At 35.3% G+C, this 113832-nt stretch carries 119 protein-coding genes, 1 tRNA gene and 1 pseudogene (1 of these 121 running past the window's edge); 86 read left to right on the top strand and 35 right to left on the bottom strand.

The window, feature by feature from the left end; all coding sequences use genetic code 11:
• On the top strand, positions 1-201 hold a 201-nt coding region (locus tag GJU43_RS06295; protein WP_195760025.1), incomplete at its 5' end, for a transposase.
• 103 nt (positions 202-304) lie between these two features.
• Here GJU43_RS06295 and GJU43_RS06290 read toward each other — a convergent pair.
• Together GJU43_RS06290 and GJU43_RS06285 are read right to left on the bottom strand one after the other, a co-directional pair.
• Positions 305-379: transfer RNA gene (locus tag GJU43_RS06290), tRNA-Val, on the bottom strand.
• Positions 380-558: 179 nt separating this feature from the next.
• Positions 559-1785 (bottom strand): folylpolyglutamate synthase/dihydrofolate synthase family protein, encoded by a 1227-nt coding sequence (locus GJU43_RS06285; RefSeq protein ID WP_154339935.1) that lies wholly within the window; start codon positions 1783-1785, stop codon positions 559-561.
• A 130-nt stretch (positions 1786-1915) separates the two neighbouring features.
• Between GJU43_RS06285 and GJU43_RS06280 the strand changes: the two genes are divergently transcribed.
• Together GJU43_RS06280 and GJU43_RS06275 are read left to right on the top strand one after the other, a co-directional pair.
• Complete coding sequence (locus tag GJU43_RS06280; protein WP_154339934.1) at positions 1916-2611, top strand: MotA/TolQ/ExbB proton channel family protein; 696 nt, start codon at positions 1916-1918, stop codon at positions 2609-2611.
• A gap of 3 nt (positions 2612-2614) precedes the next feature.
• The gene (locus GJU43_RS06275; RefSeq protein WP_154339933.1) at positions 2615-3010 is read left to right on the top strand and encodes a biopolymer transporter ExbD; all 396 of its coding nucleotides are present in this window, start codon (positions 2615-2617) and stop codon (positions 3008-3010) included.
• A 394-nt stretch (positions 3011-3404) separates the two neighbouring features.
• On the opposite strand, the gene GJU43_RS06270 is transcribed toward GJU43_RS06275, so the two are convergent.
• The 3 genes from GJU43_RS06270 to GJU43_RS06260 all read right to left on the bottom strand — a co-directional run bounded on the left by GJU43_RS06270 (position 3405) and on the right by GJU43_RS06260 (position 6592).
• A complete protein-coding gene (locus GJU43_RS06270; RefSeq protein WP_154339932.1) occupies positions 3405-4304 on the bottom strand; it encodes an energy transducer TonB in 900 nt (299 codons plus the stop codon).
• Positions 4305-4644: 340 nt separating this feature from the next.
• Positions 4645-5871, bottom strand: a complete 1227-nt coding sequence (locus GJU43_RS06265; RefSeq protein ID WP_154339931.1) for a Glu/Leu/Phe/Val dehydrogenase dimerization domain-containing protein — start codon at positions 5869-5871, stop codon at positions 4645-4647.
• A 145-nt stretch (positions 5872-6016) separates the two neighbouring features.
• On the bottom strand, positions 6017-6592 hold the full coding sequence (locus GJU43_RS06260) for a chalcone isomerase family protein (protein ID WP_154339930.1): 576 nt from the start codon (positions 6590-6592) through the stop codon (positions 6017-6019).
• Positions 6593-7030: 438 nt separating this feature from the next.
• Here GJU43_RS06260 and GJU43_RS06255 point away from each other — a divergent pair, with 438 nt between their 5' ends.
• The 12 genes from GJU43_RS06255 (at position 7031) to GJU43_RS06200 (ending at position 15824) form a co-directional block, all read left to right on the top strand.
• Positions 7031-8173, top strand: a complete 1143-nt coding sequence (locus GJU43_RS06255) for an acyl-CoA dehydrogenase (protein ID WP_154339929.1) — start codon at positions 7031-7033, stop codon at positions 8171-8173.
• Positions 8174-8284: 111 nt separating this feature from the next.
• A complete protein-coding gene (locus GJU43_RS06250; RefSeq protein WP_154339928.1) occupies positions 8285-8962 on the top strand; it encodes a Crp/Fnr family transcriptional regulator in 678 nt (225 codons plus the stop codon).
• 91 nt (positions 8963-9053) lie between these two features.
• Complete coding sequence (locus tag GJU43_RS06245) at positions 9054-9650, top strand: peroxiredoxin-like family protein (protein ID WP_154339927.1); 597 nt, start codon at positions 9054-9056, stop codon at positions 9648-9650.
• Between the two features lie 7 nt (positions 9651-9657).
• Entirely contained in the window at positions 9658-10116 is a 459-nt protein-coding gene (locus tag GJU43_RS06240) for a YHS domain-containing (seleno)protein (protein ID WP_154339926.1), read from the top strand.
• A gap of 7 nt (positions 10117-10123) precedes the next feature.
• On the top strand, positions 10124-10510 hold the full coding sequence (locus GJU43_RS06235; RefSeq protein WP_154339925.1) for a DoxX family protein: 387 nt from the start codon (positions 10124-10126) through the stop codon (positions 10508-10510).
• 2 nt (positions 10511-10512) lie between these two features.
• On the top strand, positions 10513-11001 hold the full coding sequence (locus GJU43_RS06230) for a DinB family protein (RefSeq protein WP_154339924.1): 489 nt from the start codon (positions 10513-10515) through the stop codon (positions 10999-11001).
• The gene (locus GJU43_RS06225) at positions 10989-11699 is read left to right on the top strand and encodes an NRDE family protein (RefSeq protein ID WP_154339923.1); all 711 of its coding nucleotides are present in this window, start codon (positions 10989-10991) and stop codon (positions 11697-11699) included. The genes GJU43_RS06230 and GJU43_RS06225 overlap by 13 nt, the downstream gene beginning before the upstream one ends.
• Before the next feature lie 11 nt (positions 11700-11710).
• Positions 11711-12745: a D-alanine--D-alanine ligase gene (locus GJU43_RS06220; RefSeq protein WP_154339922.1), complete on the top strand. Its 1035-nt coding sequence runs from the start codon at positions 11711-11713 to the stop codon at positions 12743-12745.
• A gap of 2 nt (positions 12746-12747) precedes the next feature.
• Complete coding sequence (locus tag GJU43_RS06215; RefSeq protein WP_229655009.1) at positions 12748-13407, top strand: hypothetical protein; 660 nt, start codon at positions 12748-12750, stop codon at positions 13405-13407.
• Between the two features lie 23 nt (positions 13408-13430).
• Complete coding sequence (locus tag GJU43_RS06210; RefSeq protein WP_154339921.1) at positions 13431-14408, top strand: M20/M25/M40 family metallo-hydrolase; 978 nt, start codon at positions 13431-13433, stop codon at positions 14406-14408.
• A gap of 35 nt (positions 14409-14443) precedes the next feature.
• On the top strand, positions 14444-15121 hold the full coding sequence (locus GJU43_RS06205; RefSeq protein WP_154339920.1) for an SDR family oxidoreductase: 678 nt from the start codon (positions 14444-14446) through the stop codon (positions 15119-15121).
• Positions 15122-15218: 97 nt separating this feature from the next.
• Positions 15219-15824 carry a SprT-like domain-containing protein gene (locus GJU43_RS06200; protein ID WP_154339919.1) on the top strand — a complete coding sequence of 202 codons (606 nt, stop codon included), beginning with the start codon at positions 15219-15221 and terminating at the stop codon, positions 15822-15824.
• A 123-nt stretch (positions 15825-15947) separates the two neighbouring features.
• Here the strand turns inward: GJU43_RS06200 and GJU43_RS06195 are convergent, their stop codons facing one another.
• The 6 genes from GJU43_RS06195 to gcvP all read right to left on the bottom strand — a co-directional run bounded on the left by GJU43_RS06195 (position 15948) and on the right by gcvP (position 23467).
• Positions 15948-16709 carry an ABC transporter ATP-binding protein gene (locus GJU43_RS06195; protein WP_154339918.1) on the bottom strand — a complete coding sequence of 254 codons (762 nt, stop codon included), beginning with the start codon at positions 16707-16709 and terminating at the stop codon, positions 15948-15950.
• Positions 16709-17455 (bottom strand): ABC transporter permease, encoded by a 747-nt coding sequence (locus GJU43_RS06190; RefSeq protein ID WP_154339917.1) that lies wholly within the window; start codon positions 17453-17455, stop codon positions 16709-16711. Before GJU43_RS06190 ends, GJU43_RS06195 begins: the two co-directional genes overlap by 1 nt.
• Before the next feature lie 80 nt (positions 17456-17535).
• A complete protein-coding gene (locus GJU43_RS06185) occupies positions 17536-18384 on the bottom strand; it encodes a glycosyltransferase family 2 protein (RefSeq protein ID WP_154339916.1) in 849 nt (282 codons plus the stop codon).
• 108 nt (positions 18385-18492) lie between these two features.
• Complete coding sequence (locus GJU43_RS06180) at positions 18493-19014, bottom strand: methyltransferase (protein ID WP_154339915.1); 522 nt, start codon at positions 19012-19014, stop codon at positions 18493-18495.
• Between the two features lie 214 nt (positions 19015-19228).
• Positions 19229-20287 (bottom strand): 3-oxoacyl-ACP synthase III family protein, encoded by a 1059-nt coding sequence (locus tag GJU43_RS06175; RefSeq protein WP_154339914.1) that lies wholly within the window; start codon positions 20285-20287, stop codon positions 19229-19231.
• 330 nt (positions 20288-20617) lie between these two features.
• Complete coding sequence (gene gcvP / locus GJU43_RS06170) at positions 20618-23467, bottom strand: aminomethyl-transferring glycine dehydrogenase (RefSeq protein WP_154339913.1); 2850 nt, start codon at positions 23465-23467, stop codon at positions 20618-20620.
• 135 nt (positions 23468-23602) lie between these two features.
• Here gcvP and GJU43_RS06165 point away from each other — a divergent pair, with 135 nt between their 5' ends.
• The 3 genes from GJU43_RS06165 to GJU43_RS06155 all read left to right on the top strand — a co-directional run bounded on the left by GJU43_RS06165 (position 23603) and on the right by GJU43_RS06155 (position 26242).
• Complete coding sequence (locus GJU43_RS06165) at positions 23603-24409, top strand: hypothetical protein (RefSeq protein ID WP_154339912.1); 807 nt, start codon at positions 23603-23605, stop codon at positions 24407-24409.
• Positions 24410-25061: 652 nt separating this feature from the next.
• Entirely contained in the window at positions 25062-25610 is a 549-nt protein-coding gene (locus tag GJU43_RS06160; protein WP_154339911.1) for an inclusion body family protein, read from the top strand.
• A gap of 83 nt (positions 25611-25693) precedes the next feature.
• The gene (locus tag GJU43_RS06155; protein WP_154339910.1) at positions 25694-26242 is read left to right on the top strand and encodes an AidA/PixA family protein; all 549 of its coding nucleotides are present in this window, start codon (positions 25694-25696) and stop codon (positions 26240-26242) included.
• A 37-nt stretch (positions 26243-26279) separates the two neighbouring features.
• Here the strand turns inward: GJU43_RS06155 and GJU43_RS06150 are convergent, their stop codons facing one another.
• The 6 genes from GJU43_RS06150 to GJU43_RS06130 all read right to left on the bottom strand — a co-directional run bounded on the left by GJU43_RS06150 (position 26280) and on the right by GJU43_RS06130 (position 30093).
• Positions 26280-26732, bottom strand: a complete 453-nt coding sequence (locus tag GJU43_RS06150; protein WP_154339909.1) for an SRPBCC family protein — start codon at positions 26730-26732, stop codon at positions 26280-26282.
• Positions 26729-27637: a TIGR01777 family oxidoreductase gene (locus GJU43_RS06145; RefSeq protein WP_154339908.1), complete on the bottom strand. Its 909-nt coding sequence runs from the start codon at positions 27635-27637 to the stop codon at positions 26729-26731. The genes GJU43_RS06150 and GJU43_RS06145 overlap by 4 nt, the downstream gene beginning before the upstream one ends.
• Positions 27638-27640: 3 nt before the next feature.
• A complete protein-coding gene (locus tag GJU43_RS06140; RefSeq protein WP_154339907.1) occupies positions 27641-28462 on the bottom strand; it encodes a hypothetical protein in 822 nt (273 codons plus the stop codon).
• A complete protein-coding gene (locus GJU43_RS06135; protein WP_154339906.1) occupies positions 28428-29171 on the bottom strand; it encodes a YqjF family protein in 744 nt (247 codons plus the stop codon). Before GJU43_RS06135 ends, GJU43_RS06140 begins: the two co-directional genes overlap by 35 nt.
• Positions 29168-29521 (bottom strand): hypothetical protein, encoded by a 354-nt coding sequence (locus GJU43_RS22795; RefSeq protein WP_195760024.1) that lies wholly within the window; start codon positions 29519-29521, stop codon positions 29168-29170. Before GJU43_RS22795 ends, GJU43_RS06135 begins: the two co-directional genes overlap by 4 nt.
• A 68-nt stretch (positions 29522-29589) precedes the next feature.
• Positions 29590-30093 carry a GbsR/MarR family transcriptional regulator gene (locus GJU43_RS06130; protein ID WP_154339905.1) on the bottom strand — a complete coding sequence of 168 codons (504 nt, stop codon included), beginning with the start codon at positions 30091-30093 and terminating at the stop codon, positions 29590-29592.
• 290 nt (positions 30094-30383) lie between these two features.
• On the opposite strand from GJU43_RS06130, the gene GJU43_RS06125 reads away from it, so the two are divergent.
• Entirely contained in the window at positions 30384-30797 is a 414-nt protein-coding gene (locus tag GJU43_RS06125) for a DUF1842 domain-containing protein (RefSeq protein ID WP_154339904.1), read from the top strand.
• 82 nt (positions 30798-30879) lie between these two features.
• Entirely contained in the window at positions 30880-32688 is a 1809-nt protein-coding gene (locus GJU43_RS06120; RefSeq protein WP_154339903.1) for a hypothetical protein, read from the top strand.
• Between the two features lie 105 nt (positions 32689-32793).
• Here GJU43_RS06120 and GJU43_RS06115 read toward each other — a convergent pair whose 3' ends face one another.
• The 4 genes from GJU43_RS06115 to GJU43_RS06100 are packed head-to-tail and all read right to left on the bottom strand — an operon-like array spanning position 32794 to position 36262.
• Positions 32794-33453: a vancomycin high temperature exclusion protein gene (locus GJU43_RS06115; protein WP_154339902.1), complete on the bottom strand. Its 660-nt coding sequence runs from the start codon at positions 33451-33453 to the stop codon at positions 32794-32796.
• Between the two features lie 13 nt (positions 33454-33466).
• Positions 33467-33628 (bottom strand): hypothetical protein, encoded by a 162-nt coding sequence (locus GJU43_RS06110; RefSeq protein WP_154339901.1) that lies wholly within the window; start codon positions 33626-33628, stop codon positions 33467-33469.
• On the bottom strand, positions 33615-34202 hold the full coding sequence (locus tag GJU43_RS06105; RefSeq protein ID WP_154339900.1) for a zeta toxin family protein: 588 nt from the start codon (positions 34200-34202) through the stop codon (positions 33615-33617). Before GJU43_RS06105 ends, GJU43_RS06110 begins: the two co-directional genes overlap by 14 nt.
• A gap of 32 nt (positions 34203-34234) precedes the next feature.
• A complete protein-coding gene (locus GJU43_RS06100) occupies positions 34235-36262 on the bottom strand; it encodes a M3 family metallopeptidase (RefSeq protein WP_154339899.1) in 2028 nt (675 codons plus the stop codon).
• Positions 36263-36493: 231 nt separating this feature from the next.
• On the opposite strand from GJU43_RS06100, the gene GJU43_RS06095 reads away from it, so the two are divergent.
• Positions 36494-37162 (top strand): hypothetical protein, encoded by a 669-nt coding sequence (locus tag GJU43_RS06095; RefSeq protein ID WP_154339898.1) that lies wholly within the window; start codon positions 36494-36496, stop codon positions 37160-37162.
• Between the two features lie 67 nt (positions 37163-37229).
• On the opposite strand, the gene purE is transcribed toward GJU43_RS06095, so the two are convergent.
• The 5 genes from purE to GJU43_RS06070 form a co-directional block, all read right to left on the bottom strand.
• Complete coding sequence (gene purE / locus GJU43_RS06090; protein ID WP_041516353.1) at positions 37230-37712, bottom strand: 5-(carboxyamino)imidazole ribonucleotide mutase; 483 nt, start codon at positions 37710-37712, stop codon at positions 37230-37232.
• Positions 37713-37833: 121 nt separating this feature from the next.
• Positions 37834-38988 (bottom strand): 5-(carboxyamino)imidazole ribonucleotide synthase, encoded by a 1155-nt coding sequence (locus GJU43_RS06085; RefSeq protein ID WP_154339897.1) that lies wholly within the window; start codon positions 38986-38988, stop codon positions 37834-37836.
• A gap of 138 nt (positions 38989-39126) precedes the next feature.
• Positions 39127-39702, bottom strand: a complete 576-nt coding sequence (locus GJU43_RS06080) for a hypothetical protein (RefSeq protein ID WP_154339896.1) — start codon at positions 39700-39702, stop codon at positions 39127-39129.
• Positions 39703-41796, bottom strand: a complete 2094-nt coding sequence (locus GJU43_RS06075) for a TonB-dependent receptor (protein WP_154339895.1) — start codon at positions 41794-41796, stop codon at positions 39703-39705. It abuts the gene before it with no gap.
• Positions 41797-41808: 12 nt separating this feature from the next.
• Positions 41809-43083 carry a sorbosone dehydrogenase family protein gene (locus GJU43_RS06070; RefSeq protein WP_154339894.1) on the bottom strand — a complete coding sequence of 425 codons (1275 nt, stop codon included), beginning with the start codon at positions 43081-43083 and terminating at the stop codon, positions 41809-41811.
• A gap of 184 nt (positions 43084-43267) precedes the next feature.
• Between GJU43_RS06070 and hpt the strand changes: the two genes are divergently transcribed.
• From hpt to GJU43_RS06045, 5 genes and pseudogenes are all read left to right on the top strand, one after another.
• The gene (gene hpt, locus GJU43_RS06065; RefSeq protein WP_154339893.1) at positions 43268-43798 is read left to right on the top strand and encodes a hypoxanthine phosphoribosyltransferase; all 531 of its coding nucleotides are present in this window, start codon (positions 43268-43270) and stop codon (positions 43796-43798) included.
• Positions 43799-43878: 80 nt separating this feature from the next.
• A complete protein-coding gene (locus GJU43_RS06060) occupies positions 43879-44451 on the top strand; it encodes an adenylate kinase (RefSeq protein ID WP_154339892.1) in 573 nt (190 codons plus the stop codon).
• A gap of 211 nt (positions 44452-44662) precedes the next feature.
• Complete coding sequence (locus GJU43_RS06055; RefSeq protein ID WP_154339891.1) at positions 44663-45937, top strand: hemolysin family protein; 1275 nt, start codon at positions 44663-44665, stop codon at positions 45935-45937.
• A gap of 146 nt (positions 45938-46083) precedes the next feature.
• Positions 46084-47085, top strand: a complete 1002-nt coding sequence (gene obgE / locus GJU43_RS06050; RefSeq protein ID WP_055093408.1) for a GTPase ObgE — start codon at positions 46084-46086, stop codon at positions 47083-47085.
• Positions 47086-47261: 176 nt separating this feature from the next.
• Positions 47262-49406, top strand: a pseudogene (locus GJU43_RS06045) (S46 family peptidase).
• A 159-nt stretch (positions 49407-49565) separates the two neighbouring features.
• Here the strand turns inward: GJU43_RS06045 and GJU43_RS06040 are convergent.
• Positions 49566-55937: an alpha-2-macroglobulin gene (locus GJU43_RS06040; protein ID WP_154339890.1), complete on the bottom strand. Its 6372-nt coding sequence runs from the start codon at positions 55935-55937 to the stop codon at positions 49566-49568.
• A 130-nt stretch (positions 55938-56067) separates the two neighbouring features.
• Between GJU43_RS06040 and GJU43_RS06035 the strand changes: the two genes are divergently transcribed.
• Both GJU43_RS06035 and murC read left to right on the top strand, forming a co-directional pair.
• Complete coding sequence (locus GJU43_RS06035) at positions 56068-56754, top strand: lipopolysaccharide assembly protein LapB (RefSeq protein ID WP_154339889.1); 687 nt, start codon at positions 56068-56070, stop codon at positions 56752-56754.
• A 68-nt stretch (positions 56755-56822) separates the two neighbouring features.
• Entirely contained in the window at positions 56823-58178 is a 1356-nt protein-coding gene (gene murC / locus GJU43_RS06030; RefSeq protein ID WP_154339888.1) for a UDP-N-acetylmuramate--L-alanine ligase, read from the top strand.
• 119 nt (positions 58179-58297) lie between these two features.
• On the opposite strand, the gene GJU43_RS06025 is transcribed toward murC, so the two are convergent.
• Positions 58298-58924 (bottom strand): DUF1287 domain-containing protein, encoded by a 627-nt coding sequence (locus GJU43_RS06025; protein WP_154339887.1) that lies wholly within the window; start codon positions 58922-58924, stop codon positions 58298-58300.
• Positions 58925-59037: 113 nt separating this feature from the next.
• Here GJU43_RS06025 and radC point away from each other — a divergent pair, with 113 nt between their 5' ends.
• The 3 genes from radC to GJU43_RS06010 are packed head-to-tail and all read left to right on the top strand — an operon-like array spanning position 59038 to position 61166.
• Positions 59038-59727 (top strand): DNA repair protein RadC, encoded by a 690-nt coding sequence (gene radC / locus GJU43_RS06020; protein WP_154339886.1) that lies wholly within the window; start codon positions 59038-59040, stop codon positions 59725-59727.
• Positions 59728-59730: 3 nt separating this feature from the next.
• On the top strand, positions 59731-60417 hold the full coding sequence (locus tag GJU43_RS06015) for a YjjG family noncanonical pyrimidine nucleotidase (RefSeq protein ID WP_154339885.1): 687 nt from the start codon (positions 59731-59733) through the stop codon (positions 60415-60417).
• Positions 60418-60419: 2 nt separating this feature from the next.
• Positions 60420-61166 (top strand): hypothetical protein, encoded by a 747-nt coding sequence (locus tag GJU43_RS06010; RefSeq protein WP_154339884.1) that lies wholly within the window; start codon positions 60420-60422, stop codon positions 61164-61166.
• 16 nt (positions 61167-61182) lie between these two features.
• On the opposite strand, the gene GJU43_RS06005 is transcribed toward GJU43_RS06010, so the two are convergent.
• Positions 61183-62460 (bottom strand): replication-associated recombination protein A, encoded by a 1278-nt coding sequence (locus GJU43_RS06005; RefSeq protein WP_154339883.1) that lies wholly within the window; start codon positions 62458-62460, stop codon positions 61183-61185.
• Between the two features lie 232 nt (positions 62461-62692).
• On the opposite strand from GJU43_RS06005, the gene GJU43_RS06000 reads away from it, so the two are divergent.
• The gene (locus GJU43_RS06000; protein ID WP_154339882.1) at positions 62693-63460 is read left to right on the top strand and encodes a rhomboid family intramembrane serine protease; all 768 of its coding nucleotides are present in this window, start codon (positions 62693-62695) and stop codon (positions 63458-63460) included.
• A 220-nt stretch (positions 63461-63680) separates the two neighbouring features.
• On the opposite strand, the gene rlmB is transcribed toward GJU43_RS06000, so the two are convergent.
• The 4 genes from rlmB to GJU43_RS05980 form a co-directional block, all read right to left on the bottom strand.
• Positions 63681-64415, bottom strand: coding sequence for a 23S rRNA (guanosine(2251)-2'-O)-methyltransferase RlmB (gene rlmB, locus GJU43_RS05995; protein ID WP_127338527.1), 735 nt, complete (start codon positions 64413-64415; stop codon positions 63681-63683).
• Between the two features lie 85 nt (positions 64416-64500).
• The gene (locus GJU43_RS05990; protein WP_154339881.1) at positions 64501-65943 is read right to left on the bottom strand and encodes a SusD/RagB family nutrient-binding outer membrane lipoprotein; all 1443 of its coding nucleotides are present in this window, start codon (positions 65941-65943) and stop codon (positions 64501-64503) included.
• 11 nt (positions 65944-65954) lie between these two features.
• On the bottom strand, positions 65955-69200 hold the full coding sequence (locus GJU43_RS05985) for a SusC/RagA family TonB-linked outer membrane protein (protein ID WP_154339880.1): 3246 nt from the start codon (positions 69198-69200) through the stop codon (positions 65955-65957).
• 84 nt (positions 69201-69284) lie between these two features.
• Positions 69285-70964: a hypothetical protein gene (locus GJU43_RS05980; RefSeq protein ID WP_229655007.1), complete on the bottom strand. Its 1680-nt coding sequence runs from the start codon at positions 70962-70964 to the stop codon at positions 69285-69287.
• Between the two features lie 203 nt (positions 70965-71167).
• Here GJU43_RS05980 and rpsL point away from each other — a divergent pair, with 203 nt between their 5' ends.
• The 41 genes from rpsL to ctlX all read left to right on the top strand — a co-directional run bounded on the left by rpsL (position 71168) and on the right by ctlX (position 97626).
• Positions 71168-71551 (top strand): 30S ribosomal protein S12, encoded by a 384-nt coding sequence (gene rpsL / locus GJU43_RS05975; protein WP_007136570.1) that lies wholly within the window; start codon positions 71168-71170, stop codon positions 71549-71551.
• 118 nt (positions 71552-71669) lie between these two features.
• Entirely contained in the window at positions 71670-72146 is a 477-nt protein-coding gene (gene rpsG, locus GJU43_RS05970) for a 30S ribosomal protein S7 (RefSeq protein WP_007803600.1), read from the top strand.
• A 10-nt stretch (positions 72147-72156) separates the two neighbouring features.
• A complete protein-coding gene (fusA, locus tag GJU43_RS05965) occupies positions 72157-74313 on the top strand; it encodes an elongation factor G (RefSeq protein ID WP_154339879.1) in 2157 nt (718 codons plus the stop codon).
• 11 nt (positions 74314-74324) lie between these two features.
• Positions 74325-74630 carry a 30S ribosomal protein S10 gene (rpsJ, locus tag GJU43_RS05960; RefSeq protein ID WP_007803605.1) on the top strand — a complete coding sequence of 102 codons (306 nt, stop codon included), beginning with the start codon at positions 74325-74327 and terminating at the stop codon, positions 74628-74630.
• A gap of 275 nt (positions 74631-74905) precedes the next feature.
• A complete protein-coding gene (locus tag GJU43_RS05955; RefSeq protein ID WP_154339878.1) occupies positions 74906-75322 on the top strand; it encodes a helix-turn-helix domain-containing protein in 417 nt (138 codons plus the stop codon).
• Between the two features lie 246 nt (positions 75323-75568).
• Positions 75569-76432: a lipoprotein gene (locus GJU43_RS05950; protein WP_154339877.1), complete on the top strand. Its 864-nt coding sequence runs from the start codon at positions 75569-75571 to the stop codon at positions 76430-76432.
• Positions 76422-76847: a hypothetical protein gene (locus GJU43_RS05945; protein WP_154339876.1), complete on the top strand. Its 426-nt coding sequence runs from the start codon at positions 76422-76424 to the stop codon at positions 76845-76847. The genes GJU43_RS05950 and GJU43_RS05945 overlap by 11 nt, the downstream gene beginning before the upstream one ends.
• A gap of 45 nt (positions 76848-76892) precedes the next feature.
• Positions 76893-77342 carry a hypothetical protein gene (locus GJU43_RS05940; RefSeq protein ID WP_154339875.1) on the top strand — a complete coding sequence of 150 codons (450 nt, stop codon included), beginning with the start codon at positions 76893-76895 and terminating at the stop codon, positions 77340-77342.
• Positions 77343-77807: 465 nt separating this feature from the next.
• A complete protein-coding gene (gene rplC, locus GJU43_RS05935) occupies positions 77808-78425 on the top strand; it encodes a 50S ribosomal protein L3 (RefSeq protein ID WP_007803612.1) in 618 nt (205 codons plus the stop codon).
• Positions 78425-79054, top strand: a complete 630-nt coding sequence (rplD, locus tag GJU43_RS05930; RefSeq protein WP_154339874.1) for a 50S ribosomal protein L4 — start codon at positions 78425-78427, stop codon at positions 79052-79054. Before rplC ends, rplD begins: the two co-directional genes overlap by 1 nt.
• A gap of 7 nt (positions 79055-79061) precedes the next feature.
• Positions 79062-79352 carry a 50S ribosomal protein L23 gene (rplW, locus tag GJU43_RS05925; RefSeq protein WP_017495018.1) on the top strand — a complete coding sequence of 97 codons (291 nt, stop codon included), beginning with the start codon at positions 79062-79064 and terminating at the stop codon, positions 79350-79352.
• A 9-nt stretch (positions 79353-79361) separates the two neighbouring features.
• Positions 79362-80186, top strand: a complete 825-nt coding sequence (gene rplB / locus GJU43_RS05920) for a 50S ribosomal protein L2 (protein WP_059114053.1) — start codon at positions 79362-79364, stop codon at positions 80184-80186.
• A gap of 6 nt (positions 80187-80192) precedes the next feature.
• Complete coding sequence (gene rpsS, locus GJU43_RS05915; protein WP_012022488.1) at positions 80193-80471, top strand: 30S ribosomal protein S19; 279 nt, start codon at positions 80193-80195, stop codon at positions 80469-80471.
• A gap of 6 nt (positions 80472-80477) precedes the next feature.
• The gene (rplV, locus tag GJU43_RS05910; protein ID WP_007803631.1) at positions 80478-80891 is read left to right on the top strand and encodes a 50S ribosomal protein L22; all 414 of its coding nucleotides are present in this window, start codon (positions 80478-80480) and stop codon (positions 80889-80891) included.
• 5 nt (positions 80892-80896) lie between these two features.
• Entirely contained in the window at positions 80897-81658 is a 762-nt protein-coding gene (gene rpsC, locus GJU43_RS05905) for a 30S ribosomal protein S3 (RefSeq protein WP_007803635.1), read from the top strand.
• Positions 81659-81677: 19 nt separating this feature from the next.
• Entirely contained in the window at positions 81678-82103 is a 426-nt protein-coding gene (gene rplP, locus GJU43_RS05900; protein WP_007803637.1) for a 50S ribosomal protein L16, read from the top strand.
• A gap of 13 nt (positions 82104-82116) precedes the next feature.
• Positions 82117-82308 (top strand): 50S ribosomal protein L29, encoded by a 192-nt coding sequence (gene rpmC / locus GJU43_RS05895; RefSeq protein ID WP_007803639.1) that lies wholly within the window; start codon positions 82117-82119, stop codon positions 82306-82308.
• A gap of 17 nt (positions 82309-82325) precedes the next feature.
• The gene (gene rpsQ / locus GJU43_RS05890; protein ID WP_007803646.1) at positions 82326-82586 is read left to right on the top strand and encodes a 30S ribosomal protein S17; all 261 of its coding nucleotides are present in this window, start codon (positions 82326-82328) and stop codon (positions 82584-82586) included.
• Positions 82587-82588: 2 nt separating this feature from the next.
• Entirely contained in the window at positions 82589-82957 is a 369-nt protein-coding gene (gene rplN, locus GJU43_RS05885) for a 50S ribosomal protein L14 (protein WP_007803649.1), read from the top strand.
• Between the two features lie 11 nt (positions 82958-82968).
• Positions 82969-83283, top strand: coding sequence for a 50S ribosomal protein L24 (gene rplX, locus GJU43_RS05880; protein ID WP_007803650.1), 315 nt, complete (start codon positions 82969-82971; stop codon positions 83281-83283).
• A gap of 2 nt (positions 83284-83285) precedes the next feature.
• Positions 83286-83837: a 50S ribosomal protein L5 gene (gene rplE / locus GJU43_RS05875; RefSeq protein ID WP_017495015.1), complete on the top strand. Its 552-nt coding sequence runs from the start codon at positions 83286-83288 to the stop codon at positions 83835-83837.
• A 3-nt stretch (positions 83838-83840) separates the two neighbouring features.
• A complete protein-coding gene (gene rpsN, locus GJU43_RS05870; RefSeq protein WP_007803655.1) occupies positions 83841-84110 on the top strand; it encodes a 30S ribosomal protein S14 in 270 nt (89 codons plus the stop codon).
• A 104-nt stretch (positions 84111-84214) separates the two neighbouring features.
• The gene (gene rpsH / locus GJU43_RS05865; RefSeq protein ID WP_007803657.1) at positions 84215-84613 is read left to right on the top strand and encodes a 30S ribosomal protein S8; all 399 of its coding nucleotides are present in this window, start codon (positions 84215-84217) and stop codon (positions 84611-84613) included.
• A gap of 18 nt (positions 84614-84631) precedes the next feature.
• Positions 84632-85174: a 50S ribosomal protein L6 gene (rplF, locus tag GJU43_RS05860; RefSeq protein ID WP_042565877.1), complete on the top strand. Its 543-nt coding sequence runs from the start codon at positions 84632-84634 to the stop codon at positions 85172-85174.
• An 11-nt stretch (positions 85175-85185) separates the two neighbouring features.
• On the top strand, positions 85186-85536 hold the full coding sequence (rplR, locus tag GJU43_RS05855; RefSeq protein ID WP_127338521.1) for a 50S ribosomal protein L18: 351 nt from the start codon (positions 85186-85188) through the stop codon (positions 85534-85536).
• Positions 85537-85539: 3 nt separating this feature from the next.
• A complete protein-coding gene (gene rpsE, locus GJU43_RS05850; RefSeq protein WP_085950926.1) occupies positions 85540-86064 on the top strand; it encodes a 30S ribosomal protein S5 in 525 nt (174 codons plus the stop codon).
• A 12-nt stretch (positions 86065-86076) separates the two neighbouring features.
• Complete coding sequence (gene rpmD, locus GJU43_RS05845) at positions 86077-86259, top strand: 50S ribosomal protein L30 (RefSeq protein ID WP_017495010.1); 183 nt, start codon at positions 86077-86079, stop codon at positions 86257-86259.
• A gap of 11 nt (positions 86260-86270) precedes the next feature.
• A complete protein-coding gene (gene rplO / locus GJU43_RS05840) occupies positions 86271-86723 on the top strand; it encodes a 50S ribosomal protein L15 (protein WP_007803667.1) in 453 nt (150 codons plus the stop codon).
• Between the two features lie 13 nt (positions 86724-86736).
• The gene (gene secY / locus GJU43_RS05835; RefSeq protein WP_089049758.1) at positions 86737-88083 is read left to right on the top strand and encodes a preprotein translocase subunit SecY; all 1347 of its coding nucleotides are present in this window, start codon (positions 86737-86739) and stop codon (positions 88081-88083) included.
• A gap of 7 nt (positions 88084-88090) precedes the next feature.
• Positions 88091-88306: a translation initiation factor IF-1 gene (gene infA, locus GJU43_RS05830; RefSeq protein ID WP_007136545.1), complete on the top strand. Its 216-nt coding sequence runs from the start codon at positions 88091-88093 to the stop codon at positions 88304-88306.
• 12 nt (positions 88307-88318) lie between these two features.
• Positions 88319-88435 (top strand): type B 50S ribosomal protein L36, encoded by a 117-nt coding sequence (gene ykgO / locus GJU43_RS05825; RefSeq protein WP_072945378.1) that lies wholly within the window; start codon positions 88319-88321, stop codon positions 88433-88435.
• A 2-nt stretch (positions 88436-88437) separates the two neighbouring features.
• The gene (rpsM, locus tag GJU43_RS05820; protein ID WP_007803675.1) at positions 88438-88812 is read left to right on the top strand and encodes a 30S ribosomal protein S13; all 375 of its coding nucleotides are present in this window, start codon (positions 88438-88440) and stop codon (positions 88810-88812) included.
• Positions 88813-88820: 8 nt separating this feature from the next.
• Complete coding sequence (gene rpsK, locus GJU43_RS05815; RefSeq protein WP_007803677.1) at positions 88821-89204, top strand: 30S ribosomal protein S11; 384 nt, start codon at positions 88821-88823, stop codon at positions 89202-89204.
• Positions 89205-89293: 89 nt separating this feature from the next.
• The gene (gene rpsD, locus GJU43_RS05810) at positions 89294-89899 is read left to right on the top strand and encodes a 30S ribosomal protein S4 (RefSeq protein ID WP_035619621.1); all 606 of its coding nucleotides are present in this window, start codon (positions 89294-89296) and stop codon (positions 89897-89899) included.
• A 21-nt stretch (positions 89900-89920) separates the two neighbouring features.
• Positions 89921-90913 (top strand): DNA-directed RNA polymerase subunit alpha, encoded by a 993-nt coding sequence (locus GJU43_RS05805; RefSeq protein WP_127338520.1) that lies wholly within the window; start codon positions 89921-89923, stop codon positions 90911-90913.
• 36 nt (positions 90914-90949) lie between these two features.
• The gene (gene rplQ / locus GJU43_RS05800) at positions 90950-91438 is read left to right on the top strand and encodes a 50S ribosomal protein L17 (protein WP_127338519.1); all 489 of its coding nucleotides are present in this window, start codon (positions 90950-90952) and stop codon (positions 91436-91438) included.
• Between the two features lie 245 nt (positions 91439-91683).
• Complete coding sequence (carA, locus tag GJU43_RS05795) at positions 91684-92802, top strand: glutamine-hydrolyzing carbamoyl-phosphate synthase small subunit (protein ID WP_154339873.1); 1119 nt, start codon at positions 91684-91686, stop codon at positions 92800-92802.
• 101 nt (positions 92803-92903) lie between these two features.
• Positions 92904-94196: a phosphopyruvate hydratase gene (gene eno / locus GJU43_RS05790; RefSeq protein WP_059114067.1), complete on the top strand. Its 1293-nt coding sequence runs from the start codon at positions 92904-92906 to the stop codon at positions 94194-94196.
• Between the two features lie 155 nt (positions 94197-94351).
• The gene (locus GJU43_RS05785; RefSeq protein WP_154339872.1) at positions 94352-95629 is read left to right on the top strand and encodes a citrate synthase; all 1278 of its coding nucleotides are present in this window, start codon (positions 94352-94354) and stop codon (positions 95627-95629) included.
• Positions 95630-95695: 66 nt separating this feature from the next.
• Positions 95696-96610 (top strand): dimethylarginine dimethylaminohydrolase family protein, encoded by a 915-nt coding sequence (locus GJU43_RS05780; RefSeq protein ID WP_154339871.1) that lies wholly within the window; start codon positions 95696-95698, stop codon positions 96608-96610.
• 80 nt (positions 96611-96690) lie between these two features.
• Positions 96691-97626, top strand: coding sequence for a citrulline utilization hydrolase CtlX (gene ctlX / locus GJU43_RS05775; RefSeq protein WP_154339870.1), 936 nt, complete (start codon positions 96691-96693; stop codon positions 97624-97626).
• An 80-nt stretch (positions 97627-97706) separates the two neighbouring features.
• Here the strand turns inward: ctlX and GJU43_RS05770 are convergent, their stop codons facing one another.
• Both GJU43_RS05770 and GJU43_RS05765 read right to left on the bottom strand, forming a co-directional pair.
• The gene (locus tag GJU43_RS05770; protein WP_154339869.1) at positions 97707-98111 is read right to left on the bottom strand and encodes a helix-turn-helix transcriptional regulator; all 405 of its coding nucleotides are present in this window, start codon (positions 98109-98111) and stop codon (positions 97707-97709) included.
• 124 nt (positions 98112-98235) lie between these two features.
• Entirely contained in the window at positions 98236-98865 is a 630-nt protein-coding gene (locus GJU43_RS05765; protein ID WP_154339868.1) for a MarC family NAAT transporter, read from the bottom strand.
• A 153-nt stretch (positions 98866-99018) separates the two neighbouring features.
• Between GJU43_RS05765 and GJU43_RS05760 the strand changes: the two genes are divergently transcribed.
• From GJU43_RS05760 to pseB, 13 genes are all read left to right on the top strand, one after another.
• On the top strand, positions 99019-99384 hold the full coding sequence (locus tag GJU43_RS05760; protein ID WP_127338512.1) for a CoA-binding protein: 366 nt from the start codon (positions 99019-99021) through the stop codon (positions 99382-99384).
• Positions 99385-99487: 103 nt separating this feature from the next.
• On the top strand, positions 99488-100108 hold the full coding sequence (recR, locus tag GJU43_RS05755) for a recombination mediator RecR (RefSeq protein ID WP_154339867.1): 621 nt from the start codon (positions 99488-99490) through the stop codon (positions 100106-100108).
• A gap of 71 nt (positions 100109-100179) precedes the next feature.
• The gene (locus tag GJU43_RS05750) at positions 100180-100968 is read left to right on the top strand and encodes a polysaccharide biosynthesis/export family protein (RefSeq protein ID WP_154339866.1); all 789 of its coding nucleotides are present in this window, start codon (positions 100180-100182) and stop codon (positions 100966-100968) included.
• 14 nt (positions 100969-100982) lie between these two features.
• Positions 100983-103424 carry a polysaccharide biosynthesis tyrosine autokinase gene (locus GJU43_RS05745; RefSeq protein ID WP_154339865.1) on the top strand — a complete coding sequence of 814 codons (2442 nt, stop codon included), beginning with the start codon at positions 100983-100985 and terminating at the stop codon, positions 103422-103424.
• A 10-nt stretch (positions 103425-103434) separates the two neighbouring features.
• Complete coding sequence (locus GJU43_RS05740) at positions 103435-104418, top strand: SDR family oxidoreductase (protein ID WP_154339864.1); 984 nt, start codon at positions 103435-103437, stop codon at positions 104416-104418.
• A gap of 30 nt (positions 104419-104448) precedes the next feature.
• A complete protein-coding gene (locus GJU43_RS05735) occupies positions 104449-105840 on the top strand; it encodes a UDP-glucose 6-dehydrogenase (protein ID WP_154339863.1) in 1392 nt (463 codons plus the stop codon).
• A gap of 83 nt (positions 105841-105923) precedes the next feature.
• Entirely contained in the window at positions 105924-106388 is a 465-nt protein-coding gene (locus GJU43_RS05730; protein ID WP_154339862.1) for a UpxY family transcription antiterminator, read from the top strand.
• Positions 106389-106655: 267 nt separating this feature from the next.
• Positions 106656-107969 carry a nucleotide sugar dehydrogenase gene (locus GJU43_RS05725; RefSeq protein ID WP_154339861.1) on the top strand — a complete coding sequence of 438 codons (1314 nt, stop codon included), beginning with the start codon at positions 106656-106658 and terminating at the stop codon, positions 107967-107969.
• A gap of 31 nt (positions 107970-108000) precedes the next feature.
• Positions 108001-109008: a mannose-1-phosphate guanylyltransferase gene (locus tag GJU43_RS05720; RefSeq protein ID WP_154339860.1), complete on the top strand. Its 1008-nt coding sequence runs from the start codon at positions 108001-108003 to the stop codon at positions 109006-109008.
• Positions 109009-109016: 8 nt separating this feature from the next.
• Positions 109017-110063 carry a dTDP-glucose 4,6-dehydratase gene (rfbB, locus tag GJU43_RS05715; protein WP_154339859.1) on the top strand — a complete coding sequence of 349 codons (1047 nt, stop codon included), beginning with the start codon at positions 109017-109019 and terminating at the stop codon, positions 110061-110063.
• A 24-nt stretch (positions 110064-110087) separates the two neighbouring features.
• Positions 110088-112511 carry an SLBB domain-containing protein gene (locus tag GJU43_RS05710; protein ID WP_154339858.1) on the top strand — a complete coding sequence of 808 codons (2424 nt, stop codon included), beginning with the start codon at positions 110088-110090 and terminating at the stop codon, positions 112509-112511.
• 8 nt (positions 112512-112519) lie between these two features.
• Positions 112520-113590, top strand: a complete 1071-nt coding sequence (locus GJU43_RS05705; RefSeq protein ID WP_154339857.1) for a Wzz/FepE/Etk N-terminal domain-containing protein — start codon at positions 112520-112522, stop codon at positions 113588-113590.
• A 39-nt stretch (positions 113591-113629) separates the two neighbouring features.
• On the top strand, positions 113630-113832 hold the beginning of the coding sequence (gene pseB, locus GJU43_RS05700) for a UDP-N-acetylglucosamine 4,6-dehydratase (inverting) (protein ID WP_154339856.1). Its footprint extends 808 nt past the window's final position; 203 of the gene's 1011 nt are visible here — the first part of the coding sequence; it begins with the start codon at positions 113630-113632; the stop codon falls past the right edge of the window.

Genomic DNA, 113832 nt, shown 5'->3' with positions numbered 1-113832 from the left:
CAATCCGGGTTTAAGTCTTTCGGCACAATCTCTCGTACAATTATGAATCATTATCAAACCATATTAAACTATTTTGAGAACAGAAGCACTAATGCCTCTGCAGAATCATTCAATGCTAAAATAAAAGCATTCAGATCAAAATTCAGAGGTGTTAGGAATATAGAATACTTCCTTTTTAGACTAACTAATATTTATGCTTAATTTTTGTTACTCCACAGGTTTTCGTGTTGATCCTTGATCCTAAGGATGTGAAAAAATATAAAGCATAAAAAAAAACTCCTTAATTTCTTAAGGAGTTTCTCGGTGGGCGATGAGGGGTTCGAACCCCCGACCCCCTCGGTGTAAACGAGGTGCTCTGAACCAGCTGAGCTAATCGCCCTATTTTACTAGGCTGCTATCGTTTCGTGATTGCGAGTGCAAATATACGTTAGTTTTCGAGTTCTCCAAAGAAAACACTGTAAAAATTTAAAGTTTTTTCAGGAATGTTTCTATCTCGCTGGTGCTGAATTTATTATAAAGCATAAAAATTTCCGCTTTTTGCAGGGATTTGGCCTTCGTTTAATTCAGAGGCAGTTCCGCCACTACAAAAGTGCTTCCGCCCACATAAATAAAATCATTTGGGCCCGCATTTTTCTTTGCTTCCAGAAAGGCAGCGCCAACAGAATCGTATTGTTCTCCTTGTAAATCGTATTTTTTAGCCGCTTTTTGTAAAATTTCGGTACTGAGGCCTCTGGAAGAATCCGGTCGGCAAAAATAGTACTGCGCTTTTTTCGGAAAAAGGGGCAGGATAGCATCGAGGTCTTTGTCGTTGACCACACCCAAAACAATATGCAGTTTGTCGAAAGTTTCTTTCTTAATCTGATTCATCACTACGGTAAGTCCGTGTTGGTTGTGTGCCGTGTCGCAAATTATTTTCGGATTTTGGCCCAACTGCTGCCATCTTCCTTGTAAACCGGTATTTTTTACGGTATTTAGCAAACCGTTTTTTAAATGATCAATAGAAACTTTAAAATCAGTTTTTGAGTTTAAAACCACCACAACCTGCTGAACTGTTTTTTTATTTTGAAACTGATAATCGCCAAGCAAATCAGACGGAAAAACTCCGGAGATTAAATCGGCAGCAAAATAAATGGGGGCATTGTTTTCTTTGGCTTTCGCTAAAAATACCGCTTCTGTTTCCTCTGTATATTCTCCAATGACAACGGGAACGTCCGGCTTAATAATTCCGGCTTTTTCTCCTGCAATTGCGGTAGTGGTGTTGCCTAAAAACTGCGTATGATCTAAGTCGATATTCGTAATAACCGAAACGATTGGAGTAATAATATTAGTAGCGTCCAGACGTCCGCCAAGTCCCACTTCTATAATGGCGATGTCTGTTTTTTCGGAGGCAAAATAATCGAAAGCCAGACCAACCGACATTTCGAAAAAACTCATGTCGTTAGCTTCAAAAAACTCTTTGTGTTTAGCAACGAATTCACAGACAAAATCTTCTGAGATTTCAATACCGTTTATTTTAATTCGTTCCCTGAAATCTTTGAGATGCGGTGACGTGTACAATCCGACTTTGTACCCCGATTCCTGTAAAACCGAAGCCAGCATATGCGAGGTCGAGCCTTTTCCGTTGGTTCCTGCTACATGTATGCATTTTAGGTCACGTTCGGGATGGCCGAGATGTTCCGCCAGAAGCCTGATGTTGGTTAAATCTTCTTTGTACGCCGAAGCACCCTGAAGCTGATACATGGGCAATTGGTTAAACATCCAATTGGTGGTCTCTTGATAGTTCATTTTATTTGATAAAGTAGTGATGAATTGAAATAATTTCCCTTTTTTTTAGTTTACTATTACAATGAAAATTATCTTTAGTGCAAAATTGAAATATTTTTTAGAATTAATTATTAAAAACACGAATTAAAATATGTTAAGCTTCATTCAATTACAGGCAGATACTCTCGCAAACGCCGCATCTAACGTAGTAGTCGAAAAAATTGCTCCCAATACCGAAATCTCTGTTTTAGGATTTATCTTAAAAGGAGGTTTTTTTCTGATACCGATTGCCCTTTTGTTATTTTATACTTTTTACGTGATTATAGAACGTTATTTATACATCAGCAAAGCGTCTAAAATTGACGGCAGACTAATGCAGGATGTAGGGGATAAGCTGAATGCGGGAAATATTGAACTGGCCAGAACCATCGTGGAAAGAAGCAATACCGCTGCCGGAAATATCCTCAAAGAAGGTGTTTTAGTCATAGGAAGGCCAATTGCTGAAATCGAATCCAACATGGATCGTGCTGCTGATATTGAAATTGGTGAAATGGAAAGACGGTTAGGTCACTTAGGACTTATTGCCGGTATCGCACCAACTTTAGGTTTTATCGGAACTATTTCCGGGGTTATTAAGATCTTCTACAGCATTTCGGTTACGGAGAATATCAGTATTGGTAATATCTCAGGAGGTTTGTACGAAAAAATGATCAGTAGCGGATCCGGGTTAATTGTGGGTATTATTGCGTATAGTGCCTATCACTTACTGAACGGAAAAATTGATGATTTTGCCTTAAAAATTCAAAAGCAAATATTAGAATTTGTCAATATAATTCAAAGAGCATAAGGTATGTCTATTAAAAGAAAAAGAAGATTTCATGCCGAGGTAGCCACTTCGTCGTTAAGTGATATTATGTTTTTCCTGCTGTTGTTTTTCTTAATTATCTCAACGCTGGCAAATCCTAATGTGATCAAGATGACCTTGCCAAAAGCCAAAGCCAATGAAAAAACGAATAAACAACTCATCAGTTTATCCGTTACGGAAGATAAAAAATTCTACATCGACAAGGAACCCGTAGATTTTGAAAACCTGGAGACTTCCTTAATGGCTAAAATTGGTGCCGATAAACAACAGACTGTTGTCGTTCGTATTCCGTTTAATTTGCAGGTTCAGGATTTAGTAGATGTACTGCAAATAGGAGTGAAGAACAATCTGAAGTTTGTGATTGCTACGAGTCCAAAGTAAGATTGATTATTAGGGCGTGACCACAATAAAAAAATGGGCTAATCCGCATGATGTTGATTCGCCCATTTTTTTATTGCGGTCGGGCTATCCGCGCTACTTCGGTAGCCAGCTTCTATCCCTCACGCGAAAAAAAATAACACCGTCTTGTCCTTGCGAGGAACGAAGCAATCTTAATGATGAAATTGTAGCACAATTTTATCATTTTCACGCAAGAAGTAATCTTCGTCAGTAACTCTCTAAAGAAAATCCAATCTTTGTCGAGTTACTAGTGTGATTTCTCCCTTCGCTCGAAATGACAAACTAGGCATATAAATAGAAAAGGCTTTCTGAAATATCAGAAAGCCTTTTCTATTTTAATTCTAACTATTCTTGTGAATTCGTGAAATCTGTGTTTTTAATCCAGACTAAAATTATAAATAATCTTACCAACCTGTTTGGCAGTTCCATTATCATCGGGAGACCATTTAGTATTCAGGGCAGCAATTTTAGCCTGATCTAACAAGCATCTTGCAGTGTTGGTTGTTCCTTTTATTCCCGGAGTTGCACTAATGGTTTTTCCGGTTTGGTCCACTGTAACTTCAACTACAACTCTCCCTTCTTCGTTACACGTATATTTTGGGGCAGGTTTAGACAATGCTTTTCGGTTTCCGAGGGAATAACCTGATCCGCCACCCGAACCTCCGCCGCTTCCGGCTCCGTAACCGCTTCCGGTACCAACTCCATTTCCGGTTCCGTTACCGCCGCCCGTTCCTCCTCCGGAGCCGCCACTTCCGTAGTAGCCGTTAGAGCCTAAGCTTCCGTTTGCTTTTCCTTTGTTTCCCGCCGCTTTGTCATCGCCGTCTCCTCCTTTGTTGGATCCTTTTAAAATACTTGATAAGGCATCATTGGTAGAGCTGGAAACTTTTGGTTTCTCAGGCACAGGTTTGGTTACAGGCTTTTCAACCGGGGTATTTTTTTTAGGTTTTTCTTTTACTGGAATAGTGACAGTTTCTTCTTCTGTTGTGTTTTCCTGAGTTATAATGGATTCCTCAGGGGTTGCTTTTGCAGGCGTTTGTTTGGCTTCGTTTTTTACATTCAGCACCTCGCTTTTGTAATTGGCTCCTGATCCGACATCACTGTCCCCAAAATTTATGGTCACGCCGCCACCGCCGCCACCTGCAGCAAGTGCCGCATTGTTTTCCGGATTGTAAGGAGGCCAGAAACGGATAAAAAACAACAATAGTAAAATTACTGCATAAATGACAGTCGAGATTAATAATGATTTCTTTTTATCGGAAGAACTGGCTGAGCTCATTATGATTCTGAATTTTGGAATTGTATTAAATAAACGTTTAAAAGTACTAAAAATTGTTTAGAATCAAAGTCGGGATGGAATTTAACCGCAAAGTTCGCCAGGGTTTTCGCAAAGCTCGCAAAGTTTTTTTTTCATCTTGTGAATATTTTTTGTTTTCGCAGATTTGGCAGATCTATTTTAAAAATTATTTAAAAAAAGAAAATCTGCTCAATCTGCCAAATCTGCGAGAGAAATTTAGCACAGAACTTGAAAAAAAAAAACTCATAAATCCTTGAATCTGTTGCAAAAAAAAAACGAGCCAGGAATAATTTGGCTCGTTTAGAAATGAAGTATAAAAAAATTATACTAACTGTTTCAGTGCAATTTCAAAAGCTGTTGCGCTGATATTTGTTTTGGATGGATTTAGAGCGTGTGCTTTTACAATCGCATTTTTTATAATCTCTGAAGTATCATTAAAGATAGCCTCATCTGTCATTTGAACTTTTTTCTCCATGAAATAAGCAAAAACTCTCGCCATTCCGCAGTTTGAAATAAAATCAGGAATCAGACTTACTTTGCTGTCTACTTCTTCCATAATAGAGCCGAAGAAAATTTCCTTATCGGCAAAAGGAACATTCGCACCGCAGGAGATAACTTCCAGTCCGTTTTGAATTAAGCTGTCAATCTGAGTTTGGGTTACCAGTCTTGAGGCAGCACAAGGTGTGAAAATTTCAGCACCAATGGTCCAGATTTTAGCATTGATTTCATCAAACGGAATCATGGCATCGGCAACCAGCTTGTTTCCGTCTTTATTTAAAAACAACGTTCTGATTTCTTCAAAAGAAAAACCTTCTTCTTTGATCAATCCGCCGTCACGGTCAATAATTCCGATTACTTTTGCGCCCATTTCAGCTAAGTAAAATGCAGCTGCAGAGCCTACATTTCCAAATCCCTGTACGATTGCTTTTTTACCTTTTATATCACCACCGTAGGTAGCATAAAAATGACGAACAGCTTCAGCAACGCCATACCCCGTAATCATATCGGCTACTGTATATTTGCGGGTAACATCAGGTGAGAATTTAGGGTTTTCGATTACTTTGATAACACCCTGACGCAACTGACCAATTCGGTTGATTTTGTCAGCTTCAGTAGGCTTAAAGTGTCCGTTGAAAACACCTTCCTGCGGATGCCATACCCCGCATTCTTCTGTCATTGGGATTACTTCGTGAATTTCATCAACATTTAAATCTCCGCCAGTTCCGTAGTAACTTTTTAATAAAGGCGAAACTGCTTTGTACCAACGCTGTAAAACTCCTTTTTTACGCGGGTCATTCGGATCAAAATTAATTCCGGATTTAGCACCACCAATTGCAGGACCAGAAACGGAGAATTTAACTTCCATAGTTTTTGCCAGAGACAGAACTTCATTCATATCCAGGCCTTTTCTCATTCTTGTTCCTCCACCTGCGGCTCCTCCACGAAGTGAATTAATTACTGTCCAACCTTCTGCTTCTGTTTCAGAATCTTTCCAGTTAAAAACAATTTCAGGTTCCTTATTTTCAAATTGCTGTAATAAATCTTTCATTTTGTTGTGATATGTTTATTTTGCGTAAAAGTATAAAATAGAATAATGCGAATAATGTATTTGGACTCCATTTTTTTTAAACCCAAAAATAAAGCCGGAAAACGTTATCGTTTCCGGCTTTAAAAGGTATTAAAATCAGGAAATTTTATTTCCCAAGTAAGTTTTCCTTTAAGGTTTGGTCCACTGGTTTATTAGAAAGCCAGATGCCGAATAATGCTTTTTTGAAATCAAATCCAGGAATTTTTCCTTTCAAAGTTTCATTTTTGTACACGTTTATAGTCTGATCAAAAGGATTGTAGGCTAAAACAAATATATCTTTTTCGGTAATAGGATCACTTAAAAGCTTTTTGAAATCTTCAATTCTTGGTCGCAATTCTTCAAGATTGCTTCCTGCTGATTTTTCAAAACCGGTATTCATCGCTTTTGTCAGTTTATTGGAAGAAACCATAGAGGATGTAATTTCGATACGAACGGCCATTTCTGTATCACTGTCGATAATAAATTGCGGATCCTGGCTTAACTGAGATAAATACAAAGCCTGTACATAAACTTCCAACCACATTTTTGATCTTCCGCCGGCACCGTTAAGTTGTAAAGTCTTGTTTTGGAATTCAATTTTTCTTGGAACTGTAACACCATTAACTTCTAATGTATTCTGTGCAGAAACAGTTGAAAATTGGAAACTTAAAAGGAGTGTAAATGCTAGTAAAATCTTTTTCATACGCTATCAATAATTTATTTTTTCTGGGCAAAAATAATGTAATTTATAATTTTTGACTATTTAAAGTTAGTATTTTTTTTTTACTAAAACGTTTTTTTATAGCGGTTAGGCTATTCATAATCAAAATAGTAAGAGTTGTTTTACGTACATATACGTGATTTTGTCGTTTTTGGTTTTTTTGAGATTATAATAATTTGGGGTATTTACAGACGGTTGTTTTTAGTTGATAATTTAACTCTTAAATTTTGCTAAAAACGTTGCAAAACAGGTCTCGATCGAACTAAAATTCAACAGAATTACGAAAACGTTATCGTGATCGCTGATAATTTCTTAAAATGATATGCGCGCATTGTTAATTCGCATTTAAAAATTATCTTTGGAAGCCTTTATTCAATAAAAAAGGGCTTCAAAAAAAACAAAACAACAAAAACAAAGAATATGGATTTCAATCTTACTGAAGAGCATTTAATGATTCAACAGGCTGCAAGAGATTTTGCTCAAAACGAATTGTTGCCAGGTGTTATCGAGCGTGACGAAAAGCAAATTTTTCCGACAGAGCAAGTAAAAAAAATGGGACAATTGGGTTTCATGGGAATGATGGTTGATCCGAAATACGGTGGAAGCGGACTTGACGCTATTTCGTATGTCATCGCTATGGAAGAAATTTCAAAAGTAGATGCCTCTGCTTCAGTAGTGATGTCCGTAAACAATTCGCTGGTTTGCTGGGGATTGCAGGAATTTGGTACAGAAGAGCAAAAACAAAAATATTTACCGGGCTTAGCCTCAGGTGAAATTCACGGTGCTTTTTGTCTAAGCGAGCCGGAAGCCGGAAGTGATGCCACTTCGCAAAAAACTACTGCTGTTGATATGGGAGACCACTATATTGTTAACGGTACGAAAAACTGGATTACCAATGGTAACACAGCTTCTGTTTATTTGGTAATTGCTCAAACGCATCCGGAATTAAAACACAAGGGAATCAATGCCCTGATTATGACTAAAGATATGCCGGGCTTCTCTATTGGTCCAAAAGAACAAAAAATGGGAATTCGCGGTTCCGATACCCACTCCTTAATGTTTAGTGATGTGAAAGTTCCTAAAGAAAACAGAATCGGTGAGGATGGTTTCGGATTTAAATTTGCCATGAAAACTTTAGCCGGAGGGCGTATCGGTATTGCTTCTCAGGCTTTGGGAATTGCTTCGGGAGCTTACGAACTGGCTTTGAAATATTCAAAAGAACGTAAAGCTTTTGGAACAGAAATCTGCAATCATCAGGCTATTGCTTTTAAATTAGCCGATATGGCAGTGAATATCGAAGCAGCACGTCATTTGTGCATGAAAGCGGCCTGGGATAAAGACCAGCATAAAAATTATGATGTGAGTGGTGCGATGGCTAAATTATTTGCTTCGCAGGTGGCAATGGACACGGCTATTGAAGCCGTTCAGATTCATGGTGGAAACGGTTATGTGAAAGAATACCATGTAGAACGTTTTATGCGTGATGCCAAAATTACCCAAATTTACGAGGGAACCTCTGAAATTCAGAAAATTGTAATTTCAAGATCGGTTATCGCAGGATAATATCTTCTAAAATAATTTTATAAAAAACCCTTTTGAAGTGCAGACTTCAAAAGGGTTTTGTTTTTGAGATGAAAATTTAATTACTTTTACACCAACTGAATTCTATTTTTTATGTATGAAGATTTAAAATACTGGTATTTGCGCGATCACAAATTGTTTCGGACCCTGAGCTTTAGTCAGATCAAACAATTGTGTATTATTACAGGTTTTAAGAAAGCATCAAAAGGAGAAATCATTTATTTTTCATCTTCTGAGGTGCCCCGTATTTTTTTGCTTAAAAAAGGCAATATCAAAATTGTTGCCGTTGACGAAGACGGAAACGAAACCATAAAAGATATTATCCAAAAAGGAGATTTGTTTGGAGAACTGACGCTGGAAACCGATGATAAAGCCAACGAATATGCCAAAGTACTTTCTGATGATGTTGCGATCTGCAGTTTCTTAATGTCTGATTTTGAAGATTTATTACTGCGAAACCCAACACTGGCACTTTCATATACGAAGTTCGTTGGGCTGAAAATGAAGCGTATCAAAAACAGTTATGCCAATTTAATTTCTAAAGATGCCAAAACCAGATTGTATCAGTTCCTGAAAGACTGGGCAGAACAGGAAGGTGTCAGAAACGGTAATTCGGTTATGATTGAAAATTATCTGACCCAAAATGATATTGCCCAGATTATCTGTACTTCAAGGCAGACAGCTACCCAATTGCTGAATGAGATGGAAACCAGTCATCTTTTAAGTTATACCCGAAAAGAGATTATTATACAGGATATCACCCAATTATAAACTATTTTGCCTCAAGTGTAAATTAGCCGACAAATTGTTTTTTCATACTACAGTAGTTTTACATCATCATAAAAGACTAAAATTATACACTATGAAAAAAGCACTTTTTATTCTGTTTGCAGCGGTAAGTACTGTTGCAAATGCACAAAATGCAGTTGCAAAAACGGCAACAGATATTGCTCCCTTATTAATTGGGGAGAAAATTCCCAATTCGACTTTAAAATCACCAGATAATGCAGCTGTAAGTCTTTCTGAGCTGATCAGTAAAAAGAAAACCGTATTGGTTTTTTACCGCGGCGGATGGTGCCCGTATTGTAACCTGCATCTGGCTGCCCTGGCTGAAGCCGAAAAACAAATTCTTGATTTAGGCTATCAGATTGTTGCAGTAAGTCCCGATTCTCCCGAAAATTTAAAGATCACAGCGGAAAAGGATAAAGTAAAATATACATTGCTGTCCGATGCAGACGGAGCCTTAATCAAAGAATTCGGGATTGCTTTTGAAGCTCCGGAAAACTATAAATCAGTTATCAACGTACATTCTAATGGAATGAACACGAATTTTTTACCTGTGCCTTCTGTTTTTGTAGTAAACACAAATGGGGACATTTTGTTCGAATACGTTTCGCCTGATTTTAAACAACGTATAAGTGCTGAATTATTAGTTTCAGTATTAAAAACCTTAAAATAAAATCAAGATGAAAAAGTTAATTTTAATAGTATTTGTTTTAGTATCAGCGAATGTATTTTCGCAAAATGATACAAAAAGAATCAGTCAGTACAATGTAGAAAATAAAGTGGCCATTCAGGGATATGATCCTGTGGCTTATTTTAAACAAAATAAAGCGATAAAAGGTAAAAATGAGCTGACGGCTTCTTATATGGGTATTACCTATAAGTTTTCATCCGTGGCCAATAAGGAACTTTTTCTGAAAAATCCTGCCGGCTTTGAACCGCAATATGGCGGCTGGTGTGCTTATGCCATGGGAAGCGACGGTGAAAAAGTAGCGATAAACCCGGAAACGTTTAAAATCATAGACGGGAAACTCTATTTGTTTTACAATGCCTATTTTAATAATACGCTCAAAAGCTGGAATAAAGACGAATCCAATCTGAAAGCCAAAGCAGAAGTGAACTGGAAAAAAATATACAAATAATAAGGTTATGAAAACACAATTGATAACATGGGTGCTGCGAATAACAGCGGCGGTCATTTTACTGCAGACTTTGTATTTTAAATTTACAGGGGCGCCCGAAAGCATTTATATTTTTTCGACTTTAGGAATAGAGCCTTACGGAAGAATCGGTTCCGGAATTGCCGAATTGATTGTTGTGGTTTTACTTTTAATTCCAAAAACGACCTGGCTCGGCGCTTTAGGCGGATGTGGCGTTATGACGGGTGCTGTCCTTTCGCATTTATTTGTTTTAGGAATTGAAGTTCAAGGCGACTCCGGTCTGCTTTTTTCCCTTGCCCTAATCACATTAATTTGTTGCCTGATATTACTTTATCGAAGTAAAAATATAATTATGAACCTTTTAAAAACGAAATAATTATGCTGCTAAAATCTATAAACCACAGTTTAGAGGAGTTAACAAATTTGTTAAATCAATTGTCTGACCAGTCGTATTCAAAATCGTGTGCGGCTTTGAGTGACTCCACTATAGGCGAACATACCCGTCATATTCTTGAAATGTTTCAATGTCTTGAAAACAGCTATGAACAGGGAGTTTTAAATTATGATAACAGAGAACGCAATAAACGCATTCAGACCGAAACCCAGTTTGCAAAACAATGTATCCTTGATATTAAAGCGGGGTTGCAAAAAGAAAATAAACCGCTCTATTTAGAACAAATGATCGATGGATTAACTTTTAGGATTCAAAGTAATTATTACCGGGAATTGCTGTATAACCTGGAACATTGCATTCACCATCAGGCGTTGATAAAAGTAGCTGTTTTACAAATGGAGGATGTTTTACTGAATGAAAATTTTGGTGTGGCACGTTCCACCATAGCCTATAGAAACCAATGTGTACAGTAAGTTTTGTAGTTCATAATGAAACGGTAATTATCACCTCGAACCGTGATGAGAAGGTGATTCGCCCCAGTGCAATTCCGCCAAGGAGCTATAACTGTAAGGGTAAAAATCTGGTATATCCTAAAGATCAGAAAGCCGGAGGAACCTGGTTTGCAGCTGATGCAGACGGAACTGTTTTAGTACTTCTGAATGGCGGCATCACCAAACATGAGGTTCGGTTTTCGTACAGAAGAAGCCGTGGGTTAATTGCCCTGGATATTATTGGCAGCGATTCTCCAAAGGATTTTTGGGGAGTCATTAATCTCGAAGATATTGAGCCCTTTACGCTTGTTTTGTATCAGGACAAAAAATTGTATGAACTGATTTGGGATGGTAAGACCAAAAGAAGTACATACTTAGATGAAACGCAAAATCATATTTGGTCTTCTGTAACCTTGTATCCGGCTGATGTCAGAAAGAAACGCTCCCGTTGGTTTTTTGATTTCCTGAAAGATAAAAATGAAATTTCAGCTTCAGATATACTCGGTTTTCATCGCAATACGGAAGGGAATGATTCTGAAAACGGACTGATTATCAATCGGGAAAATACTTTGAAAACAGTAAGCATCACACAAGTGGTAATCGGACAGAACAAAAGGGCAATCGCCTATCATGACTTAGTTCAGGAACAGGAATTTTCGACCGCATTTATTAGTATTTAAAATCATATAAGATGAAACTCTTTTTTCATAAAATCGCAAATTGGGAATATTGGCCGTTTCAGGTAGTGTATATTCCGATCTATTTTCTTTGGGCGTATTATGCCATCAAAGCAAGGTCAGTTTTCTTCTTTAATGCTTCCAATCCAAGAATTAAAAATGGAGGATTTATTATGGAAAGCAAAAAGCAGATTTATGATTTGATTCCTCGAAAATATTACCCGAAAACGATTCTGATCCCTAAAAATACGGATCTGAAAAAAATTGTTCAGCAGGTTATAGAGAAAGAAATTCATTTTCCATTAATTGCAAAACCGGATATTGGTTTGCGCGGTTCGGGAGTGAAAAAAATTCACACTGTTTCGGAGTTACAACGTTATATGGAAAAAGCCAATTTCGATTTCCTGCTTCAGGATTTGATTCCTTACAAAAATGAAGTGGGTATCTTTTACGTGCGCCATCCAAACGAAAAAGAGGGCAGGATTACAGGAATCGTTTCAAAGGAATTTCTGACAGTGGTAGGTGACGGCGTTTCAACAATTGAAGAGTTGATTCATAAAACGCCAAGATTTCAATTCCAGCTTGATGCTTTACAGGAGGAATATGGCGATTTGCTGCATAAAATTTTAGCAGCAGGAGAAGCATTCAATTTGGTTCCGTTTGGGAATCATGCACGTGGTGCCAAATTTTTAGATGGAAGTCATTGGATTACCCCAAAACTTACCCAAACCATCAATGAGATTTGTGCGCAGATTCCGGAGTTTTACTTTGGAAGATTTGATATTATGTACGATTCTTTTGAAGCCCTGGAAAGAGGGGAAGATTTTCAGATTGTCGAATTAAATGGTGCGGCAAGCGAACCGACCCATATCTACGATCCGAAACATTCTATCTGGTTTGCCTGGAAAGAACTGGCAAGGCACATTACGTATATGTACGAAATCAGTGTGGCCAATAATAAAAGAGGTTTTCCATATTTGGATTATAAAACCGGCATGCAGGAGTATCGTTTGCATCAGGTTCAGAACAGTAAAATTTTAAATTTTTAAGTATGCTGCAAAGAGTGCAAAATATATCAGTTGGATTTCTGGTTAGCTTTATTGGCTCTGTTCCGTTGGGCTATCTCAATTTGGCCGGACTGGAAATTTATTCCCGATCAGGGTTTCCTAATTTAATTTTCTTTTTGTTTGGAGTTGTTTTTGTAGAAACTTTTGTGATTTATTTTACACTGCTGTTTGCAAAACGACTGGTAAAAAATAAAAAACTGATGAAGATTATAGATGTTTTTGCGGTCCTGTTTATGTTCGTTTTAGCCTATTTCTTTTATTCAAATTCACACCATGCATCAGGTTCGGGTAATCAGCTGAATTCGTATTTAATGTATTCTCCATTCGTAATTGGTGTACTGCTGAATTGTTTTAATTTTTTGCAATTGCCTTTCTGGACGAGCTGGAATTTATATTTAATTAATGCAAAGTATATTACGATCGAAAAAAAGTTAAAATATTATTATATTGCAGGAACTTTGGCGGGTGTTTTTTCAGGAATGTTAAGTCTGATTGTACTTTTACAGACTATTTTTCATGAAACAAATCCATTTTCAAAGTATGTAATGCCTGTATTTATTCCGTTGTTTTTTATGATCATGGGAAGTATTCAGGTATTTAAGGTGTATAAAAAATATTTTAAATCAACTGCTTTGGAATCGTAGCTTCTGAAGCTAAAATTCTATTCATGAAAAAATTATACTTTCTGCTTCCGTTTGTTTTATTTGCCTGTAAATCGAATACTTCAATCGTAAACGACAAATCCTCTAAAGTAAATTCCCAACCTGTTGAGATTGCCTATAAAGTAGAACAATCAAACGTTTCAGATTTCTTAAAATACCTTTCTTCAGATGAATTGGAGGGCCGCGAAACGGGAACCAAAGGAATTGAGAAAGCAGCTGAATTCCTGGAAAAATTTCTTAAGAAAAATAACGTAAAGCCTTATTTTAAAACCTATCGCGACACGCTGACCAATTTTAAGTCACCGGCCTTTAATATTGTCGGGGTTTTGGAAGGAACTGATCCGGAACTTAAAAAAGAGTTTGTGGTGCTGAGCGCTCATTACGACCATATTGGTGTAGATAAAAATAAAAAAGAGGACGTGATCAATAACGGGGCAAATGATGATGCTTCCGGAGTAACAGCCGTAGCCGAAATGGCGAAATATTTCAGCGAAACAAAATCGAATAAACGAAGTATTCTTATTGTGTTTTTTGCAGGAGAAGAAAAAGGATTGCTTGGGTCTAAAAGTTTAGTGGAAAAACTGAAGGTTCAAAACTTTAATTTATACGCACAGCTGAACATCGAAATGATCGGTGTACCCATGAAACGGGATTATCTGGCCTACATTACAGGTTTTGATAAATCGAATATGGCCGAGAAAATAAATGAGTATACTGGTAAAAAAACAATCGGATTCCTGCCAAAGGAAGCCGAATATAAATTGTTTTACAGGTCGGATAATTATTCGTTTTACGAAGCTTTCAAAAAGCCTTGTCAGTCGATAAGTACTTTTGACTTTGAGAATTTTGAATTTTACCATCACCCTTCCGATGAATTTAAAGTGATGGACATCCCTCACATGACTTCTTTTATACAGGAATTTTTGCCTGCTGTAACTCAGATTGCAAATTCTAAGACACAGGAAATTACCATGAAGAATTAACGGTTCTTTTTGAGGGTTTTGCTTATTTTTGCTTCATGAAAAATATTATTATAACAGGAACGAGCAGAGGCATCGGTTATGAATTGGCCCTGCAGTTTGCAAATGCAGGAAATAAAGTCCTGGCTATTTCAAGAAAAATACCTCAGGCCCTTTTAGAACATGAAAATGTAACCTGTCTGTCTGTCGATTTATCAAACGAATCAGAATTATATAAGGTAGAAGATTTCCTTTCTTCTGCCTGGAAAAATGTAGATGCGGTAGTGCATAATGCGGGGGCTTTGCTTTTGAAACCCTTTGCAGAAACCACACAGGCTGATTTTGAAAGTATTTACAAAGTAAATGTTTTTGCCGTGGCCAATCTTACCCGAATTTGTCTCCCGTATCTTCAGAATGGAAGTCACGTTGTAACGATCAGTTCCATTGGCGGGGTAAGAGGAAGTCTGAAATTTGCCGGTTTAGCCGCTTACAGTTCCAGTAAAGGCGCTGTGATTACGCTAAGCGAATTATTGGCGGAAGAATACAAAGAAAAAGGAATTTCATTTAATGTGCTGGCGTTAGGATCTGTTCAGACCGAAATGCTTGAGGAAGCTTTTCCGGGCTATCAGGCACCTATTTCTGCAGAGGGAATGGCCACTTATATTTATGATTTTACGCTTAATGGGAATAAATATTTTAACGGAAAAGTGTTGGAGGTTTCTTCGACGAACCCTTAACTAAATACGAATTTTAAAAATTTCAAATTCCAAATTCCAATTTGAGACAAAAAACTTTAACTTTTAACTTTTCACAAACAACTTTTAACTTCAAAAATTGAACGAAACTTTAGCAAGATATATACCGGAACATGCTGTAAAGCCTGTTTTTGATTTGATTGTGGCCAATCAGGTTCATCTGAAAATCGTAAATGAACGCCAGACGCGTCATGGCGATTACAGAAGAGGACCCAGTGGCAAACATGAAATCACGGTAAATGCCAGTTTGAATAAATATCGTTTTTTGATTACGCTTATTCATGAAATTTCACATCTGGTAGCGTTTGAAAAGTTTGGAAGAAACATCAAGCCGCACGGGAATGAATGGAAACATACTTTCCAGAGAATGATGGTTCCTTTTATACGTCCGGAGATCTTTCCGGGTGGTTTATTGCCGTTATTAGCGAGACATTTTAAAAATCCATCTGCGAGTAGCGATACCGATACAACATTATCTCTTGCGTTAAAACAATACGATGCGCAAAACGATAAAAACTATGTTTTTGAAATTCCGTACGGAAGTGTTTTCAGAATCAAGAACGGTAAAATATTTAAGAAACTGGCCGTTCGCACCAAACGTTTCGAATGCATCGAATTAAGTTCAGGCAGAACCTACTTGTTTAATCCAAATGCTGAGGTAGAGTTGATTAAAAATTCCAATTAAAACATAAAATTCCAATATTAAAAATTCCAAATTCCAACTGTTTAAATTGGAATTTGGAATTTTTTTATTGGAATTTAAAAGCTTGGAATTTAGAATTTTTTAATATTGGAATTCCAAAATAATTTATCCTTTCAAATACGCTTCACGTACTTTTTTAAACAAATTGGAAGAATATACAAATTTCACAATGTCTTTATTGTCAGTTCTGAAGATTTCCTCTTTGGTTCCCTGCCAGGCTTTTAGTCCTTTTTTCAGGAAAACAATATTTTCTCCGATTTCCATTACCGAGTTCATATCGTGCGTATTGATCACGGTGGTGATATTGTATTCTTCGGTGATTTCCTTAATAAGGTTATCAATCAAAGTAGAGGTGTTTGGATCCAGACCTGAGTTCGGTTCATCACAAAACAAGTATTTTGGGTTGTTTACAATGGCGCGGGCGATGGCTACACGTTTCTGCATACCACCTGAAATTTCAGAAGGTAATTTTTGATGGGCATCTACTAAGTTTACTCTTTCCAGAACAAAATCCACGCGCTCTTTAATTTTGGCCCTGTTGTCGTTAGTGAACATTCTTAAAGGGAAAGCTACATTTTCAGCCACAGTCATCGAATCGAAAAGTGCACTTCCCTGAAAAACCATTCCGATTTCAGTTCTTAGTTCTCTTTTTTCATCTGCATCCAATTCAGAATAAACACGTCCGTCAAACTCAATAGTTCCGGAGTCCGGCGTATGGATTCCTAATAACGTTTTTAATAAAACTGTTTTTCCGGATCCACTCTGTCCAATAATTAAGTTGGTTTTTCCAGTTTCAAAAACTGTCGAAACACCTTTTAAAACCTTACTGTCACCAAATGATTTTTCTATGTTTTTTACTTCAATCATTATCCTAGTAATAGTTGCGTTAATATATAATTGAAAAGAATAATACAAACCGATGTCCATACAAACGATACCGTACTTGCCTTACCCACTTCAAGAGCTCCGCCTTTCATGTAATAGCCATGAAAAGAAGGTATTGTAGCCAATAGCATGGCAAAAATTAAAGTTTTGATAAAAGCATAAGTGATATGAAAAGGAATAAATTCCATCTGCGCTCCCTGAATAAAGTCCTGACTGGTTGAAAACCCTCCGTAAGCACAGGCCAGCCATCCGCCAAAAACACCTAAAAACATACTGATTCCGATTACGAAAGGATACATTAATAAGGCTACTATTTTTGGAAAGATAAGATAGTTTAGGGAATTGACACCCATAACTTCTAAGGCATCAATTTGTTCCGTAACACGCATGGTTCCGATACTGGAAGTAATGTAAGACCCCATTTTTCCTGCCATAATTACAGAAATAAAAGTGGGGGCAAACTCCAGGATTACTGACTGACGTGTGGCAAAACCAATTAAATATTTTGGAATTAACGGATTAGTTAGGTTTAGAGCTGTCTGAATGGCTACAACTCCTCCGATAAAGAAAGAAATGAAACAAACAATTCCGAGGGAGTCAATTATTAAATCGTCTATTTCTTTGAAGATTAGATTTTTCATGACAGGCCATTTGGTCTGTTTGTTGAAAATTTCCTTCAGCATTAAAAAATATCTTCCTATTTGGGATAAATAACGAATGAGCATCATAGTTTTTACAAATATTGGCTAAGGTAAAAAGAAGTTATGAGTTTTGGGTTATGAGTTAAGTATTTTCGGCGGTTTCCGCTTTAAATTAACTTTTCTTTCATTTTCTGAAAACGATAATTTCTAATAAATTTTGCCTGTTCGGGATTCACTAACAGAGGTGTCTTAGCCTTTTTGGCTTTCCAGAATCCGCTGATATAATCAAAAAAGAGAAATGGTTTTTTCTTCATCATCGCCAGCTTTGCTGAGGCAATTGCTGTAATCCAAAAACCGTATCCAAGTGTATAAAAGGCCTCTCCCTGTTTGTAACGGGCTGTTTTATTGTAATTTGCCCCCGTTGGTTTAAGGTGTTTTACATGTAAAGAAGAATCTGTAACTACTTTCCAGTCGTAATATTTACAAAGTAATTCGTCTACCGTGTCCCATCCCATAGCAGGTTTCAAACCTCCAATTTGTTGAAAAGTGGCTGCACGATAGGCTTTTAGCGCACCGCGAATATGATCCTTATCAGTCAGGTTTTCTAAAATCCACTCGCCATTCTTTTCGATATAACAAAAACCTCCCACCATTCCAACTTTCGGATCGGATTGAAAATGTCTGATTATAGTCTCGAAATAGTTCGAAGGAAAAATTAAATCGCCATCTATTTTTACAATAATGTCGTAGTTAGAATCAAGCGTTTCAAATCCTTTCTGAAAAGCCTGAATTACTTTACTTCCCGGCATGTGAATCGCGTCTGACGTTTTGTTTACAACAGAAATAAAAGGATTTTCTTTGGCAAACCCCAGTACAATTTCTTCTGTTTTATCTGTGGAATTGTCATTTACAACAACAATTTTTGCTGGTAAAACCGTTTGGGAAACCAAAGATTGTAAGGTCAGGCCAATTAAATCCTGCTCGTTATGCGCGGGAATGACAATATAGTACTTCATAGATTAAATTCCAGTTTTTTAAATTCCAATTTTCTAAAATTCCAAATTCCAATTCAAACCGTTAATTGGTAAAAATTGGAATTTGGAATTTATTTTTTGGAATTTGAATTATACTTTTTCAGCGTAAACAATATAGTATCTATTTGTAAAACTTCTCAAAAGCGGACGAAGACCAAACTTTTTTACAGGATTGGTCCATTTTTGTCTGTCGATAATTTTCCAGCCGGTTTTTTCTAAAAGCCAGTCCAGCTGCCAGTCTTCAAATTCGTGATAATGCCTGTCCCACATGTCTGTTTTACTGCGGTATGCCGGAGAAAACCACAAACGCATCGGAATTGAAATTAAAAGCTTGTCAGATTGGATTTCGTTTAGAATCGTAAACGGATTTAATAGGTGTTCGAAGATTTCAAAAGCTGTTACGACAGCTGTTTTTTCGGTTTTAAAAACATCCTGGTTTAAATCTAAATCTTCTCCGGTCGTGTTTTTTACAGAATAACCGGCTTCTTTCATGATTTTAGAAAACGGATTTTCGACTCCCAAATCCAGAATAGACTCTGAGGTATTAATATGTTTTTGTAAAAATTCTAAAGTAAGTTTGAATCTTTTATTCGGAAACGTTTTTTCGTACATAGTCATTGCGAGGAACGAAGCAATCTCTCGTTCTTGATTTATAATTAGATCGCAAATATACTAAAAAGTCCGCATTTTAAAATGCGGACTTTTTAGTAGTTTTCAGTCACAGTTTTCAGTCACAGTTTTCAGTCACAGTTTTCAGTCACAGTTTTCAGTCACAGTTTTTCGGTCTGCTTAGACTGTGACTGAACTGCGACTGAGAACTTTCCCTTTAGTATCGGTATACAAAGGCATTTACATTCATTCCGGCTCCAACAGAAGCAAAAATAACAACGTCACCCTTGTTGATTTCGTGATTTTCCAATTTACCCTGTATCAACAGATCAAAAAGCGTAGGTACGGTAGCGACACTGCTGTTTCCTAAATCGTGAATGCTCATCGGCATAATGTTTTCAGGAGGGGTTTTGTCGTATAATTTATAAAAACGGGCCACAATTGCTTCATCCATTTTTTCATTGGCCTGGTGAATCAGGATTTTCTTTACCTCTTCAATTCCGATACCGCTTTTGTCAAGACATTCTTTCATGGCACATGGCACCTGACTCAGAGCAAACTCGTAAATTTTACGGCCATACATTTTAATATATTTAATATCCGGATCTAAATCTGTATTGTATGATTTGCCAAAATATAAAAAATTAGCTTCTTCGTTAGCGAAAGTAGCGCTTTCATACGATAATAATCCTGCTTCATCATCAGAGGCTTCTAGTACCGAAGCACCTGCACCATCCGAATAAATCATCGAATCACGGTCGTGATCATCAACAACTCTCGAAAGGGTTTCTGCTCCTATTACCAAAACTCTCTTTGCCATTCCGGATTTGATAAAAGCATTAGCCTGAAGGACACCTTCAATCCATCCCGGACATCCGAAAAGAATATCGTAAGCTACACATTTAGGGTTTTTAATATCCAGTTTATTTTTGACACGCGTTGCTAAACTCGGAAGAATATCGGTTTGATGTGTTCCGGATTTTACATCGCCAAAATTATGAGCGAAAATAATGTAATCTAAAGTTTCACGATCGATTTTAGCATTTTCAATTGCTCTTTCAGCAGCAAAATAGGCTAAATCGGAGGAAGTATGGTGATCTTCGGCATAACGGCGATTTTCGATTCCGGTAATACCTTTGAATTTTTTAATTACAACTTCGTTAGGGTAAGCAAAAGCAGTTCCGTCTTCATTCAAAAAAACATGATCACCAAAATCCGTATTGCTTACTTCTTTATTTGGAATATAACTTCCTATGCCTATTATTTTTATTTTCATTATTCCTCGATTATCCGGTAAATTTATTGCTAAATTATAAATAAAATAATGATAACTGTCATAAAAAATACTATGCATGCATATAATTATGGAATATTAATTTTTTTATGGATATATTGTTTATTTTTTAATGAATTTTGAGTTTAACCGAGATTTCAAACGTTTGAAATGAAAGTAGCGGAGAAAGTTTTTTTGTTTCAGCTTTGAAGTTTAAGGTTTTGGCGAGGATTGAAAAAGGTTTAGGTTTTCTGCTAACGTACAATCTGAAACAAAAAATAAACCCGACAGATTTAAGGCCTGTCGGGTTTGTATAACAAGAAAACTGATTTCTTAGTTTTCCATATAAGCTTCAATAGGAGCACAGCTGCAGATTAAGTTTCTGTCACCATAAGCATCATCTACACGACGAACTGATGGCCAGAATTTATTTTCAGCAATATACTCTAATGGGTAAGCTGCTTTTTCTCTGGTATAAGGGAAATCCCAGGCATCTGTAGTTAACATAGCCAATGTGTGAGGTGCATTTTTCAATACATTGTTTTTATCATCGGCTGTTGAAGCTTCGATCTCTTTTCTAATGGAGATAAGAGCATCACAAAAACGATCTAATTCTGCCAGATCTTCAGATTCAGTAGGCTCAATCATTAAAGTTCCTGCAACAGGGAAAGAAACCGTAGGAGCGTGGAAACCGTAATCCATCAAACGTTTAGCGATATCACCAACTTCAATTCCGTTTTCTTTAAATGCGCGACAATCTAAAATCATTTCGTGAGCAGCTCTTCCGCATTCTCCTGTATAAAGAATTGGGTAGTGCCCTTCGAAACGCGATTTCATGTAGTTAGCATTCAAAATAGCATGCTCTGTAGCGCTTTTTAATCCTTCGGCACCCATCATGGTGATGTAACCGTAAGAAATTAAACATACTAAAGCTGATCCGTAAGGTGCAGATGAAATAGCTGTAATAGCTTGTTCGCCGCCAACTTTTAAGATTGGGTTTGTCGGTAAAAAAGGAACCAGTTTTTCGTTTACACAGATTGGGCCAACTCCAGGTCCGCCACCACCGTGAGGAATAGCGAATGTTTTGTGTAAGTTTAAGTGACAAACATCAGCGCCAATGGTAGCAGGATTTGTTAATCCAACTTGCGCGTTCATATTAGCACCATCCATATAGACTAATCCTCCATTATCGTGGATTAATTTCGTGATTTCAATTATTGAAGATTCGAAAACTCCGTGAGTAGAAGGATAAGTTACCATTAAACAAGATAAATCATCTTTATGTTCAATCGCTTTTTCTCTCAAATCTTCTACATCAATATTTCCTTCCGGAGTAGTTTTAGTAACAATGATTTTCATTCCGGCCATCGCTGCAGAAGCAGGATTAGTTCCGTGAGCAGATGAAGGAATTAAACATACATTACGGTGCCCTTCGTTTCTTGATAAATGGTAAGCACGAATCGCCATTAAACCTGCATATTCTCCCTGAGCTCCCGAATTAGGTTGCAATGTTGTACCGGCAAATCCTGTAATTACATTTAATTGCTCTTCTAATTTTTTAAGCATCGTGATGTAACCTTCGGCTTGCTCAACTGGTGCAAACGGGTGAATGCTATTCCAGTTTGGCATTGATAAAGGCAGCATTTCTGAAGCTGCGTTTAATTTCATCGTACAAGAACCTAATGAAATCATCGAATGATTCAACGATAAATCTTTACGCTCTAATTTTTTAATGTAACGCATTATCTGACTTTCAGAATGATGATTGTTGAATACATCATGCGTTAAGAAAGGTGATGTTCTTTCTAATGAAGCCGGTAATTGACTTGCAGTCGCTAATTCAGAAACGGTAAAAGTTTCTTTTCCTAAAGCTTCAGCAAAAATGGCAATAATTTGGTTGATGTCGGTAATTGAAGTGGTCTCGTTTAACGAAATCGAAATTGTATCGGCATCAGCATAGAAGAAGTTTACTTCATTTTTCTCCGCAATAGCTTTAACTTTCTGGGCATCTGCTTTTACCAAAATAGTATCAAAGTAAGCCGTGTTGGTTTGATAAACGCCTAGTTTATTTAGAGCTTCAGCAGTCGTAACCGCTGATGCGTGAACTTTGTTTGCAATGTATTTTAAGCCTTTTGGTCCGTGGTAAACCGCATACATTCCGGCCATAACCGCTAATAAAACCTGAGCGGTACAAATATTTGAAGTTGCTTTTTCACGTTTAATGTGCTGCTCACGAGTTCCTAACGCCATACGTAAAGCACGATTTCCGTTTACATCGATAGAAACTCCGATGATACGACCCGGCATGGATCTTTTATACTCATCTTTAGTTGCAAAAAAAGCAGCGTGAGGACCACCGTAACCCATTGGTACACCAAAACGCTGTGAAGTTCCAACAACTACAGCAGCTCCCATTTCTCCCGGAGAAGTTAAAGCCGCTAATGATAAAATATCAGCAGCAAAGGCAACTTTGATTTCGTTTTCTTTTGCTTTGGCAACAAAAGCATTGTAATCATTTACCTGGCCATATTTTCCGGGATATTGTAAAATAGCTCCGTAAAAATCATTTGAAAAATCAAAAGTTTCGTGGTTTCCAACAACTAATTCAATTCCAATCGGAGTTGAACGGGTTTGTAGTACAGATAAAGTCTGAGGCAAAATTTCTTCTGAAACGAAGAATTTATTTATGTTGTTTTTCTTTTGGTCACGTGTACGAACATCAAATAACAAAGCCATAGCTTCGGCAGCAGCAGTTCCTTCATCAAGTAAAGAAGCGTTTGCAATTTCCATTCCGGTTAATTCAATAACAGTAGTCTGAAAATTTAAAATAGCTTCAAGACGACCCTGAGCAATTTCTGCCTGATAAGGCGTATAAGCAGTATACCATCCTGGATTTTCGAAGATATTTCTTTGAATTGGAGCCGGAACGATAGTTGGATGATAACCCAAACCAATATACGATTTGAATACTTTGTTTTTCTTTCCTAATTCCTGAATATGATTTGCGAATTCGTATTCCGTCATCGCCGGATCTAAGTTTAAAGGTGCTTTTAAACGAATGTCATCTGGAAGGGTTTCGTAAACAAGTTGTTCGATCGATTCAACTCCAATGGTTTGTAACATGTGTTGAAGATCTGTTTCTCTTGGACCAATGTGTCTTAAAGCAAAAGCATCTGTTTTCATATAGTTGTAAAAGTGTTGTTTTTTTGTCGCGCAAAATTAAGTATTATTAATAATTTAATAGGTATTTTTAACTTCAATTTTTATGAAATTTATAACTAAAGAGTTGATTTGTTACCAATTGATTAGATTTGAGCTATGAAACTTCTGAAACAGGTATTGGATTTTTATTTAAACAGCAGTATTCACGTGGCTTTATCGTGTTATGCTTTGGTTCGGATAACGTTTCATGTGTTTCATATTCAATATGATGAACCGATGGCTTTGTTCGTTTTCTTCGGAACAATTGTGGGGTATAATTTTGTTAAATACGATGCTTTGGTCCGGGTGAAAAAAAAACCGATAGGAAATCAGCTGAAAATTATTGCTCTTTTAAGTCTTATTTCCCTGGTTTTGGTCGGGTACTATTTTTTTCATTTAAAGCGAATCACACAAATGGTTTCGGTTATAATTTTGGCTATAACAGCACTCTATACATTGCCGTTTTTTCCAAATCGAAAAAATGCCAGAAACTGGGCCGGAGTAAAAATTTATATTGTAGCCCTTTGCTGGGTGGGAGCGACTTTGGTATTGCCTTATATAAATGCTGAAATTCCGTTTACAGGTAATTTTTTTATAAAATGTATACAGCGTTTTGTGTTGGTTTTTGTACTGATTCTGGTTTTTGAAATTTTAGACCTGGCTAATGACGACCCGCATTTAAAAACAGTTCCGCAGACCATTGGAGTAAAAAGAACAAAAATCCTGGGATTTTCCCTCCTGATTCCATTTTGGGTTTTAGGAATACTGACGTTTACGTTTCACGATCTGATCATCAATCTGATTATGGTGGTCACATTGATGCTGTTTATTCTGTTTGCCAATTCAAACCGCTCTAAATACTACACCTCTTTCTGGGTAGAGAGCGTACCGATTTTTTGGTGGCTGATGATTGGGTTTCTTTAGAATAAAAGAATTAGAGCCCCGGGATTTCTAAATACTTTATTTTGGGCGTGTTTCGCCGCGGAGAATCGGGCTATTACTTCTATTCCTCACATAAAAACTAAAACGAGAAAATTCATTTTCAAAAGAGAATGGAGAATACATTTTTGACACGCCTTGTTAAAACTGGAGGCGAGTTAGTTTAATTATTAAAATTCTGCTAAATCTGCAAGAGAAGCTCCTTGGTTTCTTTTTGAAAAAGATTATCTAAATGGTCTGTCTTTTTACTGTTTTTCTTTCACTTTCTAATCAAAAAAGCACTGTTTGCTGTTTTTGTGGTATTCCTTTCTTTTTTTAAATCGATTGATTTTAAAAATAGGTTTGTGTTTCCTTTTTCCTTCCTCATAACAAAAAATCTTCGTCTTATAGCATTTTTCTTATATTTTTTTAAAGACTGATATAATTTTGAATCAGAAATAAAAAGCTAGCTATATTTATTTTATTTGATTTTCAAGTGTTTAAGTTTTTTTTGAGAACTATTTCTTGAAATTTTTATTAAAACAGCAAAATGAGACGTGGAGCAGAACCCACTCAAAAAAACGAACTGTTTCGCACAGTAAAAAGCGAAGGCTAATCCTGAAAAGCCTTATGAGTAGGGAAACAAACAAATTTTATCATGAGCCAAAGTTTAGCAGCCTCATCGGCACAAATCGATATTCTTGTTGTAATAGATACAGAATATATCAAGAAAAATTTTTCTAAGAATACAGATCCAAATAATCCTCTTGGAATAAACCATAGTAGTCAGTATATGATAGGGTACAGTCCAAGAGGGATTGTTTCCGGTCAGGGTACAGCAGATTTAAGTTTTAGAGCAAATGTCGGAGATTATGTTTCTTTCAGAGGAACATCAATTCAGCAAAACTCTGATGATGCTGTAATTCTTTACGGAATTAAATACTGGAGCGGGGACAAAGTATTTAATACTTTCACAACAGATATCGTGACAAGAAACAGAGCTGTACAGCCGAATCCGGATCAGCCTAATGGTATTCCTCCGGTGGCAACAGTACAAAACTTCACCAGCTATGATTCTAAAATAGCCAAAGGCGGAACAGAGAATTTTTACGTATACATTGCTGTTTATACGCTTGCCAGTGATGGACAAACACAGGAATTATACGGATACTACTACTGGGATCCGCAAGTTGTTGTTCCGGTTTAATTTTCATAAACCCAAATAATCTTTTTAGAAAACACGAGCAATTTTTTTTTGTTCGTGTTTTCTTAATCTAAAAAACAATTAAAATGGACACATCTTCCCCAATTATTCAGAAAACGGCTTATAGCATTTTGATTGTTATCGATACAGTTGCGATCAAAAGTAACTATCCTATTGCTGCTAGTGATGCAGACAAACCGGTCAAAATAGATCCGGTGAACTGGTTTGCAATTTATCGGGAAAAGGAACGAAAGTCTATAAATGCGCTTCATGCCGTTTTTGTTAATTCTAAAAGAAATGACAAAATCACCATTGCCGGAATTTCTATTGATGGGGATTCGTCGGACGCAATTATTCTGAATGAAATTAAAAATTACAATTCAATAAAAAAGAATAGTGTTTCATTTGAGCCCGTTTGTTTATCCCGAAAAACGATTTCAAAAGATCCAAATAGTGATGATGACTGGTCTGTAATTGATAGTGAGCAGAATTTTATATGGTTTGAGTCATTGATTTCTCATCCTGTTAAAATCAAAGTTAAAATACATTTCTCGCTGTATTACTTAAATTCAGATGGCAATCAACAGGATTTATATGGTCGTTTTTGGTTTCCTCTGGAAATTATGGTTTATTAGAAAATTTAAAATTTCTTCCAAACACGAATTCCCGAATTTAATCAAATTCCGAAACCTCTTTCAGAATTTTATTTCGTTCTAAAAGAAAATGGGTCAGGTGTTTTTTGAGGAATAAAATATCAAATAATTTTCCGAATATTCCATAGGGTGTTTCATATTGTAAATGGTCTTTCATGATGGTAATGCCGTTTTTTTCTTCAAAAAAATGCTGATGCCGGAATGATTTAAATTTCCCTTCTTCCATTTCATCCCTAAAATAATCATACAATTCCATTTTGGTGATTCTGCTTTTATGAGTTAAGTAAAAACCGAAATGTTTTCCGCGCCAGGTAACAGTTTCATTGTACTTGATTAACCCCGAGGTTATGCCTGCAATCGCTTTCTCATTGGAAGTAGCGGCCGATTTTTGATGTAAACCGATATCTCTGGCCGTATCAAAAGTGATTTTTTTGGATGCGTTTACCTGGGTAACTAAATGAATTGTGGTCATGAGAGGAGATCTTTTAAAGTTTTATCTAAAGTGTCAAATTCAAATTGAAAGCCATTTTCCTGCAGTCGTTTCGGAATCACATTTCTGCTTTTCAGGACCAGTTCAGGTTCTGTTCGGATTAAGGCGGATCCAAATTTCAATACAGTTTCACTGACCGGAATTCCGAATGATGTTCCGACTGTTTTTCGTAACAATAACATGAATTTTTTGTTTTCAATTGGTTTTGGAGATACGATATTGACGACACCTGTTATTTCTTTTTCTATTATAAAAGCAGCGGCTCGGGCAAAATCGGCTTCGTGAATCCAGCTTATCAACTGATTTCCTTTTCCCTGTTTTCCTCCAAAACCCATTTTGGCCAAAGTTTTTAGCGGAATTAACGCACCGCCCTTTTTTCCTAAAACTATTGAAGTTCGCAAGGCCGTTTTTAAGGTCTTTGGAGTTTCGGTTTTGAAAAATGATTTTTCCCAGGACTGAGCTACATTCATAGAGAAATCATTTCCTATTTCGCCGGTAACCTCATCCATTTCCTTATCTAAAGAAAAACGGTAAATGGTAGAAGTGGATGAATTTAACCAGTGTTTAGGCGGATTGGCGCATTGTAAGACCGCTTTATTCAAAACCTTCGTACTTTCGATTCGGGATAATAAGATTTCTTTTTTGTTTTCTTTGGTATAGCGGCAATCCACAGATTTTCCGGCAAGATTTATTAAAACGGTTGCGTTTTCCAATTCAGTTTCCCAGCCGGAAAATGTTTTAGCGTTCCAGTTTACATATTTTATTCCGTCAACTTCTTTTGATTGTCCTCTGGTCAAAATAACGATTTCTTCAAATTTGTTTTTAAAATGTTTGAGCAGACTTTGACCTAAAAAACCGGTTCCGGCTGCAATGATAAGTTTATTCATGATCTACAAATTCAGGATTAATAGTAAAATAATAACCCGGTAAGCCACCCAGGTGAAACACAAATATTTGGGCAATTGCAGTATTTTAATTCTTCTGAAATGTTCCATAAACATAATAAAAGCCGTAACAGCAAACCAAATTAAAGTTATATTTTCCGGAATAGTTACTACCGCCTGCAGAATAAGCACGGGAAGCAGTACTAATGAACCCAGCAAAGAAACAGTCATGAGGTTTCCGGCATAATTCAGAATCGTTTTTTTGTCATATTTCAACATAAAAAGACTCTGAAAAGCGAGTTGGCCTAAAGCAATCAGTACTTCTCTGGTACTTCCGGCTTGTGGCAAAACCGGGAGTAAAGCAGCATAATGATACAATACTATTGAGGTAATTGCAGTTGCAAAACCAATAAATAAAAGGCGGTATTTGTAGTTGAAATCAGGGATACACTGCAATTTTATGTCTTTATTGATTTTACCCGGAATGATAACTTTTCGATTATAAGAAACAAAGGAATACAGTTTTTTCAAAAAGAACTTAATGGGTTTCAGGTTCCCTGTTTTTTCAATTAGGGGAAAAGAAAAGCCAATTACTTTGAGCAGGCTGTCAATGCCGTACAGCACGGTTTTGTTTTGATTGTCAATTAAGGCAATTTCGTTTGAGGCACGGTTTACATCTACAAAAGCCTGCTCGTTTTCGCTCAATTCGCAATAAGATTTACGGCCGTTTTCGTCTAGCATTTTGGCTTTTATAAAACCTGTCGTGTACACCTGGCACAACGGGCAGTCTTCATCATAAAGTAATGTTTGGTTTTGCAGCGTTTTCATAACGTATGGTTTTTTTATTTTCGACTTTTATCTTTGATCCTCTGGCTAAGAAAACAGAAAGAGGTTTTGTGTTTTGTAAAATGGCAAAATCGTCTCCGTAATTTCTTTTAAAATCAACTTTAAGCATGAAGTTTTCTACCTGTAATTGTTCCCATCTCGGATGTTTTACTTCATATTCAAAAGTGGTAGTGGCGTTGTGTTTGGTGTAACCAAAATAATGTTCTGTAATAAACTCAGCTTCAGAGCCGATTTCAATAGCTTTTAATTCTTTTTGGGTCTCCAGCTTAATTGTGTTCCATTTTTTGTCGACCTGCCATTGATAAATAAACGTTTTTGTTGTTTCATTTTCTATAAATTTATGTCTCATTTTCTGAGTTTCATAATTTTCCTGATAGAGATTATTTGCAATAAAAGTGATCGCTTTTTTAGGTACAATTTCTTTTATAAAAACAACTCCACGTTTCCATTCCCCATTTTCAAAATGCTTTACATAAAATCTAAGATTCACTTCTTCAAAATCAATATGAAATGGAATTTTAATTCCCAGTACTTTGGTTTCTTTAAACAGGAAGCCAATTAAACTCACATAACATTTGCCATTCCATAAATCTATTTCAGTTCCGGCCGGAAGATATTTTTCTAAGATTTTAGCATCTACTTCATAATTAAAAAGTGCTAAGTTTTTCCATTGTGCTTTTAAGAAGTTCATTTGGTTGCTTTTTTATAAGTTATAATTGTGAAATAAATTGCGAGGACAGGTGGAATTATAATTAATAGATAATCTAGAAAGATGTCATACGGGAGGTTTAGTATAATATTTATAATCAAAATGCTAAAAAATAAGATCACTCCTCTTATATACATTTTTAGATTTTTATCATTCGGTTCGTCAATAAGCATTGTTATTCCAAAAACGATTTGAAATAAGCCAGTTAGTACTGTAAAAAGCAAGCCATAGCCGATTAACTCTCCATTACTTTGTTTACTTACAAATCCTAATGTGATTAGCAAAATCGGAAATCCGACAAAAAAATAATTTAAATAGTTAATAGCTTTCATAATTATTGATTGTTTTAAACTTTCAGAAAAAAATGAAAGTTTTGGTTAAATTTTTTTTGATTTAAATTTTACTTCATGATTTTCAAAACCAGACGGCCTAACCAGTTCTCTTTAAACTCAGTCATTTTGTCTAACATATTATCTGCTTTCAGAACAAAGTCATACAGTTTATTGGTTTGATCCACAAAGTGTTTTTCTTCAGCTGAATTTTTTGCTTCAATAGAAGAGACTTCTTTAAGGATTTTAAGTGCCGGTTTAATTTCTCTTTTACTTCTTTCCCTGGCAATTTTGACAGCCAGTTCATCCAGATCTTTCTCAGCAGTAAAAAACTCTCTTCTTTCTCCTGCTTTGTACTCTTTGTAGACAATTCCCCAATCCATTAGGGCGCGTAGGTTCATGCTGGCATTTCCGCGGGAAATCTGTAATTCTTCCATAATGTTTTCCATGGAAACGGGTTCGTTCGAAACCATCAGTAAAGCATGAATCTGTGCCATGGTTTTATTAATGCCCCATTGGGAACCTAATGCTCCCCAGGTCTGTACGAATTTATTTTTTGCTTCTTTGAATTCCATAGATCAAATGTAGGTAAAAGTTTTTAAACTTTCAAAAATAAATGAAAGTTTGTTTTAAGAAAATTGACGCCCTGTTTTTTTAAGAATAATCTTGTGTGCAAATTCCGGTCAAATAAATTTTAATTTTTAAAAAGGCGCAGATTTATGCTGAATCTGTCTTTTTTAATATAAAGGGTGCCATGACATCTTTTTCCTCTTTCATGACTAATAATTCCTCTTTCATGACATTTTTTCACTTACACATGTATCTCTGATATAGTTTTGAGTAAGTAAATTTAAACTAGAGAACGATGGAAATTTTATTAAGAGATGATTATTTTATAAAAGGCACAATCGGAAATCTCAGAATACCTGGTGCCCCTGTAGCTTCATTTGCTCTGGAAGTTTTACCATTAAAAAATTTCGTAAAAGGAACCGTTGTTATTACGCAGGCTGTCAACATGCTGGAAAGTGATATCGTTGTTCAGGTAAAAGGCAAAATTCATACTACCGGATTCGGACAGTTCACACAAGTAGTGAGTTTAGAGGGGCAATATACTCAGTCTTTCTCCCCCTTGGAAAAACGTTCTTTCCTGGCGGATTTCGTTGCCCATTTTGCTATCGATAACGGCTGGAATGGAATTGGAGGCTTTTCATGCTATAATTACCAAATCGAAAATGAACCCGTTGAGCCGTCAGAATGCTTTAAGGAGGAATTGGTATAGAATAAAACTTCATATTAATTTCGGCAGCAGTCGTTTTCAGAAATAGATTGACCAAAAACAACCATATCAAACTATAAATAAAATGAAAAAAACAACCAACAAAATTATTACCGTATCATTTATGATAATAATAATCCTATTTTTAGGATGCAAAAAAAAGGGCCTGCTGGCTTCTGGTGATTCCGAATATTTGCCACAGGATGTCAAGAAAAGCTGTACTGTGTCTGATTCAGAATTTAAGTCCTGGTTTGCTTCAGGTTCTATAACTGAAAACGGATTAGTGACACCTGCTAATAGTGTCTTATTTCCGCATAACAACAATTGCGATTTCTATAAATGGTCGGAACAAATGTTTTTGTGGGTAACATCTCCTGCTTCCGGAGCCTATGATGGAAAAGGAACGGTTTTAGAATCTTCGATATTTTATAATGTTTCTCCTCCTGATTCCTTAAATAAGCGTACACTGACGCAGCACAAACCAAATCAGGTGCTGCGTGCAGTAAGTAATATTAATCAAAGCGGACCTAACAGACTTCCTATTTTAATTGATAAAACCGGGAAAATGTTTGAGATTGAAGCTGAAAAAAGTGGCGAAAAAGTTAAGGATGAATCAAATAAATTGATTCAGGTAGAGCGTATCGTGGCTAATGCTTCAGGGCTGCATTCCTTTATTGACGCAAAAGGAAAAGTGATTAAAAATCCAAAACCGGTTATTGACAGTAAAATTAAGCCTTCTGAGGTGGTTCAGGAATTTAAAGTAGGGAAGAAATCTATCTTTCTTGATGCTACCGGAAAAGAAGTGCAATCAGAACAGGGGCAGGCAGGTTCCCACGGCGCCTTAATGGGTGAAAATAAATCATTAGTATATTACATCACAATGGTTAATGATGTTTATGCTTATTTTTTAACCGGAGTGAATGAGGGCAAATTAAACGGAAATCAGTTTCCAACAACGGCAGCTGCAAGAGACAGTATCCTTGCCTATGCTAAAGCAAAAGGATGGGCCGCACCTCCGGATCCGGATGCTCTGGCAATGGAATTAAAAACATCATGGGTAGAAGTGAAAGATTTACCAAATGCGGAAACTTACGTAACGATCAAAGCGGTAATCCCTACTTACGATAAATCCAATCCAAACGCATGGGTAGAAAACGGAGAGACCACAACAACATTAGCCTTAGTTGGAATGCATGTTGTAGGCAGTGTCGCCGGACATCCTGAAATGATCTGGGCAACATTCGAGCACGAGAAAAATTCACCAAACGATGCTTACACGTACAGAGATGTAAATGATAAAATAAAACAGGTAAAAGCCGATACGGGTAAAGGATGGCTTTTTAATGCCAATGCCAATGATACAACGGGGCCTCAGAATATCCAGAATATGACCGTTGGTCACGATTCAATTTTGATTAAAGATCCATCTGTTAATAGTCCGACTGCAAGAAGAATTATGGCGTGGGGAGTTGCTTCCAATACCGTTCCTAACGGAGAGGATAAAACACCAGCGGATTCCAACAGTGAGATCATCTCCATAAACAATGCCGTTCGCAGCATGCTGGTTGGGAAAGATGTGAGAAAAAATTATTTATTAATAGGAGCAACCTGGACTTTTGGCGGTGCAGCACCAAACGGGAATGTGTATCCGTACGGAGCTGTTAATGATTCGATTCCGGCCGGCGATGCAATTGGTACAGGACAGCTGTCTAACAGTACTATGGAAACGTATGTGCAGCCTTCGTCAACCGCTTCGACAGACAGTACAGCAGTCTCTTGTTTTTCTTGTCACAATCAGAATAATGGTCTAAAACCGGGCGATTTAAGCCATGTTTTTGATGAACTTCTGCCATTGACTTCAAATAATAATAAGAAAGTTAAGAAAAAAAGTTAATTATAATTCTTGTTGGTTAAAAAAAGCCAGTACTTCTGTACTGGCTTTTAATTTTTTAAAGAACCCCTGTGTCGTAATAAACAGGTTTTATAACTACGGTTATTTTTATCTTTTGTCGTCTTTTGAATAATTGGATTCCCCATTGATATTAATCGGATGGCCTAAAAAATGCGGTTCACGATTTCTTAAAACATCAAAAAAGGATTTATAGATGGAAAGATATTCTCTGAACGTAACATATTTGTAACCGCTGTATTCTCCTTTGTTTGCAGAAAATCCAACCGATTTTATATCAACACTCTTCCCGATATAGATTGCCCGGTTTAAGTGGTATTCCTGCGATATTAAAGTTGCCTTCCTGATTTTAAAAATATGCTTTGCCCTGTACATTGTTGAGTAGGTATCGAAACCCGCATAATCAATAAATATTTGAGTAGTATCAACACCATTTTTGTAACAGTAATTTTTCATCACGGTCAATTCATCATATTCATCGCGGCCATTATCACCCGAAAGCAAAATTTTATTGATTCTTTTGGCTTTGTATAACAGGATTCCGGCATCAAGTCTGTCTTTTAAATATTTGCTGGGCTGATCTCCGTTAATTCCGGCACCAAAAATAATTCCGACATCGTTTTTGGGGAATCTTTTAATCGAATAATAAATTTGCTTTTTGGTCGAAGATTTTACATACCAATTCACAGCAATAATCGAAATCAATCCAGTAATGGAAAGATAAATAAAGATTTTAAGGTATTTTTTCAAAATATGTTTATGTTTAATCTTTAATGTCTACCGCATTTATAGTCTGAATTTTTCCATCAGCATAAACAACAATTTTTCCATTGATTTTCTTTTTGTTTTCAATCATTTTTTTTGAAGAAACCTTTAGGCCTTCAACTATTTTATTTTGTAATTCTTTGATTTTATCTTTTGTCATGTTGTATTTTTTTTACTTCATTAAATAAATCCTCATTAATAATAACTGATTCCTCGCTAATTTCTTTTTCTAAAATAAGAACAGGCGATTTATTAGAATTATCAAAAAGCATCACATTATCGCATGCATTTAAATAAATTTTGAAAAAGTTTTTAATCCCTCTTACATACCTTCTTTCAATAACATCTTCGGGAATGCTATGGCCGCCTTCGCTTACCCGGATTATTACCCTCTGTTTTGCAAGCTCGATAGAATTTAACCAAAAGAAGACCAATGTTACAAAATAGCCCTGGCTTTGAGCTTTTTTTACAATTGAAATGTAACTTTTAGCGGAAAGAGTTGTCTCAAATGCAAAGTCGGCTTCTTTTTGTAATAATTCATCAATACGATGAAGCATTATTCTACCAGCTTCAAAACTAACTTTTTCAGGCTGAAAAGGAGATAATCCTTTTGCAATTTCATCAGCATTTACAAACTCTTTACAGTCCAGAATTTCAGGCAGGATTGTATATGAAGCAGTTGTTTTTCCCGCTCCATTACAACCAGCAATTATATATAGATTTTTATCTTTCAATCGTTTTTAATATTAACAAAGGTATCGAATAATTACAGCAATCCTGCTCTTTTCAACAAAGCTTCCGGTTTTGGCTCCTGACCCCTGAAACGTTTGTATAAAACCATCGGATGTTCTGTCCCTCCTTTTGAAAGGACATTTTCTTTGAATTTTGTCGCTACTTCTGTATTGAAAATTCCTTTTTCCTGAAAATATTCAAAAGCATCAGCGTCTAAAACCTCAGCCCATTTATAACTGTAATATCCGGAAGAATAACCTCCCTGGAAAATATGAGAAAAAGCAGTACTCATAGCATTCTCTTTTACATCGGGATACAATTGCGTATTGGCAAATTGTTGCGTTTCGAAAGATTTAAGATCAGTAATATTTGTCGGATCCTGTCCGTGCCACGCCATGTCCAGTAATCCAAAACTTAGCTGACGTAAAGTGGCGAGTCCTTCCTGGAAACTGGCACTTTCTTTAATTTTCTGAACATATTCAATCGGAATGATTTCTCCGGTTTCATAGTGATTGGCAAACAAAGCCAAAGCTTCCGGCTCGTAACACCAGTTTTCCATAATCTGACTTGGCAATTCTACAAAATCCCAGAAAACCGAAGTTCCGGATAAACTTGGATAGGTGGTGTTGGCTAACATTCCATGCAAACCGTGACCGAATTCGTGTAATAAGGTCGTTACTTCATTAAAAGTCAATAAGGAAGGTTTGGTTTCTGTTGGTTTGGTGAAATTACAAACGTTCGAAATATGCGGTCTTTCGTTTACACCGTCTTTTATGGATTGTGATTTGAATGAAGTCATCCAGGCCCCGTTTCGTTTTCCTTTTCTTGGAAAGAAATCCGCGTAGAAAATCGAAACTAGATTGTGATCAGCATCGGTTACTTCATAAGTGGTTACTTCTTCATGGTATTTATCAATGTCAAAAACCTCTGTGAAGGTTAAGCCGTATAGTTTTTTGGCAACAGTAAAAGCACCGTTCAATACTTTTTCCAACTGAAAATAAGGTTTCAGTTTTTCATCATCTAAATTAAAAAGCTGTTGTTTTAATTTCTCGGAATAATAAGCACCATCCCATTTTTCCAATTGTTCAATTCCGTCCAGTTCTTTGGCGAAAGCCGTTAATTGGGCAAATTCCTTCTGAGCTGCAGGTTTTGCTTTTGCGAGCAAATCATTCAGGAAAGTAAAAACTTTCTCCGGACTTTCGGCCATTCTTTCTTCCAGGACAAAATGAGCATGGGTTTTATACCCTAGCAAATTAGCTCTTTCAAAACGTAATTTGGCAATTTTCAACACATTTTCCTGATTGTCAAATTCGTTATTTTGAAATCCTCTCGCTCCAAAAGCAATCGCCATTTTTTTACGCAATTCGCGATTATCGGCATACGTCAGAAACGGAAGATAACTCGGATGATCCAAAGTGAAAATCCAGCCTTCTTTTTCCTGGTTTTTAGCCAGTAATCGTGCTGCTTCAATAGTTCCTTCAGGTAAACCGGCTAAATCTTTTTCATCTGTTAAATGCAATTCGAAAGCATTTGTTTCTGCCAGAATATTTTCTTCGAATTGTAATTTTAATTTAGACAATTCCTTGTCGATTTCGCGTAATTTTTCTTTTTTATCTTCCGGTAAATTAGCTCCGTTTCTGGAAAAGCTTTTGTACTTTTTATCTAAAAGTGTCGTTTGCTCCGGATTTAAATTCAGCTGCTCTTTTTGATCATAAACTGTTTTTATTTTTGCAAATAAAGCGGCGTTTAACGTAATGTCATTTCCAAATTCCGATAATAAAGGAGAAACTTCCTGTGCGATTTTCTGCATTTCGTCATTCGTTTCCGCTGAATTCAAATTGAAGAAAACACTGGAAAGACGGTCCAGAATATCCCCGGAGAAATCCATTGCTACAACCGTGTTTTCAAAAGTCGGTGCTTCCGGATTGTTAACGATAGCATCAATTTCGGCTTTGGCCAAAGCAATTCCTTCCTGAAAAGCGAGAATATAATCTTCGATTTTAATTTGTGAAAAAGGTGCTGTATTATGTTTGGTGTTGAAGTATTGTGTTAAGATGTTCATTATGCTGTACTTATTTTTATGAATTGAAGTCTGTTTTTTTGAATGCCAAAGGTAGCAATTTATAAAAATCCACCGACCTAAACAAGATTGATTCTCGGTATTAAAGCAAAAGTAAATTGTGTTATAGATATGTTATTTATTGCTGAGGCAGGTTTAAAAAGCTTAAATTGTGAAAAAAGGATTTGGCCTTATAAAATGCTGATCATACTAATTGTAAAAAATAAATAAAGGATGAATTATAAAATAGTAATAAAACGTATTGATACTGTTAACGAAGTGGAAGGCTACTGGTCAGATGAAGATTTTGTCCGGTTATTAGAAAAATTCAATTATCCGGATGGCGCCACAGCCGAGAAAAGTAGTTTGCCGGAATTGCTAGAAATGGCTATATCAGATTACGAACCCAATGAAGCTGCCGAAATAGTCTTAAAATATAAATTTGCTGACCGATTGGGTGATGGCCAAATTGAACAAATATCGCACAACATGTTAATTGATAAGGTATGCGAGGAATATCCCGAAATAGACATGCAGGGAACTTTATTTCATATCGATCAATTACTTTTTAAAGCTTATAATGGAAAATTTCCAAATGCAAAAGCATCTGTTGTTCATTTTTCAATGACACCAACTGATGGCGAAAAACAAAAGTTGACTGCTGAAAACGTGTTGAAATTATTGAATAACGGTTTGTCTGACAGAAATCTTATCAAAAGATTGTTTGAAAATCAAATCTCTCAAAATATTCCGTTTCCTGAAGCTGAAGCTATTATTTGGGAATTGACAACCGAAGATGATATCAATTACAATTTGGTTACTTCAGAAAACTGGATAAATAAAGAAGATATAAAGGAATATGAATTTGAATCTGTTCTGGAAGATATTGAGGAGGAAGCGTAGTTTTTTAGTTTTCAGTCGCAGTTTTCAGTCACAGTTTATACTGAAAACTGCGACTGAAAACTAAAAATTATTTCAAACCTTCTGCAGCTTTATTTACCGCAGCTTTCAGTTCTTCTTTGTATGCAATAATCGTATCCAAAACTTTCTTATCATGGCTTCCGATGATTTGTGCTGCTAATATTCCGGCATTTTTGGCACCGTTTAAAGCTACAGTAGCAACCGGAACGCCGCCCGGCATTTGCAGAATCGATAAAACGGAATCCCACCCATCAATAGAATTGCTTGATTTTACCGGAACTCCAATTACAGGAAGTGGTGACATCGAAGCAACCATTCCCGGTAAATGTGCCGCACCACCGGCTCCGGCAATAATAACCGAAATACCACGCGTATGGGCGTTTTTACTAAAATCGAATAGTTTTTCAGGTGTTCTGTGTGCCGAAACGATATCAACTTCTGTTTCGATATTAAATTGTTTTAGTATGTCTATAGCATCCTGCATGACTGGCATGTCTGAAATGCTTCCCATTATAATGGCTACTTTGCTCATGTGTTTTTTTGTTGTTTTTTGTTTCAGGTTTCAGGTTTCAAGTTTCAGGTTTTGGACTGCGACTGAAAACTGTGACTGTTATTTTTTGTTTCAGGTTGTGGACTGCGACTGAAAACTGCGACTATAAACTAATCACCTTAATAGTATTCTTCACATCCTCGGCAATTCGTCGTGCCTCGTTCATATTTTCATTTACTATGGTAACATGGCCCATTTTTCTGAAAGGGCGGGTTTGTTTTTTACCGTAAATATGTGGCGTAACACCATTCCATCCTAAAATAGTTTCAATGTTTTCGTAAACAACATCTCCGGAAAAACCTTCGGCACCCACTAAATTGACCATAACTCCGGCCACTTTACTGTCGGTATTTCCTAACGGAAGATCTAAAATCGCTCTTAAATGATTTTCGAATTGTGAAGTATAACTGGCTTCAATGGAATAGTGACCTGAATTGTGCGGACGCGGAGCTACTTCGTTTACCAAAATTTCGTCGTCGCTGGTTTGAAACATTTCCACTGCCAAAAGACCAACATGATTGAATTTTTCAGAAACATTCAAAGCAATTGCACGGGCTTTTTCGGCTACTTTTTCGTCAATACGTGCAGGACAAATTACATATTCTACCTGATTGGCTTCCGGATGGAATTCCATCTCGACAACCGGATAGGTTTTTATTTCTCCGGATGGATTTCTGCAGACGATTACAGCAAGTTCGTTTTTAAACGGAACCATGGTTTCTGCAATGCATTCTACATTAGGAAGATGATCCATGTCAGAAATCTGGCGAATCACTTTTACGCCATTTCCGTCGTAACCAAATTCAGTACATTTCCATACAAATGGAATCGTCATTTCATTTTTCCCCACAGATTGCTGTAAGTCCTGAGGATTGTTAAATCGTAAATAGGCAGCTGTTGGAATATTATTTTTAGTGTAAAAATCTTTTTGAACGCCTTTGTTTTGAATTCCTTTTAAGGTTTTTGGAGAAGGATACACTTTCACGCCTTCATTTTCTAATTGCGTCAAAGCTTCCAGATTAACCAGTTCAATTTCGAAAGTTATAACATCAACCTGTTTCCCGAAATTGTAAACGGTTTCATAATCCATCAAATCACCTTTGAAGAATTTATTACAGGCAATTTTGCTCGGCGCTTCGTCACTCGGATCTAAAACATACGTCTGGATGTCAAACTTTCTGGTATCAGATAATAGCATTTTGCCTAATTGTCCGCCACCTAAAATTCCTAATTTAAAATCAGAAGAAAAATAATTCATTGTTGTTGTGTTTTTGCAAAGATACTTTTTAATCTTTTTTTTGCCACGAATTTCACGAATTTCACGAATTTTTTCAGATTCTGATTTTCAGAACAGGATCATTAGTGCCATCTGTGTTGAATTTAAAGGAGGTAATAGTTATTTTATTTTCTTCAAAACTTCCTTTGCAACGGCTTTGTATGCTGCCGAATGATCTGCATAGTCCTTGTTCAGAATGATTTGCAGCTCCGGGTGAATCCAGTCGTAATGATTTCCCAATACATATAAAGTTCTTATAGAATACGCTTTGGTAGCCACCTTGGTATCATTTATTAGCCAGTCAAAAGAAGTTTCTATGCAATCCTGAAGATTTTCTTCAGAGAGTAAAACGCTGTTTTCGGTTTTCCTATAATGCGACTTTATTAAAAGCTGGACCACTTTTGCAATCGGACGTATCGCACTTTCGTCTTTTAATATTTTCAAATTAGAACAGAAGAAATCAAGATGAGGCTGCAGCCAATTCAGTTCTTCATACGATACAAACTCTAAAATCCAGCATGCCTTATGATGGTTTTTGTGTGAAGGAGAAAAAGAAACCGCAACTAATTCCTCAAAAAAAAGTTTGTTTTCCAGGACCTCCTGCGCCACCTTAAGACGGTTTTCCCGGTAAGCATTAACATAGTCGAGTTTTAACTGGAGGTCAGAAGACATTTTATTTGGTTTTGTATGCAACATCTAAAATAAGTAATTTAATGAGATTGTTCCATAATAATTTACTGGAAGTCCGGGATAATAATATCTTGGCGTTGCATTTCCGACTGCGACAGCATTGGGTAAAATCAATGACGCATATTTTTCGTTGGTAAGATTATTGATTCCGGCAGCAAAACTGGTCGTCAGGGAAGGCAAAATTTCAAACCCATAACCAGCTTTAATGTTGACAATGTTGTAGGCATCTGAATACGCGGTGTTCGCATCATTTAATGGAATTTCATCTACAAACTGATAATCGGCAGAAAAATAAACGCCTAAGCTGGTATTAAAAATCAATCCGGCATTTACTTTATTCGCGGCAACTCCGGTTAATTTGTTTCCTGAAAAATCATTTCCGTTGTCTACGTATTCTTTAAATTCATACTTGCCCAAAGAACCCGAAAAATAGGAACTCATGGTCCAGAACGAATTAATAGGCCAATTGTGTTTGAAGGTCATTTCAATGCCTTCATGAAATGTTTTTCCGGCATTTATGCCTACATACTGATCATCTCCAACCCGTTTTGCGACCAGCAGATCTTTTATTTCCATTCGGTAAACAGCAAATTCGGTATAGAGTTTTTTATTGAAAAAATAAAATTTACCACCTGCTTCAAAATTATAGCCGCTCTCCGGCTTGATATCAGGGTTAATAGTTCCGTTGCTGGTAAGTGTTTCTTCTGTAGCCGGTAGTGAAAATCCGCGGCTTGCTGAAAAATACAAGGTTCTTTCCTGACTGATTTTAAATAGCAAAGACAATTGAGGCGAAAGAATACCGTCGTAACTGTATTCCTGATTCGAATTGAGATTGTAGTCTTCTAATTCAAAAGCAGTTTTATTGTAATTTAGTCCGGCCTGGATTTCAAACTGTTTGGAAAGTAAAGTTCTCATTTGCGAAAAGATATTGTAAAAATGCCTTTTCTGACCATTTTCGGTAAGCTGATTTCCCTGTAAACTTCCCTGACCATTGTTCTGCTGATATAAATTCTCGAACGTATTGCCTTTGTAATGATCCGAGAAATATTCAATTCCGGTTATAAACTGGTTCTCGGTTTCCTTAATTTTAAAACTTCCTGAAAATTGGGTTCTGGCACCGGCTGCAAAAGTATATTGACGCAGAATATCAAAAGGCCTTGGTTCGTTACTGTCTTTGTAATTGATAAAAACCGAAGTCGAATTAGTTATATTTTCATTGAGTTTAAAATCATATGCCAATCCGCCCAAAGTTGATTTGTATTCTTTGTATCCTTTTGAGGCGACCCAGGTTGGGGCGCCGGATTGCGGATTGTTTTCAAACATCGTTTTGTTAATCGAACTTGGAATGAAAGATTTCAGATATGTATAATTGGAGAAATAAGTCAGTTTGCTGTTTTCCTTCTTGAACAATTCACCGGCCAAAGTAATTCCTTCCCGGTTATAAGCACTGTTAGCTCTCCAGCCATCGGTTTGCAGTTTGTGATAACTGAGATTTAAACTGCCTTGTTTTTCGTTTAGACTGTAATTCAGCGTATTTTTTAATAAACCGTAAGAGCCAAAAACGGTGCTGATCCCTGCGTTTTGTCCTTGTGTTTTTGAAAGTTGAGGTGAAAGTAAAATCGCGCCGCCTAATCCCGCACCGTAAACACTGGAAAGAGGGCCTTTGATAATTTCAACCTGACTGATGTTTTGAAGATCAATATCATCAATCACGGTTTCACTGTTTCCGGAAGTAAGCGGAATGCTGCCATAAAAAGCCCTGATTTTATTGGTGCCGTAAGGTGTTCGCGCACCAATTCCCCGAATCGAAATCCGGGTGGTGGTAAAATTTGCAGATTGCATAAAAACACCCGGAATTGTATTGATTACGGTGCTGATATCGGTGGCATTATTTTGCAATAAATCTTTTTTGGATAAAATACCGATAGAAGCCGGAGCATTTTGTAAGTCCGTGTTAATATAAAACGGACTGATTACCACTTCTTTCAGTTTTTGGGTCTGAAGAGAATCAATAGTGTTGCTTTCCTTATTTTGTGCATTGATCGTTTGGAAAAAAAGCAATGCAAAAAAATAAAGAAAGCAGTATTTTTTTAAGATCATAAAAAGGAGCTGTTATTTATTGGCAGTTACTTTCCAGATGGTGTTTCCGCTGTCATCGTTTACCAGAAGTGCTCCGTCATTCATAACAGTAACGGCAACCGGACGGCCATATACTTCTGCTTTGGCTTCATCTGCAACAAATCCGGTTAGAAAATCTTCAGGTTTTCCGGAAGGCTTTCCATTGGCAAAAGGAACAAAAATCACTTTATAACCTGAGATTTTAGCGCGATTCCAGGAACCATGCTGCCCCACAAAAATTCCGTTTTTGTATTTCTTCGGAAAAGCATCTTTCGTATAAAATGCCAATCCAAGAGAAGCCGTATGAGCGCCAACAGGCACATCAGGTACAATTGCTTTTGCGGCTAAATCTTTGCGCTCGCCTTTCATTCTCGGATCCAGAATATTTCCATAATAAGAATATGGCCAGCCATAAAAGCCATCTTTTTTAACGCTTGTAGCATAATCAGGAACAAGATCGTCCCCTAATTCGTCACGTTCGTTAACTGCTGTCCAAAGTTCACCATTAGCCGGATTCCAGTCCATTCCAACCGGGTTTCTAATTCCGGATGCATAAATTTTTTCACCGGTTCCGTCGGGATTCACTTCCAGAATCGCAGCGCGACGCACTTCTTTGTCCATTCCGTTTTCTCCGACATTACTTCCTGATCCGACAGAAACATAGATTTTTGTTCCGTCAGGATTTGCAAGTAGATTTCTCGTCCAGTGATTGTTGTAGCCTCCGGCAGGAAGTTCAAGAATCTTTGTGCCCTGGGTTTCCAGTTTTAGCGGATTATTTTTATAAGGATAACGATAAAGTCCATCGGTATTGGCAATATAGAAAAAATCTTTCAGCACCAGCATTCCAAAAGGTCTGTTCAGTCCTGAAATAAAAACATTACGGGTTTCAAATTTTCCGTCTTTATCGGCATCACGAAAAACCGTAATCTGATTTTTACTGGTTCTGGTGCCGCTTTCCACAATAAAAATATCGTTGTTTGGGGCAATATAGGTCCAACGCGGATTTTCTAAACCATCTGCAAATTTAGATACTGTAAAACCTTCAGGTGCTTTTGGCGTTTTTCCTTCGGGCCATTTCAGCACGCGGCTGTTATTTGTTTTGGATTCGGTAGCATACGGCGGAGGTAAAGTAATTTCTCCGATTGCAGTCTTAACAATAGTACCGGGCTGTTTTGCCAGCGCTTCTTTTTCTTCTTTTTTGACCTGGCCGTTACAGGCCGTCAGTACGATTAACAATACTGATGAAGATATTTGTCTGATTATTTTCATTGTGATTTGGAGTTAAATATTTTAAAAACAACAATTTAGTAAATGTAGAAAATAATAACAGAATTGAAATGTAAAAATTAACTGATATTTAACATTGGTAAAAAAGTGTTGTTTCAAAATAATTTGATACTAACAGTTTGGTTGTAATTCTGTATCTTTGCGCATTATTTTAAACATAAAAATAATGATACAACTTCACGATAAACAATTTGTTCCGTTTATTTCGGCAAAAGAAATTGATTTTGCTTTAACGAAAATAGTTGCACAAGTAGAAGATGATTTTGGAGATGATACCCCAATTTTTATTGGTGTTCTGAATGGCGCATTTATGGTGGTTGCCGATTTTCTGAAAAAATACAAAAAACCCTGCGAAGTTTCCTTTATTAAAATGGCTTCTTATGAAGGTATAGAATCTACTAATTCCGTTAAAGAATTAATCGGGATCAATCAGGATTTGTCCGGCAGAACGGTCGTTATTATTGAAGATATTGTCGATACAGGGAATACGATCGAGGAATTAAAAAAAATGTTTAAGGCACAAAATGTAAAGCATTTTAAGATTGCCACTTTGTTCTTTAAGCCGGAAGCGTATAAAAAAGATATTAAGATCGATTATGTCGGGATCAGGATTCCGAATAAATTCATTGTGGGTTATGGTTTAGACTATGATGGGTTGGGAAGGAATTTGACCGAAGTATATAAATTAGCAGAATAAATTTTAAACAAAACACACAACTATATATTCATTTTAAACTTCTTTGAAAATTAAGAAGTCAAGCAACACTCACACTTATTATGATTAACATTGTTTTATTTGGAAAGCCGGGAGCAGGAAAAGGAACTCAGGCAGAATTTTTAAAAGAAAAATACAAATTAACACATCTTTCAACCGGAGATATTTTTCGTTTTAATTTAAAAAACGATACAGATTTAGGTAAAAAAGCAAGAGTTTTTATGGATAATGGAGAGTTGGTACCTTGCGAAGTAACCACTGCAATGTTAATTGACGAAGTGAAAAAACATCCGGATACTGCAGGATTTTTATTCGACGGTTATCCAAGAACTTTAGACCAGGCAAAGGCGTTGGATAAATTTCTGCCAACAATTGGTTCAAGTGTTACAGCAACCATCGCATTGGAAGCGGATGATGAAATTTTAGTAGCACGTCTGTTAGAAAGAGGAAAAACAAGTGGAAGACCTGATGATCAGGACGAAGAGAAAATTCGTGTAAGATATCAGGAATACAATGAGAAAACAGCACCATTAATTGGATATTACAAAGAACAAAACAAGTTTTATGCCGTAGACGGTATCGGAACTATTGAAGAAATTACAGAGCGATTAACGTCAGTTATAGATAATTTGTAGAAGCTTTTTCCAACTGTCGTTTCATCCCGGAAGCCATCGGGATAAAAGAAAACTATTTTTCCATACCATAAAATAAGCATCTTCGGATTGCTGTTTTCTGGGAGGAAAAATTAGTTTTTTTAGTTCAGGGCTTGTCAGGGCATAAGGACTATAATTACATTAGATTACAAATTACATATAACGAACTATTCAATAACGAATCAATTACAAATTGGAAATACTAATAATATTTTTTCTAATACTATTAAACGGAGTTTTCTCCATGTCTGAAATTGCACTTATTTCAGCCCGGAAAAACAGACTGGAAACAGCCGCTAAAAAAGGAAATAAAAGTGCCAAAATAGCGCTGGATTTAGCTAATTCGCCTAACAAGTTTTTATCAACTGTTCAAATCGGAATTACCTTAATCGGAATTTTGACCGGTATTTATTCAGGAGATAAAATCACAATTGATGTAGAAACATTTGTTAGCGGATTTGAAGTTTTAAAACCGTATGCACATTCTGTTGCAGTGGGAATTGTAGTAGTGGTTCTGACCTTTTTCTCTTTGGTTTTGGGTGAGTTATTACCTAAACGAATCGGGTTGAATTACCCTGAGGCGATTGCGAAAATGGTAGCCATGCCAATGAAGATCGTATCTATCATTACAGCTCCTTTCATCTGGCTGCTTACCTCATCGACCGATTTTTTATTGAATGTGATGAGAATAAAACCAACCGCAGACGGAAAAGTTACAGAAGAAGAAATTAAAGCTATTATAAAAGAAGGAACGGAAGGCGGAGAAGTTCAGGAAATTGAACAGGATATTGTAGAGCGTGTATTTCATATTGGGGATCGAAAAGTAAATTCACTAATGACACACCGTAAATCGGTAGATATGCTGCCGTTAAATGCGGATAAAGCCAAAATAAAAGAATTGGTTTTACAGGATTTACACACAGTATATCCCGTTTACAGCGATAATTACGATGATATCGTCGGAATTGTTACGCTTAAAAATATATTTGCCAATATCGAAAGCGATCATTTTGATTTGTCGGCAATTATGACAGAAGCTCCGTATTTAATGGAGCAGACCACCGCTTATAAAGCGTTGGAAAATTTCAAAAAAACAGGTATTCACTATGCTTTAGTATCAGATGAATACGGTGTTTTTCAGGGAATTATCACACTGAATGATATATTGGAAGCCTTAGTAGGAGATGCTTCTGATTTTTATAAAGATGAATTCCAGCTGATCGAAAGAGAAGATGGTTCATGGCTGGTTGACGGACATTATTCATTACACGATTTCCTGACTTATTTTGAGTTGGATGAATTGACAAATGATTACGAAGTCAATACCGTAAGCGGAATGATTATGACTGAGCTTTCTCATATTCCGAAAGAAGGCGAGAAATTAATCTGGCAAAAATTTGTGCTTGAAGTCCTTGATATGGATGGCGTAAAGATTGATAAGGTGCTGGTAAAAGCACTTAAAGAGTAGAGAGAATAAAATAGTTTTCAGTCACAGTATTCAGCCGCAGTTTGCACTGAAAATGAGACTGAGACGGAATACTAAAAACAATAGAATTTAGTAATACGATTTAGAGCAATCTAAAATCCAAAATCTAAAATCTGAAATTTAAAACAATGACAGAAGGAAATTTTGTAGATTATGTTAAGATATATGTTTCTTCCGGAAAGGGAGGAAAGGGATCTACACATTTACATAGAGAGAAATTTATTGAAAAAGGAGGCCCGGACGGTGGTGATGGTGGTCGCGGCGGACACGTATATTTAGTGGGGAATAAAGGACTTTGGACATTGTTCCACTTAAAGTTTGCGCGTCATATTAAAGCCGGTCACGGTGGAGATGGTGGAGGAGACCGTAGCACAGGAGCTGACGGAGAGGATAAATTTATCGAAGTACCTTTGGGAACTGTTGTGAAAGACAAGGAAACCGGAGAAACTTTATTCGAAATTACCGAAGACGGAGAAAAAAGAATCCTTTCTAAAGGAGGTAAAGGAGGGTTAGGAAACTGGCACTTTAGAAGTTCTACCAATCAGACACCAAGATACGCGCAACCAGGTTTACCGGGAGTAGAAATGGATGTGATCCTGGAACTTAAAGTTTTGGCAGATGTAGGTCTGGTAGGTTTTCCTAATGCAGGGAAGTCAACCTTATTGTCTGTGCTGACTTCTGCAAAACCAAAAATTGCAGATTATCCGTTTACAACCTTAAAACCAAACTTAGGAATTGTCGCTTACAGAGATTTTCAGTCTTTTGTAATTGCAGATATTCCGGGAATTATAGAAGGTGCAGCCGAAGGAAAAGGTCTTGGACATTATTTCTTACGCCATATTGAACGGAATTCGACCTTATTATTCTTAGTACCTGTTGATACTCCTGACATCAAAGGAGAGTATGATATTTTGGTCAACGAATTGACGAAATACAATCCGGAAATGCTGGATAAAGAACGTCTTTTGGTTATTTCAAAATGTGATATGCTGGATGATGAGCTTAAAGCAGAACTAAAAGTAGAATTAGATGTTGCTTTTAAAGATATTCCGTATATGTTTATTTCATCTGTGGCCCAACAAGGTTTAACAGATTTGAAAGACAAACTTTGGAAAATGCTGAATGAATAAAATCTATATGATTTGTAAGAAAAGGTGTCCTCGTAAAAAGGGCACCTTTTTTGTTTTCGGGAATATTATATTCGTAAAAAACGACCAACAATAGCTTAAGATATATAATTTTAAGAACTTCTAAGATTACAGAATTGCGAAAATGACTTATATTCGCATTACTTAAACAAAATAACATGAAAAAAATAATTTTATTCTTAACCATGTGCCTGATGGCTTTTCCTGTAAGAGCAGATGAAGGAATGTGGTTTCTGATGTTTATCGAAAGACTGAACCATAGGGATATGTAAAAAATGGGACTGCAATTAACAGCCGAAGAGATTTACAGTATTAACCATCACAGTCTTAAAGATGCAGTTGTACAATTCAACGGAGGATGTACAGCGGAAATCGTTTCCAAAGACGGTTTGGTTTTAACAAATCACCATTGTGGTTACAACGCTATTGCAGAGCTTTCGACAGCGGAACAGAATTACCTGAAAGACGGTTTCTGGGCAAAAGAAAGAAGCGCGGAAATGAAACCAAAATCTTTGTACGTTCGTTTCTTTGTGCGTATGGACGATGTTTCAAAAAGAATTTTGTCTAAAGTAAATGATACAATGACAGAAACGGAAAGAAACAAAATCATTCAGCAGGAAATCGCTTTGATTGAAAAGGAAAACAACGAAGGCGGAAAATATACCGTTTCAGTTCGTCCTTTCTTTCAGGGAAATGAATATTATTATTTCGTTTATCAGGATTATACCGATGTACGTTTAGTAGGTACGCCTCCTGAAAGTGTAGGTAAATTTGGTGGGGATACAGACAACTGGGAATGGCCGCGTCAAACAGGAGATTTCTCTATGTTCAGGGTGTATGCTGATAAATCCGGTAATCCTGCTGCTTATTCCAAAGAAAATGTGCCTTTACAGCCGAAACATTATTTGCCAATAAGCATTAAAGGAGTTAAAGAAAATGACTTCGCCATGATTTTAGGGTATCCGGGAAGAACAAACCGCTGGATGCCAGCCGGCGGAATCGAGCAAAATGTAAAATTTGCTTATCCTGCATGGGTGGAAGGTGCTAAAACCGGAATGGACCAAATGAAAAAGTATATGGATAAAGATGCTACTGTTCGTTTACAGTACGCTTCAAAATATGCTTCAACAGCCAATTACTGGAAAAACCGTCAGGGTATGATTGATGCTTTGACTAAAGCCGGAACAGCAGCTACCAAAGCGGAACAGGAAGATAAATTCTATGAGTGGGCCACTAAGCCGGCTAACAAAGAAAAATATGAAAATGTAATTCCAACTATCAATGAGTATTACAGATCAACCAATGTAAAGGCAACTCACGACAATTACCTAATGCAGCTTTTACGTACTTCAGCTTATGCAAGCGGAACAGCAAATTTAGGAAATGCCCTGATTGCCTATTACAATGAGAATGATGCCAAAAAGGCCGAAATGCTGCCTAAGATTACCGCAATGATCGATAATATGTATGGTGAATTTTATGCACCTCTTGAAAAAGATCTATTGACGGCACAATTGAATTTATACGCTGCTAAAGGAACTGAATATGGCTTAGCGACACAAATAGCTAAAATGAAATCCCTTAATAACGGTGATTTTACTACAGATGTGGCAAAAGCAACTGAGGTAAGTTATTTTACAACGAAAGAAAAAGTACTGGCATTTATGGCCGATCCGAAACCATTAGCGATTGTACACGATCCTTTGTATATTATTTCTAACGATCTGTTGACAAAATACCGTTTTAAATCAGAAGATCAAATGAAATCGGATGACGGTTTCGCAATTGCTTATCGTGAATTAGTAGAAGGTTTGAGAGAATCAAAATTAAATGCGATTCAGTATCCGGATGCCAATTCAACTTTGAGGCTGACGTACGGAAAAGTTCGTGCTTTGCCGGAAGACAAACGTAATGATGCAAAAATCAACAATTATACAACCATGGAAAGTATGGTGAAAAAGTATAAAGCAGGAGATCAGGAATTTGATTTACCGGCACGTTTATTAGAATTAAACAAAGCAAAAGACTACGGTCAGTATGCGGATAAAGCCGGATACATGCCTGTAAACTTTCTTACCGATAATGATATCACGGGAGGAAACTCAGGGTCACCGGTTCTTAACGGAAAAGGAGAATTAATTGGTATCGCTTTTGACGGAAATATTGAAGCAATGGCCGGAGATGTTATTTTTGATCCTAAATTGCAAAGAACAATTAACGTAGACATTCGTTATGTACTTTGGATTATCGACAAATATGCAGGAGCTAAAAACATTATTGACGAAATGACGATTATTAAATAATCTCAATTTTATTATAAAAGTAAACCCGACAGATATTTTTTAAAAGCTGTCGGGTTTTTTGTGTTTAAAATGGGCTTCGATTTCGCTCAGCCTGACATAAAAATCTACAATGCTTATTTTGGAATTTGGAATTTATTTTTGGAATTTTAATCCGTGTTGTTAATTCACTTTTACCCGAATTCCTTTTGTATGACTTGCAAATTCAGGGGCATACATACTTTCAATAGAGGTAATTCCATTTGAAAATTCTCCGCTGTTATTTACCGTGATTTCGTATTCTAAAACATAAGTCCCTTTATTGATCTGGTCAAAGAAGAAATGCGTCGCAGCATCTTTTGTACTGATATAATATCCAAGCCGGTCTTTGTATCGGTATTCCGAAAGAACATCTACAGGTTCAAAACACGAAGCTCTCATATCTTTTAGATGTACAAATTCCATATCTTCTTTTGACGTAATTACTAATCTTACGGTCACTAAATCTCCTGTTTTTAAAGCATTTTTGCTTGTGATTTTTTCTAACTGATCGCCTTTAAGGGAGTTTTTCTTTAGATATAATTCTTTCGAAACTGATAATACAGCTCCGGAATTGCTTTTGATCTTATCCAAATCTTCGAAGTATTGCCAGTACACACCGCCAAAGCCCGGAACTTTCGATTTGTTTTCGATGGTGATAGAAGCCATTTCTTTTTTAACTTCCTCTTTTTTCCAATTGAGTTTTATATAACCCGTTTCAGCTTCTTTTTCGTTTTCGGCTAATTTTTTGGTCAGGATCTTTTCGTCTCCAATTTTGATAACCGTATTGTCTTTTACAGAAAGCCAGTCGGTTCCCTGCATCAATAAAGCGTAAATGGCTTCGGTAGTTGCTTTTGTTGTGGGCCAGTTTTTAGTCTGTTTGTTTTTTAGTAACCAGACTTTCATCGCATCAACCGATTTGGTGTCTTTAGTTACTTCAGCGAAGGCTTCAATCAATAAGGCCTGAGTTTCTATGGGTGCCTGATACCAGTACCAACCTGCCTTATTGGCGATCCAGTACATTCCCCAATCTTCATTGTCAGATGCTGTTTCTTTTAGGCTTTCCATGATTTTTTTAGCAGATTCACTTTCTCCAAAACGATTTAAAGTTAAAGCAGCTAATCCTTTCTCGTACAGTGAATAGTTTAACCAGTCTTTTTTAGCCGTTTCAAGATACAGTTGAGTTGCTTTTTTTAAAGTATCGGAAAGGGGATATTGATCCAGATAAAAACTTCTGGTATATAAGTAATGCAAATCCGAATAAGGATTAATCCAAATCAGCTTGCTTGTGCCTTTTACGTTTTTAGTCTGGGTTTTATAATAGTCCAGAAATTTATTGTCGAGAAAGGGAATTGCTGTTTTGGCAATAGCATCAATTTTAGTATCATTTTCTTTCGTTTTATTCAATTTAGATAAATGACCTAAACCGGCTAAAATATGTCTCGTAATATATTCACTTTCATCACCGCCATCAAACCAGGAAAACCCTCCTGAAGCTTTCTGTTTTCGTTTTAATTTATCGAAAGTCGTTTCCTGCGAAGTTTTCATTTTCTCCAAATCGAATAAAAGTGCGAGATTCTTTTTCTTTTCATCTTCACTTTGTGCGTCATTTAGCCAGGGTGTTTCGGCGAGAATAATCGATTTTAATTCTTCATTTTCTTCTAATTTCGAATTCAGTTTTCCATTTTTTCTCCAATCTTCAAAAACAGTCGCAATCTTTGGATTCCCGGAGATAATTTCCGTAGCCAGCGCATTCGCATAAAAACGGGCAAAAGTCTGCTCGGCACATTCGTGCTCATATTCCATTAAATAAGGTAAAGACTGAATGGCAATCCAGGAAGGGTTTGAAGTATATTCTAACGTAAATTGATGATTTCGTAAGGTGTTTGAATTATTGTTTTTAAGATTCTCAAATGTGTATTCCTTTTTAGAATTCTCACGAACCCAAATCGGAATACTTTCTGTCACCAGCATGTTGTTGGTCAAAACCGGGAGAATATTCTCTTCTCCATCGGAAAAAGTACCGGATTTGGCCAAAATTTTATATTGAACGCCCTGCAAACCTTCAGGGATTGAAATCGTCCAATTTGCCGTAGTATTTCCGAAAGCAGCAACATTGAAATTTCTAACATTTTTTACGTTCAGCATTTTAGCGTCAATGGGCTGCATGGTTACGGCATCAAAAAACTGTAAAATCGCAATTCCGGTTTTCGCTTTATCTGTAATATTTGAGATTTTAGCAGAAATTACAATAATGTCTTTCTCTCTGAAGAAACGCGGGAAATTTGGTAAAACCATCAACTCCTTTTGAGTCACCACGCTTTTCTCTAAATAACCTGAAACCGCATCTTTATTGTGTGCCAGTAAACGAAGTTTCCAGGCGGTTAAAGCTTCCGGAGAAGTAAAGTTGAAACGGACTTTTCCCTTAGCATCTGTTTTTAAATTCGGTAAAAAGAAAGCGGTTTCAGACAGATTTTTTCTGGCTTTTACCTGAGTAAGTTCTTCCAGGGCTTTTTTGGTCGTGATAATTATAACTCCGTTGGCGCCTTTGCTTCCGTAGAGGGCTGTTGCTTTGTCTGAGCTTAAAATATCCATAGATAGAATTTCATTTGGATTTAAGTTACTCGCGATATCCTCAGTTGAAATTTCTCCGTCAATTACATATAAGGTCAATTGATTTATAACCAGAGATGTCAAGCCTCTTATTATTTTTTTTCCGGGAATAAACTTGATTTTATTAGTATGAAAGTAATATTTTGGATTGTTTACAGAATCTCCAGCCTTCATAAAAACAGGTTTCATAAATCGTACCTGATCTACTGTAGGAGCAGGTGATCCTGAGTCAGAAAGGATAATGGGAGCTGCGGCTCCAACAGGTTCATCGACAGTTAAAGCAGCGTCAGCATCACCTTTAATAGTTTCACTGCCGATCTTTTTATCTTTAAGCTCCACTATAGTCAGGCCAAGTGAATCGCCGTATCGGCTACTATTAATGTCAAATCCAAACCATTTTAATCGTGTTTCTTCATTACGAAAAGCTGTAAGGGGCAAAACTGTATTTAAATTTTGTAATGAAGTGTAAGTAATGTCAAAGCCTAACCTTTCTCTGAAATTAGTTCCGTTGTAATTGTATCGGTTAAATTGTAAGGTTTCCCATTCCTTCTCGGAAAACTGATCTAAGGAGCTGTCATACATAGAAGCTAAAACTTCAGCTTCGGCTTGTGTATTGGCTGCACTTAATTTGAACGACCAGTTTTCAATGCTTCCGGGTTGTATTTTATTCCTGAAACTTTCAACTGTCCACTCTAATTTTGTTTCTTCATTTTTAAGAATTACAATGATTTCCTGAGTAAAAGTATCATTCTCAAAGACACTTTCGAAACCTAATTTAATGCTTTTTTCAAATTCATTTTTCAACGGAATTTTGATTGTAGCTTCATTGTTTTGTAAATGGAAAGTGTCTTCAAAATATATTTTACTATCGTAATTTCCATTCGCGGTAATATAAAGTTCAGGAATAACAGAAGATAATTTGACAAGGACATAACCATCTTTTTTAGGGTTTTCATTGATTTGTTGTACCGTAAATAATTTGCTCGGATTGAATTTGTCTTTGCTTTGAATGAGTTTAAAGTTTGAAACAGATTCAATAGGATTATTAAAGCTGTCTTTGGCAGAAAAAACAATTTTATATGTGCCGGATTTATAATTTGCTATAAAATCCAATACTATTTTTTTGTCTTTTTGAGTATCTGTTTTTTTAGAGTATAAAAGAATTTCATTTGGTACATCTTTAGTTTCGCTTTCAGATATTTCATAAGGAAATAATTTTTCAAAATCTGCCGGCGTGATCGTTTGAATGTCCGGTTTTTCCCAAATACGATTTTTAAATTTATTTGATAAAGGTTTTACGAAATAGAGTTTGATTTCGCCTTTTGCTGCTAAGAATTCTCCGTTTAAATTTGTACTCGATAAGTCGATTTCGTTCTTGTCTTTGGTTTCAATTTCATTTGGCAAGCTCGCATTAATAATCAAATCATGAAAACCAACTTTTATAGTAGTTTCTGCTGAATGTGTCTCGCCATTAAGGTCTGTAATCGTTGCAGATATTTTATAATTAAAGACTGGTAGTTGCTCTTTTTTACTGTTTTTTGAAGGTAATGCCGTAAAATCTATGCTAAATTTTCCTGAAGCATCTGTTTTAGTTTCGCCAAAGGTTAAAACCTCGTTTTCTTCATTTCCGTAATAATTTCGAAAGTAGCTCGTATATCGGGTAACTGTGTAGGTTACTTTTGCATCTGAAATGTTACTTCCTGCAAATGCTTTGGCATTTCCTTTTACTTTAATGGCCTCATTAACTTGAAAACTTTCTTTTTTAGGATCAAATTTTACTTCAAATTTAGGACGTTTGTATTCTTCAACATTGAAAGAAATGCGGGAATTTTCAAAATTTGCACTTTCCCAAAATTGAGACTGGACTTGATTTTTAAAATAAGCATCATTTTTCTTATGGTCTTCCGGCCTGGATGCACTAAGGCTATATTGTCCCGTCAGACCGCTTTTTGGTAAAATAAACTCGCCGGAAAATGAACCAAATTCATTCGTGGTTACTTCAATTTCTTTAATTAGTTGATAGTTCGCGTCGTTTGCAATAAGCTTAAACGTAGTATTTGCAATGATGCTTGTTTTGTTTTTAGTTTTTTGAATTGCAATTCCTTTATAGTAAACGGTTTGTCCCGGACGGTAAATAGCACGATCCAAGTAAAATTCAACTTTAGCGTTTGTTTTGTTATTTTCAGATTCTTTATATTCATTACTATATCGTATGTAATCCTTATCAATTAAAATACTATCATTTACTGTTGAAATTTCGATAGTTTCATAATTATAATTAGTATTGACTTTTTTATAAGAGGCTAGTCCTTTTGAATCTGTTTTAAGCGTAAAGCTTGCTGATTTAATGGTTGCATTTTCTATAGGCTTTCCTGTTTTTCGATCTAAAACCTGATAATTTTCCGTATCGTTTTTTTGGTTCGCAAGGACAGTGATGTTTGAAACAGTAATGATTTCAAAATCATATGCTTTTCCGTCTTTTGAATCGGAGTCACTTTCAAAATAAACCAAATAATTTCCTGTTTCTAAGTGGGGTAAAAGAACTTCTGTACTGTACTCAAAGTAATCTTCCTTATTTTGAAACTCATATCTTTGATAGGCAATCTTACTTTGTTTTTTAATGATGACAGGAGCTAAACTATCTAAGAATTCAGGGTCTTTATGAAATTCTTGTACTTTTTTTTGAGGAATTTTGAAGAACGATATGGTTAAATGGTTAACATTTTTGTATTCAATCAGAGCTCGTGTATTTTCATTATTGTACGTGTATTTTTGAAGCTTGACGGATAATGTTTTTGAAAGAAGTTCTTGTTTTTGAGCTAAAGCCGATTTAGAGGCATTTGATTGGTTATTAATTTTTATAATTTCATCAAATATTGCAACAGCCTCAATATTGTTCTTTGGATATGTTTCTTTTGACGCTTGTTTTACAAGTATGTTGGCTATTTCTAATTTTATTTTCTGAGATAACATCTCATCCTTAGCTTTGCTCTGAAGTTCATTTAAATACTTCATAAAGTCATCGTCTGATTCTAAAAGGTAAGTATTGCAAAATTGTGCCCGCTCAAACTGATTTTCTAAAGTAGGATGATTCGCTTCCTGTTTTTGATATAAAGACAGCACTTTTTTTACGTTTTCATCTTTTATAAAATCTAAATTCAGTTTTATAAAAGCAACAGAATCTGCTAGTAGCTGCTCTTTATGAGTTAGAAAAATGCTTTTTTCAATTTGCCATTCTCTTATCTTTTGAGTGAAAAACGTGATATTTTCTTTGAGTAAATAATCAAATAGACTTTCGCTTTTTAGTTTTTCTAAAGTTAAAAATTCAAATACGGACTTGTAATTTGTTAAAGGAGTAGCTTTTAAAATGTTTTCGTTTTCTAATGTTTTTGCGAAAAGAGCGATTATCTCATTTTCAGGAGTAAATTCAATCTTAAAATCGTTTGTTTTGGAAATTCCTTCCACTTCAGAAGTGTCTATAGTTGCAGCAGCCGAATCTATTACTGCAGCATCATCATCAACTACTGCTGCCGCACTATCTACAACAGCATAAGGTTCGTAGTAGTCAGAATAATTTTGTAAACATTTTGCATATACAAGGTTCAAAATAGCCTTTGAAGGAACTGAAACACGATTAATATCTGTTTTTAAATTATTTAAAATTTTGGTTTTGGCATTTTCATCAACAACCTGCAAATATTTAGATTGATAAAAAAAACATTTTATCATTTGCACTTCGTCTTTATCTGAGATTGCTTTTTTGTATATTTTTTCAACAATCTTATTGGCTGATTTTATTTTTCCTTCGTTTTCAAAGGCTATGACTTTATTCCATTTTTTTTCAGTTTGTTGGGCAAACAATGCTGTAGAAAACAATAAGAATGCAAATAATATATTTTTCATAAGATAGTTTTAATCTATAGAGGACAATTGTAAAGAAAAGGTTGGGATGATCTTCAAATAATTTTCGTACAAATTACTAATTTATCTTTAAATGCAAATTACTGATGTTATATTTCGCTATTTTTGAAATATGAAACAACTACTATTCGTCTTATTGTTTATGCCATTACTAATATGGTCACAATCTAATTTTGAAAAAGCGGAGAAGTTGTTTCATGTCAAAAAATACGATGAGGCACAATTGCTTTTTGAAGCCATTTTGAAAACAAGGCCGTCCGATATAAAAACGATTGAATATCTGGGGGAAATTGCTGCGTATCATAAATCGTGGTTAAAAGCGGGAGAATATTTTAAAAAGCTGAAAGAGCTTAAGCCAACAGAAGCAGAGTATTTTTATAAATACGGAGGAGCCTTGGCTATGAGGGCAATGGAGGTAAATAAATTTAAGGCTTTTGGAATGGTAGAGGATATGAAAGAAGCTTTTGAAAAAGCCATTCTTTTAAATCCTAAACATATTCCGGCCAGATGGGCGCTTATAGAATTGTATTTGCAATTACCAGGAATTCTGGGAGGAAGCGAGTCTAAAGCGATTTCCTATTCAAATGAACTTGCAGTTTTGTCAGTGGTAGATGGATATATGTCAAAGGGGAGAATCGATGAGTATTTTAAAAGATTTACATCCGCAGAAAAAAATTATATCAAAGCGAATGAAATTGGTAAATCAAAAACAACATTTCAAAAATTATATAATTTATATTTGAACAAATTAAAAGACCCTAAAAAAGCCAGGGAATTGAAACAAAAGTTTGAGTCATAATAATCAAATCTCAACAACTAAATTTCAGGTAATTATTGAAATTTGGAACTTAAAAATTGGAATTTTAAATGAAAACACATTTCATCGCCATTGGCGGAAGTGCGATGCACAATCTGGCATTAGCATTGCATAACAAAGGATATCAGGTTACAGGAAGTGACGATGCTATTTTTGAACCTTCAAAATCAAGATTGGAAAAAAAAGGAATTCTTCCTGCCGAATTAGGCTGGTTTCCCGAAAAAATAACTTCCGATATCGATGCCATAATTTTAGGGATGCATGCAAAAGCCGATAACCCGGAATTGCTGAAAGCACAGGATTTAGGTTTGAAAATATATTCGTATCCGGAGTTTTTGTACGAACAATCCAAAAACAAAACGCGTGTTGTTATTGGAGGTTCCCATGGGAAAACGACAATTACTTCGATGATTTTGCACGTTATGCATTACCACAATATAGCAGTAGATTATATGGTTGGAGCGCAATTGGAAGGCTTTGATACTATGGTACATCTGACAGAAGAGAACGATTTTGTCGTTTTGGAAGGTGATGAATATTTATCTTCCCCGATTGACAGACGCCCGAAATTTCATTTGTATCAGCCCAATATTGCCCTGATTTCAGGAATTGCCTGGGATCATATTAATGTTTTCCCCACCTATGAAAATTACGTAGAGCAATTCGAAATTTTCATTGGAAAAATTACAAACGGCGGTATTTTGGTCTACAATGAAAATGATCCTGAAGTAAAACGCGTTTCAGAGGCGGCAACTAATCCAATTCGTAAGTTAGCGTATCACACACCGGAATATACCGTTAATGATGGTGTTACGCTTTTAAAAACGCCGGAAGGGGACATGCCGATCGAAGTTTTCGGAGCCCATAACTTAAACAACTTAGCCGGAGCCAAATGGATCTGTCAGAACATGGGAGTTGACGAAGCTGATTTCTATGAAGCAATAGCAAGTTTTAAAGGAGCTTCCAAACGCCTGGAGAAAATTGCAGAAGGACAAGGGAAAGTAGCCTACAAAGATTTTGCACATTCACCAAGTAAAGTAGCTGCAACGACCAAAGCCGTAAAAGAACAATATCCGAATAGAACCTTAGTCGCTTGTCTAGAATTGCATACCTACAGCAGCTTAAATGCGGAGTTCTTAAAGGAATATGAAGGCGCTTTGGAATATGCTGATGTTGCGGTAGTATTCTACTCACCGGATGCCGTAAAAATCAAACAACTTGAAGAAGTTACTTATGACCAAATTGCAACGTCCTTTAATAGAAAAGACCTGATTATTTATACAAATCCTGTTGAATTCAAGGAGTATCTATTTAATTTAAATCTCGAAAATTCCGCTTTGCTTTTAATGAGTTCAGGAAATTACGGAGGATTAAATTTTGATGAGGTAAAAGGTCTTATTAATTAGAGAATTAGATAATTTGAAAATGAGATAATGGCCAATTGCAGTTTTGTGATTGGCTTTTTTTTATTTTAAATTTTTATTGGGATTTGGAATTTCAAGTTTGGAATTTCAAGTTTGGAATTTTATTTCCAATAACGGTAGTGTCCTGTAATTTCATATTCAAATAAACAATCTTCCAGAACCTGGCCTCCGCCAATGTTATGCACAATGAGATTTCGTTTTCCGTCTTTTGATTTTTTGTTGGTAACGATCCCGATGTGAGGAAGCTTTCCGTTGATCATCCAGGTTACTATTTCTCCTGTTTTATAAGTGGCAGGATCTTGGCTTACAGTAAGTTTTTCGCCTTTTCTTTCAAAGAAAACTTCTAAATTGGGCACTCTTCTGTGATCGATGTTGGTGTCAGTTTTTGTCATTCCCCATTTTTCCAGATTGGGATATTCAGTAAAATAGGTAACCATATCTTCATGGACTTCTTTTTGTAAATCAATACCTAATTTTCTGTACGAGCGAATGATGACATCTGTACACACACCTTTGTTCTTAGGAACATCACCGTTAGGATAGGCTATTGAAAAATAAGCTGGATCATAATCTATTGTCGGGTCGATTACAGATATGGCAGCATCAGATAATCTTTCTTCAAATGTTTTTGTGGTTGCGCTAGTTGGGAGAGATGCAGTTTGTTCTTTTTCTTTCTGCTGGCAGGAATATGATAAGAGCACGAACAAAAGAATATAAATCTGTTTCATCTTTTTTGTTTTAAAATTAAGGATAATAAAAATAACAATTTATATTTTAATGAATGAATTTTCTTATTTTTTTATTAGTTTAGCAGAATAAGATATTATTTAATTTAGTACCAATGGAGGCCCAATATTTTCCTATTACAAAATGGTCAGACGAAGACAAACCGCGTGAAAAATTAATGTCAAAAGGTAAAAGTGTTTTAAGTAACGCTGAGTTAATTGCGATTTTGATTGGTTCAGGGAGCAGAAACGAATCAGCTGTTAGTTTGAGCAAAAGAATTTTGGCTGGGGCCGATAGTCTGAATACACTTGGTAAGATGTCTGTTTCAGAATTGATGAATTTCAAAGGAATTGGGCAGGCCAAAGCAATAATGATTATAGCAGCCTTAGAACTGGGGCGTCGCAGAAGAGCTGAAGATACTCTGGAATTAACTAAAATTACATCCAGTAAAATGGTTTTTGACATTATGCAGCCCATAATTGGCGAATTGCCACATGAAGAATTTTGGGTGCTTTTTCTGAATAATTCGAATAAAGTGATTTCTAAATCCCAATTAAGTAAAGGAGGGATATCAGGTACAATTGTCGATGTGCGTTTGGTTTTTAAATTGGCTTTAGAAATTAATGCTACAGGCTTGATTTTGTGTCACAATCACCCTTCAGGAGCATTAAAGCCAAGTGATGCCGATATAAAAATTACAAAGAAATTAAAATGGGCAGGGGATAGCTTAGATGTTAAAGTTTTAGACCATTTGATTATTACTGAAACAAAATATTATAGTTTTGTAGATGAAGGAATTTTTTAATATATGAGTACTACTATTACCGATATCTTTTTCGATTTAGACCACACACTTTGGGATTTTGATAAAAATTCAGCGATGGCTTTCGATCGCATTTTTAAAGCTAATTACCCGCACATAATCACAGCTGATTTTATAGAGAAGTACATGCCCATCAATCAGGCGTGCTGGAAATTATACCAACATGATAAAATTACCCATAAGGAGTTGCGTTATAACCGGCTGAAATTCTCCTTTGACGCTCTAAATCACGAGATTTCGGATCGCGATATTGATGCCATTGCAAACGATTATATTGAACTTTTAACAGAGAATAATTATCTTTTTGATGGCGCTATTGAAGTTCTGGAATATTTGAAGCCAAAATACAGATTACATATCATTACTAACGGCTTTGCCGGTGTTCAGGATAAAAAAATCAGGAATGCACAACTATCGGATTATTTTGTTACCATAACAAATTCAGAGCTGGCGGGTGTAAAAAAGCCAAATAGTATTATCTTTGATTATGCATTGAATCTGGCTCAGGCTGCAAAGGAAAATTCAATTATGATTGGAGACTGCCTAGATGCAGATGTAAATGGGGCATTGAATGCCGGTTTAGATGCGATCTTCTTTAATGATAAGAAAATTGAAGCACCTGAAAACATTAAACAAATAAATCATTTATTAGAACTTAAAAAATATTTATAATTATGAGAATTAAATTTTTATTGATTGCACTTTTAGTTTCAGTTATTGGATTTTCACAATCTGTTAACGATTACAAAGCTGTAATTATTCCGTTAAAATATGAATTTCTTAAGACCGATAATCAGTACAGATTAGCCACGAGTACTAAATCAAATTTAGTAAAGGCCGGTTTTAAAGCATTTTATGTCAATGAAGAAATTCCTGCCGAATTTAGTGATCGTTGTCAGCTTTTATACGTTGATGTAAAAAAAGAAAATGGTTTCCTGGTGACAAAGCTTTTTGTTCAGTTAAAAGATTGCTACGGAAAAATAGTTTATACTTCTGAAATTGGAAAAAGTAAGGAGAAAGATTATGAGATTGCTTACAGAGAAGCTCTTGAACAGGCATTCGTGTCTGTAAATGCCTTACATTATAAATACAGTGGAAATGCTGTTGCAGCAACATCTGCGGTTAAAGTGTCTAACGCTGGTGCATCACTTCCTGTTGTAACTAATACAGTTGTTGCTGCTCCGGTTGCAGATGTTTCAGATCCGAATTTACTTTATGCACAGCCTACTGAAACAGGATATCAATTAATTGATAAAACGCCAAAAGTAGTAATGAAATTACTTAAAACGTCTCGTGCCGATTCGTTTATAGCAATTAAAGATGGCATTCAGGGAACTTTAAATGCTAAAGATAATCAGTGGTTCTTTGAATATTACCAAAATGATAAAATGGTATCTGAAAAAGTATCCGTTAAATTCTAAAATATAAAATAAGGTTTTAGTAACCATATTTGTCTTTCCAGCGGTTCTTTAAAAATTCGCGGTTGCTGTTCTCTCTTGAATTGCTTCCCGGATTGTAAAGAACCGTTTCTTTTATAGCATCCGGTAAAAATTCCTGTTCTGCAAAATTATTGGCATAATCGTGAGAATACTTGTAATCTTCACCATAACCGAGTTCTTTCATCAATTTAGTAGGAGCATTTCTCAAATGAATCGGAACCGGCAAATCACCCGTTTGTTTGACCAATTGCTGTGCATTTCCTATGGCCATATACGAAGCGTTACTTTTGGGCGAAGTAGCCAAATAAATAGCGCACTGACTTAATATAATCCGGCTTTCAGGATAACCAATTGTCGATACAGCCTGAAAGGTATTATTGGCCATAATAAAAGCGGTAGGATTAGCATTTCCAATGTCTTCGCTTGATAAAATCAGCATTCTTCGGGCAATAAATTTTACATCCTCGCCGCCTTCAATCATTCTGGCCAGCCAATAAACAGCTCCATTGGGATCACTTCCCCGGATTGATTTTATAAAGGCAGAAACAATATCGTAATGCTGCTCTCCGGTTTTATCGTACAAAACTGTATTTTGCTGTACCAGTTCAAATACACGGTCATTGGTAATAACAATTTCTCCTTCCGGAGATGCATTCACCACTAATTCAAAGATATTAAGCAATTTTCTGCCATCTCCGCCAGAAAGTCTTAATAAAGCCTCTGTTTCTTTCAGTACTATATTTTTTGAAGCCAATTCAGTATCGGTTTTCATCGCACGCTGTAAAAGGGCTTCGAGATCGTTTTTGCTGAAAGCATTCAGTATATAAACCTGACAGCGGGAAAGTAAGGCGGGTATGACTTCAAAACTTGGATTTTCCGTGGTAGCTCCAATTAATGTGATCCATCCTTTCTCTACAGCAGCCAAAAGAGAATCCTGTTGCGACTTACTAAATCGGTGAATCTCGTCAATAAACAAAATCGGGTTTCTGGCAGTAAATAAACCGCCACTTTGTTTTGCTTTTTCAATGACATCGCGAATATCTTTTACTCCGGAATTTATGGCACTCAAAATATAAAAAGGACGTTTTGATTCCTGTGCAATAATCTGCGCTAATGTCGTTTTTCCGGTTCCCGGCGGCCCCCAAAAGATCAGAGAAGGTATAATGCCTTTTGATATTTGTTGTGTCAACGAACCGTTTGGGCCAACCAAATGCTGCTGACTAATATAATCTTCTAATTTTTGTGGGCGAATACGCTCTGCTAACGGTGCTTCCATTTTGTAAAATTACTGTTTTCAATTTAATTTTGTTATTTTAAGGAGCTAATTCCTGCTGTTTGCTATATCTTTTTCCGGCTAAAGAAGCCAGAAAAAGGATACTTCCCGAAGTCTCGGGACAATCAGGGCTAAAAAGCGTATCTAAGGATATTTTCGGTTAGCTGACAAATTATCAGTAAATTATATTTGGATAGTTTTTTGATAATTAACTTTTGAACCTATTATTGGAATTATGAATGACGATCATTTTAAGTTTTCAAATGCTGTTATCGGACTTCCGGTATTTTTTGTGCTTTTTCTTTGGATAGTGTATTGGTTTCAAATTCGTTTCGATTTTGATTTTTACCAAAACGGAATTTATCCCCGGGATTTTTCAGGTTTACAAGGCGTTTTATTCAGCCCGTTTATTCATGAAAATCTGGGTCATTTGTATAATAACTCTATTCCTCTGTTAGTATTGTTGGCTGCGATGCAGTTTTTTTATCCAAAACAGGTTTATGCGGTTCTTGGTTATGGAATTTTATTCTCGGGCTTGATTACCTGGATCATCGGCAGGGAAAATTATCATATTGGAGCAAGTGGATTAATTTATGTATTGGTAAGTTTTATCTTTTTTAAAGGAATACAGACCAGATATTACAGATTAGTTGCGTTGTCTTTTTCTGTCGTTTTACTTTATGGCGGGATGATTTGGTATGTTTTTCCGGATGTTGATAATACAATTTCCTGGGAAGGACATCTGGCTGGTTTTGTAACGGGTTTTGCGCTTACCCTTTTTTATAAAACTCCTGATTATGCGAAGCCGATTGTTTACGAGTGGCAAAAACCAGATTTTAATCCGGAAGCCGATCCTTTTATGAAGCATTTTGATGCAGAGGGTAATTTTGTCAATACGGAAGTTCAGGAAGAGGAAGCAGAGGATTTAATGACTTATTTTAATTCAAATGTTTTAGTGAATTACACAATTAGAAAAAGTGAAGAGCTAGATAAAAATGAATAGCTTGAATAGGCTGAACGGAACTTTCATTACCGATAGTAAGTACAAAGTAAGAAGATTGATTTAAAATTCGCTTTCAGGCTTCATAAAAAAAATCCATAACAGTTTTACAAAAGACTGTTATGGATACTGAATATTTTTTGTTGTAATCACTTTAAGGTTGAGTAATGAAGCATTTTATTTTATTTAAAATGATCCGATACCAATCTGGAGATTTTGATTGTTAACTTCTTTGGCGGACAGCTTCGTATAAAAAAGCACCACAGGCCACCGATACATTTAAAGAACCTATTGTTCCAAACATTGGAAGTTTTGCTTTTTCATCTACAATTTTAAGTACCGAAGGGTTTATTCCACGGTCTTCAGATCCCATAATAATGGCCACAGGTTCATTTAATGATAAATCATAAATATTGTGCTCAGTTTTTTCAGTTGCAGCAACAGTTTTAATTCCTGATCCCTGAAGATAGAATATAGCATCTTTTATATGCTCCACTTTACAGATTGGAACATTAAAAACAGCACCTGCTGATGTTTTTACAGTATCTCCGTTTACAGGGGCAGATCCGGCTTTTTGAACAATAATTCCGTTTACACCGGTACATTCGGCAGTACGGATAATAGCACCAAAATTTCTTGCATCCGAGATTTGATCCAATATTAGAAACAAGGGTTTTGCACCGGATTCAATGGTAGATTCTACAAGGTGTTCTAAGTCAATAAAACCAATAGGTGAAATTGTTGCTACAGCACCCTGATGATTATTGGGTGTTAATCTGTTTAGCTTTTCTACAGGGACATAAGAGAAATTGATGTTGGCGCGTTTCATCACCTTCATTAAATCTTTCATTAATTCACCTGAAATTTCCTTTTGGATGAATACTTTGTCTACTTCCTTACCTGCCTGAATTGCTTCTATAATGGCTCTAATTCCAAATATTTGATGTTCTTTTTCCATGGGGCAAATATAGGCATAATGTTGATATAAAAAAAAACCACTCTGAATGAACAGAGTGGTTTTAATATGTTTATTTGAGAATAAATTAGAATTTATCCCAGAATAATTTTGTTGTTAGTAAATCTCCACCGATAGCTGTAGATGCAGCTTTCCAGTTTGAGTTATTTACTTGTTGTTCTTTCACAGGGTAAGCCATTCTTACCGGAACTTTACCACCAGCATTAGTAATAGCTGTAGCAGGAGCTAATAAAACAGGGAAGTCTAATCTTCTCCAGAAATTCCAGGAAGTGATACCTTGATTAAACATCGCTACCCAGGCTTGCTCTCCAATTGATTTTTTCCAATTAACTGCATCATATGGGTTAGCTGCAAGATAAGTTGCTGCTTCTGTCGGTGTTCCACCCCATTCTACGATAGAAGCGGTAACAGCTGTATTGTAAGCTGTTGCAGCAGCAGCAGTGTTCCAACGGGCGTTAGCTTCAGCAACATAGAAAGCAACCTCAGTATAGTTCAGGATAATACCAGGGGTTGTTGGTGTATAAGCAAATTCTCCAATATTTGAGAAATCTGCAAATTCTCCACCTTCACCAATTGTTTGACCGATGTATGCTCCATTAACATCTGTATAATATTTACTGATCCTTGGGTCATTCTTAGCATTCATGTAATCAACTAATGTTTTACCTGCTATATAGTCATTTCTTCCACTAGCAGCTAAGTTCTCATACAAAGGATTGTAATTTGGAGAGTCAGCAAAATATACTAATTGGCAATTATCTGCTGCAGATGTCATTACTCCGGCAGCAATAGCTGAAGTTGCAGTAGTTTGTGCTAAAGTTGGATTAGAATCTGCAATTCCGATTGCAAGTTTTAATTTTAAAGAGTTAGCCATTGTACGCCACTTTGAAATATCACCTTTATAATAATTGTCACCAACATCAAAAGATCCAAAACCAGCAGCCGTGGTATCTAAGTTAGCAATGTCAGCATTAATTCTTGCAATCAAGTCTGTGTAGATTGTAGCTGCATCATCATATGCTGGTAATGGGAAAGCTAAAATATCTGCAGATTGAGTATAAGGAATATTTCCAAAAGTGTCAACTAGCATTTGGTACGTGTAAACTTGAAGAATATCAATTATTGCTAATTGATTCTTTTTGTTCTTTGTCCAATTTGCTGCTTCAGTTGCAGTTGGTGAATAAGCATTGATTATATTTTTAGCTTTAACCAGATTGTTTATAACATTGGTATAATTATCTGAAAAAATCTGATTAGAAACGTTTCTGTTCGTAAAGTCATAATTACTTTCGTTAACATACGTTGTTTCTTGCCAATATTGCATCGTAAGTCTAAAGTTATTTTCGTTTACACTTGGTGTATTTACGTAATCACTTAATTCCTTTTCTGCATAATTTATCAGCGATCCCGGCACAGTGGTATACGCACTGTTTGGATCTAAGTTTGTATCCTCACTAACACAAGCTGTCATTGACAGGCCTACTGCTAGTATTGCTATGATTTTTTTCATTTTATTTTTTTTTAAAAATTAACTTTGACATTAAAAGAAATATTTCTTGTTGTCGGCATAGGTCCAGATTGGTATCCTGATGTGTTACCTGAAGACAATCCAGCTTCTGGATCAGAATATGGTAAACTTTTGTCAATGATCCAAAGATTGTTACCTATTAAGCTAAATGAAGCTCCTTTTATAGACTCTCCTAATATGCTTGATGGAAGATTATATGTCAATACAACTTCTCTTAATTTTACAAATCCGGCATCGTAAACAAATGCAGCTGCAGGAGGATCTGTACCTAAAACCTGGCTAGATTGCGATCTGTCTAATCTTGTAGTATTTGTGATGTATTGTGGTTGAGTTCCTCCTGGAGTGTAAGCAGGATTTGCCATAACACCTTTTAGAATTTCACCACCATTATTAGCTAATGTGTTTCTTATTGGGAATCCTAAATCATTGTTTCCAACTGAATTAGCATAAATACCTGTTCCGTATCCGTAGTATTGATCCAATGAGAAAACACTTCCTCCTTTTTTCACATCAATTAAGAAACTGAAAGAAACGTTTTTGTAAGTGAATTTGTTGTTGATACCACCTGTCCAGTCAGCTTGGTATGTTCCAAGTTTGTTGTCAGTAGTAGTAGAAACTACGTAAGCACCGTTGTCTCCAATGATTCTGTTTCCGGAAGCATCAAGTACATATGTTGTTCCCCAAATTTGACCGTAATCCTGATTAAGAGGAGCATTGATACTAACACCACCCTGAAGTGAGTTAATGTTGATGTTCTCAATACCAGGTGCCAATTCTGTAACTTTAGTATTTGGGTTAGACCAGTTTACATTAATATCCCAAGTAAAGTTTGCTGTTTTAAAAGGTGTAGCATTAAGTGTAACCTCAAATCCTTTTGTTGTTAATGTACCAGCATTAAGAGTGTTGAATGCTACTCCAGTCGCATTTGATACAGGTAATGGTAAAATTTGATCGTACGCTTTGTTTTGGAACCAAGCAACATCAAATCCAAATCTGTTTTTTGCAAATTGCATGTTCAAACCTAACTCAACGTTGTCTAACTGTTGTGGTTTTAAGTTTGGATTTTTCGCAGTAGTGTTGAATGAGTACACTGGAGATCCGAATGCATTTCTTGGAGTATATTGATCTTGTAATTGGTTAGGATCTGTATCAGAACCTACTTGCGCGTAAGCTGCTCTCAATTTACCAAAACTGATGAATTCAACATCTTTTAACCAGTTTGAGAAAACAACACTTCCTGATACTGCAGAGTACCAATATGCGTTATTGTCTTCAGGTAAAGCTGATGATTGATCTCTTCTTACAGAACCTTCTAAGTAGTATGTTCCTTTATAACCTAATGTTGCTTGTCCAAATAAACCAAGTACTTCTTTTCTTGTATCTATGATTCTAGGTAAAGCCGGAGTAGATGCAGAGTTAGAAATGGTGTATAAACCAGGAATATATAATCCTCCTGAAGTCATTTGTTGATTGCTGAATCTGTTTTGTACGTTGTAGTTAGTTCCTAAAAGTACATTAAGATTTAAATCTTCCGTTAAGTCTTTTTTGTATGTAGCTAAGAAATCATAATTTTGCTCGCTAAAATTGTAAAGATCTAAAGCATAACCTGAAGGTTGTGCAGGCAAGTTTTGTAAATTTGAGTTAGAACCTAATGTTGCTGGTACTGAACCTACAGCTATTCTGTCCTCAGTTTTCATGGTAAATCCATCAGTACCCATTCTTCCGGTTAAACTGAACTCTTTAGATACGTCATAAGTTATACTTGCATTTGCAGCAAATCTTTGTCTGCTGTCGTTGTTGTAATTTTGGTATCTGGTAAAATAAGGGTTGTCCCAGTAAGCAGGTGCTATAGTAGTAGCATTTGTTTGGTTCCAGCTAAAGTTTTGACTACCCATTTCGTAGAACTTCTTCTGATCATTTATGTCAACGTTGTTCGCCCACCACTGTCTGAAACCTGCCATGTTATTTCCACCGTAACCTGTTGTATTTCTGTTACGAGTGTTTTGCCCTACATAAGTTGCATTAAATGTTGAACTTAATTTATCGTTAAATTTGTAAGTTGCAGATGCGTTAAAGTTATTCTTACTTAATAAAGCATTTGGTAAGATATCGGTACTATTTGTGTTCGCGTACGTTAATCTGTAAGTTGCTTTTTCTGTACCACCAGTTAACGCGATGTTATTAATAGTAGATGTAGCGGTTTCAAAAAATTCGATAGGATCATTTTTAGCAGCAACCCATGGAGTTCTTTGTCCAAAAGTAGCAGAACCAGGAATGAATGAATCATATTGGTAAACTAAAGAACCATCATATTTAGGCCCGTAAGAGGCATCATCACCAGTTCTAGCTCTTGGCTGTCCTAAGTAAGTTGAGAATCTTTGTCCAAAGTATCCTTGACCGTATTCTTTTTGGTATTCAGGGAAAGTCTTTTTGTCAACTGTAGACATAGTGTAAGAAGATGAAAATTCTACAGATAAGTCAGTTTTTGATTTTCCTTTTTTAGTTGTAATAATGATCGCTCCATTTTGTGCTCTTGATCCGTAAAGAGCTGTTGCAGCAGCGCCTTTTAATACGTTGATCTCAGCAATGTTATTTGGGTTGATGTCAGAAGCAGCATTACCATAATCGTAACCACCTCTACCGCTTTTTTGATCGGCACTATTCACGTTATTGTTCAAGATAGGCACACCATCTACAACAAATAAAGCCTGGTTATCACCTAAAATAGATTTAAAACCTCTAAGAACTACGTTAGTAGATCCTCCAAAGTTAGTTCCATTAGTTACGTTAAGACCAGCAACTTTTCCAGATAAGTTATTTACGAAGTTTCCTGTTGGAACTGTTCCTACTTGTTCTGCTGATACTGATTGAGCAGAGTAACCTAGAGATTTTCTTTCTCTTTTAATACCTAAAGCTGTTGTTACAACAACTGCTTCAAGTTCATTTGTGTCAGCACCTAATTTTACATTGATTTGTGATGAACTTGCGGCTACTTCCTGAGATTTCATCCCAATGTAGCTAAATACCAAAATTTGGCTTGTTGATGCTTTGATAGAGAATTTACCATCAAAATCAGTTTGCGTTCCAGTTTTTGTTCCTTTGATCAATACACTTACACCTGGCAAAGGCATACCTGTATTGTCAGAAACCATCCCTGAAACAGATCTTTCTTGCGCGAAAGTTAGTTGCGCCACTAGCACTAATAAAAGCACTAAGAATCCATTGAACTTTAGTTTCATTTTTAAATATTTTGAATTAGTATCGCAAAACTCTTAATAATTTGTTAACTTTCCTAATAAATAAAAATCTTTTTTTGATAAACCTCAAAATTTAACATTATAACATATGTTTATGATAGTGTTATATAATTCGAGGTCTTTAATGTTTTCTCCCCCATTTGTGAGGATAATTTTTAATAAACCGTTTTTGGTCTGTATCGCGGTACCGGCCCCGATTCCTATTAATTTTTTAATTTTATTTTTATTCAAAGTACTTGTCAGGTCTTGATATAAGCCGTAATCTGTAACCGAGTGTATGAATAAATTTTTGGAGACAACATAACGGTATTCTGTAAGAATTAAGGAATTGAAATTTGACTGCAAACTATTTTCTAAAAACCCTCTAATTGAATTTATCCCGCCAAAACGCTGCAATTCGTTGGAAATGTAATTTTTACTTTTTAAATAAAAATTTTGAGAATTTATGTTAATAAAGTTCTTTTCGTTTAATTCAAAATTATAAGAAATGTTTAAGCTGGTGTAAAATTGTTTGCTTGATTCTGCAGTTTCAGGATTGTTATTGGTGTCTCTTTTTCCGTATCCTGTTATAAAATTTGCAAATGCTTTTTTGGGGAAGAGATTATTAGTGTTATCCGATTTTTTATATTCTAAAGTTGAAGTGATATAAGAGTTTTTAAAATCACTAATCGAAAGATTGTTTGTGTTCTGAATATCACTTGATTCTGTAGATTGATAACCCAGGTATATTTTTGAATTATAGTTAAGATAATAACCCAGATCAATGGCAGTTTTGGTATTTTGAAAAGTACTGTCTTGTTTAAATATGTTTAACTGGGCTTTTATACCAAGAGGTGTTTGAAAAATGTACGGAATTTCTAACTTGGTGTCGAATGTTTTTTGTTGATTTCCGTCACTTTTCCAATACAGAGAGAATTTTTCTCCGGAATGAAGAATATTTTGCAAAGTAATGTCAAGATATCCGTTCAGGTTTACTTTTTTATTTTCGTCATTTGAAAAACCTATGTAGCCATCAAAATTATTGGCTCTTCTTTTTTCAATGTAAGTATAGATTTTTGTAGAATCAGTAGTGAATAAAATTTCAGGGTATTTTGTCTGCGATATAAATTCATAGCTATTTATGTCATCGTAGAGTTGTTTTGTTATTTCCTGATTGAATGTTTTGTTAATGTATTTTTTATTAAGCTGTTTGAGATGTCCCTTTGGGAAAAAATCCTTACCGCTGTTATTCGTGTAATTTAGAATAATTGAATTTACAGTGCGTTTTTTTTCGGATTTAAAATTTAAGTCAGCATAAATTGTAGAATTCTTTCTTTGGATGTTTTCGAGTTTTATTTTGCTCAGTGCAAAACCCCGTTTTTCTGCATCGATTATTTTTTGGTTTAAATATTCTTCGGTCTCTTCATAAGGAATAATTACTGTGTCATTTTGTATTTCAGAGGAACTGAAAAAGGAATTATTTCTACCTATATATATATGAATATTTTTAGTTTTATTTTTAAGAGTAATGATATATAAGTAGGTAGAGTCATTTAGTTTGCTGGTTTCTGTTATTTTATGGTCGAGATATCCTTTTTTTAAGAGGATTTTTGATGTTTTTTCTGTTTCCTCGAGCAGTGATTTTATGTTGTTGTGCTTTGTAGTGTAATTTGTGGAATCTATGATTTTGTTTTCGTTTGGATTACTTCCTTTAATTTCTAAATAAAAATGTTGAGCATGACAGCTCAAACTGGTAATGAAAATCAATATTTTAAAAAGTTGTTTCAAGTGTTAAGTGTAGTTTATTAAATGTATTGCAAATATCTATTGTTTGTTTCTAAAATCATAAGGATAAATAATGTTATTGAAAATTAATGATTTAACGTTTGTATAGTGAAAAATATTTTATACATTTGCAACCCCGTAAAAAGCGGGAATTTAATATACATAATAAATTTTTAGTATTAATTATGCCAACAATTCAACAATTAGTAAGAACAGGAAGAACTCAGATCACTAAGAAGAGTAAATCGGTTGCTTTAGATTCTTGTCCTCAAAGAAGAGGGGTTTGTACGCGTGTTTACACTACTACACCAAAAAAACCAAACTCTGCAATGCGTAAAGTTGCGCGTGTACGTTTGACAAATGGTAATGAAGTGAATGCTTACATCCCTGGAGAAGGACACAATCTACAAGAGCACTCGATAGTATTAGTGCGAGGTGGAAGGGTAAAAGATTTACCAGGTGTTAGATATCATATCGTTCGTGGAGCGCTTGACACGTCAGGAGTTGCAGGAAGAACGCAAAGAAGATCTAAGTACGGTGCTAAACGCCCAAAAGAAGCAAAAAAGTAATTTAAAACGTTAAGAGTTGGAGGTTAGGAGTTAAGGGTTAGGGATTGAAACTTTGGTAGAAGTCTGTAACAACATAACATTTAACGGATGACCTATAACTTTTTATTAAAAAAAAGACATGAGAAAAAGAGCGGCAAAGAAAAGACCACTTTTACCAGATCCAAGATTTAACGATCAATTGGTAACACGTTTTGTGAACAACTTAATGTGGGATGGTAAGAAATCTACAGCTTTCAAAGTATTTTATGATGCAATTGACATCATTGAGTCGAAAAAGCAGGATTCAGAAAAATCTTCATTAGAAATTTGGAAAGATGCTTTAACAAACGTTATGCCTCACGTAGAAGTACGTAGTCGTAGAGTAGGTGGAGCTACATTTCAAATTCCAATGCAAATTAGACCAGACAGAAAAATTTCTATGGCAATGAAGTGGTTAATACTTTATTCAAGAAGAAGAAATGAAAAATCTATGGCACAACGTTTAGCGTCAGAATGTTTAGCTGCTGCTAAAGAAGAAGGTGCTGCGGTTAAGAAAAGAATGGATACTCACAAGATGGCAGAAGCTAACAAAGCTTTCTCTCACTTTAGATTTTAATTCGTAAGAAATGGCTAGAGATTTAAAATATACAAGAAATATCGGAATTGCTGCTCACATTGATGCTGGTAAAACAACAACAACTGAGCGTATCCTTTTTTATACTGGAAAGTCACACAAAATTGGTGAAGTACACGATGGTGCTGCAACAATGGACTGGATGGCTCAAGAGCAAGAAAGAGGTATTACAATTACTTCGGCTGCAACAACTTGTGAGTGGAATTTTCCAACGGAACAAGGTAAACTTTTGCCGGAATCATTGCCATACCACTTTAATATTATTGATACTCCCGGACACGTTGACTTTACTGTAGAGGTAAACCGTTCTTTACGTGTACTTGATGGATTGGTTTTCTTGTTTAGTGCTGTTGATGGTGTTGAGCCTCAATCAGAAACTAACTGGAGACTTGCTGATCAGTACAGAGTTCCACGTATGGGATTCGTAAACAAAATGGACCGTCAGGGATCTAACTTTTTGGCAGTTTGTCAACAAGTTCGTGATATGTTAAAATCAAATGCTGTTGCAATCACTTTGCCAATTGGTGAAGAAAATGATTTCAAAGGTGTTGTAGATTTAGTAAAAAACCAGGCTATCATTTGGCACGATGCAACTCAAGGGGCAACTTTTGATATCGTTGAAATTCCTGCTGATATGGTTGCTGAAGTTAAGGAATATAGAGATATCCTTATTGAAGCAGTTGCTGATTACGATGAGAACTTGCTTGATAAGTATATGGAAAATCCAGATTCTATCACAGAAGAAGAAATTAACAATGCTCTAAGAGCTGCAACTATGGATATGGCTATCATCCCGATGATCGCTGGTTCTTCTTTCAAAAACAAAGGAGTTCAGTTCATGTTAGATGCAGTTTGTAAATATTTGCCTTCTCCAATGGACAAGGAAGGTATCGAAGGAATTCACCCTGATGATGCTGAATTGTTAGAAGAAGATCAAACTAAAATCTTGCGTAAGCCAGATGTAAAAGAGCCGTTCGCTGCTTTGGCATTTAAAATTGCTACTGACCCATTCGTAGGTCGTCTAGCTTTCTTCCGTGCTTACTCTGGTCGTTTAGATGCTGGTTCTTATGTTTTGAACACTCGTTCAGGAAATAAAGAAAGAATTTCTCGTATCTACCAAATGCACGCTAACAAACAAAATCCAATCGATTATATCGAGGCTGGAGATATTGGAGCTGCTGTTGGATTTAAAGATATCAAAACTGGAGATACATTGTGTGATGAAAAACACCCAATCATTCTTGAGTCTATGAAATTCCCTGCACCGGTAATTGGTATTGCAATTGAGCCTAAAACTAAAGCTGACGTTGATAAAATGGGTATGGCTTTGGCTAAATTAGCTGAAGAGGATCCAACATTTACTGTTAGAACAGATGAGGCTTCAGGGCAAACTATTATTTCAGGTATGGGTGAGCTTCACTTAGATATCCTTGTAGATCGTATGAAACGTGAATTTAAAGTTGAAGTAAACCAAGGTGAGCCTCAAGTTGAATATAAAGAAGCGTTTACAAGAACTGCAACACACAGAGAGACGTACAAGAAACAATCAGGAGGTCGTGGTAAATTCGGTGATATCGTATTTACACTTGAGCCAGCTGACGAAGTTGATGGTAAAGTTCCTGTTGGATTACAGTTTATCAATGCAGTAAAAGGTGGTAACGTTCCTAAAGAATATATCCCTTCTGTAGAAAAAGGTTTCCGTGAAGCTATGAAAACCGGTCCATTGGCAGGTTATCAGGTGGATAGTTTAAAAGTAACTTTGACGGACGGATCTTTCCACCCTGTCGATTCTGATGCTCTTTCTTTCGAATTAGCTGCAAGAATGGGTTATAGAGAAGTAGCTAAAGCTGCTGGTGCGATTATTTTGGAGCCAATCATGAAAATGGAAGTTATTACTCCTGAAGAAAACATGGGAGATATCGTAGGTGATATCAACCGTCGTAGAGGTCAGGTAAATGACATGGGTGACAGAAACGGTGCTAAAACTATTAAAGCTGATGTGCCTTTATCAGAAATGTTTGGATATGTAACAACATTAAGAACATTGTCTTCTGGTAGAGCTACTTCAACAATGGAGTTTTCTCACTATGCAGAAACACCTTCTAATATTTCAGAAGCTGTAATTAAAAAAGCAAAAGGTAACGCTTAATTCTTAAGAAAATGAGTCAAAAAATCAGAATAAAACTAAAATCTTACGATCACATGTTGGTGGACAAGTCTGCTGAAAAGATCGTAAAAACAGTAAAAACTACTGGAGCAGTTGTAACAGGTCCAATTCCGTTACCAACTCACAAAAAACTTTTCACTGTGTTACGTTCTCCGCACGTTAACAAAAAAGCGAGAGAGCAATTTGAAGTAATGTCATACAAGAGATTGATTGATATTTATTCATCTTCATCTAAAACTATCGATGCATTAATGAAACTTGAATTGCCAAGTGGAGTTGAAGTAGAGATCAAAGTATAATTACATTATATTTTATATAGGAAAGCGAGACAGCAATGTCTCGCTTTTTTTTATGTGATAAATCGAGTGTTTTAATCTGGAGTATATAGGTAAAAGATTTTGGTTTTAGTTTTTGCGGGTGTTGTTTTTCTGGTTTAATTTTCAATCAATGTGTTATAGGAAAAATAGTATATTTGTCTGGTGTAAAAAAAGTACGGGCGATCTCTCGTGTCATATTGCACCAAATAGTTTTTTACCTAATACGTATTATTGAACTTAATTATTATCTTTGAATTATGAGTACAGCAACAAAACCAAATCACATAGGGCGTAAAATCAGTCGTATTCGTGAGCTAAAAGACATGAAGCAAGAAGCCTTAGCGCAGGCCCTGGGAACCAATCAGCAGGCTGTTTCTATTATGGAAAACAGCGAGACTATTGATGAAGAAAAATTAGTTGAAGTAGCAAAGGCTTTGGGCGTAACTGTAGAAGCTATTAAAAATTTCTCGGAAGAAGGGGTGTTTAATTATTTCAACACATTTAATGATACAACTAATAGCGGTGCGTTTAATTTTGGAACGAATCATTGTACATTTCATCCTCTTGATAAATTAGTTGAAGTTTATGAGGAAAATAAAAAATTATATGAACGATTAGTTCAGGCTGAAAAAGATAAAAATGAATATTTAGAAAAATTATTAAAAGAGAAATAGTCTTTTAAATAAAATAAGTAACTTTTAAAAAGACCGCTTCGGGTAACGAAGCGGTCTTTTTTTTATAGGTTATTATAGGGTAGGGAATGATTCGCTTTTTTTGGAGATTGATTAAGATGGGTTTAGTCGTTCTGTATACGAAAATACGTCGCGTAATAAATAAGCTGTAATTTTATTTGTATTTCAGAATAACATTATTTAAGTTTACACTTGTTAATTATTTATTAATTGTAAGAATTGTGTAAGATGAAGAAAATGTTTTTATTTTTAAGTTTGGCTTTTTTGCTGGCAGGTTGTTCAGAAGAAAAGAATGATGTAGAGGTTACCGCAGGGACAGTTGTAAATACTCCTAATGTGAAAGAGTTTAAATCAATTGCTGCCGCAATTGATAATCTTGAGGTGAGTAGTGCAGTAGGGCTCGAAGATCAGCTAGGGGATTATTTGGATCATGACGGTTCTAAGGGATTAAAAAAGGCTTTGGAGAATGCAAAAGCTGCGACTGCAAACACTGTCACTGCAAAAGGGCAGGAGGGGTATCAAGCGGTTGATTTGGATAAGGAATTGCTGGAAGCTGGGTTAACGGATGTTCAGAAAGAGTTTATCTCAAAAATTACGACTTTGTATCCGTTGGAAGATTCAATTAGTGAAAAGGTGGTTGATGATGATGTTATTGTAGGGAATGTAAAAGAAGGTTTGTTGAAAGTAAGAAATGAGGTTTTTGCTGATGAGCGATTAAGTACTGCTCAAAAAGAGCAATTGTATGTTTATGTTGATTTGCAATATTCTACTTTGGAGAGTATCGTGAATTATGCTGAAAAGTTAGTTTCGGCAACTCAAACAGGAAAGTGGAAAATTTCTTTTAAGAAAATAGTAAACATTGTGGTTTCGGTTGTTGTAACCGTAGCTGTTACGGCTGTTATAACTGTTATTAAAGCACCTACTAATATTGCTTTAATTGTGGGTGGGTGTGCTGGGTTTGTTTCGGGGGTTTTGTCTGCCAGTAATAATAATTGTATCAAAATTTGTGGGACAGGTTATTGTAATACATCTTTTAATGATTGTTATTCTAAGAATTACTTAACGGCATTTTCTCCAAGTTATGAAAATTAGTTCCTTAAAAGTTAAGCTAGGTTTTGTTTTTTCTTTTTTCTTTTTGCTAGTTGTTAACGGACAGGTGAAAAAGGAAAAGAATGTTGTATTGTTAAGTAGTTTTATTGTTAACAGTGGAATTTCACAAATGAAGATAAGCGGAGTTGCATTAGAGTCTGAAGAATTTAAGAGCTTTATTGTAAGAGAGAGTGTTTTGGATTCTGTTGAGTTTGAGTTGACTTATATGAATCTGTTTTTTAAGAAAAGAGTTAGAAGATTTAAATACGGTCTTGGGACAGGGAGTAATTATTTTAAGATTAAAAATGTTGGTTACCCTGCTCATCCTGTTGTAGTCGAAATTAGAGAAGAAGATTTGATTCGGTTAAAAAAAAGGAAATCTATTAAAAAGAAAATGAAAGAATTCGGATTGGAATAAAATTTAGGTTTTAGTGTTTAAAGTGAATGCAAAATAATCTTGTAGATGAAAAGTTGGGTTTTGGTAAGATTTGGTTTTTTATTTAGGACTAAAGGATTTCTGTTTTTCTTTATGATAATATCGTTAGTTGTAAATGCTCAAGCGACCGGGAAGATTAGAAAAGTTATTGTCTTGAACGGTGATAAATGGGCAATGGGCATGAATTCATTGCAAATTAACGGGGTTGAGTTAAAACCTGGGTTTGATAATGGAGTGTTATTTGAATGTTCGAATGATTCGATTGTGGTTAAAGTACCCTCGGATATATTGTTGTTTTTTGTCTTGAAGAAAAAAGCTTTCCGTTTTGCTTTGAAAGATGGCGATAATTATTTTTTGTATAAAGCTCCTAGTCTTTTTAATAAAGTTCGTTTCGAAAGTATTGCGGATGATGATCTGGTAAGATTCAAAGAAAAGCGATATGTAAAAAAAGTACTGATGAAATATCGGCTCGAATAGTGTGGAGTGGAATTAATTTTTTATTGATATTGATTTTTGAAATTATGATAAGAAAATAAAGTTTATTTTGTTTTTATTTTAAATAAAAAAGTGAGGCAGAAATGTTTCGCTTTTTTTGTGGTAGTTTCTTGTTTTTTTGTTTTTTGCTTCGTTGTTGTTTTTATTTTTTGCTATTTGCTTTTTTGCTGAATGTCTTTTATTTAGACTGTTGACAGAGTTTCTTGAAGCTAATATTAGGTTAATGTTAAGAAAAATGTTTTTAAGAGTTAAAATCATTCTGAGGTATTTTTTAATTAAGAAAATTTTCCAGGCAGAAGGTTCGTTGCTTGGATTTTGATAATGAGCGATTTAATTTTTGTAACCGTTTGGTATATTCAATTTTAATGTCTACTTTTGCACTCCCTGTTTGGAAATTTCTGTTATTTTCAAATTGAAGGGAATTTTAGTAATTAATAATTAATATTTATGTCTGGGTTAATTGGTAAAAAAATCGGCATGACTAGTATTTTCGACGAAAACGGGAAAAACATTCCTTGTACAGTAATCGAGGCTGGGCCGTGTGTTGTTACCCAAGTCAGAACCAAAGGTGTTGACGGGTACGAAGCGTTGCAACTTGGTTTCGATGACAAAAACGAGAAACATTCCACTAAAGCGGCTTTAGGTCACTTTAAAAAAGCTGGAACTGTTGCTAAGAAAAAAGTCGTTGAATTTCAAGATTTTGCAACTGAACAAAAATTAGGAGATCTTATTGATGTTTCTATTTTTGCTGAAGGAGAATTTGTAGATGTACAAGGTGTATCTAAAGGTAAAGGTTTTCAAGGGGTTGTTAAACGTCACGGATTTGGTGGTGTTGGACAAGCAACTCACGGTCAACACAACCGTTTAAGAGCGCCAGGTTCTGTGGGAGCTTCTTCTTATCCATCCAGAGTATTCAAAGGAATGCGTATGGCTGGAAGAATGGGAGGAGACAATGTAAAAGTTCAAAACCTTAGAGTTTTAAAAGTAGTGGCTGAAAAGAACCTGCTTGTTATTAAAGGATGTGTTCCTGGACATAAAAACTCTTATGTAATCATTCAGAAGTAATGGAAGTAAAAGTATTAGATTTCAACGGAAAAGATACTGGAAGAAAAGTTCAACTTTCTGATTCAGTATTCGCAATTGAACCAAACAATCACGCTGTATACCTTGATGTAAAGCAATATCTTGCTAATCAAAGACAAGGAACTCACAAAGCTAAAGAAAGAGCTGAAGTGACAGGAAGTACACGTAAGATTAAAAAACAAAAAGGAACAGGTACAGCTCGTGCGGGAAGTATCAAAAATCCATTGTTTAAAGGTGGTGGAACAGTTTTCGGACCAAGACCAAGAAGTTATTCATTCAAATTGAATAAAAGCTTGAAAAGATTGGCAAGAAAATCAGCGTTCTCAATCAAAGCAAAAGAGTCAAATATTATCGTTCTTGAGGACTTTAAATTTGAAACTCCAAACACTAAAAATTTCATTAACGTTTTGAAAGCTTTAGGGTTAGAAAATAAAAAATCTCTATTTGTGTTGGGAGAGTCAAATAAAAATGTATATTTGTCGTCACGCAATTTAAAGGCTTCTAATGTCGTAACTAGCTCAGAATTAAGCACTTACGCTATTTTAAACACTAATAATTTAGTGCTTTTAGAAGGTTCTTTGGAGTTAATCGAAGAAAATTTAAGCAAATAATAGGAATATGAGTATCATAATTAGACCTATAGTAACAGAAAAAGTAACCAAAGAAAGTGAAGTTTTAAACCGCTTCGGATTCGTTGTTGACAAAAAAGCAAACAAAGTTCAGATTAAGAAAGCTGTTGAAGCTGCTTATGGAGTAACTATCGTTTCAGTTAACACGATGAACGTAAGGCCGGACAGAACTACAAAATACACTAAAAGTGGTTTGATCAGTGGAAAGACAAATGCAATTAAGAAAGCGATTGTTCAAGTACAAGAAGGAGAAACAATTGATTTTTACAACAATATCTAAGATAGAAAAATGTCAGTAAGAAAATTAAAACCTATTACCCCAGGTCAGCGATTTAGAGTTGTGAATGGTTATGACGCCATTACAACTGATAAGCCGGAACGCTCTTTGATAGCGCCGATAAAAAACTCTGGAGGTAGAAATAGTCAAGGAAAGATGACCATGCGTTATACGGGTGGTGGTCACAAGCAGAGATATCGTATTATTGATTTCAAACGTACAAAAGAAGGAATTCCGGCTACAGTGAAATCAATCGAATACGATCCAAATCGTACTGCATTTATCGCTTTATTAGCTTATGCTGATGGTGAGAAAACTTATGTAATTGCACAAAACGGATTGAAAGTTGGTCAGAAATTAGTTTCTGGTCCTGAATCTCAACCTGAAATTGGTAATACATTACCTTTAAGCAGAATTCCTTTAGGAACTGTAATCTCTTGTATTGAGTTGCGTCCAGGTCAGGGAGCGGTAATTGCTCGTTCAGCTGGTACATTTGCTCAGTTAATGGCAAGAGACGGAAAATATGCTACAATTAAAATGCCATCTGGTGAAACAAGATTGATCTTGTTAACTTGTTCGGCTACAATTGGAGCTGTTTCTAATTCAGACCACCAATTAGTTGTATCAGGAAAAGCTGGTAGAACAAGATGGTTAGGAAGAAGACCTAGAACAAGACCTGTTGCAATGAACCCTGTTGATCACCCAATGGGTGGTGGAGAAGGACGTTCTTCTGGTGGACATCCACGTTCAAGAAATGGAATACCAGCAAAAGGTTATAGAACTCGTTCTAAGAAAAACCCGAGTAACAAGTATATCGTAGAACGTAGAAAGAAATAATAAGATATGGCACGTTCATTAAAAAAAGGACCTTTCGTTCATTATAAGTTAGACAAGAAAGTTCAGGAAAACGTAGAAAGTGGTAAAAATAGTGTAGTAAAGACTTGGTCTAGAGCTTCTATGATTACTCCGGATTTCGTTGGACAGACTATCGCAGTTCATAACGGTCGTCAATTTGTACCAGTTTACGTAACAGAAAACATGGTAGGTCACAAATTAGGAGAGTTTTCACCAACTAGATCTTTTAGAGGTCATGCTGGAGCAAAAAATAAAGGTAAAAAATAAGAAGCAATGGGAGTTCGTAAAAGAGAAACAGCAGATGCGAGAAAAGAGGCTAATAAGTCTATTGCTTTCGCAAAATTGAATAACTGCCCTACTTCACCTAGAAAAATGCGCTTAGTAGCGGACTTGGTAAGAGGTCAGAAGGTAGAGAGAGCACTTAACATCTTAAGATTCAGTTCTAAAGAGGCTTCAAGAAAATTAGAGAAACTATTATTATCTGCAATCAACAACTGGGAGCAAAAAAATAGTGAAGGTAATTTAGAAGAAGCTGGATTATTTGTTAAAGAGATCAGAGTAGATGGTGGAATGATGTTGAAAAGACTTCGTCCAGCTCCACAAGGTCGTGCACACAGAATAAGAAAACGTTCTAACCACGTAACAATCGTGCTTGGAGCTATCAATAACACACAAAGCAATTCTTAAGCAGCATGGGACAAAAGACAAATCCAATTGGAAATAGACTTGGTATCATCAGAGGGTGGGACTCAAACTGGTATGGTGGAAATGATTACGGTGATAAACTTGCCGAAGATCACAAAATCAGAAAGTATATCCACGCTCGTTTATCAAAAGCTAGTGTATCTAAAGTAATCATCGAGAGAACTTTGAAACTTGTAACCGTTACTATCACTACTGCAAGACCTGGTATCATTATCGGAAAAGGCGGACAAGAGGTAGACAAGTTGAAAGAGGAACTTAAGAAAGTTACTGACAAAGAGGTTCAAATCAACATCTTTGAAATCAAAAGACCTGAGTTAGATGCTTATCTTGTGGCGACAAGCATCGCTCGTCAAATCGAAAGCCGTATTTCTTACAGACGTGCAATCAAAATGGCTATTGCTGCTTCTATGCGTATGAACGCTGAAGGTATCAAAGTTTTGATTTCTGGTCGTTTGAATGGTGCAGAGATGGCGCGTTCAGAAGGTTTCAAAGAAGGTAGAATTCCTCTATCAACTTTCAGAGCTGATATTGATTATGCTTTGGCTGAAGCTCACACTACTTACGGTAGAATGGGTATCAAAGTATGGATCATGAAAGGTGAAGTTTATGGAAAGAGAGATCTTTCCCCACTTGCAGGAATGGATAAAAAACAATCCGGAACTGGTGGTGGTAAAGGTGGCGATTCTCCGAGAGGAGACAGAAAACCCTTTAATAAAGGTGGAAAACCAGACGCTCGTAAAAGAAAGTAAATTTTTAAACTAAAGAAAAATGTTACAGCCTAAAAGAACAAAATACCGTAAGGTACAGAAAGGTAAAATGAAAGGTAACTCTCAAAGAGGGCATGAACTTTCTAATGGAATGTTTGGTATTAAATCTGTACATGAAGATGGAATGTTCTTAACGTCTCGTCAAATCGAAGCTGCGCGTATTGCTGCAACTCGTTTCATGAAGAGAGAAGGACAATTATGGATCAAAATATTTCCAGACAAACCAATTACTAAGAAGCCTCTTGAGGTACGTATGGGTAAAGGTAAAGGTGCCGTTGAATATTGGGCTGCCGTTGTTAAACCCGGAAGAATTATGTTTGAAGTTGGGGGAGTTCCTTTATCAGTTGCAAAAGAGGCTTTACGTCTTGCAGCTCAAAAGCTTCCAGTAAAAACTAAGTTCGTCGTTGCTAGAGATTTCGAAGCATAATTAATAGTATATTATGAAACAATCAGAAATAAAAGATCTTTCTGCAGCGGAGTTGCAAGAAAAACTTAGTCAAACTAAGAAGATATATGCTGACCTAAAAATGGCCCACGCTATTTCTCCAATTGAGAACCCACTTCAAATCAGAAGTGTAAGAAGAACAGTTGCAAGATTGGCTACAGAGCTAACTAAAAGAGAGTTACAATAATTGTATTCTGCTGAAAGATGGAAGAAAAAAGAAATTTAAGAAAAGAAAGAATAGGTGTTGTTACTTCAAATAAAATGGATAAATCTATTGTTATTGCTGAAGTAAGAAAAGTAAAACACCCATTATACGGTAAGTTCGTGTTGAAAACAAAGAAATACGTTGCACACGACGAAACAAACGACTGTAACATTGGAGATACTGTAAGAATTAGCGAAACGCGTCCTTTAAGTAAAACAAAATGTTGGAGATTAGTTGAAATCTTAGAAAGAGCTAAATAATTATGGTACAACAGGAATCAAGACTAAAAGTAGCAGATAACACGGGAGCAAAAGAAGTTTTAACTATCCGTGTTTTAGGAGGTACCAAAAGAAGGTATGCCTCTGTTGGTGACAAGATTGTAGTATCTATTAAAGATGCAACTCCTAACGGTAACGTTAAAAAGGGAGCTGTTTCAACTGCAGTTGTTGTACGTACCAAAAAAGAAGTGAGAAGAGCTGATGGTTCTTATATCCGTTTCGATGATAATGCATGTGTTCTTTTGAACGCTGCAGGGGAAATGAGAGGAACACGTGTTTTTGGTCCGGTAGCAAGAGAACTTCGTGAAAAACAATTCATGAAAATTGTATCATTAGCACCAGAAGTGCTTTAATTCGTTTTAAGATGATAAAGCTAAAAATTAAATCAGGAGATATCGTAAGAGTTATTGCTGGAGACCATAAAGGTGCTGAAGGTAAAGTTTTACGTGTTTACCGTGAGAAAAATAAAGCGATAGTTGAAGGTGTAAACATGGTTTCGAAACATACAAAACCAAGTGCTAAAAACCCTCAAGGTGGTATCGTTAAGAAAGAAGCTTCTATACAAATATCTAACATTTCACTAATTGATCCTAAAACAAAGGAAACAACTAGAGTTGGTATTAGAGTAGAAGGAGATAAGAAAGTAAGATTTTCAAAAAAATCTAATCAAGTACTATAGTAATGGCATATACACCTAGACTAAAAGAAGAATATAAGAGTAGAGTAATCTCTGCTCTTAAAGAGGAATTCGGATATACAAACGTAATGCAAGTTCCAAAACTTGAAAAAATCGTTTTGAGCCGTGGAGTTGGTGCAGCTGTATCTGATAAAAAACTTATTGACTATGCAGTTGATGAGTTAACAAAGATCACTGGACAAAAAGCAGTATCTACAATTTCAAAGAAAGACGTTGCGTCATTCAAATTGAGAAAAGGGATGCCTATTGGAGCAAAAGTTACTTTACGTGGTGAAAGAATGTATGAGTTTTTAGATAGACTTATTACTTCTGCTTTGCCACGCGTTAGAGATTTTAGTGGTATCAAAGCTACTGGTTTCGACGGAAGAGGTAATTACAACCTTGGAGTTTTGGAGCAAATCATTTTCCCTGAAATTGATATTGACAAAGTAAACAAAATTTCAGGAATGGATATTACATTTGTTACTACTGCAAAAACAGACAAGGAAGCAAAGTCATTATTGGCTGAATTAGGATTACCTTTTAAAAAGAATTAAGACATGGCTAAAGAATCAATGAAAGCCCGTGAGGTGAAAAGAGAGAAAACGGTAGCTAAGTATGCTGAGAAAAGAAAAGCTTTGAAAGAAGCCGGAGATTTTGAAGGTTTACAAAAATTACCTAAAAATGCTTCACCAGTTCGTTTGCACAATCGTTGTAAATTAACAGGTAGACCAAGAGGTTATATCCGTCAATTTGGTATTTCACGTGTAACTTTCCGTGAGATGGCTAATAACGGGTTAATTCCTGGAGTTAAAAAAGCGTCTTGGTAATCTCGCAATAAGTTACTACTTTTGCAAACCAAAAAATAATTTTAATTGATTAAAGGTTCGGGAGGCGAGTGCCTCCCGAAAACCATAGTCGCAATCAAATACATATGTATACAGATCCTATTGCAGATTATTTGACTAGAGTTCGTAACGCTGTGGCTGCAAACCACAAAGTTGTTGAAATTCCAGCTTCTAATCTAAAAAAAGAAATAACTAAGATCTTATTTGATCAAGGTTATATCTTGAGTTACAAATTTGAGGACAACACCGTTCAGGGTTCAATCAAAATTGCTTTGAAGTATGATAAAGATACTAAAGAGCCTGTAATTAAAGATATCCAAAGAATTAGTAAACCTGGTTTACGTAAATACGCAGGTGCTGCCAAATTACCAAGAATCCTTAACGGATTAGGAATTGCAATTGTTTCAACTTCAAAAGGTCTTATGACTGGAAAACAAGCGAAACAATTAAATGTAGGTGGTGAAGTAATTTGTTACGTATACTAATTTTAAAGACTAGATAAGATGTCAAGAATAGGTAAAAGCCCAATTGTAATCGCTGCTGGAGTAACTGTAGAAGTTAAAGACGGTATCGTTACGGTAAAAGGAAAAAAAGGTCAACTAACTCAGGAGTTTTCGGACATTACTGTAAAAGTTGAAGGCGATCAGGTTCTGTTAGAAAGATCGTCTGATCATAAAGACCAAAGAGCAAAACACGGATTATACAGATCGTTAATCAACAACATGATTATTGGTGTGTCTGAAGGTTTTACAAAAGAACTTGAATTAGTTGGAGTTGGTTACAGAGCTTCAAACCAAGGTCAAAAGTTAGATTTAGCTCTTGGATATTCTCACAATATTGTTTTAGAAATTGCTCCTGAAGTAGCTCTAGAAACAATATCTGAAAAAGGTAAAAACCCTATCGTAAAATTAACATCATTTGATAAACAACTTTTAGGTCAGGTTGCTGCGAAAATCAGAGGTTTCCGTAAGCCTGAGCCATATAAAGGAAAAGGTGTTAAATTTGTGGGTGAAGTATTAAGAAGAAAAGCAGGTAAATCAGCTTAAAAAATAAGATTATGTCATTAACAAAATCTGATAGAAGACAGAGAATTAGATTCAGAATTAGAAAAACGATTAGTGGTACTGCTACTAACCCAAGACTATCTGTGTTTAGAAGTAACAAAGAAATTTATGCTCAACTTATTGATGACGTAAACGGAGTTACTATATTAGCTGCATCTTCAAGAGAAAAAGAAATAGGAAAAGGTACTAACGTTGAAGTAGCTGCTGCAGTTGGAAAACTAGTTGCTGAAAAAGCGTTAAAAGCCGGGATTGATACCATCACTTTTGACAGAGGTGGATATTTGTATCACGGTCGTATTAAATCATTAGCAGAAGGCGCAAGAGCGGCTGGACTTAAATTCTAATATATTATGTCTAAATACAAAAATGTAGAATTGGTAAAACCAAGTGGTCTTGAACTTAAAGATCGTCTGGTAAGTGTTAATCGTGTTACTAAAGTTACAAAAGGTGGTAGAGCTTTCGGTTTTTCTGCTATTGTAGTTGTAGGTGATGAAAACGGAGTAGTTGGTCACGGATTAGGAAAATCTAAAGATGTTTCTGAAGCAATTGCGAAAGCAGTAGAAGATGCTAAGAAAAATTTAGTAAAAATTCCTTTGAACGGACAATCTGTTCCTCACGAACAAAAAGGTAAATTTGGTGGTGCGCGTGTATTCTTAATTCCTGCGTCTCATGGTACAGGAGTTATTGCTGGTGGAGCTGTTCGTTCAGTTCTTGAATCAGTAGGTATTCACGATGTATTATCTAAATCTCAAGGATCATCAAATCCTCATAACGTGGTAAAAGCAACTTTTGATGCTTTATTACAAATGAGAAGCGCTCACACTGTTGCAAAACAAAGAGGTGTTTCTTTAGAAAAAGTTTTTAAAGGTTAATTCAAGGAAATTATGGCTAAATTATTAGTAAAACAAGTAAGAAGCAAAATCAACTGTCCTCTTTCTCAAAAGAGAGGTTTGGAAGCTTTAGGTCTACGTAAAATGGGACAAGTTGTAGAGCATGATTCAAACCCTGCTATCCTTGGTATGATAAACAAAGTTAAACACTTAGTTTCTGTCGAAGAAGCTAAATAACAAATACTGTTATGAATTTAAGTAACTTACAACCAGCTGAAGGGTCAACACACAATCAAAATAAAAGATTAGGTAGAGGAGAAGGTTCAGGAAAAGGTGGTACTTCTGCAAGAGGTCACAAAGGAGCAAAATCTCGTTCTGGTTATTCTAAAAAGATTGGTTTTGAGGGAGGGCAAATGCCACTTCAAAGACGTGTGCCTAAGTTTGGTTTCACAAACATCAATCGTAAAGAATACGAAGGTGTTAATTTAGATACGCTTCAATTATTAGTAGACAATGGTGTGATTACTGATTCTGTTTCTATGACAGATTATGTAGCTAACCGTCTTGCTACCAAAAATGAAATCGTTAAGATTTTAGGTAGAGGAGAGTTGAAAGCAAAATTAAAAGTAACTGCCCACAAATTTACTGCTACTGCAAAAGCTGCTATTGAAGCTGCTGGTGGAGAAGCTGTAACTATATAACTTATCTATTAAGATGAAGAAATTTATTGAATCAATAAGTAATGTTTGGAAAATCGAAGAACTGAAAAATAGAATCTTAATTACATTAGGATTGCTTTTGGTTTATCGTTTTGGTGCACATGTAACGCTGCCTGGTATTGACGCAACTCAATTAACAGGTTTAGCGGGACAAACTAAAAATGGTTTAGGATCTATCCTGGACATGTTTACAGGAGGTGCTTTCTCTAAAGCTTCAGTTTTTGCTTTAGGTATTATGCCTTATATTTCTGCATCTATTGTTGTTCAGTTGATGGGAATTGCGATTCCTTATTTGCAAAAACTTCAAAACGATGGAGAGAGTGGCAGAAAAAAGATTAATCAAATCACTCGTTGGTTGACTATAGCTATTACACTGGTTCAAGGTCCAACTTATATCTACAATTTATACAGAACGTTACCTGGAAGTGCATTCTTACTAGGCTTTAATTCACCTGAATTTTTGTTCTCTTCTGTTATTATCTTAGTTACTGGTACAATTTTCGCTATGTGGCTTGGAGAAAAAATTACGGATAAAGGTATTGGAAATGGAATTTCATTGTTGATTATGGTTGGTATCCTAGCTCGTTTACCGCAAGCTTTTATACAAGAATTTACAACCAGAGTTACCAATAACAATGGAGGTCCAATGTTATTAGTTATTGAAATTATTGTGTGGTTATTAGTAATTATATCTTGTGTATTGCTTACAATGGCAGTACGTAGAATTCCTGTTCAGTACGCTCGTCGTACAACGACAGGAGATTACGAGCAAGATTTAGCAGGTGGTAACAGACAATGGATTCCTCTTAAGCTTAATGCTTCAGGAGTTATGCCAATCATTTTTGCTCAGGCAATTATGTTTATACCTGCAGCTGTAGCTGGATTGTCTAAATCAGATACATCACAATCTATTGTTGGCGCTTTTAGTAATATCTTTGGTTTTTGGTATAATTTTGTTTTTGCAACATTAATTATTGTATTTACATTTTTCTATACTGCTATCACGGTACCTACTAACAAAATGGCTGATGATTTAAAGAGAAGCGGTGGTTTCATTCCAGGAGTTCGTCCGGGAGCTGAGACTTCAGATTTTCTTGATAAAGTGATGTCTTTAATAACTTTCCCAGGATCTTTATTCCTTGCTTTGATTGCTGTGTTCCCAGCTATTGTTGTAAGTATTATGGATGTACAACAATCTTGGGCAATGTTTTTTGGAGGTACCTCATTAATAATTATGGTTGGTGTTGCGATAGATACTATTCAACAAATCAATTCATACTTGTTAAACAAACATTATGATGGTTTAATGAAGACTGGTAAAAATAGAAAAGCGGTAGCTTAATATATTTATGGCAAAACAATCAGCAATAGAACAAGACGGATCAATCATCGAAGCATTATCAAATGCGATGTTCCGTGTAGAGTTAGAAAATGGACATATCGTAATTGCTCATATTTCTGGTAAAATGCGTATGCATTACATCAAGTTATTACCTGGTGATAAAGTGAAACTGGAAATGAGTCCTTATGATTTGTCAAAAGCAAGAATTACTTATCGATATTAAAGGATATTCACTATGAAAGTTAGAGCATCAGTAAAAAAGAGAAGTCCCGAGTGCATTATTGTGCGTAGAAAAGGGAGATTGTACGTAATAAACAAAAAGAATCCTAGATTTAAACAAAGACAAGGATAATTATGGCAAGAATAGCAGGGGTAGATATCCCAAAAAATAAAAGAGGTGTTATAGCACTTACCTATATCTTTGGATTAGGAAGAAGTAGAGCAATTGAGATTTTAGAAAAAGCTCAAGTTAGCCAAGACAAAAAAGTTCAAGATTGGAATGATGATGAGATCGGAGCGATTCGTGATGCAGTTTCATTTTACAAAATTGAAGGAGAATTACGTTCAGAGGTTTCTTTAAACATCAAACGTTTAATGGATATTGGTTGTTACAGAGGTATCCGTCACAGATCTGGTCTTCCGTTAAGAGGACAAAGAACTAAAAACAACTCTAGAACAAGAAAAGGTAAAAGAAAAACTGTTGCGAACAAGAAAAAAGCAACTAAATAATAAGTAATATGGCTAAAGCAACTGCAAAAAAACGTAAAGTTATCGTTGAATCAACGGGTGAAGCTCATATTTCTGCCACTTTCAACAACATTATCATTTCTTTGACAAATAAGAAAGGTGAAGTTATTTCTTGGTCTTCAGCTGGTAAAATGGGTTTCAGAGGTTCTAAAAAGAATACTCCGTACGCAGCTCAGATGGCAGCAGAAGATTGTAGTAAAGTAGCTCTTGAGGCAGGACTTAAAAAAGTAAAAGTTTATGTAAAAGGACCAGGAAACGGACGTGAGTCTGCTATCCGTTCTATTCATAACGGTGGAATTGAAGTTACTGAGATTATCGATGTTACTCCAATGCCTCACAACGGATGTCGTCCTCCTAAAAGACGTAGAGTTTAGTACTCAAAATTTATAGTATAACCTAGATTGAAAATAGATTATCGAAGGATAAGACCTGAATTCATAATCTCAATCTTAAACAATTTAAAATGGCAAGATATACTGGTCCTAGTACAAGAATCGCTCGTAAATTTGGCGAAGCAATCTTCGGAGATGATAAATCTTTCGAAAAAAGAAATTACCCACCTGGACAACACGGGATGGCTAAAAAAAGAGGAAAAAAATCTGAGTACGCTGTTCAGTTAATGGAAAAGCAAAAAGCTAAATATTCTTATGGAATTTTAGAAAAACAATTCAGAAATTTATTCGAAAAAGCATCAGCGACTAAAGGAGTAACTGGTGAAGTTTTATTACAATTATGCGAAGCAAGATTGGATAACGTAGTTTTCAGAATGGGTATCGCTCCTTCTAGAAGAGGTGCACGTCAGATCGTATCTCACAGACACGTTACTGTAAATGGTGAAGTTGTTAATATTCCTTCTTACCACCTTAAGCCTGGTGATAAAGTTGCAGTTCGTGAAAAGTCTAAATCTCTAGAAGCTATCGAACGTTCTTTATCAAATTCAAGTCATGTTTATGAATGGATTACCTGGAACAATGATCTTAAAGAAGGAACTTTTGTTTCTGTACCTGCAAGACTTCAAATTCCAGAAAACATTAAAGAACAATTAATCGTAGAGTTGTACAACAAATAATAATTGACTTAGTCGAAATTTATGGCAATATTTAATTTTCAAAAGCCCGATAAAGTTATCATGATCGATTCAACCGATTTTGAAGGTAAATTCGAATTTAGACCTTTAGAACCTGGTTATGGATTGACTGTTGGTAATGCACTTAGAAGAGTTTTGCTTTCAGCATTAGAAGGTTATGCAATTACATCTGTTCGTATCGAAGGTGTAGATCATGAGTTTTCTACTATTTCAGGTGTTGTTGAAGATGTTACCGAAATTATCCTTAATCTAAAACAAGTGCGTTTCAAACGTCAAATTGAAGATATCGATAATGAAGCAGTTACTATTTCTGTTTCTGGTAAAGATCAACTAACAGCAGGTGATTTTCAAAAATTTATTTCAGGTTTTCAAGTGCTGAATCCAGACCTTGTTATCTGTAATTTAGATCCAAAAATCAAATTGAACTTCGATTTAACAATCGAAAAAGGTAGAGGATACGTTCCTGCTGAGGAGAACAAAAAACAGAACGCTGCAATTGGTACCATTTTTACAGATTCTATTTTTACTCCGGTAAAAAATGTAAAATATGCAATTGAAAACTTCCGTGTTGAGCAAAAAACAGATTACGAAAAATTAGTTTTTGAAATTAAAACTGATGGTTCTATTAATCCAAAAGATGCTCTTACTGAAGCTGCTAAAGTTTTAATTCACCACTTCATGTTATTTTCTGACGAAAGAATTACACTCGAGGCTGACGAAATTGCACAAACAGAATCGTATGATGAAGAGTCATTGCATATGAGACAATTGCTTAAAACTAAGCTTGTTGATATGGATTTATCTGTGAGAGCATTAAATTGCTTGAAAGCGGCTGAAGTTGATACACTTGGTGATTTAGTATCGTTCAATAAAAATGACCTAATGAAATTCCGTAATTTTGGTAAAAAATCTTTAACTGAACTTGATGAACTTGTTGCAGTTAAAAATTTAACTTTCGGGATGGATTTAGCTAAATACAAATTAGATAAAGAATAATTCAATCCGCCACGGCGGATTAAATTTAAAATAGCAATGAGACACGGAAAAAAATTCAATCACTTAAGCAGACAGACTGGACATAGAAAAGCTATGTTGGCTAATATGGCTTGTTCTCTTATCGAGCACAAACGTATTAATACTACTGTTGCTAAAGCTAAAGCGCTTAAACAATTCGTTGAGCCTTTAATTACAAAATCAAAAGAAGATACGACTCACAACCGTCGTATTGTTTTTGCTTACTTACGTAGTAAATATGCTGTAACTGACTTGTTCAGAGACGTAGCTGCTAAAGTTGGTGACCGTCCAGGTGGATACACTCGTATCATTAAAGTTGGAAATCGTTTGGGAGATAATGCTGATATGGCAATGATCGAACTTGTAGATTTCAATGAACTTTACAATGGAGGTAAAAAAGAAGTTAAAAAAGCAAAAAGCCGTCGTGGTGGTAAAGCAAAAAAAGCTGAGGAAACTTCTGAAGCTCCAGCTGCTGAGTCAGAATCGACTACTGAAGCTTCTGAATAATTATGAAAGTAATGATTCTATAGAAATCAAGGATAAACTAATTTTTAGTTTATCCTTTTTTTTTGGTTTTTTTAAATTGAAATTTAACTTATTTCATGGGTTAGGTTTTATTTTTATGAATGAAATTTTTATTTTTTTTTGGAAGCACTCTTTTAAAGAAGTAAATTTGCAAAATATCTAATTATAAATGAAATGTGCTTGCCAGGTTTCATTAAACAATTAAAAAAAACAACACAAATTAAAGAATGAAATACACTACACGACAAAGCGCCATTTTATTACTAAGCGACGGAACTATTTTTCATGGAAAATCTATTGGTATTAGTGGTAAAACTTTTGGAGAGGTTTGTTTTAATACAGGAATGACCGGATATCAGGAGATTTTTACAGATCCTTCTTATTTTGGTCAGATTATGGTGGCTACCAATGCTCATATTGGTAACTATGGTGTTAATGATTTAGAGATTGAATCTGAAAGCATTAAAATTGCTGGCCTGGTTTGTAAAAACTTCAGCTTTAACTATTCAAGGGAAGATGCTTCCGGAAGTTTAGAGGACTATTTTGAAAAACAGAATCTAATCTGCATTTCCGATGTGGATACCAGAGCTTTGGTAAGTTATATTCGTGACAACGGCGCAATGAATGCTGTTATTTGCACTGATGGAACTTCCATTGAAGAATTGAAAAAGGAATTGAATGATGTTCCAAATATGGAAGGTTTAGAGTTGGCATCGAAAGTTTCAACTACTGAACCTTATTTTTTTGGTGACGAAAATGCATCCTATAAAATATCTGCTTTAGACCTTGGAATTAAAAAGAATATTTTAAGAAATCTTGCTAAGAGAGATTGTTATATAAAAGTTTATCCTTACAATTCGACTTATAAAGATATGTCTGAATTTAATCCGGACGGATACTTTTTGTCAAATGGACCTGGTGATCCGGATCCGCTTTTTGGAGCTATCGAAGTGGCAAAAGATATTCTGGCTGATGATAAACCTTTATTCGGAATTTGTTTAGGGCATCAGGTGATTGCTTTGGCAAATGGAGTTCAGACTTATAAAATGTTTAATGGTCATCGTGGAATCAATCATCCTGTAAAAAATTTGATTACAGGTAAAGGAGAGATTACTTCACAGAATCATGGGTTTGCTGTTAATAAAGAGCAATTGGATAATCATCCGGATTTAGAGATTACACATTTACATTTAAATGATGGAACTGTTGCCGGAATGCGTATGAAAAATAAGAATTGTTTTTCAGTACAATACCACCCGGAAGCGAGTCCCGGACCACATGATTCATCTTATTTGTTTGATCAGTTTGTTGAGAATATAAAACTGGTTGCTGCTAAAACGATATAGTTAATAAGTAAAGGTGTTTAATAGTAAGAATGCATTTTTTTCTATTAAATATTTTTATAATTTCGAAAAAAAATATAATTTATTAATAAAAAACAAAAATAATGAGTATTATAATTAAAGTTCACGCAAGACAAATTTTTGATTCCAGAGGTAATCCTACTATTGAAGTTGATGTTGTAACAGAAAACGGAGTTTTAGGAAGAGCAGCTGTTCCATCCGGAGCTTCAACTGGAGAACACGAAGCTGTTGAATTACGTGATGGAGGAAAAGCATTCTTAGGAAAAGGAGTTTTAAATGCAGTGAATAATGTAAATACTGTTATTGCTGAAGAATTAGTTGGAACTTCTGTTTTCGAACAAAATACAATTGATCAGTTAATGATTGATTTAGACGGAACTCCAAATAAATCTAAATTAGGGGCTAATGCAATTTTAGGGGTTTCTTTGGCTGCTGCAAAAGCTGCTGCTAACGAACTTGGATTGCCTTTGTACAGATATGTTGGTGGTGTTTCTGCTAACACATTGCCTGTTCCGATGATGAATATCATCAATGGTGGTTCTCACTCTGATGCTCCTATCGCATTTCAGGAGTTTATGATTTTCCCTGTAAAAGCAACTTCTTTTACACATGCAATGCAAATGGGAACTGAAATCTTCCATAGCCTTAAAAAGGTATTGCATGACAGAGGTTTAAGTACTGCAGTTGGTGATGAAGGTGGTTTTGCTCCTAACTTAGCCGGTGGTACTGAAGATGCTTTAGATACTATCAAGCTGGCAGTTGAAAAAGCAGGATATACTTTCGGTGACGAAATTATGATTGCTCTTGACTGTGCTGCTTCTGAGTTTTATGTAAACGGAAAATACGATTATACTAAATTTGAAGGTGAAACTGGAAAAATCAGAACTTCTGAGGAGCAAGCTGATTATTTAGCTGATCTTGCTGCTAAATATCCAATTATTTCTATCGAAGATGGTATGTATGAAGATGACTGGGATGGATGGAAATATTTAACTGAAAAAATTGGACATAAAGTTCAGTTAGTAGGTGATGATTTGTTCGTTACTAATGTAGAGCGTTTGTCAACTGGAATTGAAAGAGGAATTGCTAATTCAATCTTGGTAAAAGTAAACCAAATTGGTACTTTAACAGAAACTATTGCAGCTGTAAATATGGCTAAAAATGCAGGTTATACTTCAGTAATGTCTCACCGTTCAGGAGAAACAGAAGATAATACTATTGCTGATTTAGCGGTAGCTTTAAACTGTGGTCAGATTAAAACAGGTTCTGCTTCACGTTCTGATCGTATGGCAAAATACAATCAATTATTAAGAATCGAAGAAGAGTTAGGAAGTACTGCTTATTTTCCTGGATTAAATGCCTTTAAGATCAAATAATAGTAACACTTATATATTGAAATTAAACCATTCGTTTGTTCGAATGGTTTTTTTTTGGAGTTTTAACAAATTCATAGCAGGATTCTTTTTTTAATTAGTGTTAAATTCCTTAGATTTGATAAATTATTATTTTAAAGATTTATTTCCGATATATTATGTCAAAAATAGCTACATTAGAAGTAGATGGTCAAAAAATTGAACTTCCGGTAATCACAGGAAGCGAAAATGAATCAGCTATCGATATTAACAAATTACGTGATTTAACTGGTATTATTACTCTTGATCCGGGATATAAAAATTCCGGCTCCTGTAAAAGTGAAATCACTTTCTTAGACGGAGAATTAGGAATTTTGCGTTACAGAGGATACTCAATTGAAGATCTAGCTGAAAAGGCTAATTTTCTGGAAGTATCCTATCTTTTAATTTTTGGAGAACTTCCGACTGCTCAGGAATTGGAACAGTTTGAAAATGGTATCAAAAAACATACTTTGGTAAACGAAGAAATGAAAAATATCATTGACGGTTTTCCAAAAACAGCACATCCAATGGGTGTTTTATCTGCTTTAACAAGTGCTCTAACGGCATTTAATCCAAAAGCGGTAAATGTTGAAAATGAAAAAGAAATGTACGAAGCCATTTGTAAAACAATGGGTAAATTCCTTGTGATTGCTACCTGGACGTACAGAAAATCTATGGGGTATCCTTTGAATTATTACGATAACACAACAGGTTACGTTGATAATTTTATGCAATTAATGTTTAAATTGCCTACAGGACCTTATTCAGCCAATCCTGTTATTGTTGACGCTTTAGATAAATTGTTTATCCTTCATGCAGATCACGAGCAAAACTGTTCTACTTCAACAGTTAGAATGGTTGGTTCTTCTCATGCAGGTCTATTTGCTTCTATCTCTGCGGGTGTTTCAGCTCTTTGGGGACCACTTCACGGAGGTGCAAATCAGGCAGTTCTTGAAATGCTGGAGGAAATCAATAAAGATGGTGGTGATACGGACAAATTTTTGGCGAAAGCGAAAGATAAAAACGATCCTTTCCGTTTAATGGGATTTGGTCACAGAGTTTATAAAAACTTTGATCCAAGAGCTAAAATCATCAAAAAAGCGGCTAAAGAAGTGTTAGAAACCTTAGGTGTTGATGATCCTATTTTAGAAATTGCTAAAAAATTAGAATCAGCTGCTCTTGAAGATGAGTACTTCAAATCAAGAAATTTATACCCAAATGTAGATTTCTATTCAGGAATTATTTACAGAGCATTAGGGATTCCAACCGATATGTTTACAGTAATGTTTGCTATCGGAAGATTGCCGGGATGGATCGCACAATGGAAAGAAATGCGTGAAAACAAAGAACCAATCGGACGACCTAGACAAATTTATACAGGACACCCATTGAGAGACTTTAAGTCTAACAGATAAAATAACTTTAAAAGCTTCACTTAACTGTGAAGCTTTTTTTATATTTGCCCAAAATATAATAAAGTTATGTTGCAATTAAATGTAAAGAACGAAACGTCAAGATTACGTGCCGTAGTTTTGGGTTCTGCTGTTCATAATGGGCCGACTCCATCTGTTGATGAAGCCTATGATCCTAAATCATTGGAACATATTAAGGCAGGAACTTATCCTATTGAAAAAGATATGGTTGCTGAAATGGATGCTTTTAATGCTGTTTTTCAAAAGTACAATGTAACAGTCTATCGTCCTGAGATGATCGAAAATTACAACCAGATTTTCGCCAGGGATATTGGTTTTGTTATTGATGATACTTTTGTGAAATCTAATATTTTACCCGACCGAGAAAGAGAGCTGGATGCCATTCAATATGTAATTGACCAGATGGATGCAACAAAAGTGGTTCGCCCTCCGGAAGAAGTTCATATTGAAGGAGGAGATGTCATGCTTTGGAATGATCATATTTTTATTGGGACTTACAAAGGGAGTGATTACAAAGATTATATCACTGCCCGAACCAATATGCAGGGTGTAAACTATATTAAGGAGTTATTTCCAAATAAAATAGTCAAAGAATTTGATCTTGTTAAATCTAAACTTGAAGCCAGAGATAATGCTTTGCATTTAGATTGTTGTTTTCAGCCAGTAGGAAAAGACAAAGGAATTATCTATAAAAGAGGATTTCGTGAAGAAGCTGATTATCTGTATTTAGTAAACCTTTTTGGAAAAGAAAATTTATTTCACATCGAAAGGAATGAAATGTACCATATGTTTTCGAATGTATTTTCAATAGATACGAATGTAGTCGTTTCAGAGAAAAACTTTACCAGACTTAACAATTGGTTACGCGCAAATGGTTTTACGGTTGAAGAAATTCCGTACGCCGAAATTGCCAAACAGGAAGGATTGTTGAGATGTTCAACTTTGCCTTTAATTAGAGACTAAAAAATGAGTTTCAGGTTTCAGGTTCACGTTCTTTACGAAACTTGAAACCTTAAACCTGAAACAAAAAAAATATAAAGATTATGAAACAAACTACAAATGCCATCGTAATGATTCGTCCGGTAGCTTTCAGGATGAATGAGCAAACGGCTGTAAATAATTATTACCAAAAAGTATTAGACGGACTTTTACCAAGTACGGTAAATGCGAAAGCACAACAGGAATTTGATGTTTTTGTAGAAAAACTGCGAGCGGTTGGGGTTGATGTTACGGTTATTAAAGATACTTTAGAGACAGATACACCCGATAGTATTTTTCCAAACAACTGGGTTTCATTTCATGAAAATGGTGATGTGGCATTATATCCTATGTTTGCCGAAAATCGTCGTCAGGAGCGTCGTGAGGATATTTTAGACACTCTTGAAGACAAAGGTTTTGAAATCACTAATATAATGGATTACACGTCGGCTGAAGAAGACGGGTTTTTTCTGGAAGGAACAGGAAGTTTGCTTTTAGACAGAGCTAATGCAAAAGCATATTGTGCTTTGTCACCTCGTGCCGATGAAGAGCTGTTTATTGAATTCTGTGAGGATTTTGATTATGCTCCTGTTATTTTTGAAGCTTTTCAAACTGTAAACGGAGAACGAAAATTAATATATCATACCAACGTTATGATGTGTTTAGGAGAAACTTTTGCAGTAATCTGTGCCGATTGTATCGATGATAAAAAAGAACGCAAAATGGTTTTAGACAACTTGAAAGCGGATAAAAAAGAGATTATTCTGATTACAGAAGCACAGGTCAATAATTTTGCCGGTAATATGTTAGAAGTTAGAGGAACAAATGATAAGAAGTATCTTGTAATGAGTGCTTCGGCTCACCAGAGTTTAACTCCAAAACAAATTGCGCAATTAGAAGCCCATGCTGAAATTTTGAGTTCAAGCCTGGATACCATCGAAGCTTGCGGAGGAGGAAGTGCAAGATGCATGATGGCCGAAGTGTTTTTGCCAAGAAGTTAAAACGGAAATAATAAAATTTGATATAATAAAGGCTCAACTATTTGGTTGAGCCTTTATTATTATGAAGCGAGAACTTCTAATTATTTATTGATTAATTTTTCAAGCCTTGCCATCATTTCATCTTTTTCTTTCAGCATACGCTCGTATAACGCAATCTTTTCTTCGTGAAGCTGGATTAGTTTCTCAATTGGATTATTATTGAAAGTTGGGTTGTAATTTATCAGGCCTTGAGTATCATGAAAAGTATTAGAAATAATATTTATAGCCTGCTCTTCATCAAAATTATGAAAAGCTTCCACAGGAATTTTTAAGGCATGTGAGATTTGATCCAGGATATCATCTTCAATTACATCTTTTTGCTCCAGCATAGAGATTTTCTTTTGATTCCAGTCATTTCCCAGATCAAAAGCCAATGACTCCTGTTTGATACCTAGCATTTCTCTAAAACGTTTTACGTTTCTTCCCTGATGTATTTTCTGTTCCATAATAAATATAAATTTTCCGAAGGCTCAAAGATAACGGCATCGGATTAAAAATTCTGAGATTTAAAGATAAAAAAATATCCTGTACAATATCTTTTTTGTCAGAATATTATAGCGCAAAATAAATTTACATCAGATTTCCTTTTACAATATTAATGATTGAACTGACAATATATTGAATTCCGATTGATATAACAATAAATCCAACAATTCTGGAAATGGCCACAATTCCTGAGGCTCCCAGTATTCGGGCTAAGTAATGTGCGCTTTTCAGAATAGCAAAAATCGCTACAGCAATAGCAAGAATTGCTAAAGTTGAAATGATAATTTCTTCCATTCCATGATGTTCCTGGTAAAAAGCAATCAACAAAGACATTGAACCGGGACCGGCTAACATTGGAATAGCTAATGGAGTTAAAGCAATGTCGTTTCGTTGCTGAGCTTCATTTTCAATCTTTTTATTGATCCCTCGTTTTTTATTGAATTTTCCGGAAAGTAAGGAGAATCCTGAACTTACAATTACAATTCCTCCCGCAATTCGAAGTGCATCGATACTGATTCCGAAAAAAGTCAATACATACTGACCTATAAAATAAGAAACAATCAAAATGATGAAAACGTTTATAGCAGTCCATAATGAAATTCTCGAACGCTCTTTTTGAGAGTCATGCTGCGTAAGTCCCACAAAAATGGGAACGGTGCCAATTGGGTTTAACACTGAGAAAAGTGCGGCAAATAAATAAATGAATAAATCCATATTGTTTGGGTTAGTGGAGTAAAAATAGTCAATTTTTAATAGTAGATTGCATATTCACGTTTGGATATTGTTTTTTTATTGCTACTATTTCCCTAAAAATAACGTAAAATAAGCTCATACTTTTTGATTACTTTTGTAGCATATTTTAAAATGATGAAAAACAAAAAAACTTTAGTTCTTGGTGCTACCACAAAACCAGACCGCTACGCTTATAAAGCTATAAATGCATTAGTTCAAAAAGGACACACTGTTTTGGCAATTGGTCAAAATACCGGTGAAGTTGCCGGAGTAAAAATTTATACAAAAGCTATTCCTGTCAAAAATATTGATACCGTAACTTTATACTTAAATCCTTCCCGTCAGCGTGATTACTATAATTATATCATAGAAGCACAGCCGAAAAGAGTAGTTTTTAATCCAGGAACTGAGAATCCCGAATTGTATCAATTGCTGGAACTAAATAATATTAAGGCAGAAGTTGCCTGTACTTTAGTTTTGCTGGCTACAAATCAATATTAATTTCAGAACTTTTTTAGTGTCTTTTGCGGATTAACGGCGATAAATGAGTTTCAATGTTAGTAAGCCAGACTAAAAGAACCATAAAAATAGTATTTTTGTAGTTATGGAATTTTCATCAAAATTAATAGAAAAAGCAGTCAATGAAATGTCGCAATTGCCCGGAATCGGCAAGAGAACGGCTTTGCGATTGGTTTTGCATTTGTTAAAACAGCCTAAAGAACAAACAGGTTTTTTATCCCAGGCATTGCTGAACATGCGCGAGGATATTAAGTTTTGTGAAAGCTGCCATAATATTTCAGATACAAAAGTTTGTGAAATCTGTGCTAATTCGACAAGAAACCATCAGCTGATTTGTGTCGTTGAAGACATTCGTGATGTAATGGCTATTGAAAACACAGGCCAATACAAAGGGATTTATCATGTTTTGGGCGGAAAAATTTCCCCCATCGAAGGTGTTGGTCCAAGTCAGTTAAACATTTCAAGCCTCGTCGAAAAAGTAAAATCCGGAATTGTAACGGAAATTATTTTTGCCTTGAGCTCAACAATGGAAGGTGATACGACAAATTTCTATATCTACAAACAAATTGCGGAATCTGAGATCGTGATTTCAACAATTGCAAGAGGTATTTCAGTAGGGGACGAGTTAGAATATGCAGACGAAGTTACACTTGGAAGAAGTATTTTGCAACGTATTCCGTTTGAAAAAACTTTCAAAAACAATTAAATAAGGTCAATTAAAAAGTAGATTTCCTGAAGATTACAGGAAAACCTATATTTGCCGATAAAATATTTACAATGACAAAAAACAGCTTTTATATACTACTATTAATTAGTGTTTTATTTACATCTTGTATTCCTGTAAAAGACTTGGTGTATTTACAAAATAAAAATACTTCCGGAGAACAAAATACTGTCGCTGCTGTCGAATCTAAGCCTTACAGATTACAAACAAACGACGTGATAACTGTTGATATTAAGGCTATTGATCCTAAGTTAGTAGCGATTTTTAGTAAATCTAATTCAGGGGTAACCGATAAATCAGAGTCAGCTTTGTATTTTGACGGTTTTACCGTTGATGATCATGGAAATATCAGAATGCCAATTTTGGGTGAAATAAATGTTATTGGCTATACCCTTGAAGAAATACGGGTGATCATCGAAAAAAAATTACTGGAAGAATATTTTAAAAGCGAGGCTAATATTTTTGTAACCGTAAAATTAGCCGGTTTCAGGTACACGATAAATGGTGAGGTTGGAAGCATGGGAACAAAAACATTATTTCAGTCACATGTCAATATTATGGAGGCTATCGCAAATGCGGGCGATATTACAACAGTAGGAGACAGAAAAGCAGTGACCGTAATTCGCCAAACGCCGACCGGAGTTCAGATGAATGATATTGATCTGACTGATGCTAATGTAATGAAGTCTCCTTATTATTATTTGCAGCCTAACGATTATATTTACGTAAAACCATTAAAACAAAAAACGTGGGGAACAGGACAGACTGGTATACAGTCTATAAGTACTGTTATCACTTTGTTGTCTCTGGCAACAACAGTTTATTTGCTTCTTAAAAATTAAAACAAGGTTCAAAGATGTTAGATATAAAAGATTTTTCGATGTTTGAAAATCATTCGAATTTTGATTTTAAAGGGCTTTTATTAAAGATTCTCAGCTATTGGAAATGGTTTCTTATTAGTTTAATAATTTCATTTGCAATTGCCTATCAGGTAAATATTCGAAAAGAAAAAATTTACGGAATGCAGACCATGATTTCTATTGAGGAAGAAAGCAATCCGTTTTTTACTTCAAATACGAGTTTGGTTTTTAACTGGGGAGGAATTTCCGATCAGGTAAACGGGATTTCAACTATATTAAAGTCCAGATCCCATAATGAGCTCGTTGTTGATAAATTACAATTTTATATTGATTATCTTACACAGGGAAAATATAATTTGGTTGATTCCTATGGAGAAGTACCTTTTTATTTAAATATTGATAAAACAAGAGGGCAGCTTGCCAATACTTTAATCAGTATTAAATTTTTAAATGAAAATACATATGAAATCAGAATTCCATTTGAAACTAATTCGGTTTCCTTAATAACGTATTCTAAAAATTCTTATTCGAATACTTCGGTTCAGCCTGTAGAATTTGTAAAAAAATATAAAGTTGGGGAGCAGGTGTCACTGCCTTTCCTGAACTGGAAATTACAAATAAATGACAATCCGGGGTTTTATAAAGGAAATGAATATTTTATTCGATTTAATGATTTTGACAATACAGTTTCTAATTACAGAGCGATTGATGTTGATTCTGATGATAAAGGCGGTTCCTTGCTGACTTTGTCCTTACAGGGAACAAACAAAGCCAGAATGGTTGATTATCTGAATTCGACAGTAAAAATGCTGATTAAAATTCAGCTTGATGGAAAAAATCAGTTTGCTAACAATACGATACGATTTATTGACAGCACTCTTGTTGCCATGGAATCTCAGTTAAAAGAAAACGGGAATGAACTAAAAACTTTCCGAAAAGATAAAAACATCTATGAGATTGAAGATGGCGGAGCTAAATTTTCGGATAAAATAATGGATTTTGATGTACAGAAAGATCTGATTTCGAGAAAAATTGCTTACTATAATTCATTAAAAACATATTTAAATAACAGTGTAGATTATTCGCGTTTACCCGCTCCTTCAGTTGCAGGAATTGAAGATCCGAATATTGTTGTAAATGTTTCAAAACTTATTGCGCTTTCTACACAAAGATCAGAAATGGCCTATGCGGTAAAAAGTGATAAGATTTTTAAGGATTTTGATAATCAAATGCATGCTGTAAAAGATGTGCTGCTGGAAAACATCGTTAGCGCTAAATCATCTTTGCTATATGATTTGTCGCTGATAAATGCCAAAATCGGTCAGGCTGAAAGTACGGTTAAAAGACTTCCGGAAGAACAACAGGAATTGTTGAAGATTAAAAGGAAGTATGACTTAAATGATAATATCTATACTGAATTTCTTCAAAAAAGAAATGAAGCAGAAATTGTAAAGGCATCCAACTTATCTGATATCCATTTTATTGATCCTGCAAAAGATATAGGCGGAAATTTAATTGGTCCTAAGACCTCGGCAAACTATGTTTTGGCTTTGTTCCTTGGTATTTTGATTCCTTTGCTGTTTGTTTTTATAATTTTCTTCATTAATAATTCAATTCAGAATATAGAGGATATCAGTAAATTAACGCAGATTCCTATTATTGGAGTAATTGGTGTTAATAAAGACAATATAAACCTGGCGGTATTTGATAAACCAAAATCGGCACTTTCAGAATCCTTTAGGACAATTCGTTCGTCCTTACAGTTTCTTTATAAAAAACAACGGGTAAGCGGAGCAAAGACCTTAATGATTACGTCGTCAATAAGCGGTGAAGGAAAGACATTTTGTTCTATAAACATTGCCACTGTTTTCGCTTTAAGTGAAAAGAAAACAGTGATAATAGGTCTGGATTTGAGAAAACCGAGATTAGCAGACGAATTTGGTCTGACGAATAATTTAGGGGTAGTTAATTACCTGATCAAGCAAAAAAACCTGGAAGAAATAACAAATTCAACCACTATTGCGAATCTGGATGTTATTCTTTCCGGTCCGATTCCGCCAAATCCTTCAGAGCTTATTTTAAGTGAAGCAATGAAAGAGCTGATAGACGAATTAAAACAAAAATACGATTATATTATTCTGGATACACCTCCGGTTGGTTTAGTATCTGATGCCCTGGAGCTGGCTCAGTATGCAGATGTAACTTTGTACATTGTGAGACAGAATTACACTAAAAAAGATATGATCACATTGCTGAATAACAGAATAAAAAGAGGAGAGCTCAACAATGCGAGTATCGTTTTAAACGGATATGAAAATAAAGCTAAATACGGCTCCGGATACGGGTATGGCTATGGCGCTTATTCTAACGGATATCATGAAGAAGAAGAAAAGAAGAATTTTATAAAATTTATTCTCAATAAATGGAATAAAAAATAATTGGAGATACATGGAAATATCAGCTCAATATACAATTTTAATTACAGGAGGTGCCGGCTTTATTGGCTCCAACTTATGCGAGCATTTTCTAAAATCTGGTCATAAGGTTGTTTGTCTGGATAATTTTGCGACAGGACACCGCCATAATCTGAAAGATTTTATTGAGAACCCAAATTTCAAATTAATTGAAGGTGATATTCGCGATAGCGCCGATTGTATTTTAGCAGTGGATGGAGTTGATTATGTGCTTCATGAGGCTGCTTTAGGTTCTGTTCCTCGATCCATAAATGATCCGATCACAACCAACGATGTTAATGTATCCGGTTTTTTAAATATGTTAACAGCCTCCCGCGATGCTAAAGTAAAAAGATTTATATACGCAGCAAGTTCTTCTACCTACGGAGACTCGCAAGGGTTGCCAAAAGTCGAAGAGATTATTGGTAAGCCACTTTCGCCATACGCCATAACCAAATATGTAAACGAATTGTATGCTGAAATTTTCAGTAAAACATATGGGTTAGAAACGATAGGACTGCGCTACTTCAATGTTTTTGGAAGAAAACAAGATCCGAATGGAGCCTATGCCGCAGTCATTCCTAAGTTTGTGATGCAGCTTATGAATTACGAAAGTCCCGTAATTAACGGTGATGGAAATTATTCCCGGGATTTTACCTATATTGATAATGTGATTCAGATGAATGAACTGGCTATCATAAGCCAAAATCAGGAGGCAGTGAATACCGTTTATAATACTGCATTTGGAGATCGGAATACTTTAAACGATTTGGTAGGATACCTTAAAAAATATTTGGCAGAATTTGACCCGAAAATTGCACAGGTAGAAGTTGTTTACGGTGCAAACAGAGCAGGAGATATTCCACATTCACTGGCAAGCATTGACAAAGCTAAAAATATGCTCGGATATGATCCGAAATATTCTTTACAGGAAGGGCTAAAAGAAGCAGTAAGCTGGTACTGGAATAATTTGAAATAAAAATCAAAGATTAAGATAATAAATAATTAAATGGAAATAACCAAAATTTGTTGCATTGGTGCAGGTTATGTCGGAGGACCGACAATGGCAGTAATTGCTCAAAAATGTCCACATATTCAAGTGACTGTTGTTGATTTGAACGAACAAAGAATTAAAGACTGGAATGATCCGGATACCAATAATATTCCTATCTATGAGCCAGGCCTTTCAGAAATTGTTGCAGAAGCGAGAGGAAGAAATCTCTTTTTTTCGACTGAAGTTGAAAAAGCAATTGATGAAGCCCAGGTAATTTTTATATCAGTAAACACCCCAACCAAAACCTACGGAAAAGGAAAAGGGATGGCAGCTGATTTAAAATACATTGAATTGTGCGCCAGACAAATTGCCAAAGTTGCCAAAGAAAATAAAATTGTAGTTGAAAAGTCAACTTTGCCGGTTCGTACGGCAGAAGCAATAAAAAGTATTCTCGACAATACCGGAAATGGAGTCCAGTTTCAAATATTATCGAATCCTGAGTTTTTAGCGGAAGGAACTGCTGTTACCGATTTGTTGAATCCCGACAGGATCTTAATTGGGGGTGATACAACTCCAGAAGGAGAAGCTGCAATTAATGCCTTAGTAAATGTCTATGCCAACTGGGTCAGCAAAGATAAAATTCTGACTACAAATGTTTGGTCTTCAGAATTGTCTAAACTTACGGCAAATGCATTTTTGGCACAGCGTATTTCATCGATAAATGCCATGTCCGAACTTTGTGAAAAAACAGGTGCTGATGTGAATGAAGTTGCCAAAGCAATTGGTATGGATACCCGAATTGGACCAAAATTTTTAAAAGCCTCTGTTGGTTTTGGAGGTTCCTGCTTTCAAAAAGATATTTTGAATTTAGTTTATATCGCAAAATCATACGGTTTAAATGAAGTGGCAGATTATTGGGAACAGGTAATTATTATGAATGATCATCAGAAAAGAAGATTTTCAAATAAGATCGTTCAAACCCTATATAATACTGTTGCGGATAAGAAAATTACATTTTTAGGGTGGGCATTCAAAAAAGATACCAATGACACCCGTGAGTCAGCAGCAATCTATGTAGCGGATGATTTGATTAATGAACAGGCTAAAATCTCTGTTTACGATCCGAAAGTTTCAAGAAATAAAATGCTGGCTGATTTAAATTATTTAGAAAGCAGATCAGTTGAAGAAAATAATAATGCAATTCTTGCGTTTGATAATCCTTATGATGCCTGCAAAGGTTCGCATGCGATTTCAATTCTTACCGAGTGGGATGAATTTGTAGCGTATGACTGGCAAAAAATTTATGACTCAATGCATAAGCCGGCCTTTCTTTTTGATGGGAGAAATATTTTAAATGCTAAAGAAGTAGAGGCAATTGGGTTTGTTTATAAAGGTATAGGATCTTAATTGAAAATAAATATTCAGGTAAGATTTAATTCGAAATGAGATAAAAATAAGATTGAAAATTTTATTTCAATATAAAAAAATATATGAATTGGTATGCTATATATACTAAGCCCAAGTGGGAGAAAAAAGTTTCGGAAAAGCTAAATCAAATAGGTATTGAATGCTATTGTCCTCTGGTAATTCAGGTTAAACAATGGTCAGATAGAAAGAAAAAAATTGAAGTTCCCCTTTTTAATTCATATGTTTTTGTTCGCCTGCAGGATGCTGACAGGAATTCTGTTTTTCAGGTTGCAGGTGCCGTCCGATATTTGTTCTGGTTAGGGAAACCGGCAATTGTTAAAGATGAAGAAATTGAGATCATAAAAAAAAGTCTCATGGATGTAGATGTTAGTGAAATAACAGTAACACCGTTTCAGGTTGGAGACCGAATAAAATTAGAATCAGGGGTTTTTAGTAATCAGGATGCAATTGTTCAGGAAGTGTCAAAAACGCATTATATCCTGATTTTGGAATCTTTAGGATGTGTGTTGAAAATAAAACATAAATAATTTAGTTTTTTACTTGTTATAAATTTATAGAATAGAAGATGAAATGCTTTTTTAGCTTTTTATCTTCTGTTTTTTTTAAATGTAAACTTTAAAGTCTGATTAATAAAGATTTGCCTGTTTTTTTAGAGTTTTAATTTTTAGTAAGTTAAGTTCTGTTATAAACGGTATTGAATAAGTTGACTTAATATGCTATATTTGCCAAAAAGGGATTTTGAGGTATCTGTGTCAGTTATAATGTGACTCAGAGAGGCGAAGCCGTGAATTGTAATGAAAAAAGTGGATAAAAACGACTACAAAATAGACAAAAACATAAAAATAGCCATTATTGGTCTAGGATATGTTGGTTTGCCCTTGGCCAGATTATTTGCTACTAAATATTCGGTCATAGGTTTTGATATAAACGAAACAAGAATTACATCTTTAAAATCCGGAACAGACACAACATTAGAAGTTGATGATGTTACTTTGCAAAAAGTATTGGTGGATAATGCGAATCAGAATACCGGATTATATTGTACGAGTACTTTAGATGATCTCGCAACTTGTAATTACTTTATAATAACAGTTCCGACACCGGTAGATAAAAACAATCGTCCGGATTTAACACCTTTATATAAATCCAGTGAATCGGTCGGTAAAATATTGAAAAAAGGAGATATTGTGATTTATGAATCAACAGTATATCCCGGTGTTACAGAAGAGCAATGTGTTCCTGTTTTAGAAAAAGTTTCAGGATTAAAGTTTAATGAAGATTTTTTTGCGGGATATTCCCCGGAAAGAATAAATCCGGGAGATAAGGAACATACGGTTGAAAAAATACTAAAAGTAACTTCAGGATCAACTCCGGAGATTGGTTTAAAAGTCGACGCTTTGTATAAGTCTGTTATAACTGCTGGGACTCATTTAGCACCAAGCATAAAAGTGGCTGAAGCAGCTAAAGTTATAGAAAATTCTCAAAGAGATATCAATATAGCATTTGTTAATGAACTAGCCAAAATATTCAACTTAATGGGTATTGATACGCAGGAAGTATTAACAGCAGCAGCTACAAAATGGAACTTTTTACCTTTTAAGCCCGGATTGGTTGGCGGACATTGTATTGGAGTAGATCCTTATTACCTGGCTCAGAGAGCACAGGAATTTGGCTATCATCCTGAAATAATTCTGGCAGGTAGACGTTTAAATGACAGTATGGGAGAATATGTGGCTTCTCAGATAGTTAAATTAATGATTAAGAAAGGTATTTCTGTTAACGGAGCAGATCTGTTAATGCTGGGAATCACTTTCAAAGAAAACTGTCCTGATGTTCGAAATACCAAAATTGTAGATGTTGTAAAAGCATTAAAAGAGTATGGAATTATAGTAACCATATTTGATCCGCTTGCTAATGCGAATGATGTAAAAAAAGAATATAATTTAATAACAAGTAATAGTATTCCGCAAGATAAATTTGATGCGATTGTTTTGGGAGTTGCACACGCAGAATTTTTAGAATTAAATTTCTCAGAACTTCAAAAAGAAGATAGTTTAATATATGATGTAAAAGGAGTTTTAGGAGCTATAGCTGATAATAGATTATAGTAACTAAGGGTCTTTTTTTATTTTAAGAAAAATGGAAACAAAGAATTCAATTATACATGTCATTTTAACTGGCGGAGTAGGAAGCAGATTATGGCCTCTTTCCCGTAAAAGCCAGCCAAAACAATATTTAGAAATTTTTGAAAACAAATCATTATTTGAAATGACAGTAGAACGGAACAGTCATTTAGCAGATAAAGTAATGGTGGTTGGAAATGTAGAAAATCATCATTTAAGCGGAAAAGTGATGGATAAAACTAAAACAAATTATTTAAATATTGTAGAAGCTACACCAAGAAATACAGCGGCTGCTATTGCTTTTGCAGCATTTGCCTCAAATCCGGATGATGTTTTAATCATAACGCCATCAGATCATATTATTGATAAAATGGATGATTATAATAATGCAATTCAGGAAGCCGTTAAAAAAGCCAATGAAGGTTTTATTGTTACTTTTGGAATTATACCAACTAAGCCTGAAACGGGTTATGGATATATTGAATCAAGAGGTGATAAAGTACTGTCATTTCGCGAAAAACCAAATGAAACTACGGCAAAAGAGTTTATTGCAAGGGGGAATTTTTTATGGAATAGCGGGATGTTCTGTTTTAAGGCGGGAGTTCTTTTGGATGAACTAAAACAATTTCAGCCAGAGGTTTATGAAAAATCTAAAGCAGTTTGGGAAGCCAATGAAAAAGGGCTTCTTAATTTAGATTTATCGATGGAAATTCCGTCCATTAGTATTGATTATGCGGTAATGGAACGCAGCAAAAAAATTAAAGTTGTTCCGGCTTCATTCTCCTGGTCAGATTTAGGTTCGTTTGAATCTGTTTATGATTATTTGGTTTCAAAAGGGCATCCTATTGATAAAAACGGTAATATGGTTATTGGATCTGGAAAGCACACTACTTTCTTAGGATTAAAAAACACCATTTTTGTTTATACCGAGACTGCGAATTTAATTTTACAGAAAGAAAGTTCTCAAGACGTAAAAGATATATATAGTGAGTTAGAAAAAATAAAATCTGAGTTATTAAATTAAATAATAAGATGAAAAAAATTCTTATAACAGGTGGTGCTGGTTTTATTGGATCGCATGTGGTTAGACGTTTTGTAAATAAATATCCAGATTATCAAATTTTTAATCTAGATGCTTTGACTTATGCAGGGAATCTGGAAAATATAAAAGATATTGAAAATCACCCGAATTATCATTTTGTGAAAGGAGATATCGTTGATGAAGCTTTTGTCAATGAACTCTTTCTAAATTATAATTTTGATGGAATATTGCATTTAGCGGCAGAATCCCATGTAGATCGTTCTATTGAAGATCCTTTGGCTTTTGTGAAAACGAATGTTATCGGCACAATGAATTTGTTAAATGCTGCAAAAAATCAATGGAAGAATGATTTTACAAATAAAAGATTTTATCACATAAGTACAGATGAAGTTTACGGTTCCTTGGGAGCTGAAGGGCTTTTTACCGAAACTACAGCCTACGATCCTAATTCTCCGTATTCTGCCTCAAAAGCAAGTTCTGATCATTTTGTCAGAGCTTATGGAGAAACTTACGGACTGCCGTATGTTTTGACAAACTGCTCTAACAATTACGGATCTTATCACTTTCCTGAAAAATTAATTCCACTTTTTATAAATAATATTATCAATAATAAACCATTACCAGTATATGGTGATGGAAATTATACCAGAGATTGGTTATTTGTAGAGGATCATGCAGCAGCAATTGATTTGGTTTTTCATGAAGGAAAAAATCATGAAACCTATAATATTGGGGGTTTCAATGAATGGAAAAACATTGATTTGGTGAAATTATTATGCCAGATTATGGATGAGAAATTGGGTAGAACTTCCGGGACTTCCCAAGAGTTAATAACTTATGTAAAAGACAGACCTGGTCATGATTTAAGATACGCAATAGATGCTTCAAAAATTAATAGAGAACTGGGTTGGAAACCTTCTGTAACTTTTGAAGAAGGTTTGGAAAAAACAATTAATTGGTATCTTGAAAATGAAGAGTGGCTACAAAATGTAACTTCCGGTTCGTATAAAGATTATTATCAAAAACAATATTCATAGATTTTTAGATTAAATATATTCAATATGAAAAAAATAACATATGTTATTATTCTGTTCTTTATTTTATTGAGTTCCATCAATGTAAATGCGCAAGATATACTAAGATCCAAAGATTTAAGTACAGTAAAAGTGGATTATTTGTCTGATGATGACCTGGCAAAAATTAGTGCACAACTAAAAAGTAATAATACTACCATTGAACAAGTTGAGTCAATGGCCCTCTCAAAAGGGATGAGTCAGACAGAATATGACAAACTAAAGTATAAACTTAAGGAATACGAGACAAAATCAATCAAAGGAGATGATAAGCCTAAAATTCAAGAAAATAAAGTTGAATCTGGAAGAAAACAAGACAAGATCAGAAATGAAAAGGTTAAAGATTCAGCTAATGCTTTGATTTTTGGTTCAGAATTATTTGACAATCCAAATTTAAATTTTGAACCAGATTTAAAATTAGCAACCCCTATGAACTATGTGTTAGGACCAGGGGATGAATTGCAGATAAGTGTCTATGGAATTCAGGAGTACAATGACAATATCCCTGTAAGTGTTGAAGGAAAAATATCAATTCAAAATGTTGGACAAATAGCCGTTTCAGGAATGTCAATTGAAGCAGCGACTCAAAAAATAAAAGCCGCAATTGCTAAAATATATACTACCGTGAGATCTGGTCAGTCTCAGGTAAGTATTAGTTTAAGTCAAATACGAACTATTAAAATAACAGTAGTTGGAGGCAAACAACCAGGTAATTATTCAATCTCATCTTTAGCTACAGTATACAACGCTTTACATCTGGCTGGTGGTCCTGGGAAAAATGGGAGTTATAGAAATATCGAATTAATTAGAAATAATAAAGTTTTTAAAAATATAGATATTTACAGGTTTCTGGTTAAGGGAGATCAATCTGATAATATTAATCTAAAAGATAATGATGTAATTAGAATTCCTGCATATAGTCAAAGAGTAACAGTTGAAGGCGAAGTAAAGCGCCCTGGAATTTTTGAAATGAAAAAAGGAGAAACTTTTTCAGATTTATTAAATTTTGCTTCAGGATTTAATGAGTTTGCTTACACTGCTTCTGTAAATGTTGTGCAAAAGACAGGTAAAGAATTCAAAGTCCATGATATAAACGAAAGTGAATTTAGTACTTATAATCCACAATCAGGAGATGTTTTTAAAGTGACTAAAATTTTAAATAGATTTGAAAATCGTATTAAAATTGAAGGAGCAGTTTTTAGACCAGATTATTATTCTTTCACTGAGGGAATGAGAATTTCTGATCTTATCGCAAGAGCAGAAGGACTTAAGGAAGATGCTTATAGTAAAAGAGCCAGAATTATTCGTTTAAAATCGGATTTAACTACCGAAATAGTTAATGTGGATTTAAATGATGCATTAACTGGTGATTTAAATAGTGATATTGAATTAAAAAGGGAAGATATTGTTACAGTGTATTCTATTCTGGACTTTAGAGAGGAATATAAGGTGACAATTGATGGAGAAGTTAAAAGTCCTGGGGTTTATGAATATTTTGAAAATTTGACGTTAAATGATTTAATTGTTCAGGTTGGAGGATTAACAGGTTCTGCATCTAAAAAAGTTGAAATTGCAAGAATGGTCAAATCTGATGTCATAAACGATTCTGATCCAAATCGAATTGAATTAGTGGAGCTTGAGATCTCAGGAGATAATAATGAACAAATTAAGAATTTTGCTTTAAAACCTTTCGATGTTATAAATATACGAAGAATAGCGGTTTACGAAAAGCCTGAAATGGTTACTATTACTGGCGCTGTAACTTATCCGGGAAAATATGTTTTGGCAAACAAGAAAGAAAAAGTTTATAATATCGTAATGAGAGCCGGTGGATTGACTTCTGTAGCTAATTTAGAGGGGATGAAAATTAAAAGGCCAATTAAAAAAGATCAAATAGATAAATTAAAAAGTATAGATCTTAATTTGTCAAAAAATGACACTTTAAATGAGAAGTTAGCCAAAAAATTAGAGGAAGGGGTGAAATTTTCTACCATTCCGGTTAATTGGGAAAAAATTGTAAAAGATAAAAATCATTATTCTAATGTAACTTTATTTCCAGGCGATCAAATCGAAGTTTCGGTTTATAATGAGGGAGTTAAAGTGACAGGAAATGTACTGTTGACATCTGAAATTCCCTATAGAAAGGGAAAAGGATTTAAATATTATATAAATGCAGTAGGTGGAGTTGATAGTAAAGGTTGGAAGAAAAAAGCTTATATAATTTATCCAAACGGTAATGCATCAGTAACTAAGTCTTTTTTGTTTTTTAGATCATATCCAGATGTTATGCCAGATTCTCAAATTGTTGTTCCTGAGAAACCGGAGACGAAGAAAATGAGTACAGGAGAATGGGTGAGCATTGGAAGTGTATTAACAAGTTTAGCATTATTAATCGTAACTGCATTTAAATAAAGACATTGATGGATAATATGCCAATTGAAAACAGCGAAATTTCGTTAAATGAATTAGTGATAAAAGCAAAAGAATGGTATTCATATCTGCTTTCACAATGGAGAATTATTACACTAGTAGCTGTTGTTGGATCTGCAATGGGTTTGACATATTCATTTACAAAAAAAACTATTTATACTGCAACGTTATCATTTGCATTAGAAGATGACAAATCTGGTGGTGGTGGCATAGGGAGTGCCTTAGGTTTAGCCAGTTCTTTGGGGTTAGATCTTGGCGGAAGCGCTGGGGGAATGTTTACAGGATCTAATTTATCTGAGTTATTCAAGTCAAGGTCTATGGTTGAAAAAACTCTATTAACTCCAGTTAAAATTAATGGAAAAATAATTTCTTTAGCAGAAATGTATATTCAAAATAATGGTTGGAGAGATGAATGGAGTAATGATCCTAAATACAAACATATAGAGTTTATTCCAAACGTTAAAAGAGAATCATTAAGTCGTGTTCATGATAGTATATTGGGTGTAATGTACAATAGGATATCTAAAACTGATCTGAGTGTAGGACAGAAAGATAAGAAGATTTCTATAATAAGTATAGATGTTTCTTCTACTAATGAACAGTTTTCTAAATTTTTTTGTGAAGCTTTAGCCAGCCAAGTTGGGCAGTTTTATATTGATACAAAAAGTAAGAAAGCCAGAATTAATATGGGTATACTTGAGAGACAAACTGATTCTATTAGAGGAGAACTTAATAGTGCAATTACTGGCGTTGCTGTTGCAAATGATAATACTTTTAATTTGAATCCGGCTCTTAATATACGAAGAGCGCCATTAGGACGTAAGCAAGTAGACGTTCAGGCTAATACAGCCATATTAACAGAATTAGTGAAGCAGACCGAATTAGCAAAAGTTACTTTGCGTAGAGAAACTCCTTTGATTCAGATTATAGACAGTCCAATTCTTCCATTAGCTAAAGAGAGATTTGGTAAGGCTAAAGGTTTGGTTTTGGGTGGCTTATTAGGAACATTCTTAATTTTAATTTATCTTATTATTAGACGAGTATTTTCTCAGTTAGCTTAATTTTTTCTCTTCTTTAAATATTAATAACAATTATACAATATGTTAAACAATAAAACAATACTAATTACAGGAGGTACAGGATCCTTAGGTAAAGCACTTACAAAGCATATCTTTAATACTTATCCATCAGTTAAAAAAGTTATAATTTTATCAAGAGACGAGCAAAAGCAGTTTCAGATGGCACAGGAGTATCCATTGAATAAATATCCACAAATACGTTTCTTTCTTGGAGATGTTAGAGA

This window comes from Flavobacterium sp. LC2016-23 (assembly GCF_009674775.1).
GTDB lineage: Bacteria > Bacteroidota > Bacteroidia > Flavobacteriales > Flavobacteriaceae > Flavobacterium.
Note: the sequence above shows the minus strand (reverse complement) of the source record. Positions and strands in the feature narration are given on the sequence as shown.

Bases quoted from the DNA above. Each gene is read 5' to 3' on its own strand.
- GJU43_RS06285 (WP_154339935.1), bottom strand. From the start codon at position 1,785: ATGAACTATCAAGAGACCACCAATTGGATGTTTAACCAATTGCCCATG.
- GJU43_RS06280 (WP_154339934.1), top strand. From the start codon at position 1,916: ATGTTAAGCTTCATTCAATTACAGGCAGATACTCTCGCAAACGCCGCA.
- GJU43_RS06275 (WP_154339933.1), top strand. From the start codon at position 2,615: ATGTCTATTAAAAGAAAAAGAAGATTTCATGCCGAGGTAGCCACTTCG.
- GJU43_RS06270 (WP_154339932.1), bottom strand. From the start codon at position 4,304: ATGAGCTCAGCCAGTTCTTCCGATAAAAAGAAATCATTATTAATCTCG.
- GJU43_RS06265 (WP_154339931.1), bottom strand. From the start codon at position 5,871: ATGAAAGATTTATTACAGCAATTTGAAAATAAGGAACCTGAAATTGTT.
- GJU43_RS06260 (WP_154339930.1), bottom strand. From the start codon at position 6,592: ATGAAAAAGATTTTACTAGCATTTACACTCCTTTTAAGTTTCCAATTT.
- GJU43_RS06255 (WP_154339929.1), top strand. From the start codon at position 7,031: ATGGATTTCAATCTTACTGAAGAGCATTTAATGATTCAACAGGCTGCA.
- GJU43_RS06250 (WP_154339928.1), top strand. From the start codon at position 8,285: ATGTATGAAGATTTAAAATACTGGTATTTGCGCGATCACAAATTGTTT.
- GJU43_RS06245 (WP_154339927.1), top strand. From the start codon at position 9,054: ATGAAAAAAGCACTTTTTATTCTGTTTGCAGCGGTAAGTACTGTTGCA.
- GJU43_RS06240 (WP_154339926.1), top strand. From the start codon at position 9,658: ATGAAAAAGTTAATTTTAATAGTATTTGTTTTAGTATCAGCGAATGTA.
- GJU43_RS06235 (WP_154339925.1), top strand. From the start codon at position 10,124: ATGAAAACACAATTGATAACATGGGTGCTGCGAATAACAGCGGCGGTC.
- GJU43_RS06230 (WP_154339924.1), top strand. From the start codon at position 10,513: ATGCTGCTAAAATCTATAAACCACAGTTTAGAGGAGTTAACAAATTTG.
- GJU43_RS06225 (WP_154339923.1), top strand. From the start codon at position 10,989: ATGTGTACAGTAAGTTTTGTAGTTCATAATGAAACGGTAATTATCACC.
- GJU43_RS06220 (WP_154339922.1), top strand. From the start codon at position 11,711: ATGAAACTCTTTTTTCATAAAATCGCAAATTGGGAATATTGGCCGTTT.
- GJU43_RS06215 (WP_229655009.1), top strand. From the start codon at position 12,748: ATGCTGCAAAGAGTGCAAAATATATCAGTTGGATTTCTGGTTAGCTTT.
- GJU43_RS06210 (WP_154339921.1), top strand. From the start codon at position 13,431: ATGAAAAAATTATACTTTCTGCTTCCGTTTGTTTTATTTGCCTGTAAA.
- GJU43_RS06205 (WP_154339920.1), top strand. From the start codon at position 14,444: ATGAAAAATATTATTATAACAGGAACGAGCAGAGGCATCGGTTATGAA.
- GJU43_RS06195 (WP_154339918.1), bottom strand. From the start codon at position 16,709: ATGATTGAAGTAAAAAACATAGAAAAATCATTTGGTGACAGTAAGGTT.
- GJU43_RS06190 (WP_154339917.1), bottom strand. From the start codon at position 17,455: ATGATGCTCATTCGTTATTTATCCCAAATAGGAAGATATTTTTTAATG.
- GJU43_RS06185 (WP_154339916.1), bottom strand. From the start codon at position 18,384: ATGAAGTACTATATTGTCATTCCCGCGCATAACGAGCAGGATTTAATT.
- GJU43_RS06180 (WP_154339915.1), bottom strand. From the start codon at position 19,014: ATGTACGAAAAAACGTTTCCGAATAAAAGATTCAAACTTACTTTAGAA.
- GJU43_RS06175 (WP_154339914.1), bottom strand. From the start codon at position 20,287: ATGAAAATAAAAATAATAGGCATAGGAAGTTATATTCCAAATAAAGAA.
- gcvP (WP_154339913.1), bottom strand. From the start codon at position 23,467: ATGAAAACAGATGCTTTTGCTTTAAGACACATTGGTCCAAGAGAAACA.
- GJU43_RS06165 (WP_154339912.1), top strand. From the start codon at position 23,603: ATGAAACTTCTGAAACAGGTATTGGATTTTTATTTAAACAGCAGTATT.
- GJU43_RS06160 (WP_154339911.1), top strand. From the start codon at position 25,062: ATGAGCCAAAGTTTAGCAGCCTCATCGGCACAAATCGATATTCTTGTT.
- GJU43_RS06155 (WP_154339910.1), top strand. From the start codon at position 25,694: ATGGACACATCTTCCCCAATTATTCAGAAAACGGCTTATAGCATTTTG.
- GJU43_RS06150 (WP_154339909.1), bottom strand. From the start codon at position 26,732: ATGACCACAATTCATTTAGTTACCCAGGTAAACGCATCCAAAAAAATC.
- GJU43_RS06145 (WP_154339908.1), bottom strand. From the start codon at position 27,637: ATGAATAAACTTATCATTGCAGCCGGAACCGGTTTTTTAGGTCAAAGT.
- GJU43_RS06140 (WP_154339907.1), bottom strand. From the start codon at position 28,462: ATGAAAACGCTGCAAAACCAAACATTACTTTATGATGAAGACTGCCCG.
- GJU43_RS06135 (WP_154339906.1), bottom strand. From the start codon at position 29,171: ATGAACTTCTTAAAAGCACAATGGAAAAACTTAGCACTTTTTAATTAT.
- GJU43_RS22795 (WP_195760024.1), bottom strand. From the start codon at position 29,521: ATGAAAGCTATTAACTATTTAAATTATTTTTTTGTCGGATTTCCGATT.
- GJU43_RS06130 (WP_154339905.1), bottom strand. From the start codon at position 30,093: ATGGAATTCAAAGAAGCAAAAAATAAATTCGTACAGACCTGGGGAGCA.
- GJU43_RS06125 (WP_154339904.1), top strand. From the start codon at position 30,384: ATGGAAATTTTATTAAGAGATGATTATTTTATAAAAGGCACAATCGGA.
- GJU43_RS06120 (WP_154339903.1), top strand. From the start codon at position 30,880: ATGAAAAAAACAACCAACAAAATTATTACCGTATCATTTATGATAATA.
- GJU43_RS06110 (WP_154339901.1), bottom strand. From the start codon at position 33,628: ATGACAAAAGATAAAATCAAAGAATTACAAAATAAAATAGTTGAAGGC.
- GJU43_RS06100 (WP_154339899.1), bottom strand. From the start codon at position 36,262: ATGAACATCTTAACACAATACTTCAACACCAAACATAATACAGCACCT.
- GJU43_RS06095 (WP_154339898.1), top strand. From the start codon at position 36,494: ATGAATTATAAAATAGTAATAAAACGTATTGATACTGTTAACGAAGTG.
- purE (WP_041516353.1), bottom strand. From the start codon at position 37,712: ATGAGCAAAGTAGCCATTATAATGGGAAGCATTTCAGACATGCCAGTC.
- GJU43_RS06085 (WP_154339897.1), bottom strand. From the start codon at position 38,988: ATGAATTATTTTTCTTCTGATTTTAAATTAGGAATTTTAGGTGGCGGA.
- GJU43_RS06080 (WP_154339896.1), bottom strand. From the start codon at position 39,702: ATGTTGCATACAAAACCAAATAAAATGTCTTCTGACCTCCAGTTAAAA.
- GJU43_RS06075 (WP_154339895.1), bottom strand. From the start codon at position 41,796: ATGATCTTAAAAAAATACTGCTTTCTTTATTTTTTTGCATTGCTTTTT.
- GJU43_RS06070 (WP_154339894.1), bottom strand. From the start codon at position 43,083: ATGAAAATAATCAGACAAATATCTTCATCAGTATTGTTAATCGTACTG.
- hpt (WP_154339893.1), top strand. From the start codon at position 43,268: ATGATACAACTTCACGATAAACAATTTGTTCCGTTTATTTCGGCAAAA.
- GJU43_RS06060 (WP_154339892.1), top strand. From the start codon at position 43,879: ATGATTAACATTGTTTTATTTGGAAAGCCGGGAGCAGGAAAAGGAACT.
- obgE (WP_055093408.1), top strand. From the start codon at position 46,084: ATGACAGAAGGAAATTTTGTAGATTATGTTAAGATATATGTTTCTTCC.
- GJU43_RS06040 (WP_154339890.1), bottom strand. From the start codon at position 55,937: ATGAAAAATATATTATTTGCATTCTTATTGTTTTCTACAGCATTGTTT.
- GJU43_RS06035 (WP_154339889.1), top strand. From the start codon at position 56,068: ATGAAACAACTACTATTCGTCTTATTGTTTATGCCATTACTAATATGG.
- murC (WP_154339888.1), top strand. From the start codon at position 56,823: ATGAAAACACATTTCATCGCCATTGGCGGAAGTGCGATGCACAATCTG.
- GJU43_RS06025 (WP_154339887.1), bottom strand. From the start codon at position 58,924: ATGAAACAGATTTATATTCTTTTGTTCGTGCTCTTATCATATTCCTGC.
- radC (WP_154339886.1), top strand. From the start codon at position 59,038: ATGGAGGCCCAATATTTTCCTATTACAAAATGGTCAGACGAAGACAAA.
- GJU43_RS06015 (WP_154339885.1), top strand. From the start codon at position 59,731: ATGAGTACTACTATTACCGATATCTTTTTCGATTTAGACCACACACTT.
- GJU43_RS06010 (WP_154339884.1), top strand. From the start codon at position 60,420: ATGAGAATTAAATTTTTATTGATTGCACTTTTAGTTTCAGTTATTGGA.
- GJU43_RS06005 (WP_154339883.1), bottom strand. From the start codon at position 62,460: ATGGAAGCACCGTTAGCAGAGCGTATTCGCCCACAAAAATTAGAAGAT.
- GJU43_RS06000 (WP_154339882.1), top strand. From the start codon at position 62,693: ATGAATGACGATCATTTTAAGTTTTCAAATGCTGTTATCGGACTTCCG.
- rlmB (WP_127338527.1), bottom strand. From the start codon at position 64,415: ATGGAAAAAGAACATCAAATATTTGGAATTAGAGCCATTATAGAAGCA.
- GJU43_RS05990 (WP_154339881.1), bottom strand. From the start codon at position 65,943: ATGAAAAAAATCATAGCAATACTAGCAGTAGGCCTGTCAATGACAGCT.
- GJU43_RS05985 (WP_154339880.1), bottom strand. From the start codon at position 69,200: ATGAAACTAAAGTTCAATGGATTCTTAGTGCTTTTATTAGTGCTAGTG.
- rpsL (WP_007136570.1), top strand. From the start codon at position 71,168: ATGCCAACAATTCAACAATTAGTAAGAACAGGAAGAACTCAGATCACT.
- rpsG (WP_007803600.1), top strand. From the start codon at position 71,670: ATGAGAAAAAGAGCGGCAAAGAAAAGACCACTTTTACCAGATCCAAGA.
- fusA (WP_154339879.1), top strand. From the start codon at position 72,157: ATGGCTAGAGATTTAAAATATACAAGAAATATCGGAATTGCTGCTCAC.
- rpsJ (WP_007803605.1), top strand. From the start codon at position 74,325: ATGAGTCAAAAAATCAGAATAAAACTAAAATCTTACGATCACATGTTG.
- GJU43_RS05955 (WP_154339878.1), top strand. From the start codon at position 74,906: ATGAGTACAGCAACAAAACCAAATCACATAGGGCGTAAAATCAGTCGT.
- GJU43_RS05950 (WP_154339877.1), top strand. From the start codon at position 75,569: ATGAAGAAAATGTTTTTATTTTTAAGTTTGGCTTTTTTGCTGGCAGGT.
- GJU43_RS05945 (WP_154339876.1), top strand. From the start codon at position 76,422: ATGAAAATTAGTTCCTTAAAAGTTAAGCTAGGTTTTGTTTTTTCTTTT.
- GJU43_RS05940 (WP_154339875.1), top strand. From the start codon at position 76,893: ATGAAAAGTTGGGTTTTGGTAAGATTTGGTTTTTTATTTAGGACTAAA.
- rplC (WP_007803612.1), top strand. From the start codon at position 77,808: ATGTCTGGGTTAATTGGTAAAAAAATCGGCATGACTAGTATTTTCGAC.
- rplD (WP_154339874.1), top strand. From the start codon at position 78,425: ATGGAAGTAAAAGTATTAGATTTCAACGGAAAAGATACTGGAAGAAAA.
- rplW (WP_017495018.1), top strand. From the start codon at position 79,062: ATGAGTATCATAATTAGACCTATAGTAACAGAAAAAGTAACCAAAGAA.
- rplB (WP_059114053.1), top strand. From the start codon at position 79,362: ATGTCAGTAAGAAAATTAAAACCTATTACCCCAGGTCAGCGATTTAGA.
- rpsS (WP_012022488.1), top strand. From the start codon at position 80,193: ATGGCACGTTCATTAAAAAAAGGACCTTTCGTTCATTATAAGTTAGAC.
- rplV (WP_007803631.1), top strand. From the start codon at position 80,478: ATGGGAGTTCGTAAAAGAGAAACAGCAGATGCGAGAAAAGAGGCTAAT.
- rpsC (WP_007803635.1), top strand. From the start codon at position 80,897: ATGGGACAAAAGACAAATCCAATTGGAAATAGACTTGGTATCATCAGA.
- rplP (WP_007803637.1), top strand. From the start codon at position 81,678: ATGTTACAGCCTAAAAGAACAAAATACCGTAAGGTACAGAAAGGTAAA.
- rpmC (WP_007803639.1), top strand. From the start codon at position 82,117: ATGAAACAATCAGAAATAAAAGATCTTTCTGCAGCGGAGTTGCAAGAA.
- rpsQ (WP_007803646.1), top strand. From the start codon at position 82,326: ATGGAAGAAAAAAGAAATTTAAGAAAAGAAAGAATAGGTGTTGTTACT.
- rplN (WP_007803649.1), top strand. From the start codon at position 82,589: ATGGTACAACAGGAATCAAGACTAAAAGTAGCAGATAACACGGGAGCA.
- rplX (WP_007803650.1), top strand. From the start codon at position 82,969: ATGATAAAGCTAAAAATTAAATCAGGAGATATCGTAAGAGTTATTGCT.
- rplE (WP_017495015.1), top strand. From the start codon at position 83,286: ATGGCATATACACCTAGACTAAAAGAAGAATATAAGAGTAGAGTAATC.
- rpsN (WP_007803655.1), top strand. From the start codon at position 83,841: ATGGCTAAAGAATCAATGAAAGCCCGTGAGGTGAAAAGAGAGAAAACG.
- rpsH (WP_007803657.1), top strand. From the start codon at position 84,215: ATGTATACAGATCCTATTGCAGATTATTTGACTAGAGTTCGTAACGCT.
- rplF (WP_042565877.1), top strand. From the start codon at position 84,632: ATGTCAAGAATAGGTAAAAGCCCAATTGTAATCGCTGCTGGAGTAACT.
- rplR (WP_127338521.1), top strand. From the start codon at position 85,186: ATGTCATTAACAAAATCTGATAGAAGACAGAGAATTAGATTCAGAATT.
- rpmD (WP_017495010.1), top strand. From the start codon at position 86,077: ATGGCTAAATTATTAGTAAAACAAGTAAGAAGCAAAATCAACTGTCCT.
- rplO (WP_007803667.1), top strand. From the start codon at position 86,271: ATGAATTTAAGTAACTTACAACCAGCTGAAGGGTCAACACACAATCAA.
- secY (WP_089049758.1), top strand. From the start codon at position 86,737: ATGAAGAAATTTATTGAATCAATAAGTAATGTTTGGAAAATCGAAGAA.
- infA (WP_007136545.1), top strand. From the start codon at position 88,091: ATGGCAAAACAATCAGCAATAGAACAAGACGGATCAATCATCGAAGCA.
- ykgO (WP_072945378.1), top strand. From the start codon at position 88,319: ATGAAAGTTAGAGCATCAGTAAAAAAGAGAAGTCCCGAGTGCATTATT.
- rpsM (WP_007803675.1), top strand. From the start codon at position 88,438: ATGGCAAGAATAGCAGGGGTAGATATCCCAAAAAATAAAAGAGGTGTT.
- rpsK (WP_007803677.1), top strand. From the start codon at position 88,821: ATGGCTAAAGCAACTGCAAAAAAACGTAAAGTTATCGTTGAATCAACG.
- rpsD (WP_035619621.1), top strand. From the start codon at position 89,294: ATGGCAAGATATACTGGTCCTAGTACAAGAATCGCTCGTAAATTTGGC.
- GJU43_RS05805 (WP_127338520.1), top strand. From the start codon at position 89,921: ATGGCAATATTTAATTTTCAAAAGCCCGATAAAGTTATCATGATCGAT.
- rplQ (WP_127338519.1), top strand. From the start codon at position 90,950: ATGAGACACGGAAAAAAATTCAATCACTTAAGCAGACAGACTGGACAT.
- carA (WP_154339873.1), top strand. From the start codon at position 91,684: ATGAAATACACTACACGACAAAGCGCCATTTTATTACTAAGCGACGGA.
- eno (WP_059114067.1), top strand. From the start codon at position 92,904: ATGAGTATTATAATTAAAGTTCACGCAAGACAAATTTTTGATTCCAGA.
- GJU43_RS05785 (WP_154339872.1), top strand. From the start codon at position 94,352: ATGTCAAAAATAGCTACATTAGAAGTAGATGGTCAAAAAATTGAACTT.
- GJU43_RS05780 (WP_154339871.1), top strand. From the start codon at position 95,696: ATGTTGCAATTAAATGTAAAGAACGAAACGTCAAGATTACGTGCCGTA.
- ctlX (WP_154339870.1), top strand. From the start codon at position 96,691: ATGAAACAAACTACAAATGCCATCGTAATGATTCGTCCGGTAGCTTTC.
- GJU43_RS05770 (WP_154339869.1), bottom strand. From the start codon at position 98,111: ATGGAACAGAAAATACATCAGGGAAGAAACGTAAAACGTTTTAGAGAA.
- GJU43_RS05765 (WP_154339868.1), bottom strand. From the start codon at position 98,865: ATGGATTTATTCATTTATTTATTTGCCGCACTTTTCTCAGTGTTAAAC.
- GJU43_RS05760 (WP_127338512.1), top strand. From the start codon at position 99,019: ATGAAAAACAAAAAAACTTTAGTTCTTGGTGCTACCACAAAACCAGAC.
- recR (WP_154339867.1), top strand. From the start codon at position 99,488: ATGGAATTTTCATCAAAATTAATAGAAAAAGCAGTCAATGAAATGTCG.
- GJU43_RS05750 (WP_154339866.1), top strand. From the start codon at position 100,180: ATGACAAAAAACAGCTTTTATATACTACTATTAATTAGTGTTTTATTT.
- GJU43_RS05745 (WP_154339865.1), top strand. From the start codon at position 100,983: ATGTTAGATATAAAAGATTTTTCGATGTTTGAAAATCATTCGAATTTT.
- GJU43_RS05740 (WP_154339864.1), top strand. From the start codon at position 103,435: ATGGAAATATCAGCTCAATATACAATTTTAATTACAGGAGGTGCCGGC.
- GJU43_RS05735 (WP_154339863.1), top strand. From the start codon at position 104,449: ATGGAAATAACCAAAATTTGTTGCATTGGTGCAGGTTATGTCGGAGGA.
- GJU43_RS05730 (WP_154339862.1), top strand. From the start codon at position 105,924: ATGAATTGGTATGCTATATATACTAAGCCCAAGTGGGAGAAAAAAGTT.
- GJU43_RS05725 (WP_154339861.1), top strand. From the start codon at position 106,656: ATGAAAAAAGTGGATAAAAACGACTACAAAATAGACAAAAACATAAAA.
- GJU43_RS05720 (WP_154339860.1), top strand. From the start codon at position 108,001: ATGGAAACAAAGAATTCAATTATACATGTCATTTTAACTGGCGGAGTA.
- rfbB (WP_154339859.1), top strand. From the start codon at position 109,017: ATGAAAAAAATTCTTATAACAGGTGGTGCTGGTTTTATTGGATCGCAT.
- GJU43_RS05710 (WP_154339858.1), top strand. From the start codon at position 110,088: ATGAAAAAAATAACATATGTTATTATTCTGTTCTTTATTTTATTGAGT.
- GJU43_RS05705 (WP_154339857.1), top strand. From the start codon at position 112,520: ATGGATAATATGCCAATTGAAAACAGCGAAATTTCGTTAAATGAATTA.